The following is a 115343-nucleotide window of genomic DNA, read 5'->3' as shown; positions in this document are numbered from 1 at the left end:
CAAGATGCTCGTCGCCACCGGCAGCGACGTCCGCGTCATGTCGATCAAACTCGCCGACCGGCTGCACAACATGCGCACCCTCGGCGTCATGCGCCCCGAGAAGCAGGAGCGCATCGCCAAGATCACCCGGGACTTCCTCATCCCGCTCGCCGAACGCCTCGGCGTCCAGGCACTCAAGACCGAGCTGGAGGACCTGGTCTTCGCGATCCTCCACCCCGAGGAGTACCAGCACACCAGGGAACTGATCGTCGAGAACGCCTCCCGCGCCGACGACCCGCTCGCCGAGACCACCGAGGAGATCCGCGCCGTCCTGCGCGACGCCGGCATCCCCGCCGAAGTCCTCATCAGGCCACGGCACTTCGTCTCCGTCCACCGGGTCTCCCGCAAACGCGGACGCCTGCGCGGCGCCGACTTCGGCCGCCTGCTGATCCTCGTCAACGAGGACGCCGACTGCTACGGCGTCCTCGGCGAACTGCACACCTGTATGACGCCCGTCGTCTCGGAGTTCAAGGACTTCATCGCCGTACCGAAGTTCAACCTCTACCAGTCGCTGCACACCGCGGTCGCCCGCGCGGACGGGCAGGTCACCGAAGTCCTCATCCGCACCCACCAGATGCACAAGGTCGCCGAGGCCGGTGTCGTCGCGCTCGGCAACCCCTACGCCCCCGCGCCCGACGACCCCGCCGACGGCGAACGCGCCGACCCCACCAGGCCCGGCTGGCTCTCCCGCCTGCTCGACTGGCAGGAGGCCGCGCCCGACACCGACACCTTCTGGTCCACCCTCCGCGAGGACCTCGCGCAGGACCGCGAGATCACCGTCTTCCGCCCCGACGGCGGCACCCTCGGCCTCCCCGAGGGCGCCACCTGCGTCGACGCCGCCTACGCGCAGTACGGCGAGGACGCGCACGCGTGCATCGGCGCCCGCGTCAACGGCCGCCTGGCGACGCTCAGCACGGTCCTCACCGACGGCGACACCGTCCAGCTCCTGATGGGCCAGGACCCGGCGTCCGAGCCCTCCCGCGAGTGGCTTGAGCACGCCCACACCCCCGCCGCGCGCATCGCCATCCAGCGCTGGCTCACCACCCACCCCGCCCACGACGCCCCCGAGCGCGCGCAGAAGCCCGAGGTCCGGCTGCGCCCCGCCGCCGAGGCCCCCGACCCGTTCCCGTCCTTCGCCCCGCCCGAGGCCCGTCCCACCAGCGACAACGTCCTCGTCGACCAGCCCGGCGCGACGGTGCGGCTGGCCGGCTGCTGCACGCCCGTGCCGCCCGACGACGTCACCGGCTTCACCGTGCGCGGCGGAGTGGTGACCGTGCACCGCGTCGAGTGCGCCGCCGTCGCCCGGATGAAAGGCACGGGGCGCGCGGAAATCGGCGTGCGCTGGGGGGACACCACCGAGTGCCGGGTCACGCTCGTCGCGGAATCGTTCGTGCGCCCGCATCTGCTCGCCGACCTCACCGAGGCCATGGCGTCGGAGGGCGCGGAGATCTCCTCCGCGACCGTCGAACCCCCCAGCCAGCAGCGGGTCCGGCACACGTACACCGTCCAACTCCCGGACGCTGCCCACCTCCCCACCCTCATGCGGGCGATGCGCAACGTCCCCGGCGTCTTCGACGTCAGCCGGGCACGGACGCGGACGTAGGCGGGAGTGTGGATCGGGGGTGCGGCTGGGGCGGTTGGGTGGGGGTAACGGACCGGGGGCGTGGCTGGGTGCCGGGCTGGCGGGGGAGCGGATCGGGGGCGTGGCCGGGGCGCTTGGGTGCGGGGCCGGTGGGGAAACTGACCGGGGGTGTGCCGGGAGCCGCAGGCTGCGTGGTCGGTGGGGGTAACGAACCGAGGGCATGGCTGGGTGAGGGGCCGGTGGGGAAACCGACCGGGGGCGTGCCGGGAGCCGCAGGCTGCGTGGTCGATGGGGTCGGCGGTGCAGGTGTTCGTGACGCGGCCGGGCCGACTCGTTCGGGTGGCACGGGCGCGCGTCGGCCGCGTGCGGGGGGCGCGCGCTGGTAGCGGTGGTCCATGCCGCTCAGCCCTCGCACCCAGACGCCCCGCCGGTCCGGCCCGCTCCGCGGCGCCCGTCCGCTCCGCCGCCGTACCGCCGCCGCCCTGCTGGCCTCCGCCGTGTCGGTCGCGCTGCTCGCCGCGAGCGCGCCGCCCACCCCGCTGGGCCTCGGCGACCGTCTCTTTCCGACCCTCGGCAACCCCGGCTACGACGTGGCGGCCTACCACCTCGACTTCACCTACTCGGGCGACAACCGCGCACCGCTGGCGGCCGTGACCACCATCGACGCCTGGACCACCGCCGACCTGGACCGGATCAACCTCGACTTCGCGCACGGCACGGTCGAGTCGGTCGAGGTGGACGGCGAACCGGCCGACTTCACCGGCGCGGGCGAGGACCTCGTCGTCACCCCGGAGGAGCCGCTCAGCGCGGGCAGCCTCACCCGGATCACCGTGCGGCACACCAGCGACCCGGTCGGCTCGGACGACAGCGACGGCGGCTGGGTGCGCACCGCGGACGGCCTCGCCATGGCCAACCAGGCCGACGCCGCGCACCTCGTCTTCCCCTGCAACGACCACCCCTCCGACAAGGCGATGTTCACCATCAGGATCACCGCCCCCAACGACTACACGGCCGTCGCCAACGGGCTGCCCGCCGGACGCCACCGGACCGCGCGCACGACCACCTGGACCTACCGCACCAAGCACCCCATGGCCACCGAACTGGCCCAGGTGTCCATTGGCCGCTCCAGCGTGGTCCGCCGCGAGGGCCCCGGCGGACTCCCGGTCAGGGACGTCGTCCCCAGCAAGGACCGCGAGGCCCTGGAACCGTGGCTGGCCAAGACGCCCGACCAGATCGCCTGGATGGAGAGCAAGGTCGGCCCGTACCCGTTCGAGACCTACGGCGTCCTCATGGCGCAGGCGTCGACCGGCTTCGAGCTGGAGACCCAGACCCTCTCCCTCTTCGAGAAGGACATCTTCACCGAGCCCGCCTACCCCAAGTGGTACGTCGAGTCGATCATGGTGCACGAGCTGTCCCACCAGTGGTTCGGCGACAGCGTCAGCCCGCGTACCTGGTCCGACCTGTGGCTGAACGAGGGCCACGCCACCTGGTACGAGACCCTGTACGCCGACGAGACGGCCCACCGTCCGATGGAGACGCGGATGAAGGCCGCGTACGGCGCCTCGGACACCTGGCGGGCCGCCGGGGGACCGCCCGCCAGGCCCAAGGCGCCCGCGCGGGGACAGAAGATCAGCATCTTCCGCCCGAACGTCTACGACGGCGCCTCCCTGGTCCTCTACGCCCTGCGCCAGGAGATCGGCCACCGTGACTTCGACCGGCTGGAGCGTGCCTGGGTCGCCCGCCACCGGGACTCGACCGCGTCCACGGCCGACTTCGTCCGCCTCGCTTCGGAGATCTCCGGGCGTGACCTCCGCGGCTTCTTCCAGCAGTGGCTGTACGGCGCGAAGACCCCGCCGATGCCGGGCCACCCGGACTGGAAGTCCACGGAACCCGCGAAGCCGGCCACGCAGGGTGAGCAGACGAAGCACACGCAGCAGGCACGGCAGACGAAGCAGGCGCAGCGGGACCGGCGGGCTGAGCCGGCCGAGCAGGGTGGGCAGGAGAAGCGGGATCGGCCGGCCGAGCAGGAGAAGCGCGGGACGGGGGCGGCGGAGGGGACGCAGTCGACGCGGGGGAAGCGGGGCGAGGAGGCCCCGGTGATGGTGGGGGCCGCTGGTTGAGCCGGGACGGGAGCGGGAAATAAGGCGGTGACGAGACGGGGCGTACCGTGCGACCATCTTCGGGTCGGCGCGGTACGGACCACGGGAATCTCCCGGGTCGCCCGTACGTTGTCCCAGGTGGTCGACGAGTCTGACGGTCCACCGGCCGTCTCCGCCGCCGACACCGCCTTCCCATCGACGTAAGGATCCAATGACCTCCTCTTCATCCCCTTCCCAGGACTCGCAGCGCTTCGCGCACACCTACGCCGAAGGTCTTCGGGCCGATGCCCTGATGGAAGAGGACGTCGCCTGGAGCCACGAGATCGACGGAGACCGGGACGGCGACCAGTTCGACCGCTCCGAGCGCGCGGCCCTGCGCCGTGTGGCCGGCCTCTCCACCGAGCTGGAGGACGTCACCGAGGTCGAGTACCGCCAGCTGCGCCTGGAGCGGGTCGTCCTCGTCGGCGTCTGGACCACCGGCACCGTGCACGAGGCCGACAACTCGCTCGCCGAGCTGGCCGCCCTCGCCGAGACGGCGGGCGCCCTCGTCCTCGACGGCGTGATCCAGCGCCGCGACAAGCCCGACGCGGCCACCTACATCGGCTCGGGCAAGGCGAACGAACTGCGGGACATCGTCCTGGAGTCCGGCGCCGACACCGTCATCTGCGACGGCGAGCTGAGTCCTGGTCAGCTCATCCACCTCGAGGACGTCGTCAAGGTCAAGGTCATCGACCGCACGGCCCTGATCCTCGACATCTTCGCCCAGCACGCCAAGTCCCGTGAGGGCAAGGCGCAGGTGGCGCTCGCGCAGATGCAGTACATGCTGCCCAGGCTGCGCGGCTGGGGCCAGTCGCTGTCCCGGCAGATGGGCGGCGGCAAGGGCGGCGGCCTCGCCACCCGAGGCCCCGGTGAGACGAAGATCGAGACCGACCGGCGCCGCATCCGCGAGAAGATGGCGAAGATGCGCCGGGAGATCGCGGAGATGAAGACCGGCCGCGAGATCAAGCGCCAGGAGCGCAAGCGTCACCGGGTGCCGTCCGTGGCCATCGCGGGCTACACCAACGCGGGCAAGTCGTCCCTGCTCAACCGCCTCACGGGCGCCGGTGTCCTGGTCGAGAACGCCCTGTTCGCGACCCTGGACCCGACCGTCCGCCGCGCCGAGACGCCCGGCGGACGCCTGTACACCCTGGCGGACACCGTCGGTTTCGTCCGGCACCTGCCCCACCACCTCGTCGAGGCGTTCCGCTCCACCATGGAGGAGGTCGGCGAGTCCGACCTGATCCTGCACGTGGTCGACGGCTCGCACCCGGCGCCGGAGGAGCAGCTCGCCGCCGTGCGCGAGGTCATCAGGGACGTCGGTGCCACCGGCGTGCCCGAGATCGTCGTCATCAACAAGGCGGACGCCGCCGATCCGGTGACGCTCCAGCGTCTGATGCGCGTCGAGACCCGGTCGATCGCTGTCTCGGCCCGCACCGGCCAGGGCATCGCCGAGCTGCTCGCGCTCATCGACAACGAGCTGCCGCGGCCGTCGGTCGAGATCGAGGCGCTGGTGCCGTACACCCACGGCAAGCTGGTCGCCCGCACCCACGACGAGGGCGAGGTGATCTCCGAGGAGCACACCCCGGAGGGCACCCTGCTCAAGGCCCGGGTGCACGAGGAGCTGGCGGCGGAGCTTGCACCGTACGTACCGGCGCCCACGGTCTGACCGGTCTGACCGCCGGGCAGCCTGAAGCGATCACCGGGGCGGGCTGCCCGTCCCGGTGACCTGCTCTGCCGCGTCGGAGGGCAGTCGCCTCTACGAAGCGCCGAAGGGTAGTCGTCCCCTACGAAGCGCCCGATCGGGAACCCTCAGCGGGGTTCGCCGGTCGGGCGCTTCGCCGTGGGGTCACTGTCCGGCGAACTTCCCGCTCACCGATTCGTAGACGCTCTTGGCCACGTCGCCCAGGCGCGGTCCGGCGAGCCAGCCCGAAGTCACCGGGCCTATTGAGGTGTTGGAGACCAGCGCGGGCTTGCCGGCCGACCCCGTCGCCACCCAGCCGCCACCGGAGGAACCGCCGGTCATGGTGCAGCCGATGCGGTACATCGTGGGGTCCGACGTGGCGATCGACAGCCGTCCCGGCCTGTCCTGGCACTGGTACAGCTTCTGCCCGTCGAACGGCTTCGCCGCCGGATAGCCGGTCGCGGTGACGGTCGAGACCTTCGGCACGGCCGGGGCGTTGAAGTCCACGGGCAGGGCCGCGCCCACCGTCTCCTCCAGCGACTTGCCGTCGCCGCCCTGTTCGGGCGTCACGTGGATGACGGCGAAGTCGTACGAGGCACCGTCGCCCCCGGTGGCGCCGCCCTTGGAGATCCACTGCTGCGAGGTCTGCGCGCCGTCGCCCCACCAGACGCCGTACGGAGCGACCTCCTCCCGGGTGGCGTTCTCCAACTGGGCCGCCGTACGGCCCGCGTCGTTGTACGACGGCACGAAGGCGACGTTGCGGTACCAGCCGCCCTTCTTGCCCGCGTGCACGCAGTGCCCCGCCGTCCAGACCAGGTTGGACTTGCCCGGATGCGCCGGGTCCGCGACCACCGTCGCCGAGCAGACCATCGTGCCCTCGGGGGAGTCGAAGAACACCTTGCCCGCGGTGGCCGCGTTGGCGTGGTAGCTCGGCGCGACGGCCCGCGCGGCCACCGCGGCGGGCGTCGGGTCGGTCACGCCCTGGTCGCCCGACAGATCGTTGGTGTCGACGCGCTGGTCCGGGTCCTCGGCGTCCCGCATCCGGTCCGGGTTCCAGAGGTTCTTGATGATGGGGTTGACGAACTGGTCCGCCTCCCGCAGCCAGTCGTCCCGGTCCCAGTTCTTCCAGGCACCGTTCTTCCACTTGTCGATGTCGATCCCGTGCTCTTTGAGCTTGTCCCGGATGTCGTCCGGGATCTTTATCTTGCCGTCGCTGTCGGTATCGGCGGCGCTCGCGGAGGCGGAGGCCCGGCCGTCCGCGGTGGTGTCACCCGAGTCGCACGCGGTGACGGTCAACGCCAGCACCGAGGCGAGCGCGAAGACGGCCAGAGACGGCCTGGTGGATCGCATGCTGTGAGTCCCCCTGAGATGTTCGGTTCCGAGGCTGTCCTTGTCGAACGGCATCACAGACTATGCGGTGGCTGTGGGGGCGTTCCCACGGAACCGCAACGGTTCGGCTACGGGCGTCCCGACGCACTCATGGACCCCTTGGTCGGCTCAGTCACCCCCTGGCCCCGTCACCTCTCAGGTCAGCCACCGCTGCCCGACAGCGGTCGTACGGTGAGGAGTTGTTCCGCGCGGCCGACCGGGCCGTGCACGTCGTGCAGCACGGTGCTGGTCAGCCCCTGCCCGGCCGGGCCCCAGGTGACGGTCGTGTCGAGTCCCGTCCAGGACCCGGTCGGACGCCGGTGCAGATGGACGGTCAGATCGACGTTCGGGAACATCCACTCCGTCGGCGGCTGCCGCACGGCGATCCCGTTGGCCGTGTCGACGAGCGCCAGGTACGAGGCGAGCGGCCCCACGGGCACGCCCGCGATCAGATCGAGCGGCGTCGAGATCCAGGCGGTCGTCCGGCCCGGGGTGGGCGCGCCGACCGGCCGGACGTCGACCGAGGCGATGTAACCCCCGGGCCACAGCTCGGACATGCGCCACGAATCGAGTTCCCCGGGTGGCGTGAGACGCGCGTCGGACCCGCCCGCGACGGCACCGGTGTCCCACTCGGCCAGCAGCCACGCCCGAGCCCTGACCACCGGCCGCCCGCCGATCCGCACGACGGCCTCGACCAACGAGATGGTCCGGCCCGGCCGCACGGTCTCCACCTCGATCTCGCACTCGTCGAGCCCGAGCCGCCCGAGGATGTCGTAACTGATCCGGGAGACCACCAGCCCCTGCCCGCTCGCCGCCGCGTGCTCCTCCAGGACATGGGCCACGAGCCCGCCCAGCGGACTGAAGTGCTGCTCGTCGGCGTTCCAGGCGCCGCCCGCGTGCGGGGTCGGCTTGAAGCGCATCTCATCGATGCGTTCGAAGTAGCTGCCGGGGGCGACGGATCCGGCGGAGCGGGCGGATCCGCCGGACCTTTCGCGGGTGTCGGGTGCGGTGTCCTTCGAGGAGTCGTGAGAGGCATCTGGGGAGTGAGCGTGGGAGGGGCCTTGGGAGGGGGTCTGGGAGGAGTCGCGGGAGGGGCGATAGGAGGGTCCCTGGGAAAGGCCCTGGGAAGGGCCTTGGGAAGGGCCTTGGGAGGCGGGCACGTTCGGTTCCCCTTCGATTGCGGACGTTCGACTGGACAACAGGAACCAGAGTGCCAAGCCCGTCTCCCGCCCCAGCAGGCGCCCCGGGACAGGAGACGGCAGCCGGGAGCACGGCGGGAGGGGAGACCGGCCGCATCGGCCGGTCAAAGGCTCGGCAAGGATCGAGGTGACCCGTAACCCGGTTCATGGTTCGGGGTTGCTAGCGGTGGGGGCGCGCTGGCATGCGCGGTCCCCGACGGTGGTGCGAAGCGGGGCGTGGGGGATGGGGGCGGGAGACACCGTGGCCCCTGCGAGACCTCGGCTCGCTCAGGGACGGCGGGAGGATCAGCAGCTGTGGCCGAGTCCACGTATCGGGGAGGCCCACCTGCCCGGCCCTGGACAAGTCCTGCCCCTGGCAGCGGGACTGGTTCCGCCGCCGACGTGAACCCATGGACCGGTTCTGCTGCTGACGTTGACTCCGGGGCGGGGGTCGGTGGTGTGGGCGTGGGTGGGGGCTTGGGCGCGGGTGTGGGCTGGGCCGGGTTTGGGGGAGGGGGCGGGGCCAGGGCCCGAGGCGACGGCGGGCCTGATGCCGGAGGTGTGGCCGGGCCCGGAGGCCAGGGCAAGCCCGGGGGTGAGTCTGGGCTCGGTGACGGAGGTGTGGCTGCGCTCCGAGGTGAGGCCGGGGCGGTCTCGGATTGTGGGGGAGGGGCCGACGTCCCAGATGGGGCCAAGGCGGTCTCCGGTCGCGGGAGCGGGGCCGGGGCCCGAGAAAAGGGCGGGCCTGGGTACGAAGGTGAGGCCGGGGTGCGAGGTGGGGCCGGGGCGGTGCTCGGTCCCGGGGTGGGGCCGAGGTGCCCGGTGGGAGCACGCCGGTCTCCGGTCGCGGAACCTGGTCGAGCCGACCCCTGATGGCCGCCGCGTCCAGGCCCGCGCCGGTCGACTCCTCGGGGAACCCGACCCGTCGGCCACCGCGCACACCGGCGGCGCGGGGGTACGCCGGTGCGCTGCCGATCGTGCCGGTCCGTGCCCGTGGCCTGACCGTCGAGGGCGCCGACGGCCGCCGCTACCTCGACTGCCTCTCCGGTGACGGAACCCTCGCCCTCGGCCACAACCACCCCGTCGTCCTGGCGGCGATCCGCGATGCCCTCGCCTCCGACGCCCCACTGAACGCCCCCGAGTCGGCCACCCCCGTCAAGGAAGCCTTTCTCTCCGAGCTTCTCCGCACCCTCCCCTCCGATCTCGCCGACGGCGCGCGCGTCCGCTTCTGCGCCCCCTCGGGCGCCCAGGCGACCCAGACCGCCCTCGAACTCGTCCGATCCGCCACCGGCCGGACCCCAGTGGCACTCTGCTTCTACGGTGGCGCCGACCCCGCCGACGCCCAACTCGGCACCTTGGCAGCCCTGTTCGTCGACCCACTGCGAGGTGGGAGCGACTGTGGCGGCGACCCCGACAACAGCAGCGCGGTCCTGGCCCCCAACTTCTGGATGCGCGACCTGCGGTACTTGGCGGCGGCCCGGTCCATCCCCCTCATCGCCGACGAGACCCGGACCGGCGTGGCCCGCACCGGCGCCTTCTGGGCGGTGGACCACAGCGGCATCACCCCGGACGTGATGGTCCTCTCCAGGGCCGTCGCCGCGGGCCTTCCGCTCTCGGTCGTCGTCCACCGCGACTCCCTCGACACCGAGCAACCGGGCACTCCCGCAGCCCCGTTCCGCGGCAACCAACTCGCCCTGGCCGCCGGAGCCGCCACCCTGGCCCACGTCCGCACCCACGGCCTGGCCACCCGCGCGGCTGCCCTGGGTGCCCGCATGCTCAGCCAACTCGACTCCCTGCGGGCCGAGTTTTCCTGCATCCGGCGAGTCCGTGGTCAGGGCCTGATGATCGACGTGGAGGTTCGGCCCCCGGAAGCCGACACCACGCCAGAGCCGACCGAGACCTTCGCCGCCCCCGCTGCTCCCGCCACCCGCCTCACCTCAACCCCCTTTCACCACTCTCACCACTCGCTCCGCGCGCGTCCCGGCGCTGAGGGAGACCCCGGCCTGGCCGTCGCCGTCCAGCGGGCGTGTCTGGAACGCGGTCTGATCGTCGGCCTCGACGGTCCCCGAGCCGACGTCCTACGCCTCCTCCCTCCGCTCACCGTCACCGACGAGCAGGCCGCCGCCGTCCTCGACCGGTTCGCCGACGCGGTGGCTTCCGTCTCCCACGCCCCGGCTGCTCCGGACGCCCGCTCCCCTTTCAGCTGAGCGGATCTCCCCACTCACGCGGCCCCCAACGCCTCCGCACCGACACCCCCCCCACATCGCTAGGAACCTCCTTGAACACAGCTCCCACCTCCAGCACGGACCCCACTGCCCCCACCGCCCCCACGGTGCTTGAGATGCCGGGACAGCACCAGCTACTCCTGCCTCCCGCCGAGGTCCCGCACCCCACGGATCTCCTGGCCGACCCGGACCCGAGCACCGCCGCGGGTGCCGCCGCCGTCGAGAACCTGCTGCGCTGCTGGGTGCGCGAGACGGACCTGCCGGCGCCCGAGCACGGCGACCCGCTCCGCGTCGAACTCCCGGCCAGCGCCACGGCTCTCCTGGTCCCGGTCCACTACTGGTCCCCGACCGGCGTGCACCGCTTCGGCCCACCCCGGCTCAGCGGTGCTCCCAGCCAGTCACCACCGGTCGACGCCGTCACCCTCGCGGCCCTCCTCGCCCGTGAGACGACGGTCGCCCAGCAGACGGCCGTGTCTCTTCCCGACTCCACCTCCACCCCGCCCTCCGCCTGGTCGTCCGCCTCCACTCCGGATCTGGTCGCCCGGGTCGCCGACTCCCTCCGCCGCACCACCACCTTCATCGCCGACCGCCGGGAACACCCCGCCGACGGCCCCGACCGCTTCCTCTCCGCCGAACAGTCCCTCCTGCTCGGACACCCCCTCCACCCGACCCCGAAGAGTCGCGAGGGCCTCTCCGACGCCGAGTCGGCTCGGTACTCGCCCGAATCGCGCGGGTCTTTCCCGCTGAGCTGGCTCGCCGTGGCCCCGTCCGTATTCGCGTCGGACTCCGCGTGGACGGAGCGCGGCCGTCCCGTCCCGGCCTCCCGACTCACCGAACGCCTCCTGCTGGACGGCGCCCCGATCGGGCACCAGGTCCCGGACGGTCACGTCTTCCTGCCCGTCCACCCCTGGCAGCTCCGCGAGGTCCGTCGGCGCCCGCCTATCGCGGCCCTGTTCGACGCGGGTCTGCTGAGTGACCTGGGTACGCTCGGCCCCTCCTGGCACCCCACCTCCTCTCTCCGTACCGTGCACCGCTCGGGCGCCCCCGCGATGCTGAAACTGTCGCTCGCCGTGCGGATCACCAACTCCCGCCGGGAGAACCTCCGCAAGGAACTGCACCGGGGCGTCGAGGTCCACCGCCTGCTGCGCTCAGGTCTGGCCGCGCGATGGCACTCCGTCCACCCGGATTTCGACATCGTCCGTGACCCGGCCTGGCTCGCCGTCGACACCCCGGACGGTGACCCGGTACCAGGACTGGACGTGGTGATCCGGCACAACCCCTTCGCCCCGTCCGACGACGTCCTGTGCGTCGCCGCCCTGACCGCCCTCCTGCCACCGGCACCCTCGACCGGCTCGACGGGGGCACGCCAGGAGCTGTCCCGGAGCACCCCGCGTTCCCGGCTCGCCGACCTGGTGACCCGCTTGGCCCTCCGCACCGGACGTCCCCGAGGGGCCGTCTCCGCCGAGTGGTTCCTGCGCTACCTGGAGAAGGTCGTCCGACCGGTGCTGTGGCTGGACGCGGAGGCCGGCATCGCGCTGGAGGCCCATCAGCAGAACACCCTGGTGCTGCTGGACCCCGACGGCTGGCCCGCGGGCGGTCGGTACCGGGACAACCAGGGCTACTACTTCCGCGAGTCCCATCGGGCCCGGCTCGACGCCCAGTTGCCCGGCATCGGCCTGGCGAGCGACACCTTCGTCCCGGACGCGGTGACCGACGAACGCTTCGTCTATTACCTCGTGATCAACAACGTCCTCGGTCTCATCGGTGCCTTCGGCAGCCAACGTCTGGCGGACGAGCGGCTGTTGCTCGCGGCATTCCGTCGGTTCCTCGCCGATGCCGTCTCGGGCCCGGCCCGGCTCCGCACCGCACTCGCCGATCGCCTGCTCGACTCACCCGTCCTGCGGTGCAAGGCCAACCTGCTGACCCGGCTGCACGGCCTGGACGAACTCGTCGGCCCGGTCGAGACGCAGTCCGTCTACGTCACCATCGCCAACCCCCTCCACTGCTGACGTCTGTCTCCAACTCCAGTCATTCGTCTGCCCTTTCACTCGGGGACCCCAGTCCCGACCCACCTTCCGAGAGGAGCGCCGCCGTGCCTCCCGCCGATGCCGACGCCGCCGTCGATCCGCACTCCACCCCTCCCACCTCTCCTTCCATCGCCTCCGACTCCTGTACGGCCGTGCCTGACGGCGGCGCAAGCACGGGCAACGAGGAGACTCTCGAACTGCGTCTGTCCGGCGAACTCCTCACCCTCTACGAGGCAGCAGCCGACCTTCGTACCCGAGAGACCCACCCAGGTACGCCCCGAGGGACCGGCCCAACCGTGCCCCACCCGGACGCGGCACACCCCGACGTGTCCTCCCTCAACGTGGCTTCTGCCGAGTTGAGTTGTTTCATCGGCGGCGCCCGCTCCACGCGCGCCGGGGCCAGCTCGACAACCTCCGACGACCTGCTCGACCACGTCGCACACTGGGACCCTGTTTCAACTCCCCTCGGCACCTTCGAACTTGTCCCGGTCCGCGTCGACCGGGACATCCCCTTGATCAGCCGCTGGATGAACGACCCCGCCGTCGCGGAGTTCTGGGAACTGGCCGGCGCTCCGGAGGCGACCGAGGAGCATGTCAGGTTCCAGTTGTCCGGAGACGGGCGCAGCGTCCCGTGTCTCGGCGTGCTGGACGGCACTCCGATGAGCTACTGGGAGATCTACCGCGCGGACCTCGACCCCCTGGCCCGGTGTTATCCCGCCCGGCCTCACGACACGGGCCTCCATCTCCTCGTCGGCGACGCCGCCGACCGAGGCCATGGAGTGGGCGGCGCGCTGATCCGCGCCGTTTCCGATCTCGTCCTCGACAATCGGCCCGCCTGCCCGCGAGTCGTCGCCGAACCCGACCTGCGCAACACCCCCTCTGTCTCCGCGTTCCTGACCGCCGGGTTCCGTTACTCGGCGGAGGTCGACCTCCCCGCCAAGCGCGCCGCCCTCATGATCCGAGAGCGTGCCCTCCGGCATCTGTTGTGACGCAGTGCGATTGCATCGTCGCAATGAGTCAAACGGGCGGCCGTGCCCGGTGGTTCCCCACCCGCAAAGTTTTTTCGCACCGGTCTTCGCACTCACCGGTCTCCGTGCTCACCGGACTGCGGGCTCACCGGACTCCGCGTCTCGTCCCGGAGTCTCTCCGCACGCCCCCCCCCGCAGGCCCGCCCGCCTTCGTTACCGGGTCCTCTCTGGACCCTGCCCCTATCCCCTGCCCCCTGCCCTCGGGGATTCCCCGACCCGGCTGCTCTCTGGTCGCAGGCGTCGGCCACCTCCAGCCCTGTCCTCTCCCGACCCGCCTCCCCCCGCCGGACCCATTCGTTTCCTGCCCCACCCGACCGGTTCGCGCCCCCGCGCTCAACGCCGCACCCGAGCAATCCGCAATGACCCAGTCGCGAGCCCGTAGCGACCCCGTACCGCCCCCTTTCCGCTCTCAACCGGTCCACTTCGGTCATCCGCCCGGACCGCCCGGTCCTGACTCCCGCCCCCTGCCTCAGCCTTGATCGGCCCGTTGTCAGTGTCGGGCCGTAGGGTGGTCGCGCTATGACGAAGCCCTCACTCCCCGAACTCCTGCATGCTGCCGTCGCCTCCGTCGGCGGCACGGAGCGCCCCGGCCAGGTGACCATGGCCGAATCCGTCGCGGAGGCGATCGACGACGGTTCCCACCTGCTGGTCCAGGCCGGCACCGGAACCGGAAAGTCGCTCGGCTATCTCGTGCCCGCGCTCGCGCACGGGGAGCGGGTCGTCGTGGCGACGGCCACCCTCGCGCTCCAGCGCCAGCTCGTCGAGCGGGACCTCCCGCGCACGGTCGACGCCCTCCATCCCCTGCTGCGCCGACGGCCCGAGTTCGCCATGCTCAAGGGCAGGTCGAACTACCTGTGCCTGCACCGTCTCCACGAGGGCATGCCGCAGGACGAGGAGGAGGGCCTCTTCGACCAGTTCGAGGCAGCGGCCCCCACCAGCAAGCTCGGCCAGGACCTGCTGCGGCTGCGCGACTGGTCGCAGGACACCGAGACCGGCGACCGCGACGGGCTGACCCCGGGCGTCTCCGACCGGGCCTGGGCGCAGGTCTCCGTCTCCTCCCGCGAGTGCCTGGGCGCGACCAAGTGCGCCTACGGCGCCGAGTGCTTCGCGGAGATGGCCCGTGAACGGGCGAAGCTCGCCGAGGTCGTCGTCACCAACCACGCGCTGCTCGCCATCGACGCCATCGAGGGCGCCCCGGTCCTTCCGCAGCACGAGGTGCTGATCGTCGACGAGGCGCACGAACTGGTCTCCCGGGTCACCGGCGTGGCCACGGGCGAACTCACTCCCGGCCAGGTCAACCGCGCCGTGCGCCGCGCGGCGAAGCTGGTGAACGAGAAGGCCGCCGACCAGCTCCAGACCGCTGCCGAGGGCTTCGAGCGGCTGATGGAGCTGGCCCTACCGGGCCGCCTGGAGGAGATCCCGGAGGACCTCGGGTACGCGCTGATGGCACTGCGTGACGCCAGCCGTGCGGTGATCTCCGCGATCGGGGCGACCCGCGACAAGTCCGTCCAGGACGAGGACGCGGTCCGCAAGCAGGCGCTGGCGTCCGTGGAGAGCGTCCATGACGTGGCCGAGCGGATCGCGAACGGATCGGAGTGGGACGTCGTCTGGTATGAGCGCCACGACCGCTTCGGCGCCTCCCTGCGGGTCGCCCCCATGTCGGTGTCGGGGCTGCTGCGCGAGAAGCTGTTCACGGACCGCTCCGTGATCCTGGCCTCGGCGACGCTGAAGCTCGGCGGCGATTTCAACGGTGTCGGCGCCTCGCTCGGGCTCGCCCCCGAGGGGACGGAGGGTGACGACGTCCCGCAGTGGAAGGGCATCGACGTCGGCTCGCCCTTCGACTATCCACGGCAGGGCATCCTGTACGTCGCCAAGCACCTCGCGCGCCCCGCGCGGGACGGCGACCGCGGCGACATGCTTGACGAGCTGACGGAGCTGATCCAGTCGGCCGGCGGCCGCACGCTCGGCCTCTTCTCCTCGATGCGCGCCGCCCAACTCGCCGCCGAGGAACTGCGCGTGCGCATCCCGGAGTTCCCCATCCTGCTCCAGGGCGAGGAGACGCTCGGCGAGCTGATCAAGAACTTTGCCGCGGACCCGCGCACCTGCCTGTTCGGGACGCTCTCGCTCTGGCAGGGCGTGGACGTCCCCGGGCCCAGCTGCCAACTGGTCGTCATGGACAAGATCCCGTTCCCGCGGCCGGACGACCCGCTGATGAGCGCCCGCCAGAAGGCGGTCGAGGAGAACGGCGGCAACGGCTTCATGGCGGTCGCCGCCACGCACGCCGCGCTTCTGATGGCGCAGGGTGCCGGGCGTCTGGTCAGGGCGTCCGGCGACCGCGGCGTCGTCGCGGTGCTCGACCAGCGCCTCGCCACGGCCCGCTACGGCAGCTATCTGAAGGCGTCACTGCCGGACTTCTGGTACACCACGGACCGTAACCAGGTCCGCAGGTCGCTGGCGGCGATCGACGCGGTGGCGAAGCAGACGGAGGCGGCGGCCGCCGTTCAGACCGGCAAGGAGACGGACACCGGAACGGGCGGCGACACCGACACCGACGCCGACACGGAGGCCGCTACCGGGACCGAGTGAGCGGAGGGGCGGCCGCCGGTCGATGGCGTCCGCCCCTTTCGCCCTCGCTGCGCGGGGTCACGGGACAGCACAGGACCCCGGAACCGGCGCAGAGGTTCCGGGGCCCGGTCAGGGAGCGATGCGGTGCCCAGGGCCCGCCCGCTGTGGCCGTCACACGCGACGCAGGACCGCCACGACCTTGCCGAGGATGGTCGCGTCGTCGCCGGGGATCGGCTCGTACGCCGCGTTGTGGGGGAGGAGCCAGACATGGCCGTCCTCCCGCTTGAAACGCTTCACGGTGGCCTCGCCGTCGAGCATGGCCGCCACGATGTCACCGTTCTCGGCGACGGGCTGGCGGCGGACGGTGACCCAGTCGCCGTCGCAGATGGCGGCCTCGATCATCGAGTCGCCGACGACCTTCAGCACGAACAGCTCGCCGTCACCGACCAGTTGCCGCGGGAGCGGGAAGACGTCCTCGACGGACTCCTCGGCGAGGATCGGTCCACCGGCGGCGATCCGGCCGACCAGCGGCACGTAGGACGCGGCGGGCTTCCCGGCGGTGTCGGTGGGCTGCGCCGACGACGCCTGGTCCGAGCCGCGCACCTCGTAGGCGCGCGGGCGGTGCGGGTCGCGTCGCAGGAAGCCCTTGCGCTCCAGGGCCATCAGCTGGTGGGCGACGGAGGACGTGCTGGACAGGCCGACCGCCTGTCCGATCTCCCGCATGGAGGGTGGGTAGCCGCGTCGTTGCACCGAGTCCCTGATCACCTCGATCACGCGGCGCTGCCGATCGGTGAGTCCGGAGCTGTCCGCCCGGATGCCAGGGGGTCGGCCCGGCAGCGAGCGCTTGTGCCCCTCGGGATTCATGTCGTTGATCGCATGCGCCGGCTCGAGTCGGCCCTGGGAGCGGTCCTGGGCAGTGATGGCACTGTCTGCGGTGGTGGTCACGTCGGCCCCTCTCGATGGTCTCCCTGGCTGGACAACGGTAGTTGCTTTCGAAAGGTTGCGCCAAACACACGTTCGAGTGAAAAAACGTGGATCCGCTGACTCGATCAGGATTCCGGGTGTATGGCTGACGCTCGATCCGACGGGCGGAGCGGTCCCTGGAGGGGCTTGCGGCTCGGCGCCCGAAGGCTCCGCCGATCGGTCTGTGACCTCGAGTATCGCGGCCCGGCGTGCCACCGGGCGCCCGGTGGGCCGGAGTGTGGGCCTCGCCCGTCCCGGAGCCCCACGGCCCCTCCTTGCCGCGCCCACGCTATCCCCGTACGCCCTCAGAGCGTCGCCCTGTCCGGCCGTGTCCCGCCCCGGGCCTCGCGGGCCGGGGCGGAGGGAACGTTCCGGCATCGAACGTGGAATCGCCCCGCTGAGGCCGTGCGGGCGCGTGAGGGCCCCTGTGGGGAGGGCCGACACGCGCGCGTACGGCGTGTTTATGTGGCTCGATCCCCACATCTAGTGGTTGGATTACGGAGGTGGCCCAGAAGTTGTGGTCCCCCGGGTCCGCGAAGCCTCGGCGATCGCCTATGCTGGGGTCTGCTTCGCGGAGTTCGGAACATCCGGCGAGGCCCATGAGTCTGCTGTGAGGAGGGTTGGGAGTTCATGCACTGCCCCTTCTGCAGGCATCCCGACAGTCGGGTCGTCGACAGCCGTACTACGGACGACGGCACGTCGATCCGCAGGCGCCGCCAGTGTCCGGACTGCACGCGACGGTTCACCACCGTCGAGACCTGTTCGCTCATGGTGGTGAAACGCTCCGGGGTCACCGAGCCCTTCAGCCGCATCAAGGTCATCAACGGCGTGCGCAAGGCGTGTCAGGGGCGGCCGGTCACCGAGGACGCGCTCGCCCAGCTCGGCCAGCGGGTCGAGGAGGCCGTGCGGGCCACCGGGAGCGCCGAGTTGACCACGCACGACGTGGGTCTGGCCATACTCGGTCCGCTGCAGGAGCTCGACCTCGTCGCGTACATGCGCTTCGCCTCCGTCTACCGGGCCTTCGACTCGCTGGAGGACTTCGAGTCCGCCATCGCGGAGCTCCGTGAAGAGACCCGACGCGCCGCCGCGGACGACGAAGACCGCGCGGAGACGGCGGCCGGGAACAAGAAGACCGACGGCGGGCCGGGTGGGACCGTCAAGGTCCCCGAGCCCGTCCGCGTCGCCGACTGATCGACGGACCAAAAACAGGGCGGATGCCCTGATTCTGTCGCGCGGCGAACCACGACTTGCCGCGGGCCGCCAAAGGCGTGTCCCGCGACATCAGACAGCACACCGTGCCACGGGAACAACGCGGCACTTCGGGGCGTTTCAGCCCGTACAGGGAGGCGGCATGACAGAGACGGCGAGCGGTCCGGCACGAGGTTCCCGAGCCAAGGGCACCAAGACGGCCAAGGGCCTGCGCATCGACCGCATCCACACCACCCCGGGCGTGCACCCGTACGACGAGGTGACGTGGGACAGCCGGGATGTCGTCATGACCAACTGGCGCGACGGCTCGGTCAACTTCGAGCAGCGCGGCGTCGAGTTCCCCGACTTCTGGTCGGTGAACGCGGTCAACATCGTCACCAGCAAGTACTTCCGCGGGGCGGTCGGCACCCCGCAGCGCGAGGTCAGCCTCAAGCAGCTGATCGACCGCATCGTGAAGACGTACCGGAAGGCCGGTGAGGACCACAAGTACTTCGCCTCGCCCGCCGACGCCGAGATCTTCGAGCACGAGCTGGCGTACGCCCTCCTGCACCAGGTCTTCAGCTTCAACAGCCCCGTCTGGTTCAACGTGGGCACCCCGCAGCCCCAGCAGGTCTCCGCCTGCTTCATCCTGTCCGTCGACGACTCCATGGAGTCGATCCTCGACTGGTACAAGGAAGAGGGCATGATCTTCAAGGGCGGCTCCGGGGCCGGCCTGAACCTCTCGCGCATCCGTTCCTCCAAGGAACTCCTCTCCTCCGGCGGCAACGCCTCGGGTCCCGTCTCCTTCATGCGCGGCGCCGACGCCTCCGCCGGGACGATCAAGTCGGGTGGCGCCACCCGCCGCGCCGCCAAGATGGTCATCCTGGACGTCGACCACCCCGACATCGAGGACTTCATCCAGACCAAGGTCAAGGAGGAGGAGAAGATCCGCGCCCTGCGCGACGCGGGCTTCGACATGGACCTGGGCGGCGACGACATCACGTCCGTCCAGTACCAGAACGCCAACAACTCGGTCCGCGTCAACGACGACTTCATGAGGGCCGTCGAGCAGGGCGCCTCGTTCGGCCTGCGGGCCCGGATGACCGGCGAGGTCATCGAGGAGGTCGACGCCAAGTCCCTCTTCCGCAAGATGGCGGAAGCCGCCTGGGCCTGTGCCGACCCCGGCATCCAGTACGACGACACGATCAACCGCTGGCACACCTGCCCGGAGTCCGGCCGGATCAACGGCTCGAACCCGTGCAGCGAGTACATGCACCTGGACAACACGTCCTGCAACCTCGCCTCCCTGAACCTGATGAAGTTCCTGGACGACGACGGCGAGGGCAACCAGTCCTTCGACGCAGAGCGCTTCGCCAGCGTCGTCGAGCTGGTCATCACGGCGATGGACATCTCCATCTGCTTCGCCGACTTCCCCACCCAGAAGATCGGCGAGAACACTCGCGCCTTCCGCCAGCTCGGCATCGGCTACGCCAACCTCGGCGCCCTGCTGATGGCGACCGGCCACGCCTACGACTCGGACGGCGGCCGCGCCCTCGCCGGCGCGATCACCTCCCTGATGACCGGACGGTCGTACAAGCGCTCCGCCGAACTCGCCGCGGTCGTCGGCCCGTACGACGGCTACGCGCGCAACGCCCAGCCGCACCTGCGCGTCATGAAGCAGCACTCCGACGCCAACGGCGAGGCCGTCCGCGTGGACGACCTGGACACGCCGATCTGGGCCGCCGCGACCGAGGCCTGGCAGGACGTGCTGCACCTCGGTGAGAAGAACGGTTTCCGTAACGCCCAGGCGTCCGTCATCGCCCCGACCGGCACCATCGGTCTCGCGATGTCCTGCGACACCACCGGCCTGGAGCCCGACCTCGCCCTGGTCAAGTTCAAGAAGCTGGTCGGCGGCGGCTCGATGCAGATCGTGAACGGCACCGTCCCGCAGGCCCTGCGCCGCCTGGGCTACCAGGAGGAGCAGATCGAGGCGATCGTCGCCCACATCGCCGACCACGGCAACGTCGTCGACGCCCCCAGCCTCAAGCCCGAGCACTACGAGGTGTTCGACTGCGCGATGGGCGAGCGCTCCATCTCCGCGATGGGCCACGTCCGGATGATGGCCGCGATCCAGCCGTGGATCTCCGGCGCGCTCTCCAAGACGGTCAACCTGCCGGAGACGGCGACCGTCGAGGACGTCGAAGAGGTCTACTTCGAGGCCTGGAAGATGGGCGTCAAGGCGCTCGCCATCTACCGCGACAACTGCAAGGTCGGCCAGCCCCTCTCCGCGAAGACCAAGGAGAAGGAGAAGACCGAGGTCACGGAGAAGACCGAGGCGGCCATCCGCGAGACCGTCGAGAAGGTCATCGAGTACCGCCCGGTCCGCAAGCGCCTCCCCAAGGGCCGCCCCGGCATCACCACGTCCTTCACGGTCGGCGGCGCCGAGGGCTACATGACCGCCAACTCCTACCCGGACGACGGTCTCGGCGAGGTCTTCCTGAAGATGTCCAAGCAGGGTTCCACCCTCGCGGGCATGATGGACGCCTTCTCCATCGCCGTCTCCGTGGGCCTCCAGTACGGCGTCCCGCTGGAGACGTACGTCTCCAAGTTCACCAACATGCGGTTCGAGCCGGCCGGTATGACCGACGACCCGGACGTGCGGATGGCCCAGTCGATCGTCGACTACATCTTCCGCCGCCTGGCGCTGGACTTCCTGCCCTTCGAGACGCGCTCCGCCCTCGGCATTCACTCCGCCGAGGAGCGCCAGCGCCACCTGGAGACGGGTTCCTACGAGTCCAGCGAGGTGGACGTCGACGTCGAGGGCCTCGCCCAGTCGGCGCCCCGGCAGACCGACCTGAAGGCCGTGGACGCCCCGCGCACCGAGGCGGCCAAGCCCGTCCCGCAGCAGGCCCACACCAGCGCCGAGCTGGTGGAGATGCAGCTCGGCATCCAGGCCGACGCCCCGCTCTGCTTCTCCTGCGGCACCAAGATGCAGCGCGCCGGATCCTGCTACATCTGCGAGGGCTGCGGCTCGACGAGCGGTTGCAGCTGACGGACAGGCACTGAGGGGAGGGTCACCGACACACGTCGGTGACCCTCCCCGTCGTCGCTCCCGGGCTCCCGAGGCGTCAGGACCGGCGGGTGCGGCCCATGACGCGGGCGAAGTCGGCGGGGTCGTCCTCGAAGCCCTGCACGCCCTGACGGAAGGTCCAGGCTCCGGAGTCGTCCCGCACGAACTCCGCCACCGTGGCCGCCGTCGACTGCGGGACCTGCCCGAAGTCGTCCTCGGCCAGGACGTCGTAGCCCTCGCGGACGCGCAGGGCGGGGTTGGCGACGCGGACGAACGTGCGCTCCCCGGCGCGCTGCTGGATGACGACGCCGACCAGCACGCGCGCGTAGCCGTCGCTCAGCCGGTCGAGTTCGAGCGACATGACCTCGTCCCAGCCGAAGCCCTTGCCGTCCTTGCTGTCCCGGCTGAGGGAGATGGTGCCGTCGGGGGAGCGGCTGTCGAAGTAGACCAGGTAGGCCGGATCGCCCTGCGGGTCGTTCGCCGCATAGGTGGCGGCTACGAGGTCCAGGTCGGTGGGCGGCTCTCCCGCCGGACTGGGGTCCCACTTCACCGCGACCTCGACCTTGCCGAGGCCCTTGTTGAGGCCGTTCACCAGACTTCCCCTTCCCCGTTCCCCTGTGTGCCGATCGGCGCGAACTGCCTTGCGGACAAGGCCGATTGTCCATCTTCCCACGCACCTGCGGGCCTGCGCTGCGCAGTTGTCCGCCAGAGCGTGACCGGCACCACGTTCGGGGGCCGTACGATGGCGCGGTGCTGGTCAAGTGGATGCGCTGCACCGTGGTTGACCGCCGCGGCTTCGAGCGAGGGCAGCGGAAATGGGCGGGGCTTCTGGGGGAGCCGGGGTTCAGGGGGCAGGGCGGGGGCTGGAGCCGACAGCGTCCTGGGGTGGCCCATGTCTTCGCGTTCTGGGAGAGCCGGGCCTTCTACGACTCCTTCATGGCCCGTTCCCACGACCGGCTGGCGGCCACACAGGCGGGCACCTTCAAAGACGCGCAGGTCAGGCTCTTCGACTACCGCTTCGACGTGAAGACCGGCTTCGAACCGCGTTTCACCGAAGCCGATCTGGTCCGGGTGGCGCTCTGCCGGATCCACGAGGAGCGCGTGGAGCACTTCACCCTGATGCAGGAGAAGGTCTGGAATCCGGCCATGGCCGGATCGCCCGGCATGATCCGCGGTCTGTTCGGGGAGGCGCCGGGCAACGAGTTCATGGTGCTGTCCATGTGGCAGGCCGCCGCCGAACACGGAAAGTACCGCACCGAGCGGGTGGAGCGGCTCGGTCTCCGGGCCCAGACCGAGGCCGACGTCGCCGCCATGACCGGCGACATCGTGGAACTCGAGCCGTCCTGGACGGTGTGAGGCCTGGCTGTGGAGCGGGTGACCCGTGAGGCCCGTGGGGCGGGAAATGTGTGACCTGCGCCGTACGGAGCCCGTAGGAGTCTTCGATCCGGCCTCCCACGATCTAGTGTTTTGGCATGGCACGACCACGGCGCATCGTTCTTGTCCGACACGGAGAGTCAACGGGCAATGTTGATGACACCGTGTACGAGCGTGAGCCCGACCACGCGCTCGCCCTCACCGACCGCGGCTGGCAGCAGGCCGAGGAGACCGGGAAGCGGCTGCGCGAGGTCTTCGGACGCGAGCGCGTCAGCGTGTACGTCTCGCCGTACCGCCGCACGCACCAGACCCTGCGGGCCTTCCACCTCGACCCCGACCGCATACGGGTCCGCGAGGAGCCCAGGCTGCGCGAGCAGGACTGGGGCAACTGGCAGGAGCGCGAGGACGTGCGCCTTCAGAAGACCTACCGGGACGCCTACGGGCACTTCTTCTACCGCTTCGCCCAGGGAGAGTCCGGGGCCGACGTCTACGACCGGGTCGGCGGCTTCCTGGAGAGCCTCTACCGCAGCTTCGAAGCGCCGGACCACCCGTCGAACGTGCTGCTGGTGACCCACGGACTCGCCATGCGGCTGTTCTGCATGCGCTGGTTCCACTGGACGGTCGACGAGTTCGAGTCCCTGTCCAACCCCGGGAACGCCGAGATGCGGATGCTCGTCCTGGGAGACGACGGCAAGTACGTCCTGGACCGTCCCTTCGACCAGTGGCGGGACCCGGAGCCGTACGGGGTCACTGGATAGGGTGATGTGCGGGGCGGTGGCCGGGCTCCCGCTGAGGCCCGGCCTTGCGGTGTCTCGCATGAGTCCTTGGATGGGCTTCTGGACGCGCCTCCGCGATGCCGGAGGATCACGGTCTGGGTCGGGCTCGTCAGCGCACCTGGTGCCGTTTTCGGGAGTGTCCATGCCCGGTTCCGGGGCGGGGCGGGGCGCTGGAACGCTCAGTCGGCCGGGCCGGGCCGGGCCGGGCCAGGCCAAGCCGGGCCAGGCCGGGCCGCTGGCGCGCCGGGGTCGGGGCGCGGGAGTATCTCCCGCCGCACGCTGAGCCTGCCGCCTTGTCACTCCAGGCCCCGTGAACGCATTCGGTGAAACACTCCGTGCTCGACGGGAACTCTGCGTGACCGCTCAGCCGTTGTCATGACATCCGCCGTGTGGAGTCCGAGACGGCGCACGGCGGATGCCACGGGTGAGATTTGGGGGTGGTGATGAGAGTCGATCTGTTGACGGCGGTGCTGTTGGGGCTGGCCGCGCTGAGTTCCCTGTGGGGGAGTGCCCTGCGGAGGGTGTCGACGACGCCGTTCCCGTCGCCGTCTGTGACGAGCGCGCCGTGTGTACCGACCTCGCTGCTGAGCCTGTCGCGCACGGTGTCCGCGGCGCCGGGCGTGCCGTCGGGACGCCCCGGAACGTTCTTCGACGGCTTCGACGGCTTCGACGGGTCCGGTAGGTCCGGCGATTCCGGTAGGTCCGGCGGGTCTGGTGAGCCCGCCAGATCTGCCAGGTCCGCCAGATCCACCAGGTCCGTCGAGGTGCCCCCGGGTGTGTCAGCCCGCCGGCGCCCCCGCCGCCTGGGCCGTACCGGCGAGTGCGTCCAGGTCGCTCTTGCGGACCCGGATCACGAACCAGGCGGTGGCCAGGGCGAGCACCGCCATCGCCGCCGCGGGGATGAAGGCCGCCGAGATGCCGTGGGCGAGCACGTCGTGGCCCCAGGGCGCGGGCAGTTGACGCGTCTTGGCGAACTCGGCCTTCTGCTCAGCGGAACCGTCCGCGAGGAACTTCGGAAGCTGCTTCTGCACCTCGTTCTTGCTGGCCGTCCCGAACACCGTCGTCAGGATGGACAGACCGAGCGAACCACCCACCTGCTGCATGGTGTTGAGCAGCCCGGAGGCCGCGCCCGCCTCGTGCGGGCCGATGCCCGAGACCGCGGTGAGGGTCAGCGTCACGAAGTTGAGGCCCATGCCGAACCCGAAGACGAGCATCGGGCCGAGCACCCCGCTCACATAGGTGCTGTCCGAGCTGATGAGCGCCTGCCAGGCCAGTCCGGTCATCGCGAGCGTCGAACCGGCGATCATGAACGGCTTGGGTCCGAGCACCGGCAGGAACCGCTGCGAGAGCCCCGCGCCCAGTGCGATCACGACCGTGACCGGCAGGAAGGCGAGACCTGCCTGGATCGGGCTGTAGCCGAGCACGTTCTGCACGAACAGCACGATGTAGAAGAACATCCCGAACATCGCCGCGGCCAGGCTCAGCATGATCACGTACGTGCCCGAGCGGTTGCGGTCGGCGAACATCCGCAGCGGGGTGATCGGATCCGCCGCCCGGGACTCGATCCGCACGAAGGCAACGAGCAGCACCAGGGCGGCCGCGAAGGACCCGATGGTCAGGTCGTCCCGCCAGCCCTCGTCCGCGGCGCGGATGAAGCCGTAGACAAGGGCTGCCATGCCTGTGGTCGAGGTCAGGGCGCCCAGGATGTCGAAGCGCCCGGTGTGCCGTTCGGACTCGCTGATGTACAGCGGCGCGAGAACGGCGATCAGGACGCCGATGGGGACGTTCACGAACAGGACCCAGCGCCAGTCGAGCCACTCGGTGAGCATGCCACCGGCGAGCAGGCCTATGGCACCGCCGCCCGCGGAGACGGCCGCGAAGACGCCGAAGGCCCGGTTGCGCTGCGGTCCCTCCGCGAACGTGGTGGTGATGAGCGCCAGCGAGGTGGGCGACGCGATGGCGCCTCCCATGCCCTGGAGGACGCGTGCTGCCAGCAACTGCCAGGGTTCCTGGGCGAGTCCGCCGAGCAGCGACGCGAAGGTGAACAGCAGGATGCCGGTCATGAAGACCCGGCGGCGGCCCAGGATGTCGCCCGCCCGGCCGCCGAGCAGCAGCAGGCCGCCGAAGGTGAGTGTGTAGGAGCTGACGACCCAGGTGAGGTCGGTGGTGCTGAAGTCGAGGGCGTCCTGAATGTGTGGGAGCGCGATGTTCACAATCGTCGCGTCAAGCACGACCATCAACTGGCAGGCCGCAATCACGGCCAGCGCTATGCCGGGGCGTCCGCTCCGGCGGGCGGCTCCGGGCTTCTGTTCCTGGATCGGAGGAGAGGTGGTCACTGTGGATCCCCCACGGGTGAGTTAGTGAACGCTTGCGTTCACTGGCGCGCTTCACGGTAGTGAGTCCGCAGTAGTGAACGCAAGCGTTCACTTGACTTGCCGTCATGCGGCACATCCCCCCGGTCGCCGCCCGCGTCTCCGATCTCCCCGAACTCCCCCTCCTCTGTCCGCTGGAGAAACTCAGATGGTTACCCCGCGATGGACGGCCGCCCCCGCTCAGGCGGCCTCCTCCCGCAGGCGTGGAGCCGTGCTCGAACGCGCGATTCTCGACGCCGCGCTGGAACAGCTCAGCACCGTCGGCTGGAGCGGCCTCACGATGGAAGGCGTCGCCGCCGGCGCCCAGACCGGCAAAGCCGCTGTCTACCGCCGCTGGCCATCCAAGGAGGCCCTCGTCGCCGACGCGCTGCGGGTCGGACTGCCGTCGTTCGAGGACGCCCCCGACCTCGGCAGTGTCCGCGAGGACCTGCTCGCTCTCTGCCGGGCCGCGCGTGAGGCGATGTACTCCCGTCCGGGCTTCGCCGTTCGGTCAGTGATTCACGAATGCGATCCGGCGGAGGCGGAGCAGTTCCACGGCGTCATCTTCGAGGGGATCGTGGAACCTACGGTGAGGCTTCTGCGGGAGGTGATCAACCGGGGGATCGCAAGGGGTGAGGTCCGCTCCGATGCGGCCGACGACCACGTCTTCGACGCCATTCCGGCCATGCTGATGTACCGCTCGAAAATGTACGGATGCGAATGGAGCGACCGTGAGCTGGAGGAGATGGTCGACCGCTTCGCCCTTCCCTTGCTGCGGCCGGGCGTCGGCTGAGCCCGCCTCGTGACGACGGTGGCCGCGCGCGGGGAGGTGGGGTGTCGCGGGGCTGTCCCGGCGGCGTAGGCTTAGTGCGCCATGCCGTACGAACCACCCACCCACACCGTCGAGCGCTCACTGCGCGCCACGACCGGGGCGAAGATCATTGCCGGTGTCGACGAGGTGGGGCGCGGCGCTTGGGCCGGACCCGTCACCGTCTGCGCGGCGGTCACCGGACTGCGTCGACCCCCCGAAGGCCTCACCGACTCCAAGCTGCTGACCGTGCGGCGCCGCGACGCGCTGAACCTTCAACTGCGTGAGTGGGTCACGTCGTTCGCCCTCGGACACGCTTCACCCGAGGAGATCGACGAGCGGGGCATGACGGCGGCGCTGCGTCTGGCGGCCGTGCGTGCCCTGGAGTCCTTGCCGGTTCGTCCGGACGCGGTCATCCTCGACGGGAAGCACGACTACCTCGGATCGCCCTGGAAGGTCCGCACGGTCATCAAGGGTGACCAGTCGTGCGTGGCCGTCGCGGCGGCCTCGGTGATCGCCAAGGTTCAGCGCGACAAAATGATGGCCGAACTGGGTGTCGACCATGCAGACTTCGGTTTTGCGGACAACGCCGGGTATCCGTCACCCGTGCACAAGGCCGCACTGGAGGAGCGGGGTCCCACCCCGCACCACCGCTTGTCATGGGCGTATCTTGATGCGCTGCCCCAGTGGCGGCACCTCAAGAAGGCCCGCAGCTGGGCGGACGGAAGCGCTCCGGAGATCGAGGGCCAGCTCGGCTTCGATTTCTGACGATTCCGCTCGCACTCATGTGCTACCTGCTGACGCGAGCCGCACCAGTGTTTGATACAAATCAGCCCATGCCTCTCATTCCCGAGGAGCCTCAGATTCACGAGAGTGCCCAGGGTCCCCGCACCGCGCCGACCCCTCGTCCCGTACCCGGCCCCCGCCCCGCGGCTCCGCCGCGTCCCGGTCGTCCTGGTCCGCTCCGGCCCACCCCGCCGGTGCAGCGCACGTCGCGAGACGCGACGGCGGCAACCCCCGGACCCTCGGGTCCGGCGGCCGCCTCCGCCACGGCTACGGCCACCCCGCAGATCCAGCTGATCCCCGCCTCGGCGGACGGCGCACTCGACGCCGCCGAAGAGGCCGTGGACCTCCTGCTGGACTCCGGGCGAGCCCCCGGCGACGTCCTGGTCGTCACCACCGGAGAGAAGCACCCGTGGGCCACCCACGAGCTGTCCTTCGGTGAAACCTCCTACTGGGCGCAGCACGACGCGCGCGACGACGTCTTCTACACGGACGCCGCCGTCGTCGAGCGGGCCGCGAAGCGTCCCGTGGTCGTGGTCGCAGTCAACGGCGGTCCCGCCACGGTCGCGTCCACCGTTCTGCCGCTCGCCCGCGCCCGCGCGGGCGCCCTGTTGATCGTCTGCGGAGACGCGCAGCAGATCAACTCGGCGCTGAACAAGAGCGCCTGAGTCCGCTCCGGTCGTCCCGCGAGGGCGTCGGAGAGGTGAGGCACTGGCGTCGCGACGCCGAGCACGGTGGGCGAACCGGCCTGCCCGCGCGCGCAGGCGTGGCCGGTTCCCGAAAGGGCGGCGCCCTTTTCGGTCGTTGCCGGTAAGCCTGTCACTCCTGCGGGTCCGCGGGGGCGCGTTCGTCGGATTCCGTGCGGCGGACCCACGGCGTCGTCGCACGGAGGCGTACGGAGTCGCTGCGGAGAACCGGCGCGGCGTCTCCGGGATCGTCGCGGGGGACGGTCAGCGGGCCGTCTGGTGTGCCGCGCGCGGGGCACGGCACGTCGGCGGTCTGCTCAGCGGGCCGCGGCGCGGCGCAACACGTCCGAGGCGGCGCCCCCCGTGCGGGGTGACGGGGGCGGCGACTCGGACAGCTCGAAGGGCTCAGGTGCCGAGTCCAGATTCGGGCGACGCCCGCCACGGCCCTCCCCGAGAACCTGCCAGCCGTCCCGGGTCAGCGTGATGTACGCGCCGCAGCGCAGACCGTGCAGCGTGCAGGCGTCACGCAGACCCCACATCCACGCGCCGTCCTCCTCGGTCCACCGCGCGTCGCCGTCACGGCAGTACAGCAGCACGGCGGTGCGGACGGGGGTGCGGCGGCGCAGGTCGTGCGGGATGACCCGGCGCAACTGCGCGAGGAGTGCGTTGCGGAACACCCAGCCGTCGGGCGGAACCGGGCGGCGGGTGAATGAGGCGCTCGCGCGCAGCCGTTCGTCCTGATCCAGTACCGCGACGACGGCCGTCGCCGGGCCGGGGTGGTGCCGTGAGTGGAGCCCGCTGACGACCTCACGCGGGTTGCGCAGCAGCGGGATTCCGGCGGCGGCCCACTCGGCCGGCTCCAGCATGCGGGCCAAGGAGGTGGAAGCGGCGGACGTCGACATGGATGCCGCGGAGGACGGAGCAAGTCCGAAGGTCACGGTCCTCCCTTCGGCTACGCGCCCACACTGCGGGCGGGGTCGGAATCGGGGGAAGCGCACGCCGCAGCAGAGCCCTACCGGACCACGGACGGGCCGTGCGGGGAGTGGAGTTCAATTCTTGCTGTCGAACTTGGATGCGGCAACGAGCAATTGAGGCTGACGACCGGAATGCGATGGTTCGCGGGGTATATCCCCACCCGATGTGTCCTGGGACGACGCCTGGGATGCTCGTTCACCTCACGTTCGGACACCGTTGGGACATCCGTCGCCCAGGGCGTTGCGGGCGGCCTGCCGGGAGAGCGCGGGCGCGGGCCTGTCCCGGTCGGCGGGAGAGCGGTGCGGGTGTGACCCACGGGATGGGCGGGTTCCGTGGGGCGAGCGAGCCATGTCGGGCGAGCGGGTCCCGTGAGGTGAGCGGGTCCCGCGCGGTGTGCGTGGCGGGTGGCGCGCTTGCGGGTGGAGCGGCGCGCCCGGGCGGGCGGTGCCGTCAGCCCTGGACGGCCAGGACGAGGGGCAGCACCCCCTGGGCGCCGGCGCGGCGGAGCATCCTGGCGGCGACCGCGAGCGTCCACCCCGTCTCGGTGAAGTCGTCCACCAGCAGCACAGGGCCCTGCGCTTCCGCGAGAGCTGAGGCGAGCGCGGGCGGCACGCTCAACGCTCCGTCGAGCGCCTTGAGGCGCTGCGCGCTGTTGCTGCGCGAGACGTGCGTGATGTCTCCCGTGTACTCCAGGGAGCCCAGCAGCGGCAGCCTGCCGACCTCCGCGATGCGCGCTCCGAGGGTGCCGATCAACTGCGGACGGGTGCGGGAGGCGACCGTGACGACCCCCACCGGCCGCTGCTGCCCCTCGGGCGCCCCAGGGGCCCATCCGCCGGGGCCCTTGGCCCAGTCCACCAGGACGCCGACGACGGCCTGCGCCACGTCGTCCGGCAGGGGACCGTCCGGCGCCGTGGGCGCGAGCATGGGGCGCAGCCGGTTGCCCCAGCCGATGTCGGAGAGCCGCCCCAGAGCCCGTCCCTCGGCGGCCTGTTCGCCCGGCGGGATGCGGCCCTTCAGGTCCACGCCGACCGCGGGCAGTCCGGTCGGCCACATCCGGCGCGGCTCCACCTCGACACCGGCCCTGCCGAGGTCGACGCGCGCGGCGTCCAGCGCGGCGGGCGACATGTCGGCCGTGAACCGGGCCCCCGCACAGGTGTCGCAGCGGCCGCAGGGCTTGGCCCCCTCGTCGTCCAACTGCCGTTGCAGGAACTCCATCCGGCACTCGGTCGTCGACGCGTAGTCGCGCATCGCCTGCTGCTCCGCCCCGCGCTGCCGGGCCACCCAGGCGTACCGCTCGGCGTCGTAGGTCCAAGGGGCTCCGGTGGAGATCCAGCCGCCCTTGACCCTCTTGACCGCGCCGTCGACGTCCAGGACCTTCAGCATCGACTCCAGGCGGGAGCGCCGCAGCTCCACCAGAGGCTCCAGAGCGGGCAGCGACAAGGGGCGCTCGGCGCGGGCGAGGACATCGAGAGTGCGCCGCACCAGTTCCTCGGAGGGGAAGGCGAGCGAGGCGAAGTACTCCCAGATCGCCTCGTCCTCGCGCCCGGGAAGCAGCAGGACCTCGGCGTGCTCGACACCGCGCCCGGCACGGCCCACCTGCTGGTAGTAGGCGATCGGTGACGACGGCGAGCCGAGGTGCACGACGAAACCGAGGTCCGGCTTGTCGAAGCCCATGCCGAGTGCGGACGTGGCGACCAGGGCCTTCACCTTGTTGGCGAGCAGGTCGTCCTCCGCCTGCTGCCGGTCCGCGTTCTCCGTCTTCCCGGTGTAGGAGGCGACCGTGTGTCCCCGGTGCCGGAGGAAGGCGGTGACCTCCTCGGCGGCGGCCACGGTGAGCGTGTAGATGATGCCGGAACCGGGCAGCTCGTCGAGGTGGTCGGCGAGCCAGGCCATCCGGTGCGCCGCGTCCGGCAGGCGCAGCACGCCGAGGCTCAGGCTCTCCCGGTCCAGCGGGCCGCGCAGCACCAGGGCGTCGGACGAGCCTCCGGTCCCCAGCTGCTCCGCCACGTCGGCCGTCACACGCGCGTTGGCGGTGGCCGTGGTCGCCAGGACCGGCACACTGGGCGGGAGATCGCCCAGCATGGTGCGCAGCCGTCGGTAGTCGGGGCGGAAGTCGTGTCCCCAGTCGGAGATGCAGTGCGCCTCGTCCACCACGAGGAGGCCGGTGGCGGCGGCGAGCGCGGGCAGCACCTCGTCACGGAAGTCCGGGTTGTTGAGCCGCTCGGGGGAGACCAGCAGAACGTCGACCTCCCCGGCCGCGATCTCGGCCTGGACCGTCCCCCACTCCTCGATGTTGGAGGAGTTGATGGTCCGCGCGTGGATCCCGGCCCGCGCTGCGGCGTCCACCTGGTTGCGCATGAGCGCGAGGAGCGGGGACACGATCACCGTCGGGCCGCTGCCGCGCGCCCGCAGCAGGGAGGTCGCCACGAAGTAGACGGCTGACTTGCCCCATCCGGTGCGCTGCACGACGAGCGCCCGGCGTCCGTGCGCGACCAGCGCCTCGATGGCCCGCCACTGGTCCTCGCGCAGCCGTGCCGTTCCGGTCGCGTCCCCGACGAGGCGGGCGAGGACCGCGTCGGCCGCTGTCCGGAGTTCCGTGTCGCTCGTGTGCTCCATGCCCTCCATCCAACAGGACGGGACTGACAATCCGGGCCGGAGACGGTCGGAGGCCGGGCCGGGCAGCGGAGTCTGCCGTGGCGGATCCGCGAGGCATGCCTCGCGGTATGACTATCGCCAGCCCTGCGGCAGGCGCATTTGTGCAGGTCAGGGGGTTGTTCTGATGATGTCTTGTCGTGTCCCTGGCTCGACTTTTCCACAGGGAAAAATCAAATCGCCGGGCTCGCGGGATCGTCGGCGCATGACGAATCACGGCGAAACCACGGGATCCTCCGAGAACGGCGGCGCGGCCGGACGTGAGGAGCACCTTTCCCGCGACGGACACGGCCTCCACAGCGGCTCGACCCGCCCCGACATCCACACCGGACCGGTCGTCGGCAGCGGACCGGGCACCGCGCACGGGGTCACTCTGCGCACCCCCGCGGAGCTGGCCGACGCGCTGCCCTACCTGCTCGGCTACCGCCCGGAGGACAGCATCGTGCTGGTCGCCCTGGAGGGCGACGAAGGCGGCGGCAGGTTCGGTGGCCGGGCCCGGCTCGGCATCCCGACGTCCCCGGACGACTGGAGGTCCGCCGCCGACCAACTGGTCCGAGGGCTGGTGAAGGGCAGCGAACGCAGGGGAGTCCGACCGCGGCAACTGGTCATCTACCTGTGCCAGGAACCGGCCCCAGGACAGACCGGTCAGGAGGTCATGCGGCGGCTGATCCCGCTCGCCGAGGAGTTGCGGAACGCCTGCGGCGATCTGAGGGTGTCGGTGGTCGAGGCGCTCTGCATCTCGGACGCCCGCTTCTGGTCCTACAGCTGCGGCAACCCGCCGTGCTGCCCGCCCGAGGGACTGCCGATGGGCCTGCCCGGCACGTCCGTACTGGCCGCCGCCGCGACCTACGCCGGGCTCCAGGTCCGAGGCACCCTGCGCGAGCTGCGGGCTCGGCTCCAGCCCTGGGAGAGCGCCGCCGTGCTGGAACAGGAGACGGCTCTGGACAAGGCCGCCATGGCACTGATCCCCAAGATCCTGGACGACACCGACCGCGTGGGAGTGGCCGAGAAGACCCTCGAACTAGCCGAACGCGTCATGCGCCGCCTCGCTGAGGCCCGCCCCGTCTCCGGGATCCTTCCCGCCGACCTCCGCGACGACGACCTGATCGGTCATGACGAGGCGGCGGCGCTGATCCTCGGCCTCCAGGACCGCGGGACCCGCGATCACGCGGCCGAGTGGATGGAGGGCGACGAGGCGGGACCGGCCCTCCGTCTCTGGCGCGCCCTGGCCCGCCGCTGCGTCGGACCGTACGGCGACCACGCGGCGGCGCCGCTGACCCTCGCCGGATGGGTCGCCTGGTCCACGGGGGACGAACTGGAGGCACGCGAGGCCTTCGCCATGGCCCTCGGTGTCGACCCCGAGTACCTCTTCGCCCGGCTGCTGCACCAGGCCTGCAACGAGGGTCTTGACCCGGAGTCCGTCCGCCGCTGCCTCCGCTCGGAACGACGGGGTCGCCCGGGAACGGGGGAGGGGGAGCAGGAGCGGTTGACGTCCGGGCCACGGCGCGCCGGCGGTGACAGGGCCCCGGATACCGAGGAGAGCCCGGCACGAAGGGACCCGGCCGAGGAGACGCATCCTGAGTCGGAGCCCTCCCGCGCCCGACGCAGGCTCCGCACCGGCAGCAGCGCGGGCGGTACGTCCCGTCCGGCGCGGACGAGTGGGCGTGGGAGCTCCGCGCGGATCCCGCGCCCTCGCACTCCCGCTGGCGCGGGACCGGGCGGCACACACCCCGGTAGCGAACGGGCCGACGGTTCGCGCCCTCGCCCGGCACGGAAGGAGACCCCGCAGCGCCGCGACGACGGCAGCGGAGGGATCCGTCCGGCGGGGGACGGCGAGGAGAGCGCGTGAGCGGGACCGGGGCGGGCGCGGCGCCGTCGCCTCGTACGGAGGGCCCCGGTACGACACGCGGACGACGGGTGCCGAGGCTGCGCCGCGCACCGCATGATCCCCTGCCCGTCCTGCCCGTCCTGCCCGTCCTGCCCGCCCTGCCTTCCTGGCCTGGACTGTCCGCCCAGCGTGAGCTGCCTGCCGCCCCCGCCTCGTCTGAGCTGCGGAACTGGCCTGCTCCGCTTGGCCCGGGGGCCTCGCCCGACCTGGGCGAACGAGCGGAGTTTCACGCGCCCGCGTGCACGGCGCGTCCGAGTACCCACGGGAGCCGTCCGCACCGAGCCCGCCATTCGGCGCCGTGGTCCCGGCGGAGGCGTGACCCCGGGGAGGCCGGTTCCGTTCACCTGAGTGGCGGAACCCACGGCTGGGCGCCGCCACCGCACCGCCCCAGTCCGACCGGACTCCTCAACCCGGCGCCGCACCCGCCCCAGGCGCAGAGAGCGCGGAAGAAGCCTCCTCATGCATCAGCCGACCCCAGCCGCCGCCGACGACTCCGGCACCGACGGATCATCAGCCTCCTCCGGGCGTGTCAGCGGCTGGGATCCCACCTGGCCCGCCGCGCCGGGAGGGGACGATCCGGCAGCCCCGGGGCCGAACCGCACCCCGACTCCTCCGGCACAGCGCGCCCCCACGCCTCCACCGCTCCCTCCCCTTCCGCCTCTCCGGCCCTTGGCGGAGCGCTGCGAGCCGCCCGGCACCGTGCCCCGGTCGGCCACAACCCCTCCGGCAACGGCGACCCGTCCACCCCGCCCGGCGACACCCGCCGACCCGCTCCCGCCGCCGAGGCGGTCCCTCGGGCTCCCGGCCGCTCACACCGCCCTGATCTGCGTCGCCCTTCCGACTCTCGCGATCTCCACCGACCAGGGGCAACTGAACGGCCAGGGACTGGAGGGCTTCTACCGCTCCGGCCGACGCGTGCTGTCCCGGTGCCAGGTCCGGGTGGCGGGGCGCGAACCGGTCGCCGTGCAGGCCCGGATGACGGCCTCCGACCGGGCTCGTTTCGTCGGAACCCTGAGCGCGTCCCCGCTCGGCGGACCGGATCCGGACGTGACCGTCGAACGCGTCAGGAGCGCGGACGGCACGGAGCGGATCACGCTCCGCAGCTCGGCCCCCCGCCCCCTCCGGGTACCGGTCGAGGTGGCGCTCGGCACCGACCTGGCCGAACTCGCCGCGATCGCCGCAGGCACCTCCGGGCCCGAACTGCCCGCCGGTGTGCACGAATCCGGGCTGCGGTGGTCCGGTGCGGCCGGGACCGTCACGGTCACGGCGGACCCGCCGCCCTCCGACATGCTGGCCTCGGCGGGCCTGCTGCGCTGGGAGTTCGAACTGCTCCCGGGCGCGAGCCGCACTCTCGAACTGCGGACGCGGTCCGAGGGCGGCCGAGCCCTGCGTACCGTCACCCGTTCGACGAACAGTCCGTTCGCCCAGGCCCACGCCTCCGGCGACGAACCCGGGATCCAGCCACTGCTGCGGAGCAGCGTCGAGGATCTTCAGGCCCTGCTGCTGCGCGACCCCGCGCATCCGGCGGACGTCCTTCTCGCGGCGGGAGCGCCCTGGCGCTGCGGTCCGGCCCCCGCCGAGGCCCTGGCCGCCGCGCGGATGGCGCTGCCGCTCGGTACCGGACTCGCCGCCGGGACCCTGCGCGCGCTCGCCCGTGTCCAGCTTGGTGGCCCCGCGGGCAGATCCGGCATGATTCCCGGGCCGCGGCGCGGCGCGGGCACGCGGCTGCCGCCGGAGTGCACCGGCACCCTCGCGACCCTGTTGTTCCCCGCCCTCCTCGCGGAGGCGTACCGGTGGGGTCTGCCCGAGCGGGACACGACGGAACTGCTGCCCGCCGCCGAGCGCTGCCTGTCCTGGCTCCTCACGGCCGTCGGCGACCGCACCTACCTGTCCGACCCGCAGCCGGGCGGTCCCGTCCGCTGCGAGACACAGGCACACGCCCACCGGGCAGCGGTCCTCGGCGCCGAACTGCTGGAGACCTGCGGGAGACCGGGGGCCGCCGAGCTGCGGCAGTGGGCCCGGGAGCTGCGGCGGGCCTTCCAGTCGGAGTTCTGGATCGGGGACCTTGGCGGAGGTCGACCGGCGGCCGCCAGGATGCCGGACGGGACCCTGGCACCGCATCTGGCCGGGACCGCCGCGCACCTCCTGGACACCGGGCTGCTGGGCGGTGGCCGATGGGCGCCCGGTCTGCTGGACCGGGTGCAGACCGAGCAGCTCGCCCGGCTCCTGGGCGGCCCGGCCCTGGACTCAGGCTGGGGGCTGCGGGGGCTCGGAGCCCAGGAGCCCGGACACAACCCCTTCGGCCATCGGGACGGTGCCGTGCGGGTGCACGAGACAGCGGTCGCGATCGCCGGGCTGGCCGCCGCCGGCTACGAGAAGGAGGCATCCTCACTGCTGCGCGGCACCCTGACCGCCTCCGCCGCCTTCGGGCACCGGCTCCCCGAGATGTACGCGGGCGAACGGCGCACCGAGGGGAGCGCGCCCCTCCCGCACCCCGCCGCCTGCCGTCCCGCCGCCACCGCAGCCTCGGCCGGCGTGCTGCTGGCCACCACCCTCGCGGGAATCCGCCCGGACGCTCCTGCCGGGACGGTCACCCTCCGCCCCTGGCACACCGCTCCTCTCGGCGAGATCGTGCTGACGGGACTGCGGGTCGCCGGAGCCCCGTTCTCCGTACGGGTGAGCAGGCTCGGCCTCGCCATGGTCGAGGAGGCGGCCGAGGGACTCCGGTTGGCGACGTGACCCGGGCGCGACCGAAACACGGGGTCCTGGGCCTGACGGGACCGGACGCGGCAGCCCGTGCCGGACCGAAGTGGATCAGCCAGGGAAGGGCCGACGAAGGGAGTGTTTATCGTCAGGCAGACGACTAAGATCGTCGCATGCCCTACGACCCGTCAGCTTTCCCCCCGTTCGCCGTCACCGTGGATCTGGTCGTGCTGACCGTGCGCCGTCACGCCCTGTGCGCGCTGGCGGTGCGCAGGGGGGAGTCACCGTTCAAGGGGCGTTGGGCGCTCCCCGGCGGCTTCGTGCGCGCCGACGAGGATCTCGCGCAGGCCGCCGCGCGGGAACTGGCCGAGGAGACCGGGCTGCACGCGCACGACCCCGCCGTGCCCGCCCGGGACAACGGCGCGCATCTCGAACAACTCGCCACCTACGGCGACCCCGAGCGGGACCCGCGGATGCGCGTGGTGAGCGTCGCCCACCTGGCACTCGCCCCCGACCTGCCCGCGCCCCGGGCGGGCGGCGACGCCAGCAACGCCCGCTGGGCGCCGGTCGAGGAACTCCTCCGGCAGGAGGGCTACGGGCGCGACGGCGAAGCGGCCGCTCCGCTCGCCTTCGACCACACACGGATTCTCTCCGACGGGGTCGAACGCGCACGATCCAAGATCGAATACTCGTCCCTCGCCACGGCGTTCTGCCCCACAGAGTTCACCGTCGGAGAGCTGCGCCGCGTCTACGAGGCGGTGTGGGCCGTCGCGCTCGACCCGCGCAACTTCCACCGCAAGGTGACGGGAACGCCGGGATTCCTCGTGCCGACCGGGGGGACCACGACCCGGCAGGGCGGTCGCCCGGCCCAGCTCTTCCGGGCGGGCGGTGCCACGCTCCTCAACCCGCCCATGCTGCGGCCCGAAGTGTGACCGCACGGCGCGGGCCGCACCCCAGACCGAGCACTTGGGAGCCCGTGCCGAGCGGGGACGCGTCCGCGCCGATCGCCGTGCGCGGAGCGGGCCTTGCGTGACCGAAAATACCGACATAGACCGCTATCTTGCTGTGGGTGATCCAGGCCTTCGGACTGACCAGCAACCCCCGCAAGGACACTCCGCCCGCCGTCGACGACATCTCCTTCGAGGCGCGCGCAGGACACGTCACCGCCCTCCTCGGAGGCCCGGGTGCGGGGAAGACCACGGCGCTCAGACTCATGCTCGAACTCCAACAGGGCCGCGGCATCACCTACTTCAGAGGCCGCCCCCTGCACCGCATCTCCCACCCGTCCCGTGAGGTCGGCGTGCTCCTGGGGGACGTGCCGGGCCACCCCGCCCGCACCGTCCGAGGCCACCTGCGCATGCTCTGCGCCGCCGCGGGGGTCCCTGTGTGCCGCGCGGACGAGGTCCTGGAGGTCGTCGGCCTGGTCAGCCTGCGCGAGGAACGCCTCGGCACTCTCTCCCGGGGCATGGACCGGCGCCTCGGGCTGGCCTGCGTCCTGCTCTCCGACCCGCACACCCTCGTCCTCGATGATCCCGCCGACGGCCTCTCCGCCCGCGAGACGCGCTGGCTGCAGGGCATGCTCCGTGCCCACGCCGCCCAGGGCGGCACGGTCCTGATCACCGCGGGAGACCCCAAGGAGGTGGCCCGCAGCGCCGATCGGGTCGTCTCCCTCGACAAGGGCAAGGTCGTCGCCGATCAGGCCGCCGCGGACTTCGCCCGCACCCGGCTGCGCCCCCGCGTCGCCGTCCGCAGCCCGCACGCGGCCCGGCTCGCCGCGCTGCTCGCCAAGGAGGCGCGCGCCGACCGCCGCTCCGTCGAGGTCGTCCGGGAGGGCGGCAACCGCCTCTCCGTGTACGGCGGCACGTGCGCCGACGTCGGCGAGACCGCGTTCCGGCACGGCATCCTCGTCCACCAACTCGCCGACGAGGTCGGTGACATGGGCCCAGGAGCGGGAACGGAACCCGACACCGCCGCCGCTTCGGCAGCCGAAGCGCAGGGGGACGCCGACGGGGCCCCGGCCGCAGGCGCGGAACCGGAGCGCTCGGGCGCGGTCGGGGCGTCGTGTCCCGCCGTGACCGCGGGGTCGCCGTCCGCTGCGAGGAGCGCGGCCACCACCCGCCCCGAGCCTCCCTCAGGGCAGCGGAAGCGGGTCGGTGCCCCCCGCACCCTCGACGCCCTCCCGGCCCTGCCGCCGCCCATCTCCGTGCGGTCCGCGCCCAGTCCGCTGCGTCCCCTGCGCTACGAGATCCGCCGGGCCACCGGGATCGGCACGGGGTTCCTCATCGCGGCCGCCGTGCTCGTCGTGTCCGTCGTCACCGCCGTCCTGCTGGCCAGGATCGGGCACACCCCGCAGGCGCGTCTGCTGGCCGCCTGGCCGCAGCAGGTGCCCCTGCCGCCTGCGGCGCTCGGGGCGGGCCTGATCGGCGCGCTGGCTTTCGGCGACGAGTTCCGCCACCCTGCCCTGGCCGCGGACCGCGGGACCGTGCCCCGCCGACTCGGACTGCTCGCCGCCAAGCTCCTCGTCACCGCAGCCACCGCGCTGGCGCTGGCCGTCCTCGCGATCGGCTGCGACGCGGAGATGCTCTACCTCGTATACGGACGGGAACTCACCCAGGTTCCCGCCGACTGGTTCCCGGCGGGCGCGAGTTGGCTCGGACTCGTCATCGGGTGTGCCTGGGCCGGGGTCCTCGCCGCCGGTGTCTTCCGGTCCACCACCGCCGGACTCGCGGCCGTGCTCGCCGTGCCGGTGGTCGTCGTCCCGCTGGTGCACAAGGCGTTCGAGGGGCCGTCGGTGCGGACGGCGGCCGGATTCCCGCTGCGGGTGCGCGAGGTGCTGCTCGTGCAGTGGCCGTTCGGCGGGGAGCGTTACCTGGTCGCCGTCGCCCGCGTGCTCGCCCAACCCGTCGGCAGCGCCCTGGCGTTGTCGGTGACCGTGCTGCTGTGCGCGTACCTGTTCACGACGCTGCGCACCAGGCTTCGCTGACCGGAGTCCGCACCCCGTGGAGCCCCCTTGCGCGCAACTCCCCTGGGAAAGCCCATTTCTGTCCGATAAGTCGTCAATTGCGACGGGGTGAGCGATCACCCTTTCGTGTGCTTTTCACCAAAGACCTCAAGGGAGTTGGAGACAGCGCCGACAAATGATCCGTGAGTACCCTTGCGCACACCATGATGACCGCCGCCCGCTCCGCAGACTCAGGTCTGGTCGGTCCGGGCGAACTCGACCGCTACCCCTACGCCGACGCCCCTGGTCCCGACCGTGTCGGAATCCCGTCCTGGGAGGGCACGGAATCCGATCTCGGCCGCGTCGGCAGGAGGGCCTCCGGCAGCCGCGGGCGCGGGCTGCACGGCCAACTCGTCCAGCAGCTCGGACAGATGATCGTCTCCGGTGACCTCGGCGCGGACCGCCCCCTGGTGCCCGAGGAGATCGGCCAGCGCTTCGAGGTGTCCCGCACCGTCGTCCGCGAGTCGCTCCGCGTCCTTGAGGCCAAGGGCCTGGTCAGCGCCCGCCCGAACGTCGGCACGCGCGTGCGTCCCGTCAGCGACTGGAACCTCCTCGACCCCGACATCATCGAATGGCGCGCCTTCGGACCGCAGCGCGACGACCAGCGCCGTGAGCTGAGCGAGCTGCGCTGGACGATCGAACCGCTCGCCGCGCGTCTCGCCGCCGGACACGGCCGTGAGGACGTGCAGCAGCGCCTCGGCGACATGGTCGAGATCATGGGCCACGCCATGGGGCAGGGCGACGCCCTGACGTTCTCCCGCGCGGACGCCGAGTTCCACTCGCTGCTCATCCAGCTCGCGGGCAACCGGATGCTGGAGCACCTCTCCGGGATCGTCTCGGCCGCTCTCCAGGTGTCGGGCAGCCCGGTCACCGGCTGCGACCGTCCGAACGAGGCGTCCCTCGGGCACCACGGCCGGATCGTCGACGCGCTCGCCGCGGGCGACGGCACCGCCGCCGAGGTCGCGATGCGCCAACTGCTCACCGTTCACCCCGAGGTGGAGCGCGTGGTGCCCGCGCCGCGCGAGCACTGACCGCCCGCCGTGGGCGGCACGCTCGAAGTCGTCCCCAGGCGTCGCGCGGCCTGTGCCGTGCGTCCCGTCGGATCCCGCAGGCCCGCCCCGGGTGCTGCGGGGTCCGACGCCGCCCTGTGAGGCGGTAGCACCGTCCGGGGGATCCCGGATCAGGCACCGCACGACCTCCTCTGCCCGTATCTGACCGTTTTTGCGCGCTTACGGGGTGTGACTCGGGCCACGCAGATTGGGCGTAACGCTCGGCGAACCTGCGCGATGACCTAAGAGGTGACAGCCGAGGAGGGAATACGGACGCCGCTCACGGCGCTGTGCATCCTCCCGGCACCCGCCCGCACCGTCGGCCCATCCCCAAGCCGGTGGTCGGCTCCTGTCCGCACGGACGGGGCCGGAAGCCGTTTTCCAACGTTCCGAGAGGTTGTTCGTGTCGGCCAGCACATCCCGTACGCTCCCGCCGGAGATCGCCGAGTCCGTCTCTGTCATGGCTCTGATCGAGCGGGGAAAGGCTGAGGGGCAGATCGCCGGCGACGATGTGCGTCGGGCCTTCGAAGCTGACCAGATTCCGGCCACTCAGTGGAAGAACGTACTGCGCAGCCTCAACCAGATCCTCGAGGAAGAGGGTGTGACGCTGATGGTCAGTGCCGCGGAGCCGAAGCGCACCCGAAAGAGCGTCGCAGCGAAGAGTCCGGCCAAGCGCACCGCCACCAAGACGGTCGCGGCCAAGACGGTGACCACCAAGAAGGCCACCGCCACCGCCACCCCGGGGGCGTCCACCGCCGACGCCGCGGGCGAGGGCGACACGTCCGTCCGCAAGGCCGCCGCCAAGAAGACCGCCGCGAAGAAGACCGCGGCACCGGCGAAGAAGGCCGTCGCCAAGAAGACCGCGGCGAAGAAGACCAGCGCCAAGAAGGACGACGCCGAGGTCGTCGAGGAGGAGGTGCTCGAGGAGACCCCCAAGACCGGGGACGAACCCGAGGGCACCGAGAGCGCGGGCTTCGTGCTCTCCGACGAGGACGAGGACGACGCGCCGGCCCAGCAGGTCGCCGCCGCGGGCGCCACCGCCGACCCGGTCAAGGACTACCTCAAGCAGATCGGCAAGGTCCCGCTGCTCAACGCCGAGCAGGAGGTCGAGCTCGCCAAACGCATCGAGGCGGGCCTCTTCGCCGAGGACAAGCTCTCCAACGCCGACAAGCTCGCGCCGAAGCTCAAGCGCGAGCTGGAGATCATCGCCGAGGACGGCCGCCGCGCCAAGAACCACCTCCTGGAGGCCAACCTCCGTCTGGTGGTCTCGCTGGCCAAGCGCTACACCGGTCGCGGCATGCTCTTCCTGGACCTCATCCAGGAGGGCAACCTCGGTCTGATCCGCGCGGTGGAGAAGTTCGACTACACCAAGGGCTACAAGTTCTCCACGTACGCCACCTGGTGGATCCGGCAGGCCATCACGCGCGCCATGGCCGACCAGGCCCGCACCATCCGCATCCCGGTGCACATGGTCGAGGTCATCAACAAGCTCGCGCGCGTGCAGCGCCAGATGCTCCAGGACCTGGGCCGCGAGCCCACCCCGGAGGAGCTGGCCAAGGAACTCGACATGACCCCGGAGAAGGTCATCGAGGTCCAGAAGTACGGCCGTGAGCCCATCTCCCTGCACACCCCGCTGGGTGAAGACGGCGACAGCGAGTTCGGTGACCTCATCGAGGACTCCGAGGCGGTCGTCCCGGCCGACGCGGTCAGCTTCACGCTCCTGCAGGAGCAGCTGCACTCCGTCCTCGACACCCTCTCCGAGCGCGAGGCGGGCGTCGTCTCGATGCGTTTCGGTCTCACCGACGGTCAGCCGAAGACCCTCGACGAGATCGGCAAGGTCTACGGCGTCACGCGTGAGCGGATTCGCCAGATCGAGTCGAAGACGATGTCGAAGCTGCGCCACCCGTCGCGTTCGCAGGTGCTGCGCGACTACCTCGACTGATCGCGTCCCCAGATCACGGAAGGCCCGGTTCTCGCACAGAGAACCGGGCCTTTTCGCGCTCCGGCGCGGGTGCGCGGCGCGACGGACTGGACCACTCTGGGTGTCTCATGACCACCCCAGAGTGAGGAGCGTGCATGCGCCGTCCGTCCGTCCGGGCCCTGGCCCGGCCGCTGGCCCTGGTGGCCGCGGTGACCGCCATACCGTTGCTTTCGGCCGCGCCCGTCTCCGCCGATGTGGTGGTCGGCGGGTTCGCGATCGACGTCTCGCAAGCCCCGTGGACGGTGGCGCTGTCCAGCCGTGACCGATTCGGGGGTACGCGAGCGGGACAGTTCTGCGGGGGAGTGCTGGTGGGCCGCACCACCGTGCTCACCGCGGCCCACTGCATGGGTGACGACGTGCTGGGGGCGCCGCCGAACAAGGTGAAGGACCTCAAGGTCATCACGGGGCGTACCGACCTGGCCTCCGACCAGGGGCACGAGATCGCCGTGCGGGACGTCCGGGTGAACCCCGGCTACGACAGCGTGACCAACGCCGGCGATTTCGCCGTCCTCACCCTCGCCGAGCCGGCGGCGGAGAGCGCGGTCATCGGGATGGCGCCCGCCGGTGACGCCGCGTACGAGCCCGGCACCAAGGCCCGGGTCACCGGGTGGGGCGATGTCACGGGAGGGGGCGACTACGCGCGCACCCTGCACGCCGCACGCGTGCACGTGCTGCCCGACGATCGCTGCCGGACGGCCTACCCGGGCAGCGCCGACGGCACCTACCAGGCGGACAGCATGGTGTGCGCCGGGGAGGCGTCAGGAGGCCGGGACGCCTGTCAGGGGGACAGCGGCGGGCCGCTGGTCGCCGACGGCAAGCTGATCGGCCTGGTGTCCTGGGGGAGCGGCTGCGGCCGCGCCGGGAGTCCGGGCGTCTACACGCGCGTCTCCACCGCTCTGGAGGCGGTGGACGCGCATTCCCGCACGGGGCCCGCTCCGAGGGCCTCTGGGGGCCGCTGACGGCTTCTGAGGGGTATCCGGAACGAGCGCGGGCGGCGCGGTCCCTGGTGAACAGGGACCGCGCCGCCCGTGTCGCCGGCCTCGGCCGGTGCTGGCTCGTCGTGGACGCGAGTGTCAGCGCTCTTCTTCTGCGGAGGAAGACGGAACGGTCGTCAGGCGCTCCGATTCGTCCTGTATCTCAGCGGCGATCTTCTTGAGTTCCGGCTCGAACTTGCGACCGTGGTGGGCGCAGAAGAGCAGTTCGCCACCGCTGAGCAGGACGACGCGCAGGTATGCCTGGGCGCCGCAGCGGTCGCAGCGGTCGGCCGCGGTCAGCGGGCTCGCGGGGGTCAGAACAGTAGTCACGTCGCCTCTTCTCTAGCTCGACGAGCTGTCGTACCAGGGTCAACATCCAACCAGTCCCCAAACGTTCCCGCTCGGGGCTTTTCCTCGAAAAAATCTTTCGAGGCCGGCTGACTGCTGCCGGTGGCGGCGAATGTGCCGTGTGTCTTACGGGGTGGTGCTGTCTGTCTTCGTGCGACCTCCCGGCTGGCTTGCCGGTTGTTGATGAGGACGTGCCCGGAGCCTAAATGGTTCATGCGCCGAAGGGAACGTGATATGTACTTCACCCCAACGAGGGATCGAACAGGTATGCGACTCTGGACTAGGCTCTGGACGAGACGAGGGTGGCGTTACAACGGCTCTACCAGGCCTCGGTACCCTCTTGGCGGCGATCCAAGCCGCGCCCTTACCCAGAAGGGCCCCACCTGAAATTCAGCGAGGAGCGAACCGCGTGACCGCCGATACGTCCGTGCCGTCCACAGCGCTGCTGGCAGGAGCAGACCGGGACGGTTCCAACTACACCGCGCGGCACCTTCTCGTCCTCGAAGGACTAGAGGCCGTACGCAAGCGCCCGGGTATGTACATCGGGTCGACCGACAGTCGCGGTCTGATGCACTGCCTGTGGGAGATCATCGACAACGCCGTGGACGAGGCCCTCGGCGGCTACTGCGACCACATCGACGTGATCCTCCACGACGACGGCTCGGTCGAGGTGCGGGACAACGGGCGGGGCATCCCCGTCGACGTCGAGCCCAAGACCGGCCTCTCCGGCGTCGAGGTCGTCATGACCAAGCTGCACGCCGGCGGCAAGTTCGGCGGCGGCTCCTACGCCGCCTCCGGCGGCCTCCACGGCGTCGGCGCCTCCGTGGTGAACGCCCTCTCCGCCCGGCTGGACGTGGAGGTGGACCGCAGCGGCCACACCCACGCCATCAGCTTCCGGCGCGGCGTGCCCGGCGCCTTCGCCGCCGATGGCCCGGAGGGCAAGTTCGACGCCACCACCGGACTGCGCAAGGTCAAGAAGGTCGCCAAGGCGCGCACCGGTACGCGCGTGCGCTACTGGGCCGACCGGCAGATCTTCCTCAAGGACGCCAAGCTCTCCCTCGACACCCTCCATCAGCGCGCCCGCCAGACCGCCTTCCTGGTGCCCGGCCTGACCATCGTCGTCCGCGACGAGTTCGGGCTCGGCGACGGCGGCAGCAAGGGTGAGGAGTCGTTCCGCTTCGACGGCGGCATCAGCGAGTTCTGCGAGTACCTGGCCACCGACAAGCCGGTCTGCGACGTGCTCCGCTTCTCCGGGCAGGGCACCTTCAAGGAGACCGTCCCGGTGCTCGACGAGCACGGCCAGATGACGCCGACCGAGGTCACCCGCGAACTCGGTGTGGACGTCGCGATGCGCTGGGGCACCGGCTACGACACGACCCTCCGGTCGTTCGTGAACATCATCGCCACGCCCAAGGGCGGCACCCATGTCGCCGGGTTCGAGCAGGCCGTCGCCAAGACGATGAACGAGGTGCTGCGCGCCAAGAAGCTGCTGCGGGTCGCCGAGGACGACATCGTCAAGGACGACGCCCTTGAGGGCCTCACCGCCGTCGTCACCGTCCGGCTCGCCGAACCCCAGTTCGAGGGACAGACCAAGGAGGTGCTCGGCACGTCGGCCGCCCGCCGGATCGTGAACACCGTGATCTCCAAGGAGTTCAAGGCGTTCCTGACGTCCGCCAAGCGGGACGCCGCCGCGCAGGCCCGGGTCGTCATGGAGAAGGCGGTCGCCGCCGCCCGCACCCGGATCGCGGCCCGGCAGCACAAGGACGCCCAGCGCAGGAAGACGGCCCTGGAGTCCTCGTCGCTGCCCGCGAAGCTCGCGGACTGCCGCAGCGACGACGTGGACCGCAGCGAGCTGTTCATCGTCGAGGGCGACTCCGCGCTCGGCACCGCGAAGCTCGCCCGCAACTCCGAGTTCCAGGCGCTGCTGCCCATCCGCGGCAAGATCCTGAACGTCCAGAAGTCGTCCGTGACCGACATGCTGAAGAACGCCGAGTGCGGCGCGATCATCCAGGTCATAGGGGCCGGTTCCGGGCGTACGTTCGACATCGACGCGGCGCGCTACGGCAAGATCATCATGATGACGGACGCCGATGTCGACGGCTCCCACATCCGGACCCTGCTGCTGACCCTGTTCCACCGCTACATGCGGCCCATGGTCGAGGCCGGACGGGTGTTCGCGGCGGTCCCGCCGCTGCACCGGGTGGAGCTGGTCCAGCCGAAGAGGGGGCAGGACAAGTACGTCTACACGTACTCCGACCGGGAGCTGCGCGACAAGCTCCTGGAGTTCCAGCGGAAGAACATCCGGTACAAGGACTCCATCCAGCGCTACAAGGGTCTCGGCGAGATGGACGCCGACCAGCTGGCGGAGACCACCATGGATCCGCGCCACCGGACCCTGCGCCGGATCAACCTCGCCGACCTGGACTCCGCCGAGCAGGTGTTCGACCTCCTGATGGGCAACGACGTCGCGCCGCGCAAGGAGTTCATCTCCAGCTCGGCGGCGACGCTGGACCGGTCGCGCATCGACGCGTAGGCGTCACGCGGCGCCCGCCGTCCCCGGTCCGACCGGGGACGGCGGGCGCCGAGGCAATGTGACAGTCCCCAGGCCGGGCGCGCGCCGGTGAGGCCGGGTGACCGCGGACGACGCCGGGCACACGGCACAGACACACGGCACAGGGCTCATGGCGTGCGGGAGCGGGGCGGGACACCAGGTCCCGCCCCGTTTTCGTGCTCCGCCTCCACCCCGGGGTGGAGATCACGAGCCGGGAGATTCCACCCGTGATCCACCCCCGCTCCGATCTGCTGACCAGCGAATTTCCGTAGCGTCTGGGGTGTCGGCGGCAACCGCGGCCGATACCCCGTCTCGCTCACGGAGGCTCTGATGTCCGGCCTTGTCAACGCGCTCGTGATAGCGGCCGTCGTCGTCCTGGTGATCGTGCGGCAGTTCCGCGCCCAGCAGATCGGCACCGGACGGCGCTGGTGGCTCCTGCCCGCCGTGCTCGGTTTCGTGGCGCTGCGCGAACCCGGCCTCGTCGACAGCCACCACCCCACGACCTCCGTGACCCTCCTCGTCGTGGAACTGCTGGTGGGCCTCGCCATGGGAGCGGGCTGGGCCTGGACCACCCGCATATGGACCGAGTCCGACGGCACGGTGTGGAGCAAGAGCACCAGGACCAGCGCGGTCGTCTGGGTCGTCGGCATCGCCGTGCGCGTCGGCCTCTACGCCCTCGGCGCGGCCCTGGGCGTGCACCAGCACGGCTCGGCCCTGCTCGCCGCCCTCGCCGTGACCCTGCTGGTCCGCTCCGGAATCCTCTACTGGCGCGCCCAGTCCCTCACCCCGGCGACCGCCACCGGCCCGGCGTACGGTGACCGCATGGCCCGCTCTGCCCGGAAGGAGCGTGTGTGACGAGCAACGCGTGGACGCGCTGGCCCTCGCACGAGGCGCTCGGGCGGGCGGGGATCACCCCGCCCCGGCGGCTGCTCGCCTGGGTGGTGCGCCTCCTGGTCCTCGGCATGCTGCTTGGAGGGATCTTCAGTTCCAGCCGGGCCCACGGCTGGAACACCCTCGTCGGCGTCGGCGTGGTCCTTGTGGCGGCGGCGCTCGGCTGGTCCTTCTTCCGGACCACGCTCCAGCACCGGCTGTGGCCGTCCCTGGCGACCGTCCTGCTCCTCGTTGCCGTGGCCGTCCCCGCCCAGAGCGCCGGATTCCGGCTGCTGGCCCTGGTCGCCTGGTGCGGCTGCGTGGTCATCTCCCTCGAACGGCTGCCGCTGGCCGCCGCGCTCCCCGTCGTCGCGCCGGCGCTCGGTCTCTATGCCGCGGTCAACAACGACAGCCCGTTGACGACCGTCATCACCGGCGTGGCGCTCGTCCTCGGTGGGTACACCCTGCGGCTGGACGCCGAGGCCAGGGGCGGTGCCCAGCGGCTGCTCGCCCAGGAGCGGGCCGCGCGGACGGCGGAGGCGGAGTCGGCCGCGCTCGCCGAGCGGGCCAGGATCGCCCGGGAGATCCACGACGTCCTCGCCCACAGCCTCTCGGCGCAGCTCGTGCACCTGGAGGCGGCCCGGCTGCTCATCGAACGCGGGGCCGAGCGGGAGCAGATCCTCGACCGTGTCGTGGCGGCGCGCGGCATGGCCCGGGACGGCCTGGAGGAGACGCGGCAGGCGCTCTCCGCGCTGCGGGGCGAACTGACCCCGCTGGAGGAGTTCCTCACCCGCCTGGTCGGGACGGCCGCCGCCGCGGAGGTCGCCGTAACGGGTGAACGCCGACCGCTGACGGCGGAGGCGTCGCAGGCCGTCCGCAGGGTCGCCCAGGAGGCGCTGACGAACGTCCGCAAGCACGCGCCGGGGGCCGCGGTGCGGCTGCGGCTGGACTACGGGGAGCACCAGGTCACCCTGGACGTGCGGGATTCGGGCGGGCCGCCGGGCGAACTGGCGGGCGCGGGAGCCGGGTACGGTCTGCTGGGCATGCGCGAGCGTGCCGAGTTGCTGGGCGGCTCGCTGGAGGCCGGACCGGGTGAGGAGGGGTTCGTGGTGACGCTGAGGGTGCCCGCATGACGGAAGCCTCGGAGAAGCCGGCCCGGGTGGTGGTCGCGGACGACCAGACCGTCGTCCGTGAGGGCATCGTGATGCTGCTGGGGCTGTTGCCCGGCATCGAGGTCGTGGGCGCGGCGGGCGACGGCATCGAGGCCGTGCGGCTGGTCGGCGAACTGGCCCCGGACGTCGTGCTGATGGACCTGCGCATGCCCCGCTGCGACGGGGTCGAGGCGACCAGGCGCATCCGCGCGGAACACCCCGGGACGCAGGTCGTGGTGCTCACCACGTTCGGGGACGACGACTCGCTGTTCCCGGCGCTGCGTGCGGGCGCCCGCGGGTATCTGACCAAGGACGCGGGCGGCGACGAGATCGTGCGGGCCGTGCGCAGCGTGCTCTCCGGGGACGCCGGACTGTCGCCGAGCATCCAACGCCGCCTGCTGGAGCGGCTGTCCGAGCCGCAGGCGCCCGCGGTGACGGAGGTTCCCGAGGCGCCCGACGGGCTGACCACCCGTGAGGTGGAGGTGCTGGTGCTGATCGCGGAGGGCCTCAGCAACCAGGAGATCGCGCGCGCACTGAACGTCTCCACGGCGACGGTGAAGACCCACATCAACAACCTGTTCGCGAAGACGGGGCTCAAAGACCGTGCGCAGGCGGTGCGTTACGCGTACGCGAAGCGACTCGCCCGCCCACCAGTGAATTGAGTCACCTGATGGGGTGAAGAAGCCCGGGAAGATGTGTCGGGGATCTTCCCGTTCTGTCCATCCTTGGGGTATGCAGTCACGTAACGGTCGCTCCCGCGGAGGCGGGAGCACCGAGAGTTCGGCGAGTCCGGCCCAGCAGCAGGTGGGCCGCCAGCGCGGCCCCATCGAGACCGAGGGAGCCGGTTACGGCGACCCCTGGTACGACGCACTCGCCTCCGGTTGGGGCGAGTTGGCTGGAACAGGCGGTCCCGCGCCGCTGCCCACACCCGAGGTCGTGCCACCGCGTCCGACGCCCGCCGAGCAGGCGGCCGCCGCGGCCGACATCTATCTCGAGGTGCAGCGCAGCGAGGCGTTCCGCGAAGTCCGCAGCAGATACCGGAGGTTCGTGGTTCCGGCCTGCGCGATCTTCTTCTCCTGGTACGTGGCGTACGTGGTGGCGGCGACGACCGCGCCCGGTCTGATGGCCGTGCGCGTGGTGGGTTCGGTGAACGTGGCGATGGTGGCGGGCCTCGGGCAGTTCTTCAGCACCTTCGTGCTCGCGTGGGCGTACGCGCGGCACGCGCGGCTGCGGCGGGACCGGGCCGCGCTCGAACTACGCTGGGACACACAGGAATTGACGCGCGGCCTGCGGGGCGGTGCCTGATGACGGGTCACCACCAGACGCTGGCCCTGGTGCTGTTCAGCGCCTTCGTCGCCGTCACGCTCGGCATCACGACCTGGGTCAGTCGCAAACGGCACGGCTCGGCCGAGGAGTTCTACGCGGGCGGGCGTCTCTTCTCGCCCATGGAGAACGGTTTTGCCATCGCGGGCGACTACGTCTCCGCCGCGTCGTTCCTCGGCATCTCCGGGCTCATCGCCCTCTTCGGGTACGACGGCCTGCTCTACGCGGTCGGGTTCCTGGTGGCGTGGCTGGTTGTGCTCTTCCTCGTCGCGGAACTGGTGCGCAACTGCGGCCGGTTCACCCTCGCCGACGTGGTCGCGGCCCGGATGAGCGAGCGGCCGGTGCGGATCGCGGCGGGAACCTCGTCGGTCACCGTGTCCGTTCTCTACCTGGTGGCGCAGATGGTGGGCGCGGGCAGCCTGGTCGCGCTGCTGCTGGGCGGCACCAGCGGTGCCGCGCGGGACTGGACGGTCGTCGGGGTCGGGGCGCTCATGGTGATCTACGTGTCGCTGGGCGGCATGCGGGCCACCACCTGGATCCAGATCGTGAAGGCGGTCCTGCTGCTCGGCGGCACGGTCGCGCTCAGCGCGCTCGTCCTGGTGCGCTTCGACGGCGACTTCGGGCGGATGCTGTTCACGGCCGCCGCGCGCAGCGGGCACGGGGACGCCTTCCTGGTGCCCGGCCTGAAGTACGGCGGGGACTGGACGGCCCGCCTCGACTTCATCAGCCTGGGGCTCGCGCTGGTGCTCGGCACGGCGGGTCTGCCGCACATCCTGTCCCGCTTCTACACCGTGCCGACCGCACGCGCCGCGCGCCGCTCGGTGCTCTGGTCGATCGGGCTCATCGGCGGCTTCTACCTGATGACGATCGTGGTCGGCTTCGGCGCGGCGGCGATCGTGGGTCCCGAGGCGGTGCGCGCGTCCAACGCGGCCGGGAACACCGCGGTGCCGCTGCTGGCGCTCGACCTCGGGGGCGGCCCCGACTCCACGGGCGGCACGGTGCTGTTCGCGGTCGTCGCGGCGGTGGCGTTCGCGACGATCCTCGCGGTGGTGGCCGGTATCACCCTCGCCTCCTCGGCCTCCGTCGCGCACGACCTGTACGCGTCGCTGCGGCGGCGCACCGGAAAGCAGCGCAGTGAGGTCGCCGTCGCGCGGGTCGCCGCGGTCGGTGTCGGCCTGGTCGCCATCGCGCTCGGGCTGCTCGCACGCGACCTCAACGTCGCCTTCCTGGTCGGCCTGGCCTTCGCGGTCGCCGCCTCCGCGAACCTGCCGGTGCTGCTCTACTCGCTGTTCTGGCGCGGGTTCACCACCAGGGGAGCGGTCTGGGCCGTATACGGCGGGCTGGTTCCGGCGCTGGTGCTCGTGGTGCTGTCGCCGGTCGTCTCCGGCAGCCCCGAATCACTCTTCCCCGGGCTGGACTTCCAGTACTTCCCGCTCCAGAACCCCGGTCTGGTCTCCATCCCGCTGGGCTTCCTCGCGGGCTGGCTCGGCACCGTCACCTCTTCCGACGCCCCCGACGAGGCAAAGCACGCGGAGACCGAGGTGCGCTCGCTGACCGGAGCGGGAGCCGTCTGACGGCGCCGAGGCCGCCGGGCCCGTCAACGACCGCCCGACGCCGGGCATGGGCATGGGCGTGACGTCGAGTCGTCTGCCCGGCGGCTTCCTCTCGTGCCTTTCGTGGGTGGCTCCGTGGACTACGGGGCCACCCACGCGTACAGGTGCTCCGGGCGGCCCGTGTCGCCGTACTTGAGGGACAGCCGCAGGCGTCCGGCCTGTTCGAGGTGGCGCAGGTAGCGCTGGGCCGTGGAGCGGCTGAGGCCGGTCTCCGCGGCGACCTCGTGGGCCGAGAGCGGGTGCGGGGCGTGGTGCAGGACCGCGCAGATCAGGTCCGTCGTCGGCTCAGAGTGCCCGCTGGGCAGGCCGGGCGAGGACGGTGCCGGCGTGGTCCGCAGGGCGCCGAAGATGCGGTCCACCTGCTCCTGGCCCGCGACGCCCCGGCCGCCGACCCGTTCCACGGTCCTGCGCAGGGCCGCGTACGAGTCCAGGCGGGTGCGCAGCGCGGCGAAGGTGAACGGCTTGACCAGGTAGTGCAGGGCGCCGAGGCGCATCGCGGCCTGGACGGTCGTCACGTCGTCGGCCGCCGTGATCATGATGACGTCGGTTCCGTGCCCCTGTTCCCGCATGGCGTGGACGAGTTCGAGGCCCGTCCGGTCGGGCAGATAGTGGTCGAGGAGGACGAGATCGATCGTCCCCCGTTGCACGCAGGTCAGCGCCTGGGCAGCACTGTGCGCGCGGGCGGCGACCCGGAACCCGGGAACCTTTCCCACGTACCTCGCGTTGATCTCGGCGACACGGAAATCGTCGTCGACGACCAGGACGTCAATCATCGGGCCTCTTTCTGTCAAGGCCATGCGGGCGTTAAGCCCATGTTTCGGCTCCGCTGTTTGTAGCGCGCGCAAAACGAGCACAACAGGCTGCTGCAAGCAAAAGAACGGCATGTGCCCACAAGGCTGATGCTGTGGCACGCGCCACTTCTACCGTCCCGGCCCATGAGCGCAGACATCAGCCCCGCCATCGAGCTGCGGGGCGCGAGCAAAACGTTCAGGACCCCGTCCGGGGGCCTGCACACGGCCGTCAGGGGCCTGGACCTCACCGTCGGGCGCGGCGAGTTCGTAGCGGTCGTCGGCCCCACCGGCTGCGGCAAGTCGACCACACTGACCCTGGTCAGCGGGCTGGAGGAGCCCACCGAGGGCGAGGTCCTGGTCGCCGGGCAGCCGGTGAGCGGTGTCGGCGACAAGGTCGGCTTCGTCTTCCAGCAGGACGCAACCTTCCCGTGGCGCACGGTCCTGTCCAACGTCATGGCCGGTCCCCGGTTCCGCGGCGTGCCCAAGGCGGAGGCCAAGCAGCGGGCGCGCGAGTGGCTGTCCCGGGTCGGGCTCTCGGCGTTCGAGGACCGCTACCCGCACCAGCTCTCCGGCGGCCAGCGCAAGCGCGTCGCCCTCGCCGCGACCTTCGTCAACGATCCCGAGATCCTGCTCATGGACGAGCCGTTCTCCGCGCTCGACGTGCAGACCAGGGCCCTGATGTCGGACGAACTCCTGGAGCTGTGGGAGGGCACCGGCGCCTCGGTCGTGTTCGTCACCCACGATCTGGAGGAGTCGATCGCGCTGGCCGACCGGGTCGTCGTGATGACGGCCGGGCCCGCCACCGTCAAGCAGGTCTTCGACATCGACCTGCCCCGCCCGCGCCGGGTCGAGGAAGTACGCCTGGAGGCGCGGTTCATCGAGATCTACCGCGAGATCTGGGAGTCCCTCGGCGAAGAGGTCCGCATCACCCGTGAGAGGGGCGCCGCCCATGTCGCCTGACACGCTGCCCAAGACCACGGCCGCGCCGACCGCCGCCGAACCCGGGAAGGGCGAACGCGCGCACTCACGCGCGCGTGCCGCCCGCAGACGCAAGATCGTCGTGGGCACCGCCCGCGCCCTGCTCCTGGTCCTCGTGCTCGGCCTGTGGGAGGTGCTCTCCCGGGCCAACGTGATCGACACGTTCAACTTCTCCATGCCGTCGAAGATCTGGGACCAGATCTACACCTGGATCACCCACGGCACCGCGCTCGGCTCCCTGGGCGAGCAGATCTGGTACACGCTCTACGAGGCGCTGCTCGGCTGGGTCCTCGGTGTGGTCGCCGGTGTCGTCTTCGGTATCGCGCTGGGGCGGATCACCTTCCTGGCCGATGTCCTTGGTCCATACATCAAGGTGCTCAACTCGATCCCCCGGATCGTCCTGGCGCCCATCTTCGTCATCTGGTTCGGCCTGGGCCCCGCCTCCAAGGTGGCGTCGGCCGTCGTCCTGGTCTTCTTCCCGGTGTTCTTCAACGCCTTCCAGGGCGCCCGCGAGGTCGACCGCAACCTGGTCGCCAACGCGCGGATCCTCGGCGCGAGCGACCGCAGGGTGACGCTCCAGGTCGTCATCCCCTCGGCCACCTCGTGGATCTTCACCAGCCTCCATGTGAGCTTCGGCTTCGCCCTCATCGGCGCCATCGTCGGCGAGTACATCGGCGCGACCAAGGGCATCGGCCTGCTCGTCGCGCAGTCCCAGGGCACGTTCAACGCGGCCGGTGTCTACGCCGCGATGGTCATCCTGGCGGTCGTCGCCCTGGTCGCCGAGGGGCTGCTGACCTTCGCCGAGAGCCGCATCTTCCGGTGGAAGCCGTCGGAGTCCGACAGCTGACCCCACGCTTCTCCCCCCCCCACGACTTCTCCCGCATCGCCTTCTCACAAGGACGTGAACGACATGCGCACCATCGCCAGACGCGGCGCCCTGGCCGCCGCAGGACTCCTCTGCCTCTCCGCCCTCACCGCCTGCGCCAACGAGGCGTCCAGCACCGCCTCCAGCGGCTCCGGCAAGAGCGACGGCAAGGGCACCAAGGTCAAGATCATGGTGGGGGGCCTGGACAAGGTCATCTACCTGCCCGCCATGCTGACCCAGCGGCTCGGCTACTTCGACGCCGAGGGGCTCTCCGTGGAGCTGCTGAGCGAACCGGCCGGCGTCCAGGCGGAGACCGCGCTCGTCTCGGGCCAGGTGCAGGGCGCCGTCGGCTTCTACGACCACACCCTCGACCTCCAGACCAAGGGCAAGATGGTGGAGTCGGTGGTGCAGTTCTCCCACGCCCCGGGCGAGGTCGAGATCGTCTCCAACAAGGCGTCGGCGAAGATCACTTCGGCCAAGGACTTCAAGGGCAAGAAGCTCGGCGTCACGGGGCTCGGCTCGTCCACGGACTTCCTCACCAAGTACCTCGCCGTCAAGAACGGGGTCAAGGTCAGCGACTTCACCCCGGTCGCCGTCGGTGCCGGGCCCACGTTCATCGCCGCCCTGGAGAAGGGCGCCATCGACGGCGGCATGACCACCGACCCGACCGTCGCGACGATCCTCGACAAGAAGGCCGGCAAGGTCCTCCTGGACATGCGGACGCCCGAGGGCTCCCAGGAGGCGCTCGGCGGACCGTACCCGTCGTCAAGTCTGTACATGCAGACGGACTGGGTGAACGGGCACAAGGACACCGTCCAGAAGCTGGTCAACGCGTTCGTCAAGACGCTCGCGTGGATGTCCAGCCACAGCGCCTCGGAGATTGCCGACAAGATGCCCGCCGACTACAAGCAGGGCAACGGCATCCTCTACGCCAAGGCCATCGAGAGCACGCTGCCGATGTTCACCAAGGACGGCGTGATGCCGGAGAACGGTCCCGAGACCGTCGAGAAGGTGCTCAAGGCGTTCAACCCCAACATCAAGAACGCCGACGTCGACCTGGAGAAGACCTACACCAGCGAGTTCGTGGAGAAGGCCAAGGGCTGACCTCCGCCGGGCAGGAGGCCCGCGCGCGCTCCTGCCCCCCGCCGCACCTCAGACGCGGGTCGCCCACACGTAACGGTGTTCGGGGCGGCCCGCGTCGCCGTACTTGAGCGTCAGCCGGGCCCGTCCGGTGCGCTCCAGCAGCTTCAGATAGCGCTGCGCGGTCTGCCGGCTCACCCCGGTGCGCTCGGCGATCTCCTGGGCGGACAGCGCCCCCTCCGCGTTCATCAGTGAGCGCCGCACCAGCTCCGCGGTGGTCGGGGAGTGCCCCTTGGGCAGCCCCGGCTCCGAGGGCGCCGACAGCGCGCCGAAGATGCGGTCCACCTCGGCCTGTTCGGCCTCGCCACCGCCGTCCAGGGTGCGGCGCAGCTCCCCGTACGCCTCCAGCTTCGCCCGCAGGCCCGCGAACGCGAACGGCTTGACCAGGTACTGGAGCGCGCCCTGCCGCATCGCGGCCTGGACGGTCGACACGTCACGGGCCGCCGTCACCATGATCACGTCGGTCTGGTGGCCGCGTCTGCGCATCTCCCGCACCACCGCCAGACCCGTGTCGTCGGGCAGGTAGTGGTCCATCAGGACGAGATCGAGGCCGGGCAGCGCCTCCAGGCTGCTCAGCGCCTCGGCCGCGCTGTGCGCCTCCCCGGCGACGTGGAAGCCCGGCACCTTCTCCACATAGGCGGCGTTGACCCGGGCGACCCGGGTGTCGTCGTCCACGACGAGGACCTCGATCATCGCGACTCCTCTTCGAACGGCAGGTCGGCACGCGCGGCGAGGACCGGCTCGGGCTCGGCACCGGTCAGCGCCTCGGGCAGGACGACGGTGAACTCGGCGCCGCCGCCCGGGGCGTCGCCGACCGTCGCGCTGCCGCCCTGGCGTTCGGCGAGCCTGCGCACCAGGGAGAGGCCGATGCCGCGCTTGCGGTGGGCGGGCGGGTCCTTGGTCGACCAGCCCTCGGTGAAGATCAACTCGTGCTGCGCGGTGGGGATCCCCGGTCCGGTGTCGCGCACTCTGAGGACGGCCGTGCGCCCCTCGGCGCGCAGTTCGACCTCCACGCGCGCGTGCGGGGTCGCGGCCACCGCGTCCAGCGCGTTGTCCACCAGGTTGCCGACGATCGTGACCAGTCCCCGGGGATCGACCAGCCGGTCGGGGAGACGGGTGCGGTCGGACACCCAGAGGGCGACCCCGCGTTCGGCGGCGACCGTCGCCTTGCCCACCAGCAGCGCGGCGAGCAGCGGGTCCTGGATCTTCTCGGTGACCTGCTCTGCGGTCGCGCGATGGTCGCCGACCACCTCGCCGACGAACTCCACGGCGTCGTCGAACATCTCCAGTTCGAGCAGGCCCAGCAGGGTGTGCATGCGGTTCGCGTGCTCGTGGTCCTGGGCGCGCAGGGCGTCTATCAGGCCGCGCGTGGAGTCCAGCTCACGGCCGAGCTGCTCCAGTTCCGTGCGGTCGCGCAGGGTGGCGACCGCGCCGCCGTCGTCGGTGGGCATCCGGTTGGCGACCAGGACGCGCTGGCCGCGCACGGTCAGCAGGTCGGTGCCGGTCACCCGGCCGGCCAGGATGTCGGCGGTGCGGCCCGCACCGAGCGCCTCGTCGGGCGGGGTGCCGACGACCGAGTCGTCGATGCCCAGGAGGCGGTGGGCCTCGTCGTTGAGGAGCCGGATGCGGCCGCCGCGGTCCAGGGCGACGACGCCCTCGCGGATGCCGTGCAGCATCGCCTCGCGCTCCGACAGCAGCCCCGAGATGTCGGAGAAGGCCAGGTCACGGGTCTGCCGCTGGACCCGCCTCGCGATCAGCCAGGCGGCCAGCGCGCCGACCGCGAGGGCACCGCCCGCGTACGCCAGCAGCCCCGGTATCGCGCTCAGCAGCCGGGCCCGCACGCCGTCGTAGGCGATGCCGACCGAGACCGCGCCGATCAGGGAGCCGTCGGACGCCCGCAGCGGGACCTTGCCGCGCGCGGAGCGGCCGAGCGTGCCGCTGTCGATCTCCATGACCTCTCTGCCCGCCAGCGCCTCGCTGGGATCTGTCGAGACGGTCCGGCCGATCTGCCGGAGGTCGGTGTGCGACCAGCGCACCCCGCGCCAGTCCAGCACCACGATGTACTCGGCCCGGGTGGCCTTCCTGATCCGCTCCGCCGCCCGCTGCACCGGTCCGTCGACGGTGGGCGCGGTGCTCTCCAGGTCCCGCGCGATCTGCGGTTCCTCGGCCGTCGTCTGCGCGATGGCCAGGGCGCGCTGCATCGCCTCGTGGTCGAGCTGCCTGCTGAGCGGCTGCAGGAACAGCCCGGTCACCAGGACGGCGACCCCCGCGGCGATCGCCACCTGCATCAGCAGCACCTGGGAGAACGCCCGTCTCGGCAGTCCGAGGCGCATCCGGCGCGCGGGGGGAGTGGGGCTCATACCCCTGACGGTACGTGCAGGTGTGCGAGCTGCCGTAGGGGTGTGGCCCGGATCTCTTGATCAATACATTGCGTTGCGTGATCAACGATTGACGCGTGTATTGACGGGGTGACGGACGGATTGATCCGTCATGCAGCCGCCCGCGATCCTCCAACCGCCGCCCGCGACCCTTCAGCCGCCGCCCGCGGTCCTCCAGCCGTCGCACCGGCCGGGACCAGCTCCCGCACCGACACCACGTCCATGCGCGCGGGCGCCCCCAGGACCGACGTCCCGCAGCTCTCCTCCCGGGGCGGCAGCGACGCGCCCTGGGCCACCACGACACGCCAGCGGCGTCCGTCGGCGTGGGCGACCGTCACGTCCCAGCGCGGCGCTCCGCCCTCCGTCCGGACGACGCTCAGCGCGTCCGGCGCCTCCTCCCGCAGCGAGGTCCGCACCGCCAGCTCGGCCGCCTGCCCCGGTCGCTCCCAGGCGGAGCGGCCCCGGCACCCCTCGGTGACGATCCGGCCCTCCTGGAGGCTGTGCAGGATCTCCTTGACGGAGTGGGCCTCCGCGCGCCCGTAGGCGTAGCCGTGGGGGAGGACCAGCAGCGTCGGCGAGAAGCGGTGACCACCCAGATGGGTGACCTCCCAGGCGCCCTCGACCCCGGAGGCGGCGAGTTCGGCCGCGAGCGGACGGCCCAGCAGCGCGCAGCAGCGGTCGCGCTTGCCGTTCGTGCAGACGAGCGCCAGCGGATCACCCGGGTGCGGACGGCCGCCGAGGACCGCGTCGAAGCCGTGGTGGTCGCCCGCCCCGAGCGCCCGGAAGTCCAGGGCGAGCAGTTCGGCGGGGTCGCGGGTGGCCGCGGTGTGCAGCCAGGCGCGGCCCGGGACGGTGTGGGCCGCGTACACCCGGCGCTCGGAGGGGCCGCCGGGGTCGGCGTGCCGTCCCGGCCTGCGGATGAGGGCGACGCGGACGCCGGTGCCCTCGGCCGCGGCCTCCAGGGCGCGTCCGACCTCGGGGTCCAGGCGGCTCGATGTGAGCGCCCTGGCACCCCAGGGGCCGGGCTGTTCCAGCAGCAGCCAGGTGCTCGCGGTGGCCGCGGTTCCCGACAGGGGCTCGTCGAGCGCCCGGGAGACAGTTGCGCACGTACTCACAGAGGTGAGCCTAACCTGACTTGACGCGCGGCGACTTCCGGGAGGGCCTGGGCCTGCTCCGTACGGGTCGCCACCTGCCTGTACGGGTCTTCGCCGGTCCCCGTCGGACCCTGTGCAGGGCCGCATGTGTCTGTACGGGTCCGCACGTGTCCGTTCGGGGGTGCACGCGTCGGTAGGGGGCCGCAAGCGTCCGTACGGGGTGCCTTCGCGGCGCGGACCGCCAGTCCTGGAGGGCGCGGGCGGACATCGGCTACCCGGGGCGGCCTGGGCGGACGCGGACCGGCTACCCGGGCCAGGGGCCTGGGTACGGACCAGCTGTCCGCCGGACGCGGGCGCGGACCCGCTACCCGGGGAGCGGCCTGGGCGGGCGTGGGCCCACGTAGTGTCCGCTCGGGCGCATCCGCAGCGGGCGCTCCTGGTACTCCTCCAGGGCGTGCGCGATCCAGCCCGCCGTCCGGGCGACGGCGAAGATCGTCTCGCCCGCCGTGGCCGCCATGCCGCTGGACGCGGTGAACACCGCGAGGGCCAGGTCCACGTTGGCGTGCAGCGGGGCGTGACGGGCGGTGGTGGCCACCACGTCACGGGCGGCGGCGAGGGCGGGCGCGGCGTTCGGGACCTCCTCCAGCAGCGAGAACAGCACGCGCGCGCGGGGGTCCTCGCCCGTGTACAGGCGGTGGCCGAGCCCCGGGATCCGGCGTCCGGCGCGGAGTTCCTCGGTGATCACGGGGGCCGCGTCGCCCCGGTCGAGCACGTCGAGGAGCATCCGGTGGGCGAGTCCGCCGGCCGCGCCGTGCAGCGGGCCCTCCAGGACGCCGAGCCCGGCGGAGACGGCCGCGTAGGCGTGCGCGCGGGCCGACGCGGCGACCCGCACCGCGAGGGTCGAGGCGGCGAGGTCGTGGTCGACGAGCAGGGCGAGCGCGGTGTCCAGCACCCGCAGGGACGCCTCGTCCGCCTCCCGTCCGCTCAGCCGTCCCCAGAGGCGGCGGGCCAGCGGGCCGCTGTCCCGGTGGCCCCGGCGTACCGCGGGCAGGGCCGCGACGAGGGTGGGGATGAGGGTGCGCGCCGTGCCGAGCACGGTCTTCTCGGCGAGGTCGAAGCGGAGCGGGTCGGCGGCCGCCGCGGCGATCGCCGCGACCCGCAACCGGTCGACAGGGATGGCGTGTTCGGGGAGCACGTCGACGGCCCGGCGGGCGGCGGCGACCGAGGCGGCCGGGGCCTCGAACCGGACGTCCGGTGTCATCCGGCCGGTCCACAGCCACTCCGCGACCTCTTCGTAGGAGTGCCGCAGGGCCAGTTCGGCGGCGTCGACCCCGCGGAACCAGTAGCGGTCCGCCTCGATGAGGGTGATGCGGGTCCGCACCGACAGTTCGCCCGCGGTGCCCGGATCTCCCGCGCTCTCCCGCCTGTTGCGCCGGGCGAGCGCGGTGACCTCGGTGGTGTCGAAGGTGCTGCCCCGGCCGCCGGGGACGCGGTGGCTGCTGAGCTGGCCGCGGCTCACGTACGCGTACACGGTCTCGGGCTTCACGCCCAGCAGTTCGGCTGCCTCCCTGGTGGTCAGCCGCCGTTCGGCGTGGCTCAGCGAGGACTCTGGATCGCGCATGGGCTCACCGTAGCGGCAGGCGGACCGGTCACCCGGTGCATTGATCGAGTCAATGTTGATGAAGGTCAGTCATGTTATGGACGGCCCCATCAAGTGCGCCGGTCCGATCAAGTCCGTCAACGTCGAGTCCGCACCGGATCAAGTGGGCCCGTCAAGCCCGTCGAGCCCGTCAAGGTTGTCGTGCTCGTCAAGGTGGTCGCGCCCGTCCGGCTCGCCCTGCCCGCCGTGCCCACCGGGAGGGACCGGCGCGGGGCTCGCTCGGGGTGGGCGGAGCGGTGCGCCGGTCGCGGTCCGGGTCGTCAGGCGCGCGGAATGTCCTTGCGGGCGCGGATCAGGGTCTCGCGGGTGATGACGACGATCCTCTCGTCGTCCGCCCTGGCGGCGTCGGCGGGGAGTTTCGCGTCGAGTTGTGCCGTGGCCTCCGTCCCGATCACGGCGAAGTTGCCGTCACTGAGTTCGAAGATGTCGGGGCAGGTCTGTCCCGATGTGCTGCCTCGCGCAAAGGGAGAATCACCGATCCGCCGTACGATGTCCACCATTGTCTCGACCTTTCAGAGTGGGACCTTCGGCTCAAGACCGTGCCGCCGGTCGGTGCCCGCCGTGGAGCGGCGGAGCACCGGGGCCGTCGAAGTGCAGACGAACGAGAACCGTAAACGAACGAAAATCCCGAACGGGCGAAAACTGGAAACGAACGAATACAGACTGACGGAACGGGCGCACGTACGGAGGGAAATGCCCTCGGTCGGCTATGCGTCGGGGATGTCAGCCTTCGCGTGCATCAAGGTCTCGCGCGTGACCACGACAATGCGTTCGTAGTCGGCCCGCGAGGCGTCGGAAGGGAGGTGGGCGTCGAGTTCGTCGGTGGCGTCCGTGCCGATGACAGCGAACCTTCCGTCGGACAGCTCGAAAATATCGGGGCAATTGGCACCTGTCGCGCTTCCCCGGGCGCTGGGAGGTGTACCGATCCGGCGGGTGATCTTGCTCACTGTTCTGGTGTTCCTTTGTGCGTCGAGGCAGATGGTGCAGTGGTGCGCCCCGGTGCGAAGCGGCCCGGTAGGGCCGCGGCCTCGGCAACCGAGCGGCGTGGGACAGGGGTTCGGCGGGGATCGGCCCGTTCCGCAGGGTGCGGTGAAGTCAACCTTGTCGGCATCTGGGGAAACGCGGCGGTTTGCAGGTTCGTTATCGCCCGATCGCGTGATGTGCGCGGCAAGACGGCTACCGGATCGTACGCCGTGTGGCAGGGGGCGTGGAACGGTCACCGTTACTCGGACGGTGGCTCGCCGACCACCCACCACTCGTCGGAGTCCGTTTCCTCCAGTTTGGCGAGAAGGTCGTCGACCATACGTCCGAGCTTGGCTTCCTCGGATCTGTCCGTCAAAGTCGCCCGATGGGGATGGGTCGCGTACCAGTACTCCCGGAAGACGGGATTCTGGAGCATGCTCCGGGCGAATCCGAAGAACTCCTCGCGTGTCATGTTGCCCATGCGGTAGTAGCAGAGCGCATTGGTGTACAAGGCGTTCGCGAAGAGGAACTGGCGTTGCTTTCTCGGACTGACCGTGCCGTTGTAGGCGTCCAGTACCTCGGCGAGTTCCGGATCGTCCATGGCTTTGCTCAGCAATTCCCAGTGCAGGCGCTGCTGATGGGCGAAGTTGCTCTGCCGCTGGATCTTGGAGGCCTCCTCCAGGTGCTCGATCCAGCTGGTCAGGGCCCGGAGCGCGGGTCGCTGGTAGGCGAGGGTGACGGCGGCACCCGCCACCAGACCGACGCCCGCCGAGGCGACGACCCCCAACCTCCGAAGGCCCATGTTCCGTATTGCCATGTCACTCCCCGATTTCAGGCGGCCGTCCACCGGTCGTCGGGGTGCGGGTCGACTGAGGGGGGACCGGCGAGCGGTGGGCGGCGCATGCCGCCTCCCAGGGTGCCGACCGAGCGGACCGTCGGGGAGGCGGAGAAGAGGCGCACGGAGGGAAGCGAGGGTCGCACACACCGGCGCCCTGCTCTGCGCCCGCTCCTTCACGACCGTCGTGGCCGGTCGCCGCGCGGTGCGGGGCTCGCCTCGTATCCTGGGGCGGCATTCCGCTTCCGCGGGTGCGCCGGGAGCGTGACCCGGCGCACGGGTCGGTGGGGGAGAGCATGCGCGCACGTGAGAGAGGCAGGAGCGGTATGACGTCGAGCGGCGGTCCCCGTCAGATCCCGGTGGTCGTGCTCGCCGGTTTCCTCGGTTCCGGCAAGACGACCCTCCTCAACCATCTGCTGCACCGCAGCGGCGGCAGCCGGATCGGCGCGATCGTCAACGACTTCGGGGCCGTCGAGATCGACGCGATGGCCGTCGCGGGCGCCCTCGGCGACTCCACCGTCTCGCTCGGCAACGGCTGCCTCTGCTGTGCCGTCGACGTCGGTGAACTGGACCTTTACCTCGACCGGTTGGCGCGGCCCGCCGCCGGGATCGACGTCATCGTCATCGAGGCGAGCGGTCTCGCCGAGCCGCAGGAACTCGTCCGCATGGTGCTCGCGAGCGAACTGCCGGGGATCGTGTACGGGGGGCTCGTCGAGGTCGTCGACGCCGCGGAGTTCGACGACACGCGGGCCAAGCACCCCGAGATCGACCGGCATCTGGCCCTCGCCGATCTGGTGGTCGTCAACAAGCTGGACCGCGCCCCCGACGCCGGACGGGTCACCGCGCTGGTCTCCTCCCTGGTGGACGGCGCGGCCGTCGTCACCGCCTCCTACGGGCGCGTCGACCCGGAGTTCCTCTTCGACTGCCGTCCCCGGACGGAACGCGTCGGGCAGCTCACCTTCGACGATCTGCACGACCACGGGGCGCACGATCACGCGGGCCATCTGCACGCCTCCTACGACAGCGTGTCGTTCACCTCGCCGACGGCCCTGGACCCGCGCCGTCTGATGGCGTTCCTCGACGGCAGGCCGGAGGGGCTCTACCGGATCAAGGGGTACGTCGACTTCGGCGCCCACGACCCGCGCAACCGGTACGCCGTCCACGCCGTCGGACGGTTCCTGCGCTTCTACCCCGAGCCGTGGGGCGCCGACGACGAGCGCCTGACGCAGCTCGTCCTCATCGGCTCGGGCATCGACGGGCCCGCCCTGCACAAGGAGTTGGAGGCGTGCGTGAGCGGCGATCCGGGGGCGGCTGACGAGCGCGGCATGTGGGGCGTCCTGCGGTACGTGCCCGGTTCCGAGGAGGAGCCGCGGGAGACGGAGTGAGCCGTGTGCCGTCCGCCCCTCGCCACCGTCTCGCCCGAAGCGGCTCCCCGGCGCGTCCCTGCCCGATGCGGGGCGGGTGCGGCTCCCGGGTGGTCCGGGCTCGCGTCTAAAGCCCGCTTCGGGAACCACGTCTTGAAGCCCGCTTCGGAAACCGCGTCCTGAAGCCCGCTGCGGGGTCAGGCGTCGGCGGGGCCCGTGCGGTGGACGCGGAGCACGGACCCCAGGGTGCGCCCTAGAGGGGCCCCGCCACCACCGACACCGTCTTCGGGAGGGAGATGCCCGAGCCGTCGCGGCGCGGGTCGATCTCCGGGAGGTCGACCGGTGTGCCGTTCTTCTGCGCCGCCTTGGCGGGCAGGGCACCGGCCCAGGCGATCGACAGGCAGTCCTCGCCCTTGAGGAACCGCTGGCAGCGCACGCCGCCGGTGGCCCGGCCCTTGCGCGGGTACTGGTCGAACGGCGTCAGCTTCGCCGTCGTCTGCACCGAGTCGTCCAGCGTGCCGCGTGAGCCCGCGACGGTGAACACCACCGCGTTCGCGGCCGGGTCGACGGCGGTGAAGGAGATGACCTTCGCCCCGTCGGTCAGCTTCACGCCCGCCATGCCGCCCGCCGGGCGCCCCTGCGGACGCACCTGCGCCGCCTGGTAGCGCAGCAACTGCGCGTCGTCCGTGATGAAGACCAGGTCCTCGTCGCCGGTGCGCAGCTCCACCGCGCCGACGATCCGGTCACCGTCCTTCAGGGTGATGACCTCCAACTCGTCCTTGTTGGACGGGTAGTCGGGGACCACGCGCTTGACGATGCCCTGCTCGGTGCCGAGGGCGAGACCGGGGGAGGACTCGTCCAGCGTGGTGAGGCAGACCACCGTCTCGCCGTCCTCCAGGGTGACGAACTCGGCGAGCGGCGCACCGCCCGACACGTTCGGCGCGGAGACCGTCTCCGGGAGCTGGGGGAGATCCACGACGTTGATCCGCAGCAGCCGCCCGGACGACGTCACCGCGCCGATCTCGCCGCGGGTCGTGGCCGGGGCCGCCGACACGATCACGTCGTGCTTGGTCCGCCGCGCCTCGCCCTCCTCGGGGAACGGCTCGCCGTTCGCCGTGCGGGCCAGCAGCCCCGTCGAGGAGAGCAGCACCCGGCACGGGTCGTCGGCGACCTGGAGCGGCACGGTGGCCGCCGGGGTGCCGGACGCCTCCAGCAGGACCGTGCGCCGCTCGGTGCCGAACTTCTTGGCCACCGACGCCAGCTCCGCCGAGACCAGCTTGCGCAGCTCCGCGTCCGACTCCAGGATCTGGGTCAGCTCCGCGATCTCCGCGTTCAGCCGCTCCTTCTCGGACTCCAGCTCGATGCGGTCGAACTTGGTGAGGCGGCGCAGCGGCGTGTCGAGGATGTACTGGGTCTGGATGTCCGACAGGCCGAAGCGCTCCATCAGGCGCTCCTTGGCCTGCGCGGAGTTCTCGCTTGAACGGATCAGCCGGATGACCTCGTCGATGTCGACGAGCGCCGTGAGCAGGCCCTCCACCAGGTGCAGGCGGTCGCGCCGCTTCTTGCGGCGGTGCTCGCTGCGGCGCCTGACGACCTCGAAGCGGTGGTCGAGGTAGACCTCCAGCAGCTCCTTGAGGCCGAGCGTCAGCGGCTGGCCGTCCACCAGGGCCACGTTGTTGATGCCGAAGGACTCCTCCATCGGCGTCAGCTTGTAGAGCTGCTCCAGGACGGCCTCCGGGACGAAGCCGTTCTTGATCTCGATGACCAGACGCAGGCCGTGGGCGCGGTCGGTGAGGTCCTTGACGTCCGCGATGCCCTGGATCTTCTTCGCGCCGACCAGGTCCTTGATCTTCGCGATGACCTTCTCCGGGCCGACCGTGAAGGGCAGTTCGGTGACGACCAGGCCCTTGCGGCGGGCGGTGACCGTCTCGATCTCGACGGTGGCGCGGATCTTGAAAGTGCCGCGGCCGGTCGCGTACGCGTCCCGGATGCCGGAGAGGCCGACGATCCGGCCGCCGGTGGGCAGGTCGGGGCCGGGCACGTGCTTCATCAGCGTGTCCAGATCCGCGTTCGGGTGGCGGATCAGGTGGCGGGCGGCCGAGACGACCTCGGCGAGGTTGTGCGGCGCCATGTTCGTCGCCATGCCGACGGCGATGCCCGAGGCGCCGTTGACCAGGAGGTTCGGGAACGCGGCGGGCAGGGCCACCGGCTCCTGCTCCTGGCCGTCGTAGTTGGGCGCGAAGTCGACGGTGTCCTCGTCGATCGACTCCGTCATCAGGCTCGTCGCCTCGGCCTGGCGGCACTCGGTGTACCGCATGGCGGCGGGCGGGTCGTCGTTGCCGAGCGAGCCGAAGTTGCCGTGGCCGTCCACCAGCGGGACCCGCATCGAGAACGGCTGGGCCATGCGCACCAGGGCGTCGTAGATCGACGCGTCGCCGTGCGGGTGGAGCTTGCCCATCACCTCGCCGACGACACGCGCGCACTTCACGTAGCCGCGGTCAGGGCGCAGGCCCATCTCGTTCATCTGGTAGACGATGCGGCGGTGGACCGGCTTCAGGCCGTCACGCGCGTCCGGCAGGGCTCGGGAGTAGATGACCGAGTACGCGTACTCAAGGAAGGAGCCCTGCATCTCGTCGACGACGTCGATGTCGAGGATCTTCTCCTCGTACGAGTCGTCGGGCGGCGGGGTCTTCGTGCTGCGGCGGGCCATCGCTGCCGGCTCCTCCTGTGTTCTGGTGGCTCAAGCATGAACAAGATCTGCCACGGACCATTGTGGACCGAACCACTGACAACGCTGACAGCGGCGGCGACGCGGGGCGCCGCCCAACACGCTGAGCATGCCGAAAGCGCGGCCGGCGCTGTGACCACCGGACCTCGGCCCGGCTGCCCGCAGGCTACGCGATCCGCTGTGGGCGTACGTCGTCCGGGAACTTCGCCGCCGGTCCGCGCGCTTGCATACAGTGGCAGGACCGGCGGGGGAACCGCGGTTCCGACCACCGCATCCGCGATCGAAGGGACGTACATGCCGATGGGTCACACGGCCACCAACCAGGCCGGCTCCGGGGGCCTGACAGCGACCGAGCACCGTCTGGCCAACGGTCTGCGGGTGGTGCTCTCCGAGGACCACCTGACCCCGGTCGCGGCGGTCTGCCTCTGGTACGACGTGGGTTCGCGCCACGAAGTCAAGGGGCGTACCGGTCTGGCTCACCTCTTCGAGCACCTGATGTTCCAGGGCTCGGGGCAGGTCAAGGGCAACGGACACGCCGAGATGGTGCAGGGAGCGGGCGGTTCCTTCAACGGGACCACCAGCTTCGAGCGGACCAACTACTTCGAGACCATGCCCGCCCACGAGTTGGAGCTGGCCCTCTGGCTCGAGGCCGACCGGATGGGCTCGCTGCTGGTCGCCCTGGACGAGGAGTCCATGGAGAACCAGCGGGACGTCGTCAAGAACGAGCGCAGGCAGCGCTACGACAACGTCCCCTACGGCACGGCGATCGAGAAGCTGGCCGCCCTCGCCTTCCCGGACGGGCACCCCTTCCACCACACGCCGATCGGCTCGATGGCCGACCTGGACGCGGCGACCCTGGAGGACGCGCGCGCGTTCTTCCGCACCTACTACGCGCCCAACAACGCGGTCCTGTCGATCGTCGGGGACATCGACCCGGAGCAGACCCTCGCCTGGGTCGAGAAGTACTTCGGCTCCATCGCGTCCCACGACGGCAAGCCCGCCCCCCGCGACGGCTCGCTGCCCGACATCATCGGCACCGAACTGCGCGAGGTCGTCGAGGAGAAGGTGCCCTCGCGCGCGCTGACGGCCGCCTACCGGCTCCCGGAGGACGGCACGCGCGCGTGCGACGCGGCGGACCTCGCGCTGACCATCCTGATCGGCGGCGAGTCGTCGCGGATCTACAACCGGCTGGTGCGCCGCGACCGGACCGCCGTCACCGCCTGGGGCGGGCTGTGGCGGTTCGCCGGAGCGCCCTCCCTCGGCATCCTCGACGTGAAGACGTCGGGCGAGGCGGAGGTCGCCGCCGTGGAGAGCGCGGTCGACGAGGAACTGGCCAGGTTCGCCGAGGAGGGCCCCACCGCCGAGGAGATGGAGCGCGCCCAGGCACAGCTGGAGCGCGAGTGGCTCGACCGGCTCGGCACGGTCCACGGCCGCGCGGACGAACTCTGCAAGTACGCCGTCCTGTTCGGCGACCCGCAGCTCGCCCTGAGCGCCGTCGGACGCGTCCTGGAGGTGACCGCCGACGAGGTCCAGCGGATCGCCCAGGAGCGGCTGCACCCGCGCAACCGGGCCGTCCTGGTCTACGAGCCCACCGAACCGACCGGCGACGACATCGACGACACCGACGACGCCGACGAGGCCGCGGCCGCGGCGACCGACGAGACCGAGGAGGCGGCCCGGTGACCGAGCTCGCGACGATGGACTTCCACCCCGGCCGCAGGGCGGCGAACCCAGGGTCTGGGCCTTCCCGGCACCCGAGCGCGGCACCCTCGACAACGGTCTGACGGTGCTGCGCTGCCACCGGCCCGGCCAGCAGGTCGTCGCCGTCGAGATCGCCCTCGACGCGCCCCTGGACGCCGAGCCTGCCGCCCTCGAAGGCGTCGCCACGATCATGGCGCGGGCCTTCTCCGAGGGCACCGACAAGCACTCCGCCGAGGAGTTCGCGGCCGAACTGGAGCGCTGCGGCGCCACGCTGGACGCGCACGCCGACCACCCCGGCGTCCGGATCGCCCTGGAGGTGCCCGCCTCCCGGCTCTCCCGGGCCCTCGGGCTGCTCGCCGACGCGCTGCGGGCGCCCGCCTTCGCCGACAGCGAGATCGAGCGGCTGGTCGACAACCGGCTGGACGAGATCCCGCACGAGACGGCGAACCCGTCCCGCCGCGCCGCGAAGGAGCTGTCCCGGGAGCTGTTCCCGGCCGACTCCCGGATGTCGCGGCCCCGCCAGGGCACCGAGGAGACGGTCAGGGCCATCGACTCGGCCGCCGTCCGCGCCTTCTACGAGCGCAACGTCCGTCCCGCGACGGCCACCGCGGTCGTCGTCGGCGACCTCACCGGAATCGACCTGGACGCCCTGCTCGGCGACACCCTGGGCGCCTGGACGGGCGCGGCGGGCGAGCCCCGGCAGATGCCGCCGGTGACCGCCGACGACCGGGGGCGCGTCGTCATCGTCGACCGGCCAGGAGCCGTCCAGACGCAGCTCCTGATCGGCCGTCTGGGCGCCGACCGGCACGACCGGGTGTGGGCACCCCAGGTGGTCGGCACCTACTGCCTCGGCGGCACCCTCACGTCCCGTCTCGACCGCGTCCTGCGCGAGGAGAAGGGCTACACGTACGGCGTGCGGGCCTTCACGCAGGTGCTGCGGTCGGCGGCGGACGGCACCGGTGTCGCGATGCTCGCCATCAGCGGCTCCGTCGACACGCCGAACACCGGACCGGCGCTCGACGACCTCTGGAAGGTGCTGCGCGGGGTCGCGTCGGAGGGCCTGACGGACGCCGAGCGGGACGCGGCCGTGCAGTTCCTGGTCGGCGTCGCGCCGCTCAAGTACGAGACCGCGGCGGCCGTCGCGGGCACCCTGGCCGACCAGGTCGAGCAGCACCTGCCCGACGACCACCAGGCCACCCTGTACCGGCAGTTGGCGGCGACCGGCACGGTGGAGGCCACCGCCGCGGTCGTCAGCGCGTTCCCGGTGGACCGGCTGGTGACCGTCCTCGTCGGTGACGCCGAGGCGATCAGGGAGCCCGTCGCGGCGCTCGGGATCGGCGAAGTGACCGTCGTCCCGGCCGAGTAGCGGACCGGGCGCGTGGCACACGCGCGTACGCGAGGGCCCCGGCGACACGGAGTCGCCGGGGCCCTCGCGTGTCCGAATTGGGGGAGAGGCTGCCCGTCTGCCCTGTGGGATGCGCAACAAAACCAGTGATCCGTTTGAGGATCGAATCCGGCCCTGTCTACGGTCTCACCGACTGTCCGTCAGGCACCGCGCCGCATCCGTGGCACCGGGCAGTCATCGCCTAGTCCCCGTACGGCGCGAGCCAGGGGAGCCGGGGACCCACACGTCCCTGGGGTGAATCGGACGCCCGCGCCCGCGCGGGGGCCCGTAGGAGACCTTCCTGCTCCGAACCCGTCAGCTAACCCGGTAGGCGAGAGGGAAGGAAAGGAACACCCACCACATGGCGTTCAGTCATGCCGTAGGGAAGCACCGCCGGCCCAGCCGGATGCAGCGCGGCACCGCCCGCGCGGCCGGTGTCGCGGCCCTGGCCACCACCGGAGTCGTCGGCACCCTCGCCGCCCCGGCCATGGCCTCGGAGAAGGCGGTCGAGACGACCGGACTGACCCCCGTGATCTCCCTCGGTGACACCGCGGCCGACCAGATCGACATCCAGGCGGCCGCCCAGGAGCAGGCCGCAGAGGTGGCCGCGCAGAAGCAGGCCGCCCAGGAGGCCGCGCGCAAGCTCGCCACCGCCAAGGCGGAGCGGGAGCGCGAGGACAAGGAGCGTGCCGCCCGTGAGGCCGAGCGCAAGCGCCTGAACACGTTCGTGCTGCCGATCAGCGGCTCCTACGTCTCCACCGGCTACCAGGCCAGCAGCTCCCTGTGGTCCTCCGGCACCCACACGGGCGTCGACTTCCACGCCGCGTCCGGCACCTCGGTGCACGCGGTCGGCTCCGGCACCGTCGTGGAGACCGGCTGGGGCGGCGCCTACGGCAACCAGATCGTCATCAAGATGCTGGACGGCACGTACACCCAGTACGGGCACCTGTCGTCCATCGGCGTCTCGGTGGGGCAGACCGTCACCCCGGGCCAGCAGATCGCCCTCTCGGGCGCCACCGGCAACGTCACCGGCGCGCACCTGCACTTCGAGGCCAGGACCACCGCGGAGTACGGCTCCGACCTGGACCCGGTCGCCTACCTCCGCGCGCACGACGTCAACATCTGAGGACGCACCGCAGGACGTGAGAAGCCCCGGCTCCGACGAGCCGGGGTTTTCGTCGTTTACGACCCTCCGCTGTCCAAAAAATATCCATGGATTCCGGCCCGCCATCGGAAATTCCCGCCCATTGCAATAGAGTCGCAGAACACGCGTCAATCGGCGGCGTTTCACGGGGATTAAGGCGGAGGTCGGACATGCGTATTCCGGCGCACTCGGTGTGCACGGCCATCCGGGACGACATCGTCGCCGGGGTCCACGAGCGAGGCGGCCGGCTCACCGAGGAACTGCTCGCCCGCCGCTACGGCGTCTCCCGCGTCCCGGTGCGGGAGGCGCTGCGCACGCTGGAGGCCGAGGGGTTCGTCGTGACCCGGCGGCACGCGGGCGCGTGCGTGGCCGAACCGACCGAGCAGGAGGCCGCCGACCTCTTGGAGATGCGCGTGCTCCTGGAGCCGCTCGGGGCCGCACGGGCCGCCCAGCGCCGCACCGAGGCCCACCTCAAGGTGCTGCGCGGCCTGGTCAGGCTGGGCCAGGAGCGGGCCAGGCGGGGCAACAGCGAGGATCTGCGCTCCCTGGGCGGCTGGTTCCACGAGACCCTGGCGCAGGCCGCCGCCAGCCCCGCGCTGGCCTCCGTGCTGACCCAGCTGCGTCACAAGATCGCCTGGATGTACGCCGTGGACGCGCCGCTCAGCCCGGTCGAGTCCTGGGCCGAGCACGGCGCGATCGTGGACGCGGTGGCCCGCGGCGACGCCGAGCGGGCCCGGTCGGTCACCACCCTGCACACCGAGCGCTCGACCGCCGCCCACCGGCTGCGCTTCGGCGGACAGGAGCGCGCGGACCGTGTGAGGAACCCGCAACATCCCGTAAACATGTCCGGCCTCCGCCATTAACACGGGCACCGTATACAAAGAAGAGTAATTCGGCGGACCGGTAATTCGGCTGCCGTAATTCGCGTCCACGGGAATTCCCGGCGACGCGCCACAGGAGTGCCCGGAAACCGGGAAAGGGACGTGCGTGCGCCGTCCGTAAAGCTCCGCCGGGCGGAATTTTTCGCCTGCGCCGTCCGTAACCCTCCGCCCGGCGAAGGACTGTGCACCTGCCACACGCCGCCCCGCGCGCGTGCCGTCCGAGACGCTCCGCCCCGCCCGCGGCCGCCGCGGGAACGGCGAAGCCGCGTCTGCCCGGGAGGGCGGACGCGGCTCCGGCGTTTCGCGCGGGGTGCTCAGACCGTCTCGGGCAGCTCCTCCAGGCCCTCGGCGACCAGCTTCGCCAGCCGGTCGAGAGCGGCGTCCGCGCCCTCGGCGTCGGAGGCCAGGACGATCTCCTCGCCGCCCTGGGCGCCCAGGCCGAGCACGGCCAGCATGGACGCGGCGTTGACGGGGTTGCCGTCGGCCTTGGCGATCGTCACCGGGACGCCGGTGGCCGTGGCGGCTCGGACGAAGAGGGAGGCGGGACGGGCGTGGAGGCCCTCGGCCCAGCCGACGTTGACGCGGCGCTCAGCCATGTGATGCTGCCCTTCAGTTTCTCAGGGTTGTCTAGACCAGTTTCCCACACGTGAGCGACCCCGGAGCGGACTGGCGTCCTCCGGAGCCGGTCGTCGGGCCGCGGCCTCGGCCCGTCTCCCGCCCGTGTCCGTCCCCGGAGCGCTCCGCGGTGCCCCCGGCCGCCGCACGCCCCCGCTGTCGGAGGCGGGCCGTACGCTGGGGCGCATGCAGACCGCGTCGGACCGGCACGAGTACCCCGCTCACTGGGAGGCCGACGTGGTGCTGCGCGACGGCGGTACCGCGCGCATCCGGCCGATCACCGTCGACGACGCCGATCGCCTGGTCAGCTTCTACGAGCAGGTGTCGGACGAGTCGAAGTACTACCGCTTCTTCGCGCCCTACCCTCGCCTGTCCGCCAAGGACGTCCACCGCTTCACGCACCACGACTTCGTGGACCGGGTGGGACTCGCGGCCACGGTCGGCGGCGAGTTCATCGCCACCGTACGCTACGACCGCATCGACGCCCACGGCATGGCCGCCTCCGGCCCCTCGGACGAGGCCGAGGTCGCCTTCCTCGTCCAGGACGCCCACCAGGGACGCGGCGTCGCCTCGGCCCTCCTGGAGCACATCGCCGCCGTCGCCAGGGAGCGCGGCATCCGCCGCTTCGCCGCCGAGGTGCTGCCCGCCAACACCAAGATGATCAAGGTCTTCACGGACGCCGGGTACACCCAGAAGCGCTCCTTCGAGGACGGCGTCGTCCGCCTGGAGTTCGGCCTCGAACCCACCGACCGCTCGCTCGCCGTCCAGCGCGCCCGCGAACAGCGCGCCGAGGGCCGCTCCGTACGGCGGCTGCTGGTGCCCGGCTCGGTCGCCGTCATCGGCGCCGGCCGGACCGCCGGGGGAGTGGGCCGCGCCCTCCTCGACAACATCAGGGACGCCGGGTACCCCGGTCGGCTGTACGCCGTCAACAGTGGCTTCCCCGCGGACCTCACCGACCTCGACGGCGTCCCCGCGCACCGCTCCGTGCGGGACGTCCCCGGGCCCGTGGACCTCGCGGTCGTCGCCGTACCCGCCGAGCACGTCCCGGACGTCGTCACCGAGTGCGGCGAGCACGGCGTGCAGGGGCTGGTCGTCGTCTCCGCCGGGTACGCCGAGAGCGGCCCCGACGGGCGCGAGCGCCAGCGCGCCCTGGTCCGCCGCGCCCGCACCTACGGTATGCGGATCATCGGCCCCAACGCCTTCGGGGTCATCAACACCGCCGCCGACGTCCGCCTCAACGCCTCCCTCGCCCCCGAGATGCCCCGCCCCGGGCGGATCGGCCTGTTCGCCCAGTCCGGCGCCATCGGCATCGCCCTGCTCTCCCGGCTGCACCGGCGCGGCGGCGGCGTCACCGGCGTCACCGGCGTCTCCACCTTCGTCTCCTCCGGCAACCGCGCCGACGTCTCCGGCAACGACGTCCTCCAGTACTGGTACGACGACCCCGACACCGACGTCGTCCTCATGTACCTGGAGTCCATCGGCAACGCCCGCAAGTTCACCCGCCTCGCCCGCCGCACCGCCGCCGCCAAGCCCCTCGTCGTCGTGCAGAGCGCGGGCTCGGCGCCCCAGGGCCACGCCGTGCGCGCCACCCGGCTCCCGCACGCCACCGTCACCGAACTGCTCCGGCAGGCCGGGGTGATCCGCGTCGACACCATCACCGAACTCGTCGACACCGGTCTGCTGCTCGCCCGCCAGCCCCTCCCGCCAGGACCCCGCGTCGCCATCCTCGGCAACTCCGAGTCCCTCGGACTGCTCACCTACGACGCGTGCCTCTCCGAGGGGCTGCGCCCCGCCCGCCCCCTCGACCTGACCACCGCCGCGAGCGCCGCCGACTTCCACGCGGCCCTGCTGCGCGCCCTCGACGACGACTCCTGCGACGCCGTGATCGTCACCGCCATACCGGCGATCGGCGAGGTCTCGGTCGCCGACGCCGAACTGGCCGAGGCGCTGCGGTCCGCCGCCGAGCGGGTGCCGGGCAAGCCCGTCCTGGTCGTCCACGTGGAGCTGGGCGGCCTCGCCGAGGCGCTCTCCGCCGCCACCAGCACCGCGCCGCCGCCCGACCCGCTGGCCCCGGGCGCCCGCCGTGTGCGCCCCTCCCAGCAGCTCCCGCCGCCGGCCCCGGCCCCGCAGCCGTCCGGCTCCGGCGACGACGGCACGGCCCCGCGCCTGATCCCCGCCTTCCCGGCCGCCGAACGCGCCGTCCGCGCCCTCGCCGAGGCCGTGAAGTACGGCCAGTGGCGCCGCGACACCGCCGAGCCGGGCAAGGTGCCCGAGCACGACGACATCGACGAGAAGGGCGCCGCCCGCCTGATCGACCGGCTCCTCTCCCGCGGCCAGGGCCTCACCCTCGGCACCGGGGAGACCCGCGAGCTGCTCGGCCGCTACGGCATCACCGTGCGCTCCTCCACCCCCGCCTTCACCCCGGACGACGCGGCCCGCGCCGCCCGCGACCTCGGCTACCCCGTCGCCCTCAAGGCCACCGCACCCCACCTGCGACACCGCGCGGACCTCGGCGGAGTCCGGCTCGACCTCGCCGACGAGGAACAACTGCGGCGGGCCTACGCCGAGTTGAGCGAGCTGTTCGGCAGGCCCGAGGAGCTGCGGCCGGTCGTGCAGGCGATGGCGCCCCGGGGCGTGGACACCGTCGTGCGGGCCGTCATCGACCCGGCCGCTGGCGCCGTCCTCTCCTTCGGGCTCGCCGGAGCCGCCTCCCAGCTCCTCGGCGACACCGCCCACCGCCTGGTCCCGGTCACCGACCGGGAGGCCGCCTCCCTGATCCGCTCGATCCGCACGGCACCCTTGCTGTTCGGCTGGCGCGGCTCCACCCCCGTGGACACGCCCGCCCTGGAGGAACTGCTCCTGCGGGTCTCCCGCCTCGTCCACGACCACCCCGAGATCGTCGCCGTCACCCTGGAACCGGTGGTCGTGGCGCCGCACGCGCTCACCGTGCTCGGCGCCTCGGTCCGCCTGGCGCCACCGCCCGCCCGCGACGACCTCGGACCACGCACCCTGCCCACCTACTGAGCCGGGGCGCCGAACGCCGGTCCGCGGCGGCCGTGTTCGAACCCGGGGCCGCTCCCGGCCGCCGACGCAGCGCACCCGCCCGGTGACTCCCCGGCATCCCCCTGCCCGGACCTGGCGGGGCCGCCCCCACCCACGGATTAGGATGGACCGCATGGCCAAGACCAGTACGACGACCCAGGGGCTGCGTGCGGCGATCGAGCGCAGCGGCTACTACCCGGCCCTCGTGGCCGAGGCGGTGGAGGCCGCAGTGGGCGGCGAGCCCATCCGGTCGTACCTGGTCCACCAGGAGACGACGTTCGACCAGAACGAGGTGCGCAGGCACGTCACCGTGCTGGTCCTCACCGGCAACCGGTTCATCGTCAGCCACACCGACGAACAGGCCGCCGACAGCACCTCCCCGACGCCGTACGCCACCACCTCCACCGAGTCCGTGACCATCGGCAGGATCTCCTCCGTGGTCCTCAGCCGGGTGGTCGCCAACCCCGAGCAGTACGTGCCCGGCACCCTGCCGCGCGAGGTCGTCCTCACCATCGGCTGGGGCGCCGTCTCCCGGATCGACCTCGAACCGGCCGCCTGCGGCGACCCCAACTGCGAGGCGGACCACGGCTACACCGGCAGCTCCACCGCCGACGACCTCAGCCTGCGCGTCAGCGAGGCGGGCGACGGCCCCGACACCGTCCGCGAGGCCCTCGCCTTCGCCCAGTCGCTCTCCGAGGCGACCGCGGACACCACCCGCTGATGGCACAGCCCGCCTGGGACGACGCCCCGCAGCCCCTCGCCCCCGACTCGGCCCCGCTGCCCCAGTACGGCAGCGGCTCCCTCGCCGACCTGCTCCCCACCCTCGCCACCGGCATGGGCGTCCCCGGGCTCGCCGCGGGCATCAGCGAGCTGACCCCCGTCGACCGCGCCTGCGTCTTCCTGGTCGACGGGCTCGGCTGGGAACAGCTCCGGGCGCACCCCGACGAGGCGCCGTTCATGACGTCGCTGCTCGCCGGTTCGCGCGCCGGGACCGGCACCCCGCTCACCGCCGGCTTCCCGGCCACCACCGCGACCTCGCTCGCCTCCGTCGGCACCGGACTGCCGCCCGGCGCGCACGGACTGCCCGGCTACACCGTCCGCGACCCGGCCACCGGCGCCCTGATGAACCAGCTCCGCTGGCAGCCCTGGACCGCGCCGGAGGTCTGGCAGCCCTACCCCACCGTCTTCCGGCTCGCCGAGGACGCGGGCGTGCACGCCGCCCAGGTGTCGTCACCGACCTTCCAGCACACCCCGCTCACCAAGGTCGCGCTCAGCGGCGGCGTCTTCCGCGGCAGGCTCGCGGGCGAGGAGCGGATGGACCTCGCGGCCGCCGAACTCGCCGCCGGGGACCGCTCCCTCGTCTACACCTACTACGCCGAACTCGACGGCGCGGGCCACCGCTTCGGCGTCGACTCCGACGCCTGGCGCGGCCAACTCATGTACGTGGACCGCCTGGTGCAGCGGCTCGCCGAGCAACTGCCCCCGCGCAGCGCCCTGTACGTCACCGCCGACCACGGCATGATCGACGTCCCGTTCGACGACGACCACCGCATCGACTTCGACGCCGACTGGGAGCTGCGCGCCGGGGTCGCCCTGCTGGGCGGCGAGGGCCGGGCCCGGCACGTCTACGCGGTGCCCGGCGCCCGGGGCGACGTGCTGACCTGCTGGCGCGAGGTGCTCGGCGAGCAGTTCTGGGTGGCCTCGCGGGACGAGGCGATCGACACCGGCTGGTTCGGCCCGCGCGTCGACGACCGGGTCCGCGGGCGGATCGGCGACGTCGTCGCGGCGGCCAGGGACGACGTCCTGATCATCGCGTCGGAGCGGGAGCCGAAGGAGTCCGCGATGGTCGGCAACCACGGTTCGATGACCCCCGCCGAGCAGTTCGTCCCCCTGCTCGAAGTACGCTCCTGACCCGCCGCCCCACGCCCCTGCCGAAAGGTGCTCACCCCGCCATGCCCGAGCTGGTGTTCTTCTCCGGAACGATGGACTGCGGGAAGTCGACGCTGGCCCTCCAGATAGAGCACAACCGCTCCGCGCGCGGACTGGTCGGCATGATCCTCACCCGCGACGACCGCGCGGGTGCCGGAAAGCTCTCCTCCCGCCTCGGCCTCGTCACCGACGCCGTCGAGGTCCGCGACGACCAGGACCTCTACGTCCACCTCGTCGACCACCTCTCGCAGGGCGGCCGGGCCGACTACGTCATCGCCGACGAGGCGCAGTTCCTCGCCCCCGGGCAGGTCGACCAGCTCGCGCGGATCGTCGACGACCTCGGCCTCGACGTCTACGCCTTCGGCATCACCACCGACTTCCGCACCAAGCTGTTCCCCGGCTCCCAGCGCCTGGTGGAGCTGGCCGACCGGGTCGAGGTGCTCCAGGTGGAGGCGCTGTGCTGGTGCGGCGCCCGCGCCACCCACAACGCCCGCACCCTAGGCGGCCGGATGGTCGTCGAGGGCGCGCAGGTGGTGGTCGGGGACGTCAACCAGGCCGAGGACGTCGGCTACGAGGTGCTCTGCCGCAGGCACCACCAGCGCCGGATGACCGCGGCGGCCTCCCGCGCCGCCGCTCTCTCCCCCGACGTCCTGCCCGTCACCTCCGGCTGACGCCCGTCACCTCCGGCTGACCCCGCCCGTCAGCCCGGGTTCTCCATCAGCGAGAACCGCGCCCCCTCCGGATCGGCGACCAGCGCCACCCGCCCGTGCGCGGACTCCGCGGCCGGGGTGAGCACCAGCCCGCCCAGCTCCCGCACCCGCGCGACCGACGCGTCGACGTCCGCCGACTGGAAGTACGTCATCCAGTGCGGACCCCGCTGCCGGGGCAGCGCACCGCCCGCGCCGTGCAGCCCGGCCACCGGACGCCCCGCCACCTGGAGGGTCACGTAGTCGAGACCGGCCGGGGCGAGCGTCTCCCGGGTGTAGCCGAAGACCGTCTCGTAGAACTTCACCACGCTCGCCGTCTCGAAGGTCACCAGCTCGTTCCAGACCGGCGTCCCCGGCACCCCCGTGACGCCGGTGCCCTGGTGCCTGGCCGCCTGCCAGACTCCGAACACCGCGCCCGCCGGGTCGGAGGCGATCGCGAGCCGCCCCGCCTCCGCCGCGTCCAGCGGCCCCACGCCGACCGTGCCGCCGCACATCCGCACCGTCTCCGCCGTCAGATCGACGTCGTCCGAGGCGAGGTACGGCGTCCAGGCGACCGGCAGATGGCGGTCGGGCGGCAACTGCCCGATCCCGGCCACCTCCTGGCCGTCCAGCAGGGCCCGCGCGTACGGGCCGAGCTGCTGCGGGCCGGGCCGGAACTCCCAGCCGAACAAAGCCCCGTAGAACTCCTGGGTCGTCGCGACCCCGTGCACCATCAGACTCACCCAGCAGGGCGTGCCGGGCGCGTGCCCGGCGTGCTGCTCGCCGTTCGGGCCCAACGACCCCCGTGCCTCGGTCATGTCACTCTCTCCTCGAACCCCTCGCGGTGGCCGTGTCGCCGCCGCACTGCGGATCCCCGTGCCGATGCTCGCACCCCCGACGCCACTGCGCCCCCCGGGCACGCCGCGCTCACCACCCCGCGCGCGCTGAACTCCCCCTCCGCGCTCGACCGTCCGGTCCCCGGCGGCGCTCGGCGGCGGCCGGCTCCGTACCGCGTCCGCCCTGCTGACATCGGTGCGACGGGCGTGTCCCGCGTCCCGGAGTAGCCGGATGACGACGGCGCGGCCATCCCCGTGCGCGAGGATGGCGGACATGAACGCCATCATCTCCGCAACCGAACTCGCGGCTCTGCTCGCGGGTCCGAACCCGCCCGTCCTGCTCGACGTCCGCTGGCAGCTCAGCGCGGCGAAGGCGGCGGGCGAACCGCCCTTCGACGGCCGGGCCGCGTACGCCGAGGGGCATCTGCCGGGCGCCGTCTACGTCGACCTGGACACGGAACTGGCCTCCGCGCCCGGCGCCGCGGGCCGCCACCCGCTGCCCGACCTCGACGTGTTCGGCGCCGCGATGCGCCGGGCGGGCGTCGCGGTACGCCGACCGGTGGTGGTCTACGACGGCGGACAGGGCTGGGCCGCGGCCCGCGCGTGGTGGCTGCTGCGCTGGACCGGCCACCAGGACGTACGGGTCCTCGACGGCGGCCTGCCCGCCTGGCAGGGGGCGCGCGAGACGTCCGCGCCCGCCCCGGCGGAGGGCGACTTCCGGCCGGTTCCGGGCACCGAGGGTCTCCTGGACGCCGACGCGGCCGCTGACCTGGCCCGCACCGGGGTGCTGTTCGACGCGCGCGCGGGGGAGCGGTACCGGGGTGACGTCGAGCCCATCGACCGGGTCGGCGGGCACATCCCGGGCGCGGTGTCGGCGCCGACGAGCGACAACGTCGACCCGGACGGCCGGTTCCGGCCCGCCCGGGAACTCGGCGACCAGTTCAAGGCGCTGGGCGCGACCGACGGCACACCGGTCGGCGTCTACTGCGGCTCCGGGGTCTCCGGCGCCCACGAGGTGCTGGCCCTGGCGGTCGCGGGCATCCCGGCCGCGCTGTACGTCGGCTCCTGGTCCGAGTGGTCGTCCGACCCGGACCGCCCCGTCGCGGTGGGCCCCGACCCCCAGTGACCACGCCGAGCGGGGCGGGCGCGGCACGGTAGGAGTGCGTGCGGCGCGGCGGTCGGGGCGCGAGGTGCGTCGGCCGCCGAGGGGTGGAGGTGCGCGGGGGTGCGCCGAGCGCCCTTCGGCGGTGACGTGTGGTGCGTCAGCCGCCGGACCGTGCGGTGGCGGTGCCCGCGGTACGCCGATCGCCGCGCTGTGAACGGTCGGTCGGCGTGCTGTGCGGTGCGCGTGGTGCGCCGGTCACCCTGCGGTGACGGTGCGTGCGGCGGCCCGATCGCCGTGCCGTGGCCGTCGTGCGGCGCGGCAGCCGCCGTGTCGGTGTCCGTGGTGCGCGAGGCGCCGTGCCGTGGCGGTGCCGGACGCGAGCCGGTGGTGCCGTGAGGTGTCACTTGCGGCGGTTGATCGTCGTGCCGTGGCCGTCGTGCGGCGCGGCAGCCGCCGTGTCGGTGTCCGTGGTGCGCCAGGCGCTGCGCCATGGCGGTGCCGGACGCGAGCCGGTCGTGCCGCGAGGTGTCACTTGCGGCGGCCGGTCGTCGTGCCGTGGCGGTGCGCGGGCGGCCCGGCCGCCGTGCTGCCTGCTGCTTGCAACGGCCCGGTCGTCCCCCCCCGTAGCGGTGCCCACCGTGCACCGGACGCCGTGCCGCTCCTCCGCCCCGCCTCGCTGATCCGTGCCGTCCCGCCGCGCGGCGGACGCACGAGAGGGCCCGCGTCAGGATCGACGCGGGCCCTCTTCCGGCGCGGGCGGTGGCGGACCGCCGAACCGCCGCGTGCTACTCCTGCTTCTTGCGGCGCGTGCCGAAGACGATCTCGTCCCAACTGGGGACCGCGGCACGGCGGCCCGGACGGACGCCGTCCGCCTCGGCCTGGCGGTCGGTCGAGCCGATCAGCCGGTCGCGGTGGCTGCCGACGGAACGGGGCATCAGGACGTCCGCGTAGGCGGAACCCGCCGACGCGGCGGGCGCCTGCGACTCCTCCTCGCCGGGCTCCTCCTCGGGCTCCTCGGCCGGTGGATCGACCGGGCGCTCGGGCACCACGAGGTCACCGCGGAAGCTGGGCACCGCTTCCAGCAGGCTGGTCAGCGAGTCCCGTTCGCCCGCGCCCTCCTCGCCCGCGTCCGAAGGTGCCGGGGGCAGGCTCGGCCGGTCCCGGTCGAGGGGCCGGTCGCGCGGCAGCCGGGCGATGCGCGGCACGAACGGGAAGCTGGGCTCCGGCGCGGCGAGGTCGTCGGACTCGCCGATCAGCGCGCGCGCCTCCTCGTCCACGGCCTGCACCAGCCGCCGGGGCGGGTCGTAGGTCCAGCTCGCGGAGTGATGCTCGCCCGCGACCTGGTACGCCAGCATGACCTCCCAGGTGCCGTCGTCACGGCGCCAGGAGTCCCAGACGGCGGTGTCCTTGTCGGCGCCGCGCAGCAGCAGCCGCTCCGAGACGGCCTCGCCGAGCTGGGGTCCGGCCGCGTTCTCGCCGGGGCGGCGGACGGGGGTCTTGCGCGCTCTCTCGGCCATGAACGCGCGCTCGGCGAGCACAGGACCCTCGAAACGGCGCACCCGGTCGACCGGGATCCCGGCGTGGTGGGCGACCTCTTCCGCGGTGGCGCCGGCCCGTATGCGCGCCTGGATGTCGCGGGGGCGGAGGTGGCTCTCCACCTCGATCTCGATCTGGCCGAGGCGTGGCCGGTCACCGCGGACGGCGGCGCGCAGCCGCTCGTCGATGGGGAGGGTGTACTCCGTTGAATCGGCAGCCTTGAGCACCAGCCGTGTGCCGTCATTGGAGACGGCCACGACACGCAGTTCGGGCATGGGGACCTCCCGGGTGGTGCCTGCCGACGTCACGTGCGTCGCTGCTTCCGCTAGTCGAGTGTGGCCTGCCCGGGTGCAGCCTGCCACAACCTTGCCGAGTTGCCCGGCGTGTCGGGCCGGGGCCCGGGTACGCCGTTATGGCACGGTTACCTATTTCGCAACGCTAAGTGATCAACTCCGTCACCCTGTGCAACAAGCTCCCCTTCCGGCGGTCCGACGAGGCCCCGTGCGCCCTGTCGGGGGACTTGACCCAGGGCTCGCAACAGTACTCCATTTGGACCACGTGCGTGGATTGGCACGCCCTCAACTTCTTGTGCGGGTGGGGACTTGAGTGTCCGTTGCGGGGCCCGAAGATCTTGAACGTGGCGTACTTCACGGAATCGCCAGAAACGGAACTATTGGTTTCGTCCGTACGTCCCTTTCTCGTGCAGTTGGTCGCTCAGGTGCGTGAAAGGCAGGCAAGATCCCGGTATGCGTGAAAGGCCCGGTACGAGTGAGGAGACCGAGCGGGAAGGCGGAAGGAAGCTGGACCTGAGCCTGCCCCAAGTGGCGGGCAGCGCCGTCGCCGCGGTGATCGCGGCCAAGCTCGCCTCGTCCTTCGGGGTCTACGGCACCATCCTCGGCGCGGGCGTCGTCAGCGTGATCGCCACCTGCGGCGGCAGCGTCTTCCAGCACTTCTTCCGGCACACCGGACAGCAGATCCGCGAGGTGGGCGTCCCGGCCCGCGCCCGGGAACAGCCGCGCCCGCTGCCCGCCGACCCCGCCGCGCCGCCCGCGCCCGACGGGTTCACCGAGGGCACGGTCTACCGCGCCCGGGTCAGGAGCTGGCGGCGCCCGGTGGTCGCGGCGGCCCTGGTCTTCGGTGTGACGATGGCCGGGATCACCACCTACGAACTGGCCTCCGGCAGCAGCTTCAGCGGCGGCGGCGCCACGACCGTCGGTGACGCGGTCACCGGCAGGACGTCCTCGTCGCACCCGTCGTCCGACCCCACCGGCCAGGACTCCGGCTCCACCGGCACCGCCCCCGCGTCCCCGACCCCTTCGCCTGGCGAAGGGCGGACCGGCGAGGACGGCTCCCCGACCCCCGGTTCCGGTACCGCCTCCGGGGAGGCCACGCCGACCCCCACCCCGAGCGCCTCGGACAGCGGGGCGAGCCCCACCCCCGAGCCCAGCGCGTCGGCTACGACCCCAGAACCCTCCGCAAGTAGTCGTTCCGGAACAGCCGATCAGGGTCGAGCCGGTCCCGGAGCGCCGTGAACTCGCCGAAGCGCGGATAGACCTCGGCGAAGTACTCCGCGTCCCTGGTGTGCACCTTGCCCCAGTGCGGCCGCCCCTCGTGCGCGGTGAAGACGCGCTCGGCGGCGGTGAAGTAGGCGTGGTAGGGCGTGCCGCGGAACATGTGCACGGCGATGTACGCGCTCTCCCGGCCCGAGGCGGTGGAGAGGGTGATGTCGTCGGCGGGCGCGGTGCGCACCTCGACCGGGAAGCTGATCCGCAGCCCGGACCGCTCGATCACGGTGCGCAGCTCCCGCAGCACGTCGGTGACGGCCGCGCGCGGAACGCAGTACTCCATCTCCACGAACCGCACCCGGCGCGGCGAGGTGAACACCTTGTACGGGATGTCGGTGTACGTCCGGGCGGACAGCGCCCGGCTGGAGACGCGCGCGATGGTCGGCACGGAGACGGGAGCGGCCCGGCCCACCCACTGGGCGACCTGGAAGACGCCGTTGGAGAGCAGTTCGTCGTCGATCCAGCCGCGGACCGGGCTCACCGGCCGCTCCGGGCCCGCGCTGCGGTTGTTGCGCTTGGTGTTGGTGTTGCCGGTGTGCGGGAACCAGTAGAACTCGAAGTGCTCGTTCTCGGCCCACAGCGCGTCGAAGTCCGCGAGGACGCGGTCGAACGGCATCGGCTCCTCGCGCGCCGTCAGCAGGAAGACGGGCTCGACGGCGAAGGCGATCGCGGTGACGACGCCCAGCGCGCCCAGGCCGATCCGGGCGGCGGCGAAGACGTCCGGGTTCTCCTCGGCGGAGCAGCGCAGCACACCACCGTCGGCGGTGACCAGTTCGAGTCCCCTGATCTGCGCGGCGATCGAGGCGGAGGCGCGGCCGGTGCCGTGGGTGCCGGTGCTGGTGGCGCCGGAGACCGTCTGCTCCATGATGTCGCCCATGTTGGTCAGCGACAGGCCCTCGCGGGCCAGCGCCATGTTGAGTCTCTTGAGCGGGGTACCCGCCTCGACCGTGACCGTCATGCTGTCGCGGTCGATGGCGCGTATGCCGGTCAACAGTTGAGGGCGTATCAATACACCGTCGGTGGCCGCTATGGACGTGAACGAGTGCCCGCTGCCGACCGCCTTCACGGCGAGACCGTCCTCGGCGGCCCGGCGCACGGCCGCCGCCAGCTCCTCCACCGAGGCGGGGGTCACCTCCCGCGCGGGACGCGAGGCGACCGTACCGCCCCAGTTACGCCACGTTCCGTTCTTGCCGCTCGCTGTGCTGCTCAACGGTGCCTCCCCGACCCGGAACCGGCCTGCTGAGCCGGCGGTACCCGAGGAAACCGACCGCGACCGCGACGGCCCCGGAGACCGCGGGGACCCCGTACCCGGCCCGCGCCCCGGCCGCGTCGATGACCCAGCCGGCCACCGAGGAGCCGACCGCGACGCCGACCGCGAGGCCGGTGCTCACCCAGGTCATGCCCTCGGTCAACTGCGCGCGTGGTACGTGCTCTTCGATGAGGGACATCGTCGTGATCATCGTGGGAGCGATGGACAGACCCGCGACGAAGAGCGCCACGGCCAGAAACGGCAGGTTCCCGACCAGTAGGAGGGGGATCATACTCACGGCCGTCGTACAGATGCCCAGGAGCCAGCGGCGTCCCGGCGCACCCTTGAAGCGCAGCAGCCCGAAGACCACCCCGGCCAGGCACGAACCCGCCGCGTACAGGGCCAGCACCACGCTCGCCGCGCTCTTGTGGCCGCGCTCGTCGGCGAAGGCCACGGTGACCACGTCCACCGCCCCGAAGATCGTGCCGGTCGCCACGAAGGTGGCCACCAGCACCTGGAGCCCCCGCGAGCGCATCGCGCTGCCGCGCTGCTGGGGGTCGCGCGGGTGCGGCTCGGGCTCCGTGGCGCGCTGCGAGGTCAGCCAGAAGACGCCGACGGCCAGGAAGCAGGCGGCGAGCAGCGGGCCCGCCTCCGGGAACCAGGCCGTCGACAGACCGATCGAGATGATCGGCCCGAAGATGAAGCACACCTCGTCGACCACGGATTCGAAGGAGTACGCGGTGTGCAGTTGCGGAGTGCCCCGGTAGAGCGCGGCCCAGCGGGCACGGACCATGGCGCCGAGGCTCGGCACCGCGCCGATCCCGGCCGCGCACACGAACAGCACCCAGTCCGGGCCCCCGAAGGACGTCGCGCACAGCAGACCCGCCGCCGCGACGAGCGCCACCAGCGTCGCCGGGCGCAGCACCCGGGACTGCCCGTGCCGGTCCACCAGCCGGGAGATCTGCGGCCCGACGGCGGCCGCCGAGAGCGCGATGGTGGCCGACAGCGCCCCGGCCAGCCCGTACCGCCCGGTGACCTGCGAGATCATCGTGACCACGCCGATGCCCATCATCGACAGGGGCATCCGGCCGAGGAGCCCGGCGGCGGAGAAGCCCTTGGTGCCTGGGGCGGCGAACAGGGCGCGGTAGGGGCTGGGCACGGGCTCTCCGGAAGGGGGACGGCCACGCGCGCGCGGAGGCTCCGGCGCGCAGTGGACGAGGACGGCTCGGTAAGGTGCCAAATCGGCTGATACAGCTTACGAGTGAGGTCACCCTAATGCACCCGGTTATCCGGCGCCGACGGCGGACCCACCCCCCGCCGTCGCCGGGCTGTCAGCGCCGGATGGCAGGATCGGAGCATGCCAGACGCGCTCGATGCCACCCCCTACGACGCCCTGCTCCTGCTCTCCTTCGGCGGCCCCGAGGGCCCGGACGACGTGGTCCCGTTCCTGGAGAACGTGACCCGCGGGCGAGGCATCCCCAAGGAACGCCTGAAGGAAGTCGGCCGGCACTACTTCCTGTTCGGCGGAGTCAGCCCGATCAACGGCCAGAACCGCACCCTGCTGGACGCCCTCCGCAAGGACCTCGCGGGCCACGGCCTCGACCTGCCGGTCTACTGGGGCAACCGGAACTGGGCCCCCTACCTGACCGACACCCTGCGCGAGATGGTCACCGACGGCCGCCGCCGCGTCCTGGTCCTGGCCACCAGCGCCTACGCCTCCTACTCCGGCTGCCGCCAGTACCGCGAGAACCTCGCCGAGTCGCTCGCCGCCCTGGAGGCCGAGGGCCTGGAGCCGCCCAGGGTCGACAAACTGCGGCACTACTTCAACCACGAGGGCTTCCTGGAGCCCATGATCGACGGCGTCCTCGCCTCCCTCGCCGACCTCCCCGACGACGTCAGGGACGGCGCCCACATCGCCTTCACCACCCACTCCATCCCGACCGCCGCCGCCGACACCTCCGGCCCGGCCGAGGACCACGGGGACGGCGGCGCCTACGTCCGCCAGCACCTGGACGTGGCCCGGCTGATCGCCGACGCCGTCGAGGCCCGCACCGGCGTCGCCCACCCCTGGCAGCTCGTCTACCAGTCCCGCTCCGGAGCCCCGCACATCCCGTGGCTGGAGCCCGACATCTGCGACCACCTGGAGGAGCGCCGGGCGGCCGGTGTCCCGGCGGTCGTCATGGCGCCGATCGGCTTCGTCTCCGACCACATGGAGGTCCTCTACGACCTCGACACCGAGGCCACGGCCAAGGCGGCCGAACTGGGCCTGCCGGTGCGCCGGTCGGCCACCGTCGGCGCCGACCCGCGCTTCGCCGCCGCCGTCCGCGACCTCGTCCTGGAACGCGCGGCAGCGGAGCGCGGCCGACCGGTCACCCCGTGCGCCCTCGGCGCCCTCGGGGCGAGCCACGACGTCTGCCCGGTCGGCTGCTGCCCCTCCAGGACCCCCCGCCCGGCAGCCGCGGGCGCCGACAGCCCCTACGCGTGAGGAGCCCCGTGACCGACCCCCTGCACTCGGAACTGCTCGCCCTCGCCCAGGAGGCCGCCCGGCGCGCGGGTGCCCTCCTGCGCGACGGGCGCCCGGCCGACCTGGCCGTCGCCAGGACCAAGTCGAGCCCCATCGACGTCGTCACCGAGATGGACATCGCGGCGGAGAAGCTGATCACCGACCTGATCGCCGGACACCGTCCCGACGACGGGTTCCTCGGCGAGGAGGGCGCCTCCACCGAGGGCACCAGCGGCATCCGCTGGGTCGTCGACCCGCTGGACGGCACCGTCAACTACCTCTACGGACTGCCCACCTGGTCGGTCTCCGTCGCCGCCGAGCAGGACGGCGAACGGGTCGTGGGCGTGGTCGCGGCCCCGATGCGCGGCGAGACCTGCCACGCGGTGCGCGGCCGCGGCGCCTGGGCCACGGGCGCGTGGGAGGGCGAACGCCGCCTCGCCTGCCGCCCCGCACCGCCCTTCGACCAGGCCCTGGTCTCCACCGGCTTCAACTACGTCACCGAGGTCCGCACCCACCAGGCCGAGGTCGCCCACCGGCTGATCCCGCTGCTGCGCGACATCCGCCGGGGCGGCTCGGCGGCCGTCGACCTCTGCGACGTGGCGGCCGGACGCCTGGACGGCTACTACGAACGCGGCCTTCACCCCTGGGACCTGGCGGCCGGTGACCTGATCGCCAGGGAGGCGGGCGCGCTGACCGGCGGCCGCCCCGGCCTGCCCCCGGGCCACGACCTGACCGTCGCCGCCGCCCCCGGCGTCTTCGAACCCCTCCAGCAGCACCTGGAGAACCTCGGCGCCTGGCACGACTGAGCGCCGCCCGCCGGGCCAGGGTCCCGGCACACGGAAGGGCCTCCGGTGCTGGATTCACCGGAGGCCCTTCCGCCTGGCGTCAAGCTGTGCACCGCGGGCCACGAACCCCCGCGGTCTCGCCGGTCAGACGCTAGGCGCCGACCTCCACACCGTGTTCGGCCGCCAGCCGGCGCAGGTCGTCGAGCTCGCCCTGCTCCACCTCGACGAGGAAGTCGTCGCCCTCGTCACGAGCCCGCGTCAGATCGGTCTCGGTCGCCCTTATGCGCTGCAGAAGTCCTGCGGTGAATGCGTCCATGCTGCGCCCCCTCGTCCTGGGTCGTGGGTCTGTGGCACGGGGGTGTGCCGGTGGAAGGGGCGATCACGTCTCCTCAGGTGCCCGGCGCAGCCGCGCCGGGCGGCGACGGAGCCGGACACCCACGCCCACTCTGCGGAAAGCGGATTGCGCCGTGCCGCATGGTGCTGCGGCACTAGCAGAGCGTGATCGCGGGGTATGAAGCGTCCTCCCCGCCGTCCCTTCCACGGAAACCTCAACCCGGCGAGAAAATCCCGCATTCCCGGGCCTCACACCCGTTCTTCATGCTCCGTACCCCGCCTTACCGCCGACTTACGGCCCAAAAGGGCAGGATGGAGCCCGACACCCGGGAAGACCCCTGCCCGCGGGGCGCCCTGCGGCGCTACGCGGGTGGACATCAGGAAGGACAACGGACGTGCGCGTACTCGTCGTCGAGGACGAGCAGTTGCTCGCCGATGCGGTGGCCACCGGACTGCGCCGGGAGGCCATGGCCGTCGACGTCGTGTACGACGGCGCGGCCGCCCTGGAACGCATCGGCGTCAACGACTACGACGTGGTCGTCCTCGACCGCGACCTCCCGCTCGTCCACGGCGACGACGTCTGCCGCCGCATCGTCGAGCTGGGCATGGCCACCCGCGTGCTGATGCTGACCGCCTCCGGGGACGTCAGCGACCGCGTCGAGGGCCTGGAGATCGGCGCCGACGACTACCTCCCCAAGCCCTTCGCCTTCAGCGAGCTGATCGCCCGGGTGCGCGCCCTCGGCCGCCGCACCAGCGTCCCGCTGCCGCCCGTCCTGGAGCGCGCGGGGATCAAGCTCGACCCCAACCGCCGCGAGGTCTTCCGCGACGGCAAGGAGGTCCAGCTCGCGCCGAAGGAGTTCGCCGTCCTCGAGGTCCTGATGCGCTCCGAGGGCGCGGTGGTCTCCGCGGAACAGCTCCTGGAGAAGGCCTGGGACGAGAACACGGACCCGTTCACCAACGTGGTGCGGGTGACCGTGATGACCCTGCGCCGCAAGCTGGGCGAGCCGCCCGTCATCGTCACCGTGCCCGGCTCCGGCTACCGGATCTGATCCCGATGGCAGCAACACCCGCGCTCCCCACCGCACCGCCCAAGCCCACCTGGGACCCGAAGAAGCCCGACCCGCCCTTCCCCTGGCTGCGCCCGACCATCCGCATACGGCTGACGCTGCTGTACGGCGGCATGTTCCTGATCGCCGGCATCCTGCTGCTGTCGATCATCTACCTGCTGGCCGCGCAGGCGATCAACACCGGCAACCAGCCACCGTTCAAGATCGTCAGCGGCACCCTGATCAAGGTCACCAGCGACGACTGCCCGGCGATCAACAGCTCCTCCCTGCCGCTGTCCGACTTCAACGACGTGATCAGCCAGTGCGTCGACCAGCAGCGCCAGGTCGCCCTCGACCATCTCCTCAGCCGCTCCCTGCTGGCCCTCCTGGGCCTCGCGGTGATCGCCTTCGCCTTCGGGTACGCGATGGCGGGCCGGGTCCTCTCGCCGCTCGGCAGGATCACCCGCACCGCCCGCGCGGTGGCCGGTTCCGACCTCTCCCGGCGCATCGAGCTGGACGGCCCTGACGACGAGCTGAAGGAGCTGGCCGACACCTTCGACGAGATGCTGGAGCGCCTCCAGCGGGCCTTCACGGCCCAGCAGCGCTTCGTCGGCAACGCCTCGCACGAGCTGCGCACCCCGCTCGCGATCAACCGCACCCTGCTGGAGGTGCACCTGTCGGACCCGAACGCGCCGGTGGAGCTCCAGCAGCTCGGCAAGACCCTGCTCGCCACCAACGAGCGCAGCGAGCAGCTCGTCGAGGGCCTGCTGCTGCTCGCCCGCAGCGACAACCAGATCGTCGAGCGCAAACCGGTCGACATCGCGGAGGTCGCCGAGCAGGCGATCGACCAGGTGCTCGCGGAGGCGGCGGCCAAGGGCGTCGTGATCCGCGGTGAGCAGAAACCCGCGGTGGTCCAGGGCAACGGCGTGCTGCTGGAGCGGATCGCGCTGAACCTCGTCCAGAACGCGGTGCGCTACAACGTGCCGGAGGACGGCTGGGTCGAGGTCAGCACGGACGTCCAGCACGGCCAGGCCGTCCTGGTCGTGTCCAACACCGGGCCGGTGGTCCCGGCCTACGAGGTCGACAACATCTTCGAGCCCTTCCGGCGGTTGCGCACCGAGCGGACGGGCAGTGACAAGGGGGTCGGCCTCGGTCTGTCCATCGTGCGGTCCGTGGCGCGGGCGCACGGCGGGCACATCGCGGCCCAGCCGCGTGAGGGAGGTGGGCTCGTGATGCGGGTCACCCTGCCGATCTGAGATCATGGCCGCCGACACCCGGGGGATGTTCGCTTTGCGCGGAATTTTCTGCACAAAGAGAAAGCCGTTCCCTGTGTGATCGATCACAAGGGCGAATTTCCGGCCATCTACTCTCAGTGATCAAGTAGCCCCTGGAAAGCCTGGATAATCCGGGTTTTCGGGGGTCTTGTTCACGGGAAGTACACGGTGAGACGCCTTTGAAGTGCGGCATTGGGACCGTGTACGGTCCCGTTCGCCATCCAAGCCGATCACTCTTGAGGAGTCCGGTTGGGTGTCGATTGAGTAACAGACCTTGATGTGAGGCAAAATCTCCGCCTCGGGTCGGGCACAAGTCCGGCCTCTCACGCGTTACGTGCGCTGGAGACACCGCAGACACCCAGAGGGGGAGAGCGACATGGCAACGGATTACGACACCCCACGCAAGACCGACGACGACGTCGACTCGGACAGCCTTGAAGAGCTCAAGGCCCGGCGCAACGACAAGTCGACGTCGGCGGTCGACGTCGACGAGTTCGAGGCCGCAGAGGGCCTCGAACTGCCCGGCGCGGACCTCTCGAACGAAGAGTTGGCCGTCCGGGTCCTGCCCAAGCAGCAGGACGAGTTCACCTGCATGAGTTGCTTCCTCGTGCACCACCGCAGTCAGCTGGCCCGGGAGAAGAACGGCCAGCCGATCTGCCGCGACTGCGACTGAGGGCGGGTCGGCCGTGACTGGCTCGACCCCTCCCCGGAAGCGCCGCTTCCCTCTGCCGGGAGCGGACAAGGGACCGTCCGACGGTTCCCGAGGCGCACGTGACGCAGACGAGCGGGGCTCATCCAACGGGTCGGCCTCGCTCGAACCGACGGCCGGCGGGGCTGACCTCCCGGCGCCGTCACACGAGGCACCCGCACCCGTCGCCAGGCGACGGGCGGCGGTGCTGCGTGACAAGGTCCGGGACGGCGCCCGCAAGGGCGGCAGCCGCGCCAGGGCGGGCCTCGGCTACCTGGCGGACCGGATCATCGACAACGCCCCGCGGATCCCCGTACGCGACCTCGCGACGCTCCGCGGACAGTTCCCCGGGCTCGGCCCGGAGGAGCTCGCCGACAAACTCGTGACCGGCGCCGCGAGCGCCACGGCCACCGTCGGCGCGGGCATCGGCGCGGCCGCGATGATGCCCGTACCCCCGGCCATGCCCGCCGAACTCGCGGCCGAGATCACCGGTGTCGCCGCGATCGAGCTGAAACTCATCGCCGAGCTGTACGAGGTCTACGGCGTCAGACCGCCGGGCACCCTCTCGCAGCGCAGCACCACGTACCTGAACGCCTGGTCGGGCCAGCGCGGGATCCAGGTGACCAAGCCGTCGACCGTGAAGTCGGCGATGAACGGTCACATGAAGCAGCAGATGCGCCAGCAGATCATGAAGCGCATGGTGCGCGACCTGCCGAACCTGATGCCGTTCATGGTCGGCGCCGCCGTGGGCGCGCTCATGAACCGCAGGGACACCAGAAAGCTCGCCGCCCGTGTCCGCGCCGACCTGCGCGGCGTCCAGGTGCCCTGGGAGGCCCTGCCGGAGCTGCCGCCCCTGGAGACCCCGCCGGACCCGCTGGACCCGGGCCTGCCCCCCAGGGAACTCGGCCGCTGACCGTCCCGCCGGGCACCGCCCCCACGCACTCGCGGCGCCCGGCCGCCACCGAGTCCCATCGCCTGCCCCGACGCCCACGGGCCCACCGGTCGCCGTCCGCTCAGAAGCCCTCGGCACCCCGCGGCCGTGCGCGTCCCGCCGTCGGACGGGTCCGGAAAACGGCGCGGGCGCCGACCTCCGTCAGCGCCCGTGGTGTGGGTGGCCGACCCGCAGGTCGGCCGGGTCCTACGCGGCGGCCTCGCGGCCCGTGCGCAGCGCCTCGGCCAGCCTCTCGGGCTCCCGCGTCGACAGGTACAGGTACGGCGTCGGGTCCTCGGGGTCGGTGACCTCCACCCGCAGCGCGGTCGGGATGTACGCCCGCAGCAGCAGGAAGGCGCGGGTGTCGGCCTTGTGGGTCCGCCAGGCGCGGGCCTCCTCGGCGTCCAGGACCTCCGCGTCGCCCAGCGCGGAGAGCGGGATCTTCGCCTCGCCCGCGATCAGCGCGCCGTTCACCACCCTGATCCGCACCGAGCCGTACGCGCTCGCCATCACCGCGGCCGCCGCGGTGCCGCCGACCAGGCCCCCGAGCAGCGGGAGCGTGCCGAACGGCAGCATGATCAGGGCCAGGGAGACCCCGACCAGCAGGGAGATGAGCCACCAGGAGCGGGGGGCCGTGAGGCGTTCTTCGTACGGAGCGGCGGAGAGCTGCATGGAGCCAAGCTTGGCACGGTGTCCGGAACCGGCCGACGCGCGGGTAAGGTCTGCGCCTGTGAGTCGTACTTCCGCAGCTCTCGAGCCCCCCGCCGACGCGGTGAGACCCGTCCGTCACCCCGACGCCCCCGCGCCCGGTGAGCTGCTCGGCGCGCACTACGAACACTGTTTCGGATGTGGCGGCGGACAGCCCCACGGGCTGCGCCTGGAGGCGCGCGCGGGGGAGGGGGTCACCCTCACCGCGGAGTTCACCGTGCGCCCCGCCCACCAGGGCGCCCCCGGCCTCGCGCACGGCGGGGTGCTGGCCACCGCCCTCGACGAGACGCTCGGCTCGCTGAACTGGCTGCTGCGCAAGATCGCCGTCACCGGACGCCTGGAGACGGACTTCGTGCGGCCCGTGCCGGTGGACACCGTGCTGCACCTGACGGCCGAGGTGACGGCGGTGGCGGGACGGAAGATCTGGTCGACCGCGACCGGACGGATCGGCGGCCCCGAGGGGCCCGTCGCCGTGCGCGCCGACGCCCTCTTCATCGAGGTCAAGGTCGAGCACTTCATCGACAACGGCCGCCCGGAGGAGATCCGGGCCGCCATGAACGACCCGGACCAGAGCCGGCGCGCACGCGCCTTCGAGGTGAACCCGTGAGTCCTGTGAGCCGTGAGCCCCTGGACGTGCTGATCAGGCGCGTCGACCCGGACGTACCGCTTCCGTCGTACGCGCTCCCCGGGGACGCCGGGGCCGATCTGCGGACCACCGAGGCCCGCGCCCTCGCGCCCGGCGAGCGGGCCGTGCTGCCCACCGGGGTGTCTGTGGCGCTGCCGGAGGGGTACGCGGCCTTCGTGCACCCTCGTTCGGGGCTCGCCGCCCGGTGCGGTGTCGCCCTCGTGAATGCCCCAGGGACGGTTGATGCCGGGTACCGTGGGGAGATCAAGGTGATCGTGGTGAATCTCGATCCGCGCGAGACGGTGCGGTTCGAGCGCTTCGACCGGATCGCCCAACTGGTGGTCCAGCAGGTCGAAAGGGTCCGCTTCCGGGAGGTCGCGGAGCTTCCCGGCTCGGCGCGGGCCGAAGGGGGCTTCGGGTCCACCGGCGGTCACGCCGCGGTGGCCCCTGCGGGCAGCACAATCGGTGAGGTCGCCGACGGCGGCCCAACGGGTGGGAATCGATACGCATCGGTCGTATCCGACCGGGAAGGACAGTGACGTGTTCGGACGTCGCAACAAGAAGGGTGCCGCCGAGGACGCGGCCGGCGAGGCCGAGCAGGTCGTCGACAGCGTCGACGCTGAGGCGGACGGCACGGAGGCCGGGCGCGAGCGCGCGCGGCTGGAGCCGGAGCCCCGGCCCGACGGGCCGTGGGACGACACCGAGGTCCGCGACCCGGCCGAGGGCCGCGTCGACCTGGGCGGCCTGTTCGTACCGGGTGTCGACGGCATGGAGCTGCGGGTCGAGGTCGCGGGCGACGCGATCGTCGCGGCCACCGTCGTGCTGCGCGACAGCGCCGTCCAGCTCCAGGCCTTCGCCGCTCCCAAGCGTGAGGGCATCTGGGGCGAGGTGCGGGACGAGATCGCGGGCGGCATCACCCAGCAGGGTGGCATCGTCGACGAGGTCGAGGGCCCGCTGGGCTGGGAGCTGCGGGCCCAGGTGCCGGTGCAGCTGCCGGACGGCACGGGCGGCTTCCAGGTCGTGCGGTTCGTCGGTGTGGACGGCCCCCGCTGGTTCCTGCGCGGAGTGATCTCCGGACAGGGCGCGGTGCAGCCGCAGGCGGCGGGTCTGCTGGAGAACATCTTCCGGGACACCGTGGTGGTCCGCGGCGAGGGCCCGATGGCCCCCCGCGACCCGATCGTCCTCAAGCTCCCGAACGACGCCCAGATGGTCCCCGAAGGGGTCCAGCAGGAGGAGAACTCCCGCTTCTCGGGCGGCATGGGCCAGCTCCAGCGCGGACCGGAGATCACCGAGGTCCGCTGACCGCCGAGCCGCCACGGGTCGCCGACGGCACGGTTGCCGGGGCGCATCGGTTACCGGCACCGGGGTGCGATGCGCACTGGTGCCGAAGCGCCGGATGCGGCAGCGCCGGTTCCGGCCGCCGTCGCGGACGCGGCGCACACACGTTACGGAGAAGGGCCGCACCCCCGGGTGCGGCCCTTCTCCGTGCACGCGAGCCGCCGACCGATCGATGAAGGGCGCTGCCCCACCTCGCGAGCCGCCCTCACCCGCTGCCGTCTTCACCTCGTGGCTGTCCCGCCTTGCGGCCGCTCCGCCCGCTGCTGTCCTCATCTCGCGGCTGTCCCGCCTCGGGGCCGTTCCGCCTGCCGCTGTCCTCACCCGCTGCCGTCCCCACCCGTGGCCGTCCAACCCGCAACGTCCACCCCGCCGCGCGCCTCCCGTGCGCGGGCCCTTGACGGCGCATTGGTCCGGACCTACGGTCTGCGCTCAACGCCTCTGTTCATAAAGGCGCTTGTCGTTCACATACGAGAACGAAAGGCCCCCACACATGCGCAGAACCGCTCTCCTCGCCGGCGTCGCCGCCCTGATCGCCGGTGTCCTCTCCTGGCCCGCCCAGGCCGCCCCCACCACCTTCGCCCACCCCGGCGTCACGGTCTCCAGAGGGCAGCTCGACTTCGCCCGCGCCCAGGTCACGGCCGGGGCCCAGCCCTGGAAAGGCGCCTTCGACCAGATGAAGGCGAGCAAGTACGCTGACCTCAACCGCACGCCCAAGCCCCGGGCGACCGTCGAGTGCGGCTCGTACTCCAACCCCAACTACGGCTGCACCGACGAGCGCGAGGACGCGATCGCCGCGTACACCGACGCGCTCGCCTGGTACATCACCCGGGACGAGCGGTACGCCAAGAAGTCCATCGCCCTCATGGACGCCTGGTCGGCGGTGATCAAGGAGCACACCAACAGCAACGCGCCCCTCCAGACCGGCTGGGCCGGTTCCTCCTGGCCCAAGGCCGCCGAGATCATCAAGTACACGTACACCGGCGGCTGGCCCGGCTCCGGCCGCTTCGCGACCATGCTCCGCGACGTCTACCTGCCCAAGGTCATCGGCGGCTCCAACTCCAACGGCAACTGGGAGCTGTCGATGATGGAGGCCGCCGTCGGCATCTCCGTCTTCCTGGAGGACAAGGCCTCCTACGACCGGGCGATGGCCACCTTCCGCACCCGTGCCGCGGCCTACGTCTACCTCGCCTCCGACGGCGACCTCCCCAGGACCGTCCCCAGCCAGAACCTCACCACCCGGGACAAGATCGTCGGCTACTGGCAGGGGCAGTCGACCTTCGTCACCGGGCTCACCCAGGAGACCTGCCGCGACTTCACCCATACGGGGTACGGCATCTCCGCGATCTCGCACATCGCCGAGACCAGCCGCACCCAGGGGCAGGACCTGTACGGCACCGACGTCGGCGAGCGGCTGCGCCAGGCACTCGGCTTCCAGGCCAAGTACCAGCTCGGCGCCGCCGTCCCGGGCTGGCTGTGCGGCGGCTCCCTGAACCTGGGGCTCGGACCCGTCACCGAGGTCGGCTACAACGCCCTGCACAACCGCCTCGGCGTCGCCATGACCAACACCGAGGCGCTCACCAGGCAGAACCGCCCGGCCGGCAGCGACAACCTGTTCGTCGCCTGGGAGACCCTCACGCACGGCGACAATCCGAACTGAACCGCTTGTCCCGCGCGGGATCTCCCCGGAGGTCCCGCGCGGCACCGTCCCGCGTCGCACGGGGCGTTGCGCGTCAGAGTTGTGTCAAAGACGTCCTCCCGGCAGGTCCCGGTCCGATATGTCCGCGAAAGCTGGCCGTAAGGTCGACGCTGCGTAGGCGGCAGTGACCGGAAGACAATGGAGCCATGGGACGCGGCAAGCTTCGGATATACCTCGGCGCGGCACCGGGCGTGGGCAAGACGTACGCCATGCTCTCCGAGGCCCACCGGCGGGTGGAGCGCGGCACCGACTGCGTCGTCGCCTTCGTGGAGCACCACGACCGGCCGCGCACCGAGGTCATGCTGCACGGCCTGGAGCAGGTGCCCCGGCGGGACCTGCTCCACCGCGGGGCCTCCTTCACGGAGATGGACGTCGACGCGGTCCTCGCCCGCGCCCCCCAGGTCGCCCTGGTGGACGAACTCGCCCACACCAATGTCCCCGGCTCCCGCAACGCCAAGCGCTGGCAGGACGTCGAGGAACTCCTCGCGGCCGGTGTCGACGTCGTCTCGACCGTCAACATCCAGCACCTGGAGTCACTCGGTGACGTCGTCGAGTCGATCACCGGGGTGCGGCAGCGGGAGACCGTGCCGGACGAGGTGGTGCGGCGGGCCGACCAGATCGAGCTGGTCGACATGTCCCCGGAGGCGCTGCGCAGGCGGATGGCGCACGGCAACGTCTACCAGCCGGACAAGGTCGACGCGGCCCTGTCCAACTACTTCCGCCCCGGCAACCTCACCGCCCTGCGCGAACTGGCGCTGCTGTGGGTGGCCGACCGGGTCGACGCCTACCTCCAGCGCTACCGCAGCGAGCACCGCGTCTCGCGGATCTGGGGCTCGCGGGAGCGGATCGTCGTCGGGCTGACCGGCGGACCCGAGGGCCGCACGCTGATCCGACGGGCCGCCCGGCTCGCCGAGAAGGGCGCGGGCGGCGAGGTGCTCGCCGTCTACATCGCCAGCAGCGACGGGCTCACCGCGGCGTCCCCCAAGGAGCTGGCCGTCCAGCGCACCCTCGTCGAGGACCTCGGAGGAACGTTCCATCACGTGGTGGGCGACGACATACCGGCCGCCCTCCTCGCCTTCGCGCGCGGAGCCAACGCCACCCAGATCATGCTGGGCGTCTCCCGCCGCAAGACCTGGCAGTACGTGTTCGGACCGGGCGTCGGCGCGACCGTGGCCCGCGACTCGGGACCCGACCTCGACGTCCACCTGATCACCCACCCCGAGGCGGGCAAGGGACGCGGGCTCCCGGTGGCCAGGGGCGCCCGGCTCGGCCGCGCCCGCATCCTGTGGGGCTGGCTGGTCGGCGTCGGCGGCCCGGCCGCCCTCGCGCTGCTGCTCAACACCGTCCACCTCGGCCTCGCCAACGACATGCTGCTGTTCCTGGCCGTGACGGTGGCCGCGGCCCTGCTCGGCGGACTCCTCCCGGCGCTCGCCTCGGCCGCCGTCGGCTCGCTGCTGCTGAACTACTTCTACACACCGCCGCTGCACCGCTGGACCGTCGCCGACCCCAAGAACATCGTCGCCATCGCGATCTTCGTCGGGGTCGGGATCTCGGTCGCCTCCGTCGTCGACCTGGCCGCCCGGCGCACCCACCAGGCGGCCAGGCTGCGCGCCGAGTCCGAGATCCTCTCCTTCCTCGCGGGCAACGTGCTGCGCGGCGAGACCGGCCTAGAAGACCTCCTGGAACGGGTCAGGGAGACCTTCGGGATGGAGTCCGCGGCCCTCCTGGAGCGCGCCGGAGACGTCGAGCCCTGGACCTGCGCCGGGCGCTCGGGCACCGGACCGCCGGTGCTGCGCCCCGAGGAGGCCGACGTGGACGTCCCCGTCGGCGACCACATGGCGCTCGCGCTCACCGGCCGGGTGCTGCCCGCCGAGGACCGCCGGGTGCTCGCCGCCTTCGCCGCCCAGGCCGCCGTCGTCCTGGACCGCAGGCGGCTGCGCGAGGAGGCCGACCGGGCCCGCGCGCTGGCCGAGGGCAACCGCATCCGCACCGCCCTGCTGGCCGCCGTCAGCCACGACCTGCGCACCCCGCTCGCCGGGATCAAGGCCGCCGTCTCGTCCCTGCGCTCCGACGACGTGGCCTGGTCGGAGGAGGACCGGGCCGAGCTGCTCGAAGGCATCGAGGAGGGCGCCGACCGGCTCGACCACCTGGTCGGCAACCTGCTCGACATGTCCCGGCTCCAGACCGGCACCGTCACCCCGCTGATCCGCGAGATCGACCTCGACGAGGTGGTCCCGATGGCGCTCGTCGGGGTGCCGGAGGAGGGCGTCGTCCTCGACGTGCCCGAGACGCTGCCGATGGTCGCCGTCGACCCCGGGCTGCTGGAGCGGTCGGTCGCCAACCTGGTGGAGAACGCCGTCAAGTACAGCCCGCGCGAGAACGACGTCCTGGTCGCCGCCAGCGCCATCGCCGACCGGGTGGAGGTCCGGGTGGTCGACCGCGGCCCCGGCGTCCCCGACGACGCCAAGGAGCGCATCTTCGAACCCTTCCAGCGGTACGGTGACGCCCCGCGCGGGGCGGGCGTCGGCCTCGGGCTCGCGGTGGCGCGCGGCTTCGCCGAGGCCATGGGCGGCAGCCTCACCGCCGAGGACACCCCGGGCGGCGGCCTCACCATGGTCCTCTCCCTGCGGGCCGCGCGGTCCCGTCCGGAGGAACCGCGCCCCGCACGAACGGAAGAACCGGAAAGGCAGGCCTCATGACCCGGGTGCTCGTGATCGACGACGAGCCGCAGATCGTGCGCGCCCTCGTGATCAACCTCAGAGCCCGCAAGTACGAGGTCGACGCCGCCCACGACGGCGCGGGCGCCCTCCAGCTCGCCGCCGCCCGCCACCCCGACGTGATCGTCCTCGACCTGGGCCTGCCCGACATGGACGGCGTCGAGGTCATCCGCGGCCTGCGCGGCTGGACCCGGGTGCCGATCCTGGTGCTCTCCGCCCGGCACTCCTCCGACGAGAAGGTCGAGGCCCTGGACGCGGGCGCCGACGACTACGTCACCAAGCCGTTCGGCATGGACGAACTCCTCGCCCGGCTGCGCGCCGCCGTCCGCAGGGCCGAACCGGTCGGCGCGGGCGAGGACGACGTGACGACGGTGGAGACCGAGGAGTTCACCGTCGACCTCGCCGCGAAGAAGGTCAACCGCGCCGGACGCGACGTCCGCCTCACCCCCACCGAGTGGCATCTCCTGGAGGTCCTGGTCCGCAACACCGGGCGGCTGGTCAGCCAGAAGCAGCTCCTGCAGGAGGTGTGGGGCCCCTCGTACGGCACCGAGACCAACTACCTGCGGGTCTACATGGCGCAGCTGCGCAGGAAGCTGGAGACGGACCCGTCGCACCCCCGGCACTTCATCACCGAGCCGGGCATGGGGTACCGGTTCGAACGGTAGAGCGGGCCCTGACGGACGGCGCAGCGGCCGGTACGGCGCTGTCGGTGCGCCCCGGTACGCTTTCGGTATGAGTGCTGTCCCTCGTTCGGAGAAGCCGGTGGGCCGGTTCCGGCGCATGCTCGACCGGCTCTCCTCGTCCCAGGAGGAGCTGGAGTCCGAGGAGCTGCGGGAGGAGGCCGAGACCTCCGGCTGCACCCGGATCGGTGACTGCCACGACCGACAGGTCGTCACCGTTACTGGTACCTTGCGCACGGTCACCCTGCGACCGCGTGCCGGGGTCCCGGCCCTGGAGGCCGAGCTGTTCGACGGTTCCGCCGCGCTGGACGTGGTGTGGCTCGGCCGGCGCTCCATCGTCGGCATAGAACCGGGACGCAGGCTCATCGCCTCCGGCCGGATCGCGATGAGCAGAGGCCGCCGGGTGCTGTTCAACCCGAAATACGAACTGAAACCCCTCGGACGGGAGTAGCCGGTGACGTCGCTCGACAAGCCGACCGAAGACACTCAGGCCGACGACGCGAGGGCGGTGACCGAGGCCGCGCTGTTCGAGGCGTTCGGCGGGGTGCGGGGCATGATCGAGACGGTCCTGCCCGGCCTCCTCTTCGTCACCATCTTCACCATCAACAAGAACCTGCACTGGTCCGCCATCGCGGCCCTGGTGGTGTCCCTGGCGCTGGTCGTGGTCCGCCTGGCCATGCGCGACACCGTGAAGCACGCCTTCAGCGGGGTCTTCGGCGTCGCCTTCGGCGTCGTCTTCGCGATGATGACCGGCAACGCCAAGGACTTCTACCTGCCGGGCATGCTCTACACGCTCGGCCTGGCGCTCGCCTACATCATCACCACCCTGTGCGGGGTGCCGCTGATGGGCCTGGTGCTCGGTCCGGTCTTCAAGGAGAACCTCTCCTGGCGCACCCGCAACCCCGGGCGCAAGAAGGCCTACGCGAAGGCCAGTTGGGCCTGGGGCCTGATCCTGCTCGCCAAGTGCGCGATCCTCTTTCCGCTCTACCTGTGGGCCGACACCGCGCAGCTCGGCTGGGTCCTGGTCGCCCTCAAGATCCCGCCGTTCCTGCTGGCCGTCTGGCTGACCTGGGTCTTCCTCGCGAAGGCGCCCGCCCCCATCGACGTCTTCGCGGAGATGGAGGCGGAGGAGAAGGCCGAGGAGGAGCGCAAGGCCGCCCTGGCCGCCGAACGCGCGGAGAACGGCGACGCGGCCGCCGGACGCCACCGCAGGGAAGCCTGAGCCTCTCCCCACCGACGCCGGAAGGGCGCCCCTCGCTCCGAGGGGCGCCCTTCCGTCATGACCGGTCCGCGGCCGGCGTCGTGCCGCGGGCCGTCACTTCTCGCGTCGCACCGACAGCAGGTCCTCCAACTGCTCCTCCCGGGCCTGCGCCGCCACGAACAGCAGCTCGTCACCGGCCTCCAGGGAGTCCTCCTGGGTCGGCGTGAGGACACGGGTGCCGCGGATGATCGTCACCAGCGAGGTGTCCTCCGGCCACTCGACGTCACCGACCTGCGTCCCCGCGAGCGCCGACTCCTCCGGCAGCGTCAGCTCGACGAGGTTGGCGTCACCGTGGCTGAAGCGCAGCAGCCGGACCAGGTCGCCGACGCTCACCGCCTCCTCCACCAGCGCGGACATCAGACGCGGCGTGGAGACCGCGACGTCGACGCCCCAGGACTCGTTGAACAGCCACTCGTTCTTCGGGTTGTTGACGCGGGCGACGACCCGCGGCACCCCGTACTCCGTCTTCGCGAGCAGCGACACGACCAGGTTCACCTTGTCGTCGCCGGTCGCGGCGATGACGACGTTGCAGCGCTGGAGCGCCGCCTCGTCCAGGGACGTGATCTCGCAGGCGTCGGCCAGCAGCCACTCCGCCCGCGGCACCCGCTCGACCGAGATGGCCGTCGGCGCCTTGTCGATCAGCAGGATCTCGTGACCGTTCTCCAGCAGCTCGCCCGCGATCGAGCGGCCCACCGCGCCGGCCCCGGCAATGGCGACCCTCATCAGTGACCGCCTTCCTCGTCGGGACCCTTGGCGAACGCCGCCTCGACCTTGTCGACCTCGTCGGTGCGCATCATCACGTGCACGAGATCGCCCTCCTGGAGCACCGTCTGCGACGACGGCAGGATCGCCTCGCCCAGCCGGGTCACGAACGCCACCCGCACGCCCGTCTCCTCCTGGAGCCTGCTGATCTTGTGACCGACCCAGGCGGCCGACGTGTGCACCTCGGCGAGCTGGACCCCACCGGTCGGATCGCGCCACAGCGGCTCGGCGCCCGAGGGGAGCAGCCTGCGCAGCATCTGGTCGGCGGTCCAGCGGACCGTCGCCACCGTGGGGATGCCCAGGCGCTGGTAGACCTCGGCGCGGCGGGGGTCGTAGATCCGGGCCGCGACGTTCTCCACGCCGAACATCTCCCGGGCGACGCGCGCCGAGATGATGTTCGAGTTGTCACCGCTGGAGACGGCGGCGAAGGCACCGGCCTCCTCGATACCGGCCTCGCGGAGGGTGTCCTGGTCGAAGCCGACACCGGTGACCCGGCGGCCACCGAACCCGGGGCCCAGACGGCGGAAGGCGGTGGGGTCCTGGTCGATCACGGCGACCGTGTGCCCCTGTTGCTCCAGGGTCTGGGCGAGAGCGGAACCCACTCTGCCGCAGCCCATGATGACGATGTGCACGACCGTCCTTCCGGTGTCAAGAGATACTGCCCAGCCACATCAGGGTCTCAGACCGACGCCCAAGCTACACACGCGCGGTAGGACGCGGGCACCCCTGTGCGCGGTTGCCCCGGGACCCCGGTGACGTCAGCGCCTGCTGATGCTCCGCACGCTCGCCCGCGCGAGGATTCCCAGGCCGACGAGAGCCGCCACGGCACCGATCAACTCAGCTGGGGCGTGCATGGGACCTCCGGAGCGGTGAACGGGGGGTGACGGCCGCGCGCACGGCAGAGGCACGGGGTCAGTCATCTAGGCACGGCCCCCGGCGCCCTAGCCGCAGACCTGCGCGATCGCCGGCCGGGCCGGGCCCGAATTCACCCGGAGGGCAGATCTGGGGTGGCGGGTGGTTGGGCACCCGTTCGAACGCCTACCATGCTGCGTTGTGTCCAAACTGACCGACGTGCCCAAACGGATCTTGATCGGGCGCGCACTGCGCAGTGACCGGCTGGGGGAGACCCTCCTGCCGAAGCGCATCGCCCTCCCCGTCTTCGCCTCCGACCCGCTCTCCTCCGTCGCGTACGCGCCCGGAGAGGTGCTGCTGGTCCTGTCCATCGCGGGTGTGTCGGCGTACCACTTCAGCCCGTGGATCGCCCTCGCCGTGGTCGTCCTCATGTTCACCGTGGTGGCGTCCTACCGGCAGAACGTGCACGCCTACCCGAGCGGCGGCGGCGACTACGAGGTGGCCACCACCAACCTCGGCCCCAAGGCCGGGCTCACCGTGGCCAGCGCCCTGCTCGTCGACTACGTCCTCACGGTCGCCGTCTCCATCGCCTCCGGCATCGAGAACCTCGGCTCCGCGATCCCGTTCGTGGTCGAGCACAAGGTGCTCTGCGCCGTCGCCGTCATCGTGCTGCTCACGCTGATGAACCTGCGCGGGGTCAAGGAGTCGGGCAAGCTCTTCGCGATCCCGACGTACGTCTTCGTCAGCGGCGTCTTCGTCATGATCGCGTGGGGCGCGTTCCGCGGCCTGGTCCTCGGCGACACCATGCGGGCACCGACCGCCGAGTACACGATCAAGGCCGAGCACCAGGGCCTCGCCGGGTTCGCGCTGATCTTCCTGATGCTGCGCGCCTTCTCCTCCGGCTGCGCCGCGCTCACCGGCGTCGAGGCGATCTCCAACGGCGTCCCGGCCTTCCGCAAGCCCAAGTCGAAGAACGCCGCGACCACGCTCGCGATGATGGGCCTGCTCGCCGTCACCATGTTCTGCGGCATCATCGTGCTGGCCCTGGTCACCAAGGTCCGGATGGCCGAGAACCCGGCCGCCGACCTGCTCCACCACGGTGTCGGCGTGGGCTCCGGATACGTCCAGAACCCGGTCATCACGCAGGTCGCCGAGGCCGTCTTCGGCAAGGGCAGCTTCCTGTTCGTGGTGCTGGCCGCGGCGACCGCGCTCGTCCTGTTCCTCGCCGCGAACACCGCGTACAACGGCTTCCCGGTGCTCGGCTCGATCCTCGCCCAGGACCGCTACCTGCCCCGCCAGCTGCACACCCGCGGCGACCGCCTCGCGTTCTCCAACGGCATCGTGCTGCTGGCCGGAGCGGCGATGCTGCTCGTGGTGATCTACGGCGCCGACTCGACCCGGCTGATCCAGCTCTACATCGTCGGCGTGTTCGTGTCCTTCACGCTCAGCCAGATCGGCATGGTCCGGCACTGGAACCGCCACCTGGCCACCGAGCGGGACGCGGGCACCCGCCGGCACATGGTCCGCTCCCGGGCCATCAACACGTTCGGCGCGTTCTTCACCGGCCTGGTGCTGGTCGTCGTCCTGGTCACCAAGTTCACCCACGGCGCCTGGGTCGCGCTGCTCGGCATGGTCATCTTCTACGCGACGATGACGGCGATCCGTAAGCACTACGACCGCGTCGCCGCCGAGATCGTCGCCCCCGAGGAGCCCGGCGACGACAGCGTCCGGCCCTCCCGGATCCACTCGGTCGTCCTCATCTCCCGCATCCACCGGCCGACCCTGCGCGCCCTCGCCTACGCCAAGCTGATGCGCTCCGACACCCTGGAGGCGCTCACCGTCAACGTCGACCCGGCGGAGATGAAGGTGCTGCGCGAGGAGTGGGAACGGCGCGGGATAGACGTCCCGCTGAAGGTCCTCGACTCGCCCTACCGCGAGATCACGCGGCCGGTCATCGAGTACGTCAAGAGCCTCCGCAAGGAGTCCCCGCGCGACGCGGTCTCGGTGATCATCCCCGAGTACGTGGTCGGCCACTGGTACGAGCACCTGCTGCACAACCAGAGCGCGCTGCGCCTCAAGGGACGGCTGCTGTTCACCCCGGGCGTCATGGTGACGTCCGTGCCCTACCAGCTCCAGTCCTCGGAAGCGGCCCGCAACCGGGCCCGCCGCCGCCAGGACTGGAGCGCACCCGGCGCGGTACGCCGGGGCCCGGCGGGGGAGCGGGGGACCGGAGAGCGGCTCGCGGGACAGCGGGCCGCGGGGGAGCGCGGGGCGGGGGAGAAGAGCGCGCGGTAGCCGGGGGCGGGCTGCGGGCGGGCGCTTCGTTGTGAGGCGTGGGGTGCCCGGGTCCGGGTTCGGGCTCGGCCGGGGCGGAAGCCGGGGCCTGACGCGGGGCGGGTCGGCCGGGGGCCTGGGCCGGGCGGGGGAGACCGGGGCAGGAACTAGACTGGTGGGCTGTTGCCGCCGGGCCCGCCGGGATCGCCGCGCGGACCGTACCCCCTCTGGATCTGGAGTCACCCCGCCATGCAGGCAGAACCGAAGAAATCGCAGGCGGGGACGGCTGAGGCGGTGTCCCTCGTGGGACGGGAGTACGAGGTCGAGGTCGGGCCCGTCGCGCACGGCGGGCACTGCATCGCCCGCACCGACGAGGGCCAGGTCCTCTTCGTCCGGCACGCGCTGCCCGACGAGCGGGTCGTGGCGCGGGTGACCGAGGGCGAGGAGGGCGCCAGGTTCCTGCGCGCCGACGCGGTCGAGATCCTCACGCCGTCGAAGGACCGCGTCGAGGCCCCGTGTCCCTACGCCGGACCCGGCCGCTGCGGCGGCTGCGACTGGCAGCACGCGAAGCCGGGCGCGCAGCGCAGGCTCAAGGGCGAGGTCGTCGCCGAGCAGTTGCGGCGGCTCGCGGGCCTGACGCCGGAGGAGGCGGGCTGGGACGGGACGGTCATGCCGGCCGAGGGGGACAAGCTGCCCGCGGGACAGGTGCCGCAGTGGCGGACGCGGGTGCAGTACGCGGTGGACGCGGACGGCAACGCGGGTCTGCGCAGGCACCGTTCGCACGAGGTCGAGCCGATCGAGCACTGCATGATCGCGGCGCCCGGGGTCAGCGAACTCGGGGTCGAGGACCGGGACTGGGCCGGGATGGCGTCGGTCGAGGCGATCGCCGCGACGGGGTCGCAGGACCGCATGGTCATCCTGGAGCCGCGTCCGGGGGCCCGCCTGCCCCTGGTGGAGCTGAACCGTCCGGTCTCGGTGATGCGGGTCGAGGAGCACGACGGCGGCATCCACCGCGTCCACGGGCGGGCGTTCGTCCGTGAGCGGGCCGACGGGCGCACCTACCGGGTGGGCAGCGGTGGTTTCTGGCAGGTGCATCCCCAGGCCGCCGAGACGCTGATGAAGGCGGTCATGCAGGGCCTGCTGCCGCGCAAGGGCGACATGGCGCTCGACCTGTACTGCGGCGTCGGGCTCTTCGCGGGGGCGCTGGCGGACCGCGTCGGGGACCAGGGGGCGGTGCTGGGCATCGAGTCCGGGAAGCGCGCGGTCGAGGACGCGCGGCACAACCTGTCCGGCTTCGACCGGGTGCGGATCGAACAGGGCAAGGTCGAGGCGGTGCTGCCGCGCACGGGGATCACGGAGGTCGACCTCATCGTCCTGGACCCGCCGCGCGCGGGGGCCGGAAAGCGGACGGTGGAACACCTGTCGTCGCTCGGGGCCCGCAAGATCGCCTACGTGGCCTGCGATCCGGCGGCGCTGGCACGGGACTTGGGGTACTTCCGGGACGGGGGGTACCGGGTGCGGACGCTGCGGGCGTTCGATCTGTTTCCGATGACGCATCATGTGGAGTGCGTGGCCATCCTTGAACCTGCTGGCAAGGCGTCCTGACCTGCGGGTTCGTAAGCGAGGGTCGTTCGGAGATCCTTGACGTCCGCAGGACGCTCGCGGCGGAGGTCCCTGCTGGACCTCCTCGTCAGGTGCCGTGGACCGCACGTTCCGAGGAGGCGCGGCTAAGACGCGCCAGCCGTGATACCGGTCAGGTATCATAGCTGTATGGCGATGACACTCCGGCTGCCCGATGACCTTGACGCGAAGCTCACCGAGCGGGCTCGTCGGGAGGGCCGCAGCAAGCAGGAACTCGCTATCGAGGCCATCCGCGACGCCCAGGACCGGGCCGAGCTGAAGGTCGATGACGTCCTGGCCGAGCTAATGGACAGCGATGCGGGGATTCTGGACTACCTGAAGTGACCGACGTGCGCCACATCCAGCTCGACGAGATCCTGGCCATCGCCCGTGCGGTCAACGGTACCGAGCACAGCGTGCGTGACATGGGCCTTCTGGTGTCAGCTATCGAGCGACCCCGCACGAATGTGTTCGGGACCGAGCTGTATCCCACGCTGCACGAAAAGGCTGCGGCATTGCTGCACTCCGTCGCCCGCAACCACGCGCTGATCGACGGCAACAAGCGCACCGCCTGGCTTGCCATGCGTGTCTTCCTGCGGTTCAACGGCGTCAGTGCCGGTATCGCCCCGCCACCCGTCTCCGTGGCCGGCCCGTTCGTCGAGGAGGTCGCGCAGGACACCATCGATGTATCGGCTGTCGCCAAGCGCCTGTCGGCCTGGTTTCCCGTTCCCTGACGTGCGACGTCGTGGGTGCGGGGCGGAATGAGATCCTCGCGGGTGTGCTCGCCGTGGCTCGGGTCGGTCCACGAAAGGGCTGACGCGCGGGCCGTCGGCCGCCGAGCCGCTCGGCGAAGAAGGAGAGCATCCCTTCGCCGCGAGCACATGAGCGACATGGTCCAAGCCGTCGCCGGCCTGCTCTCCCCTCGGCAGACCGCAGACCGCAGACCGCAGACCGCAGACCTGATCCCGGCACGGCAGATGTGAGCATCGAGCCCTGCCGAGGCCGTCGACGTCTCACCACCTGCCGTGCGCGAGGTCGACGGGGAAGCGGGCGCACGTGTGGTGCGGTGCGCTCCCGCTGACTCGTCGTCACGGTGACCCCTTCCGTTGGACAGCGCTCACTTCATGAGGCGTCCGGCCGGTGGGTGTGGGGCCCTGGTGGCGACGGCCGGGGGATCCGTCGCAGGGTGGTGTTCTCCCCCCCCCGTGCGTCATGCCGTGTGTGTGGTCGCTGCGGCGCGTCCAGCGGTCGGTTCGGGGGTCGGGGGCCGGGGGTGCGGAGGCGTCTCCGGGTGGGCGCGCCCACCCTCGGGTTCGCTGGCGGGCGGGTGATCGGGGCGCCGGTTCCGCCGTGGGGCTCGCCGCACGTCAGTCCCAGCCCAGCCTCACCCCCCGTCTGAAACGTACTCGTCCGTCACCCTTGACACCCCCCTCACCCCTCCCGACTATATGAACCAACGGTTCGCTAAGCGGACCGGGTGGGTCGATCTCTGGAGGAGAGCCGTGGGTGTTCGGGTTCGTAAGATCGTCAAGTTGCTCGATGAGACGAGGCTGGAGAACGGCCGGGACGTGGAGCCGGTGCACCGGGTCGCGTTCGTCGGCGCCGTCATCGAGAACCCGTATCCCAGCGAGTACGTCCAGGACCTCGTCACCCTCGCCGACGAACTCGGCGCCGAGATCGGCGCGTTGATCGGCCCCGCCTGCGTCGAGCTGCTGGGGGGCGAGGTCGAGGCGTTCGGCAAGGCCGCGCTCGTCGGCATCGGCGGGGAGGTCGAGCACGGCTCGGCCCTCATCCACAACCTCCGCTTCGGCAACGTCTTCCGCTCCGCCGCCGGCGGCACCGAACTGCTGCCCGCCGCCGAGAAGGTCGGCCTCCCGGGCAGCCCGATCGACATCCCGCTCAAGCACAAGCTGGACGCCAAGACGCGCTCGCACCACCAGACGGTCACGCTCCAGCTCGCCGACGTCCCCCGGCCGCGCGAGATCCTCGTGGTGTGCGCCGCCGCGAACGCCGGTCGCCCGCTGGCCCGTCTCGCCTCCTTCGGGGCCGAGACCCGCGCCAAGTGACGAGGTCCGTACCGCGCGGCGGCAGCCGCACGACGAGAAGGGCAGTCCGTTGACCATCACCGAGACCGACACCTGGACCGGGCAGCGCGTCAAGGAGGCCGACCGCGAGTACGTCATCCACTCCTGGTCCGTCCAGGGCGCGCTCGACCCCGTCCCGGTGGCCGGGGGATCCGGGTCCTGGTTCTGGGACCACGACGGGAACAGATACCTCGACTTCCAGTCCCAGCTCGTCAACCTCAACCTCGGCCACCAGCACCCCAAGCTGGTCGAGGCGATCCGCGACCAGGCCGCGCGCCTGTGCTACATCGGCCCCGGGTTCGCCGAGCGCTCCCGCGCCGAGCTGGCCGAGACGCTGGCCGCGCTCACCCCCGGCGACCTGAAGATGAGCTTCTTCACCACCGGCGGCGCCGCGGCCAACGAGAACGCGATCCGGCTCGCCCGCCATGTGACCGGACGCCACAAGGTGATCGCCCGCTACCGCTCCTACCACGGCGCCACCAACGGGGCGATGTCGCTGACCGGCGACCCGCGGCGCTGGGCCTCGGAGCCGGGCGGGATGCCCGGGGTGGTGCGGATGTTCGACCCGTACACCTACCGCTGCCCGGCCGGGCACCCGGACCCCTGCCCGGTCTGCTCCGGCGGCCCGCACCTGGAGGAGATCCTCCGGTACGAGAACCCGGACACCGTCGCCGCCGTGATCGTCGAGCCCGTGACCGGCACCAACGGCCTGATCTACCCGCCCGACGGCTACTTGCGCTCCCTGCGCGAGGTCTGCGACCGGTACGGCATCCTGCTCATCTTCGACGAGGTCATGGCGGGCTTCGGCCGCACCGGCGCGTGGTTCGCCTGCAACCACTGGGACGTCACCCCCGACATCCTCGTCACCGCCAAGGGCCTCAACTCCGGCTACGTCCCGCTGGGCGCGATGACCGTCTCGGCCCGCATCTCCGAATGGCTCCGCGACCACATGTTCTGGGGCGGCCTCACCTACGCCGGACACCCGCTGGCCTGCGCCTCCGGTGTCGCCTCGCTGCGCATCATGCAGGAGGAGAACATCGTGGAGAACGCGCGGCTGCGCGGCGAGCGCCTCGGCGCCGGGCTGGCGCGGCTCGCCGAGAGCCACCCGAGCGTCGGCGAGATCCGCGGCCGCGGCCTGTTCCACGGGGTGGAGCTGGTGACGGACCGGGAGACCCGCGAACCGCTGGTCCCCTTCAACGCCAAGGGGGCCGCCGCGGCACCCGTCGGCCGGGTCCTGAAGGCCGCCATGGCCCGCGGCCTGTATCTGACCGCCAACTTCAACGTGCTGCGGCTGACCCCGCCGCTGGTCATCGAGGACTCCGAGATCGACCTCGCGCTCGACGTGCTCGACGACGTCCTGGACCTCGCCGACGAGCACTACGCAGGGTGAGGCGCAATGCTGGGCAAGGCGCAGGCGTGCGCCGCGTGAGAGAGGGTGCGGCATGGCATCGATGCTGATCAGAGGCGGTACGGTCGTCAACGCGGACGCCGCCGTCAGAGCCGACGTGCTGATCCGTGACGGGGTCGTCGCGGCGCTCGGCACCGGAACGGACGACTGGAGCGCCGACCAGGTGGTCGACGCCGGGGGAATGCTCGTGATGCCCGGCGGCATCGACGCGCACACCCACCTCGAATATCCCATCGACGGCTTCACCACCCGCACCGCGGACGACTTCCACAGCGGGACGGTGGCCGCCGCCCACGGCGGCACCACCACGGTCCTCGACTTCGTCAAGAAGGAGCCGGGACGGAGCCTGCTCGACAGCTACCGCGCCCGGCGCGACGTCGCGGCGGCCAAGTCGGTGGTCGACTTCGGGCTGCACGCGATCGTCCCGCCCCGCGAGCAGCAGCCGGACGTCCTGGACGACCTGCGGCGCCTTGCCGGGGAGGGAGCCACCAGCTGGAAGTTCTTCATGGCCTACCCCGGGACCCAGATGGTCGACGACGGGGAGCTGCTGGCGGGCTTCGAACTCGCCCTGGAACACGGCGTCCTGCCGATGGTGCACGCCGAGAACGGCCACATGATCGCCCGGGAGACGCAGCGGCTGCTGGCCGACGGCCGGACCGCCGAGGTCTTCCACGCCAGCGCCCACGGACACGACTCCGAGGCCGAGGCCGTGCACCGCGCCATCGTCCTCGCCGAGTCCGTCGGCACCCCGCTCTACGTCGTGCACGTCTCCAGCTCCGCCGCGGCCCACGAGATCAGCGGGGCCAGGGCCGCCGGGGCCCGGGTCTGGGGCGAGACCTGCCCGCAGTACCTCGCCGTCGCCTACGAGGACTACGCCGAGCTGGGGGAGAAGGCCGCCGCCTACCTCTGCTCGCCCCCGATCCGGGAGCGCGGCAACCAGGAGGGGCTCTGGCGGTCCCTGGTCACCGGGGCGCTGTCCACGGTCGCCACCGACCACGCGGGGTTCTGCCTCCACCAGCCCGAGGACCTGCCGCCGCAGAAGCTGCGCAGCCCCGGCTACTTCCCGAAGGTCCCCAACGGCGTCCCCGGGATCGAGGACCGGCTCATGGTGCTGTGGGAGACGGGGGTGGCCGGTGGCCGGTTCGACGCCTGCCGGTTCGTGGACCTGGTCTCCACCCGCCCGGCGAAACTGTTCGGGATGTTCCCGCACAAGGGCGCGGTCGCGGTCGGCGCCGACGCCGACCTGGTGGTGTGGGACCCGGCCGCCGACCACGTGATCAGCGCGGCCGGCAGCCACATGCGCACCGACTACAACCTCTACGAGGGGATGCGGGTGACCGGCCGCCCGGTCCGTGTCCTCTCCCGGGGCGAGCAACTCGTCGGCCCCGACGGGTCCTTCGACGGGGCCGCGGGCCGGGGGCGCTTCCTCACCCGCGGCAGGCCCCAGTTGCACTGAGCCGCCCCGACGGCCGCCCGGCACACGCCGGTCGCGGTGCGATCTCCGACAGCGGTCCACGGCAGCCCGGTTGTGCCGCCCCCCCCACGGCCTCCCCGTCCTCCACGGCCTCCCCGTCCTCCACGGCCTCCCCGTCCCCCCGGCTGTACCGGATCCCCCACATCCTCCCCGCGTCACACCAGTTGACCCGTGTCCGTGCGGCGCGTGAACCCCGGTGGGGTTCCGCGCCGCCGGGCCCGGGACGCGCCTCACGAACGGAGCGGTGTCTCGATGAAACTCCCTTTGGGCATCCATGTCGGTGAACGGCTGAGCCTGGAACAGACCTACTGGCAGGCCGAGTTGGCCGACCGGAACGGGTTCGAGTCCGTCTGGGTCGCCGAGGGCAGGCTCGCCCGCGACGGCATCGTCCCCGCCGCCGTCATCGCCAGCAGGACCGACCACGTCAAGATCGGCACGGGCGTCGTCAACAACAAGAGCCGCAACGCGGCCCTGATGGCCGTCACCTTCAAGACCCTCGACGAACTCGCCCCCGGCCGGGCCATCCTCGGCATCGGCGCCTGGTGGGAGCCGCTGGCCACCAAGGTCGGCCAGCCGCTGCGCAAGCCCGTCGCCTCGATGCGCGAGTACATCACCGTCCTGCAGAGCTTCTTCCGCAACGAAGTCGTCTCCTTCGACGGCGAGTTCGTGCAGATGCGGGACGTGCGCTTCGACAGCATGTACCGGGAGAACCGGCCCGTCGACATCCCCATCTACATCGGCGCCGTCGGCCCCAGGATGCTGGAGCTGGCCGGGGAGATCAGCGACGGCGTGCACATGGACTTCCTGCTCCCGCCCTCCTACCTGGTGGGCGCCAGGGAGGCGATCGCCCGGGGCATCGCGAAGCGGACCGACGGCCGGGAGTCGATCGACCTCACCCAGATCGTCTCGTGCAGCGTCAACGACGACGACCCGCAGGAGGCCATCGACGCCTGCAAGGCGTTCCTCACCCTCTACCTGGCGCAGCAGCCGCACATCGCCGAGCACTGCGGCGTGGAACGCGAACTGGTGGACCGCATCCAGGAACGGGCCGGATGGCCCGCCACCCCCGAGGCGATCAAGAAGGCCATGCCGCTGGTCCCCAACAGCCTGGTGCAGAACGTCACCGCCTGCGGCTCCACCGACGACGTCTTCGCCAAGCTGATGGAGTACCACGAGGCCGGGGTCCGCTGCCCGATCATCTCCACCCTGGGCGACAAGGAACAGACGCTGACCCGCCTCGCCCAGGCCGCGAAGGACTGACGGCGATGAGCGACCTCCACACCGCGCCGATCGCCGTGGTCGGCGGCACCGGACCCCAGGGCCGCGGCCTGGCCTACCGTCTCGCCCGCGCCGGCCACCCGGTGGTGCTCGGCTCGCGCGACGCCGACCGGGCCGCCGGGGCGGCCGCCGCGCTGCGCGCCCTGCCGGGCGTCACCGCCCCCGTTGACGGCGCCGCCAACCGGGACGCCGTCCTGCGCGCCGCGGTCGTCCTGCTGGCCGTGCCCTACCAGGGCCACGCCGAACTGGTCGGCTCGCTGGCCGACGTCCTCGCGGGCAGGCTGATCGTCTCCTGCGTCAACCCGCTGGGCTTCGACAAGGGCGGCCCGTACGGTCTGCCCGTCGTGGCGGGCAGCGCCGCCGAGGAGGCGGCCCATCTCGTGCCGACGGCGACGGTCGTCGGCGCCTTCCACCACCTCGCCGCCCCGCTGCTCCTCGACCCGGAGGCCGACCTGAGCCACGAGGACGTCCTCGTCTGCGGCGACGACGCCCAGGCCAAGGCCCGGGTGCTGGCGCTCGCCGCACAGGTCACCGAGGGCCGCGCGGTGGACGCCGGACGGCTGCGGCTGGCCGCCCAGCTCGAACCGCTCACCGCGGTGCTGATCTCCGTCAACAAGCGTTACCGGACCAGGTCAGGGGTGGCACTCACCGGGCTGGCCCCCGCCGTCAAGGAGGAAGTGGCATGAGACTCGCCGCCGTCCAGCTCCGGGCCACCGACGACCGGGCCGAGACCGTCGAACGCGCGGGCGACCTGGTGGACGCCGCCGTCGACCAGGGGGCCGGGATCGTCCTGCTGCCCGAGCTGTTCGCCGTCCCGTTCGTCCAGCCCGACCCCGACCCGGACTACTTCCGGCTCGCGGAGAGCCTCGACGGGCCCTCCAACACCTTGGCGGCGGAACGTTCCCGCAGAGCCGGTGTCACGGTCGTCTCCTCCGTCTTCGAGGAGGGCGAGGTGCCGGGCGTCTACTACAACACCGCCTGCACCTTCGTCCGCGGCGAACTGAGGTCGGTCTACCGCAAGTCCCACCTGCCCTTCTCCAACGGCTTCCCGGAGAAGTTCTACTTCCGGCCGGGCGGCACCGAGCCCGAGGTGGTGGACACCGGCGAGACCGGCGTCGGCACGATCATCTGCTACGAACGGCACTTCCCCGAGCTGAGCCGGATCGTCGCCCTGCGCGGCGGCTCCGTCCTCTGCGTGCCGGTGGCCTCCGCGAGCGCGCCGATGCGGGAGGTCTTCCAACTGGAACTGCGCGCCCACGCGGTCTTCAACGGGATGTTCGTCATCTGCTCCAACCGCGTCGGCAGGGAGGGCGTCAAGGAGTACTTCGGGCTCAGCGCCGTCTACGGCCCCGACGGCGACGTCCTCGCCCAGGCAGCCGACGACCGCGACGACGTCGCCGTCGCCGAGGTCGACCTGGCCCGGGTGGCCGCCACCCGGCGCAGCCGCCCCTTCCTGCGCGACCGCCGCCCGGAGCTGTACGACCGGCTCACCGGAAGAGGACCGGCGTCGCCATGACCGCGCCGTGGACCGCGCTGGTACCGGCCAAGCCCCTCGCACGGGCCAAGAGCCGCTGCGCCGGGCTCACCCCCGACGCCAGACGCTCCCTGGCCGCGGCCATGCTGACCGACCTGGTGGGCCGCCTCCGCGCGGTGCCCGCCGTCCGCTCGGTCGTCGTCGTGACGACGGACCCCGAGGCGACCGGGCTCGCCCTCGCCTCGGGCGCCGCCGTCACCGGCTCGGCCCGCGCCACCGGTCTCAACGACGAGGTCGCGGACGCCCTCGCCCTGGTCGGCGGCGCCGCCCCCGCCACCGGGCTCGCCCTCGTCATGGGCGACCTCGCGGGGGCGGGCACCGCCGACTGCGCCACCGCCCTCGCCCTGGCCGCCCGCCACCGGCGCGCCGTCGTCGGGGACGCCGACGGCACCGGCACGACCCTGCTCACCCTGCGCGACCCGGCGGACTTCAGGCCCTTCCTCGGCCCCGGCTCCCTCGGCCGGTTCCGCGCCGCCGGGTACCGCGACCTCGGCGTGGCGGCCTCGTCCCCGCTGCGCCGGGACGTCGACACCGTCGCGCATCTGCTGTCCCTGCCCCCGCACACCCTCGGACCCGCCACCCGGCGGTGGCTCGCCGCCTTCCCGCCACCCGGGCCGCGGCCGGGTCCGAGCCCGCTCGAAAGGAGGGTCGGAGCACCGTGAACAGCCCCACCCCGCCCCCTCGTTCCGCCATGGACCGGGCGCTGCGCCGGGCCACCGACGCCAGGACCCTCGACGCCGCCGAGGCCGAGGTCCTGCTGCACGCCCGCGGCGCCGACCTCGACCGGCTCTGCGCGGCCGCGGCCCGGGTCCGCGACGCCGGACTCCTCGCCGCCGGGCGCCCCGGCGTGATCACCTACTCCCGCAAGGTGTTCGTCCCGCTCACCCGGCTGTGCCGCGACCGCTGCCACTACTGCGCCTTCGCCACCGTCCCGCACCGCCTCCCCGCCCCCTACCTCGGCCCCGACAAGGTGCTGGACATCGCCCGCGCGGGGGCCGCCGCGGGGTGCAAGGAGGCGCTGTTCACCCTGGGCGACCGGCCCGAGGAGCGCTGGCCCGCCGCCCGCGCCTGGCTGGACGCCCACGGCTACGACGACACCCTCAGCTACGTACGCGCCATGGCGATCCGGGTGCTGGAGGAGACCGGCCTGCTGCCGCACCTCAACCCCGGGGTGCTCTCCTGGACGGACCTCCAGCGGCTCAAGCCGGTCGCGCCGTCCATGGGGATGATGCTGGAGACGACCGCGACCCGGCTCTGGTCCGAGCCCGGCGGCCCGCACCACGGCTCGCCGGACAAGGAACCCGCCGTGCGGCTGCGGGTGCTGGAGGACGCGGGCCGCAGCAACGTGCCGTTCACCACCGGCATCCTCGTCGGCATCGGCGAGACGCCCGCCGAACGGATCGACGCCCTGCGCGAGATCCGCCGGATCTCCCTCGCCTACGGGGGGATCCAGGAGGTGATCGTGCAGAACTTCCGGGCCAAGCGGGACACGGCGATGCGTGCCGCGCCCGACACCGGTCCGGCCGAACTGGCCGCCACGGTCGCGGTGGCCCGGCTGCTGCTCGGCCCCGGCGCCCGTCTCCAGGCCCCGCCCAACCTGGTCGGCGAGGAGTTCGCCCTGATGCTGCGGGCCGGGATCGACGACTGGGGCGGGGTCTCCCCGGTGACCGGCGACCACGTCAACCCCGAGCGGCCCTGGCCCGCGATCGGGGAACTGGCCGCACGCACCCGGGCCGCGGGCTTCACCCTCCGCGAGCGCCTGACCGTCCACCCCGAGCACCTGCGGCGCGGCGAGCCGTGGCTCGACCCGCGGCTCGCCTCCCACGTGGCCGCGCTCGCCGACCCGGAGACCGGCCTCGCCGACGAGGGCGCGCGCCCCCGCGGCCTGCCCTGGCAGGAACCCGGAACCCCGCTCACCGCCACCGGCCGCACCGACCTCTTCGCCGCCATCGACACCGACGGCCGCGCCACCGACCGGCGGGCGGACTTCGACTCCGTCTACGGGGACTGGGCGTCGGTCGCCCGCGCGGTACCGGAGTCGGCCCGCGGCTGCGGGCGGACGCCCGCGCCGGACCCCGCCCCCGCCGGGCGCAC

General features: G+C 71.9%; 92 protein-coding genes, 1 pseudogene and 1 riboswitch (1 of these 94 running past the window's edge). Of the genes and pseudogenes, 67 read left to right on the top strand and 26 right to left on the bottom strand.

All coding sequences use genetic code 11. The features are described from left to right. From GA0115242_RS25075 to hflX, 3 genes are all read left to right on the top strand, one after another. Positions 1-1642, top strand: partial view of a RelA/SpoT family protein gene (locus tag GA0115242_RS25075; RefSeq protein WP_093832203.1) — the 3' portion only. It extends 485 nt beyond the left edge of the window; the window shows 1642 of its 2127 coding nt (coding positions 486-2127); its start codon lies beyond the left edge, outside the window; the stop codon is at positions 1640-1642. 374 nt (positions 1643-2016) lie between these two features. Next, positions 2017-3741 carry a M1 family metallopeptidase gene (locus tag GA0115242_RS25070; protein WP_237549291.1) on the top strand — a complete coding sequence of 575 codons (1725 nt, stop codon included), beginning with the start codon at positions 2017-2019 and terminating at the stop codon, positions 3739-3741. Between the two features lie 190 nt (positions 3742-3931). After that, positions 3932-5425 carry a GTPase HflX gene (gene hflX, locus GA0115242_RS25065; protein WP_093832201.1) on the top strand — a complete coding sequence of 498 codons (1494 nt, stop codon included), beginning with the start codon at positions 3932-3934 and terminating at the stop codon, positions 5423-5425. 180 nt (positions 5426-5605) lie between these two features. Here the strand turns inward: hflX and GA0115242_RS25060 are convergent, their stop codons facing one another. Beyond that, positions 5606-6790, bottom strand: coding sequence for a trypsin-like serine peptidase (locus GA0115242_RS25060; protein ID WP_093832284.1), 1185 nt, complete (start codon positions 6788-6790; stop codon positions 5606-5608). A gap of 179 nt (positions 6791-6969) precedes the next feature. Continuing rightward, positions 6970-7728 (bottom strand): thioesterase family protein, encoded by a 759-nt coding sequence (locus tag GA0115242_RS25055; protein ID WP_093832199.1) that lies wholly within the window; start codon positions 7726-7728, stop codon positions 6970-6972. Between the two features lie 1130 nt (positions 7729-8858). On the opposite strand from GA0115242_RS25055, the gene GA0115242_RS25050 reads away from it, so the two are divergent. The 4 genes from GA0115242_RS25050 to GA0115242_RS25035 all read left to right on the top strand — a co-directional run bounded on the left by GA0115242_RS25050 (position 8859) and on the right by GA0115242_RS25035 (position 15852). Then, positions 8859-10193 carry an aminotransferase class III-fold pyridoxal phosphate-dependent enzyme gene (locus GA0115242_RS25050; RefSeq protein ID WP_093832197.1) on the top strand — a complete coding sequence of 445 codons (1335 nt, stop codon included), beginning with the start codon at positions 8859-8861 and terminating at the stop codon, positions 10191-10193. 134 nt (positions 10194-10327) lie between these two features. Next, entirely contained in the window at positions 10328-12220 is a 1893-nt protein-coding gene (locus GA0115242_RS25045; RefSeq protein ID WP_093832195.1) for an IucA/IucC family protein, read from the top strand. An 83-nt stretch (positions 12221-12303) separates the two neighbouring features. After that, a complete protein-coding gene (locus GA0115242_RS25040) occupies positions 12304-13227 on the top strand; it encodes a GNAT family N-acetyltransferase (RefSeq protein WP_093832193.1) in 924 nt (307 codons plus the stop codon). A gap of 558 nt (positions 13228-13785) precedes the next feature. Then, positions 13786-15852, top strand: coding sequence for an ATP-dependent DNA helicase (locus GA0115242_RS25035; RefSeq protein ID WP_237549290.1), 2067 nt, complete (start codon positions 13786-13788; stop codon positions 15850-15852). Positions 15853-16002: 150 nt separating this feature from the next. On the opposite strand, the gene lexA is transcribed toward GA0115242_RS25035, so the two are convergent. Next, positions 16003-16776, bottom strand: a complete 774-nt coding sequence (gene lexA / locus GA0115242_RS25030) for a transcriptional repressor LexA (RefSeq protein WP_093832191.1) — start codon at positions 16774-16776, stop codon at positions 16003-16005. A gap of 648 nt (positions 16777-17424) precedes the next feature. Here lexA and nrdR point away from each other — a divergent pair. Then, the gene (nrdR, locus tag GA0115242_RS25025) at positions 17425-17985 is read left to right on the top strand and encodes a transcriptional regulator NrdR (protein ID WP_093832189.1); all 561 of its coding nucleotides are present in this window, start codon (positions 17425-17427) and stop codon (positions 17983-17985) included. A gap of 160 nt (positions 17986-18145) precedes the next feature. Then, on the top strand, positions 18146-21034 hold the full coding sequence (locus tag GA0115242_RS25020; protein WP_093832187.1) for a vitamin B12-dependent ribonucleotide reductase: 2889 nt from the start codon (positions 18146-18148) through the stop codon (positions 21032-21034). 76 nt (positions 21035-21110) lie between these two features. Here the strand turns inward: GA0115242_RS25020 and GA0115242_RS25015 are convergent, their stop codons facing one another. After that, positions 21111-21644, bottom strand: a complete 534-nt coding sequence (locus GA0115242_RS25015) for a TerD family protein (RefSeq protein WP_093832185.1) — start codon at positions 21642-21644, stop codon at positions 21111-21113. A gap of 158 nt (positions 21645-21802) precedes the next feature. Between GA0115242_RS25015 and GA0115242_RS25010 the strand changes: the two genes are divergently transcribed. Continuing rightward, positions 21803-22408 carry a YdbC family protein gene (locus GA0115242_RS25010; RefSeq protein WP_093832182.1) on the top strand — a complete coding sequence of 202 codons (606 nt, stop codon included), beginning with the start codon at positions 21803-21805 and terminating at the stop codon, positions 22406-22408. A gap of 116 nt (positions 22409-22524) precedes the next feature. After that, positions 22525-23184, top strand: coding sequence for a histidine phosphatase family protein (locus GA0115242_RS25005; RefSeq protein WP_093832180.1), 660 nt, complete (start codon positions 22525-22527; stop codon positions 23182-23184). Positions 23185-23981: 797 nt separating this feature from the next. On the opposite strand, the gene GA0115242_RS25000 is transcribed toward GA0115242_RS25005, so the two are convergent. Beyond that, positions 23982-25538, bottom strand: coding sequence for an MFS transporter (locus tag GA0115242_RS25000; protein WP_093832178.1), 1557 nt, complete (start codon positions 25536-25538; stop codon positions 23982-23984). Between the two features lie 184 nt (positions 25539-25722). On the opposite strand from GA0115242_RS25000, the gene GA0115242_RS24995 reads away from it, so the two are divergent. From GA0115242_RS24995 to GA0115242_RS24985, 3 genes are all read left to right on the top strand, one after another. Further along, positions 25723-26346, top strand: a complete 624-nt coding sequence (locus GA0115242_RS24995) for a TetR/AcrR family transcriptional regulator (RefSeq protein ID WP_093832176.1) — start codon at positions 25723-25725, stop codon at positions 26344-26346. An 81-nt stretch (positions 26347-26427) separates the two neighbouring features. Next, positions 26428-27129 carry a ribonuclease HII gene (locus GA0115242_RS24990; protein WP_093832174.1) on the top strand — a complete coding sequence of 234 codons (702 nt, stop codon included), beginning with the start codon at positions 26428-26430 and terminating at the stop codon, positions 27127-27129. Positions 27130-27197: 68 nt separating this feature from the next. Beyond that, positions 27198-27812, top strand: coding sequence for a hypothetical protein (locus tag GA0115242_RS24985; protein ID WP_093832172.1), 615 nt, complete (start codon positions 27198-27200; stop codon positions 27810-27812). Positions 27813-28147: 335 nt separating this feature from the next. Here GA0115242_RS24985 and GA0115242_RS24980 read toward each other — a convergent pair whose 3' ends face one another. Both GA0115242_RS24980 and GA0115242_RS24975 read right to left on the bottom strand, forming a co-directional pair. Next, positions 28148-28768: a hypothetical protein gene (locus GA0115242_RS24980; protein ID WP_093832170.1), complete on the bottom strand. Its 621-nt coding sequence runs from the start codon at positions 28766-28768 to the stop codon at positions 28148-28150. A 487-nt stretch (positions 28769-29255) separates the two neighbouring features. Continuing rightward, positions 29256-31421, bottom strand: a complete 2166-nt coding sequence (locus tag GA0115242_RS24975) for a RecQ family ATP-dependent DNA helicase (protein WP_093832168.1) — start codon at positions 31419-31421, stop codon at positions 29256-29258. 241 nt (positions 31422-31662) lie between these two features. On the opposite strand from GA0115242_RS24975, the gene GA0115242_RS24970 reads away from it, so the two are divergent. The 7 genes from GA0115242_RS24970 (at position 31663) to GA0115242_RS24940 (ending at position 43038) form a co-directional block, all read left to right on the top strand. Then, on the top strand, positions 31663-33306 hold the full coding sequence (locus GA0115242_RS24970; RefSeq protein WP_093832166.1) for a DUF4192 domain-containing protein: 1644 nt from the start codon (positions 31663-31665) through the stop codon (positions 33304-33306). A 498-nt stretch (positions 33307-33804) separates the two neighbouring features. Then, on the top strand, positions 33805-36084 hold the full coding sequence (locus tag GA0115242_RS24965; RefSeq protein ID WP_093832164.1) for a glycogen debranching N-terminal domain-containing protein: 2280 nt from the start codon (positions 33805-33807) through the stop codon (positions 36082-36084). Between the two features lie 137 nt (positions 36085-36221). After that, positions 36222-36980 carry an NUDIX hydrolase gene (locus GA0115242_RS24960; protein WP_093832162.1) on the top strand — a complete coding sequence of 253 codons (759 nt, stop codon included), beginning with the start codon at positions 36222-36224 and terminating at the stop codon, positions 36978-36980. Positions 36981-37117: 137 nt separating this feature from the next. After that, the gene (locus GA0115242_RS24955; protein WP_093832160.1) at positions 37118-39031 is read left to right on the top strand and encodes an ABC transporter ATP-binding protein; all 1914 of its coding nucleotides are present in this window, start codon (positions 37118-37120) and stop codon (positions 39029-39031) included. Between the two features lie 161 nt (positions 39032-39192). Beyond that, positions 39193-40080 (top strand): FadR/GntR family transcriptional regulator, encoded by an 888-nt coding sequence (locus tag GA0115242_RS24950; RefSeq protein WP_176729910.1) that lies wholly within the window; start codon positions 39193-39195, stop codon positions 40078-40080. 421 nt (positions 40081-40501) lie between these two features. Next, positions 40502-42040, top strand: a complete 1539-nt coding sequence (locus GA0115242_RS41860) for an RNA polymerase sigma factor (RefSeq protein ID WP_093832156.1) — start codon at positions 40502-40504, stop codon at positions 42038-42040. A gap of 134 nt (positions 42041-42174) precedes the next feature. Then, entirely contained in the window at positions 42175-43038 is an 864-nt protein-coding gene (locus tag GA0115242_RS24940) for a S1 family serine peptidase (protein WP_093832154.1), read from the top strand. Between the two features lie 114 nt (positions 43039-43152). Here the strand turns inward: GA0115242_RS24940 and GA0115242_RS24935 are convergent, their stop codons facing one another. Then, complete coding sequence (locus tag GA0115242_RS24935; RefSeq protein WP_093832152.1) at positions 43153-43383, bottom strand: DUF7455 domain-containing protein; 231 nt, start codon at positions 43381-43383, stop codon at positions 43153-43155. Between the two features lie 427 nt (positions 43384-43810). Here GA0115242_RS24935 and GA0115242_RS24930 point away from each other — a divergent pair, with 427 nt between their 5' ends. The 6 genes from GA0115242_RS24930 (at position 43811) to GA0115242_RS24905 (ending at position 50870) form a co-directional block, all read left to right on the top strand. Beyond that, the gene (locus tag GA0115242_RS24930) at positions 43811-45934 is read left to right on the top strand and encodes a DNA gyrase/topoisomerase IV subunit B (protein ID WP_093832150.1); all 2124 of its coding nucleotides are present in this window, start codon (positions 43811-43813) and stop codon (positions 45932-45934) included. A 348-nt stretch (positions 45935-46282) separates the two neighbouring features. Next, positions 46283-46807 (top strand): CcdC protein domain-containing protein, encoded by a 525-nt coding sequence (locus GA0115242_RS24925; RefSeq protein ID WP_093832148.1) that lies wholly within the window; start codon positions 46283-46285, stop codon positions 46805-46807. After that, the gene (locus GA0115242_RS24920; RefSeq protein WP_093832146.1) at positions 46804-47955 is read left to right on the top strand and encodes a sensor histidine kinase; all 1152 of its coding nucleotides are present in this window, start codon (positions 46804-46806) and stop codon (positions 47953-47955) included. The genes GA0115242_RS24925 and GA0115242_RS24920 overlap by 4 nt, the downstream gene beginning before the upstream one ends. Beyond that, the gene (locus GA0115242_RS24915) at positions 47952-48635 is read left to right on the top strand and encodes a response regulator transcription factor (RefSeq protein WP_093832144.1); all 684 of its coding nucleotides are present in this window, start codon (positions 47952-47954) and stop codon (positions 48633-48635) included. The genes GA0115242_RS24920 and GA0115242_RS24915 overlap by 4 nt, the downstream gene beginning before the upstream one ends. Before the next feature lie 70 nt (positions 48636-48705). After that, positions 48706-49278, top strand: coding sequence for a DUF485 domain-containing protein (locus GA0115242_RS24910; protein WP_093832142.1), 573 nt, complete (start codon positions 48706-48708; stop codon positions 49276-49278). After that, the gene (locus tag GA0115242_RS24905) at positions 49278-50870 is read left to right on the top strand and encodes a solute symporter family protein (RefSeq protein WP_093832140.1); all 1593 of its coding nucleotides are present in this window, start codon (positions 49278-49280) and stop codon (positions 50868-50870) included. The genes GA0115242_RS24910 and GA0115242_RS24905 overlap by 1 nt, the downstream gene beginning before the upstream one ends. Before the next feature lie 119 nt (positions 50871-50989). On the opposite strand, the gene GA0115242_RS24900 is transcribed toward GA0115242_RS24905, so the two are convergent. Continuing rightward, positions 50990-51682, bottom strand: a complete 693-nt coding sequence (locus tag GA0115242_RS24900) for a response regulator (RefSeq protein ID WP_093832138.1) — start codon at positions 51680-51682, stop codon at positions 50990-50992. 162 nt (positions 51683-51844) lie between these two features. Here GA0115242_RS24900 and GA0115242_RS24895 point away from each other — a divergent pair, with 162 nt between their 5' ends. The 3 genes from GA0115242_RS24895 to GA0115242_RS24885 all read left to right on the top strand — a co-directional run bounded on the left by GA0115242_RS24895 (position 51845) and on the right by GA0115242_RS24885 (position 54647). Continuing rightward, on the top strand, positions 51845-52660 hold the full coding sequence (locus GA0115242_RS24895) for an ABC transporter ATP-binding protein (RefSeq protein WP_093832136.1): 816 nt from the start codon (positions 51845-51847) through the stop codon (positions 52658-52660). After that, complete coding sequence (locus tag GA0115242_RS24890) at positions 52650-53525, top strand: ABC transporter permease (protein WP_093832134.1); 876 nt, start codon at positions 52650-52652, stop codon at positions 53523-53525. The genes GA0115242_RS24895 and GA0115242_RS24890 overlap by 11 nt, the downstream gene beginning before the upstream one ends. A 63-nt stretch (positions 53526-53588) precedes the next feature. Then, positions 53589-54647, top strand: coding sequence for an ABC transporter substrate-binding protein (locus GA0115242_RS24885; protein ID WP_093832132.1), 1059 nt, complete (start codon positions 53589-53591; stop codon positions 54645-54647). 48 nt (positions 54648-54695) lie between these two features. Here GA0115242_RS24885 and GA0115242_RS24880 read toward each other — a convergent pair whose 3' ends face one another. From GA0115242_RS24880 to GA0115242_RS24850, 7 genes are all read right to left on the bottom strand, one after another. Next, positions 54696-55376, bottom strand: a complete 681-nt coding sequence (locus GA0115242_RS24880) for a response regulator (protein WP_093832130.1) — start codon at positions 55374-55376, stop codon at positions 54696-54698. Continuing rightward, positions 55373-57043, bottom strand: a complete 1671-nt coding sequence (locus GA0115242_RS24875; protein WP_093832128.1) for an ATP-binding protein — start codon at positions 57041-57043, stop codon at positions 55373-55375. Before GA0115242_RS24875 ends, GA0115242_RS24880 begins: the two co-directional genes overlap by 4 nt. A 128-nt stretch (positions 57044-57171) precedes the next feature. Next, positions 57172-58176: a sucrase ferredoxin gene (locus GA0115242_RS24870; RefSeq protein ID WP_093832126.1), complete on the bottom strand. Its 1005-nt coding sequence runs from the start codon at positions 58174-58176 to the stop codon at positions 57172-57174. Positions 58177-58519: 343 nt separating this feature from the next. Beyond that, positions 58520-59776, bottom strand: coding sequence for a citrate synthase (locus GA0115242_RS24865; protein WP_093832124.1), 1257 nt, complete (start codon positions 59774-59776; stop codon positions 58520-58522). 299 nt (positions 59777-60075) lie between these two features. Continuing rightward, on the bottom strand, positions 60076-60312 hold the full coding sequence (locus tag GA0115242_RS24860) for a hypothetical protein (protein ID WP_093832282.1): 237 nt from the start codon (positions 60310-60312) through the stop codon (positions 60076-60078). Between the two features lie 210 nt (positions 60313-60522). Continuing rightward, entirely contained in the window at positions 60523-60762 is a 240-nt protein-coding gene (locus GA0115242_RS24855; protein WP_093832122.1) for a hypothetical protein, read from the bottom strand. Positions 60763-61037: 275 nt separating this feature from the next. Further along, positions 61038-61595, bottom strand: a complete 558-nt coding sequence (locus GA0115242_RS24850) for a DUF6082 family protein (RefSeq protein WP_093832120.1) — start codon at positions 61593-61595, stop codon at positions 61038-61040. 344 nt (positions 61596-61939) lie between these two features. Between GA0115242_RS24850 and GA0115242_RS24845 the strand changes: the two genes are divergently transcribed. Then, positions 61940-62998, top strand: a complete 1059-nt coding sequence (locus tag GA0115242_RS24845; protein ID WP_093832118.1) for a CobW family GTP-binding protein — start codon at positions 61940-61942, stop codon at positions 62996-62998. A 232-nt stretch (positions 62999-63230) separates the two neighbouring features. Here the strand turns inward: GA0115242_RS24845 and GA0115242_RS24840 are convergent, their stop codons facing one another. After that, complete coding sequence (locus GA0115242_RS24840; protein ID WP_093832116.1) at positions 63231-65687, bottom strand: DNA gyrase/topoisomerase IV subunit A; 2457 nt, start codon at positions 65685-65687, stop codon at positions 63231-63233. Positions 65688-65999: 312 nt separating this feature from the next. Between GA0115242_RS24840 and GA0115242_RS24835 the strand changes: the two genes are divergently transcribed. The 4 genes and pseudogenes from GA0115242_RS24835 (at position 66000) to GA0115242_RS24820 (ending at position 70797) form a co-directional block, all read left to right on the top strand. After that, positions 66000-67388: a M16 family metallopeptidase gene (locus tag GA0115242_RS24835; RefSeq protein WP_093832114.1), complete on the top strand. Its 1389-nt coding sequence runs from the start codon at positions 66000-66002 to the stop codon at positions 67386-67388. Then, positions 67385-68772, top strand: a pseudogene (locus tag GA0115242_RS24830) (M16 family metallopeptidase). Before GA0115242_RS24835 ends, GA0115242_RS24830 begins: the two are co-directional and overlap by 4 nt. Before the next feature lie 207 nt (positions 68773-68979). Beyond that, positions 68980-69139, top strand: a riboswitch (cyclic di-AMP (ydaO/yuaA leader). Positions 69140-69151: 12 nt separating this feature from the next. Next, a complete protein-coding gene (locus GA0115242_RS24825) occupies positions 69152-69916 on the top strand; it encodes a M23 family metallopeptidase (protein ID WP_093832112.1) in 765 nt (254 codons plus the stop codon). A 188-nt stretch (positions 69917-70104) separates the two neighbouring features. After that, on the top strand, positions 70105-70797 hold the full coding sequence (locus GA0115242_RS24820; protein ID WP_093832110.1) for a GntR family transcriptional regulator: 693 nt from the start codon (positions 70105-70107) through the stop codon (positions 70795-70797). A gap of 332 nt (positions 70798-71129) precedes the next feature. On the opposite strand, the gene GA0115242_RS24815 is transcribed toward GA0115242_RS24820, so the two are convergent. Further along, positions 71130-71411, bottom strand: coding sequence for an HPr family phosphocarrier protein (locus GA0115242_RS24815; protein ID WP_093832108.1), 282 nt, complete (start codon positions 71409-71411; stop codon positions 71130-71132). A 205-nt stretch (positions 71412-71616) separates the two neighbouring features. On the opposite strand from GA0115242_RS24815, the gene GA0115242_RS24805 reads away from it, so the two are divergent. From GA0115242_RS24805 to GA0115242_RS24790, 4 genes are all read left to right on the top strand, one after another. Further along, positions 71617-74454 carry a bifunctional acetate--CoA ligase family protein/GNAT family N-acetyltransferase gene (locus GA0115242_RS24805; protein WP_093832106.1) on the top strand — a complete coding sequence of 946 codons (2838 nt, stop codon included), beginning with the start codon at positions 71617-71619 and terminating at the stop codon, positions 74452-74454. Between the two features lie 151 nt (positions 74455-74605). Beyond that, positions 74606-75193 (top strand): DUF5998 family protein, encoded by a 588-nt coding sequence (locus GA0115242_RS24800; protein WP_176729908.1) that lies wholly within the window; start codon positions 74606-74608, stop codon positions 75191-75193. Continuing rightward, positions 75193-76383, top strand: coding sequence for an alkaline phosphatase family protein (locus GA0115242_RS24795; RefSeq protein ID WP_093832102.1), 1191 nt, complete (start codon positions 75193-75195; stop codon positions 76381-76383). The genes GA0115242_RS24800 and GA0115242_RS24795 overlap by 1 nt, the downstream gene beginning before the upstream one ends. A 41-nt stretch (positions 76384-76424) precedes the next feature. Continuing rightward, positions 76425-77072 (top strand): thymidine kinase, encoded by a 648-nt coding sequence (locus GA0115242_RS24790; protein ID WP_093832100.1) that lies wholly within the window; start codon positions 76425-76427, stop codon positions 77070-77072. Positions 77073-77101: 29 nt separating this feature from the next. Here the strand turns inward: GA0115242_RS24790 and GA0115242_RS24785 are convergent, their stop codons facing one another. Next, on the bottom strand, positions 77102-77905 hold the full coding sequence (locus tag GA0115242_RS24785) for a VOC family protein (protein WP_093832098.1): 804 nt from the start codon (positions 77903-77905) through the stop codon (positions 77102-77104). A 292-nt stretch (positions 77906-78197) separates the two neighbouring features. Here GA0115242_RS24785 and GA0115242_RS24780 point away from each other — a divergent pair, with 292 nt between their 5' ends. After that, positions 78198-79049, top strand: coding sequence for a sulfurtransferase (locus GA0115242_RS24780; RefSeq protein WP_093832096.1), 852 nt, complete (start codon positions 78198-78200; stop codon positions 79047-79049). Between the two features lie 764 nt (positions 79050-79813). Here GA0115242_RS24780 and sepH read toward each other — a convergent pair. Continuing rightward, positions 79814-80839 (bottom strand): septation protein SepH, encoded by a 1026-nt coding sequence (gene sepH, locus GA0115242_RS24775; protein ID WP_093832094.1) that lies wholly within the window; start codon positions 80837-80839, stop codon positions 79814-79816. Between the two features lie 471 nt (positions 80840-81310). Between sepH and GA0115242_RS24765 the strand changes: the two genes are divergently transcribed. Beyond that, complete coding sequence (locus GA0115242_RS24765) at positions 81311-82096, top strand: hypothetical protein (RefSeq protein WP_093832090.1); 786 nt, start codon at positions 81311-81313, stop codon at positions 82094-82096. On the opposite strand, the gene GA0115242_RS24760 is transcribed toward GA0115242_RS24765, so the two are convergent. Both GA0115242_RS24760 and GA0115242_RS24755 read right to left on the bottom strand, forming a co-directional pair. Beyond that, positions 82020-83339: a D-arabinono-1,4-lactone oxidase gene (locus tag GA0115242_RS24760; protein WP_093832088.1), complete on the bottom strand. Its 1320-nt coding sequence runs from the start codon at positions 83337-83339 to the stop codon at positions 82020-82022. The two genes, GA0115242_RS24765 and GA0115242_RS24760, sit on opposite strands and share 77 nt — an antisense overlap. Beyond that, complete coding sequence (locus GA0115242_RS24755; RefSeq protein WP_093832086.1) at positions 83299-84537, bottom strand: MFS transporter; 1239 nt, start codon at positions 84535-84537, stop codon at positions 83299-83301. Before GA0115242_RS24755 ends, GA0115242_RS24760 begins: the two co-directional genes overlap by 41 nt. A gap of 198 nt (positions 84538-84735) precedes the next feature. Here GA0115242_RS24755 and GA0115242_RS24750 point away from each other — a divergent pair, with 198 nt between their 5' ends. Continuing rightward, entirely contained in the window at positions 84736-85863 is a 1128-nt protein-coding gene (locus GA0115242_RS24750; RefSeq protein ID WP_093832084.1) for a ferrochelatase, read from the top strand. Positions 85864-85871: 8 nt separating this feature from the next. Further along, entirely contained in the window at positions 85872-86687 is an 816-nt protein-coding gene (locus GA0115242_RS24745; RefSeq protein WP_093832082.1) for an inositol monophosphatase family protein, read from the top strand. Positions 86688-86817: 130 nt separating this feature from the next. Here the strand turns inward: GA0115242_RS24745 and GA0115242_RS40885 are convergent, their stop codons facing one another. Then, positions 86818-86982, bottom strand: a complete 165-nt coding sequence (locus GA0115242_RS40885) for a hypothetical protein (protein WP_176729907.1) — start codon at positions 86980-86982, stop codon at positions 86818-86820. A 412-nt stretch (positions 86983-87394) separates the two neighbouring features. Here GA0115242_RS40885 and GA0115242_RS24740 point away from each other — a divergent pair, with 412 nt between their 5' ends. The 4 genes from GA0115242_RS24740 (at position 87395) to GA0115242_RS24725 (ending at position 90920) form a co-directional block, all read left to right on the top strand. Continuing rightward, positions 87395-88048, top strand: a complete 654-nt coding sequence (locus tag GA0115242_RS24740; RefSeq protein WP_093832080.1) for a response regulator transcription factor — start codon at positions 87395-87397, stop codon at positions 88046-88048. A 5-nt stretch (positions 88049-88053) separates the two neighbouring features. Further along, positions 88054-89301 (top strand): sensor histidine kinase, encoded by a 1248-nt coding sequence (locus GA0115242_RS24735; protein ID WP_093832078.1) that lies wholly within the window; start codon positions 88054-88056, stop codon positions 89299-89301. A gap of 394 nt (positions 89302-89695) precedes the next feature. Beyond that, on the top strand, positions 89696-89992 hold the full coding sequence (locus GA0115242_RS24730) for a DUF4193 domain-containing protein (protein ID WP_005481602.1): 297 nt from the start codon (positions 89696-89698) through the stop codon (positions 89990-89992). A gap of 13 nt (positions 89993-90005) precedes the next feature. After that, positions 90006-90920, top strand: a complete 915-nt coding sequence (locus tag GA0115242_RS24725; protein ID WP_093832076.1) for a hypothetical protein — start codon at positions 90006-90008, stop codon at positions 90918-90920. Positions 90921-91145: 225 nt separating this feature from the next. Here GA0115242_RS24725 and GA0115242_RS24720 read toward each other — a convergent pair whose 3' ends face one another. Beyond that, on the bottom strand, positions 91146-91610 hold the full coding sequence (locus tag GA0115242_RS24720) for a DUF3093 domain-containing protein (protein ID WP_093832074.1): 465 nt from the start codon (positions 91608-91610) through the stop codon (positions 91146-91148). A 58-nt stretch (positions 91611-91668) separates the two neighbouring features. Here GA0115242_RS24720 and GA0115242_RS24715 point away from each other — a divergent pair, with 58 nt between their 5' ends. From GA0115242_RS24715 to GA0115242_RS24680, 8 genes are all read left to right on the top strand, one after another. After that, positions 91669-92253: a PaaI family thioesterase gene (locus GA0115242_RS24715; RefSeq protein WP_093832071.1), complete on the top strand. Its 585-nt coding sequence runs from the start codon at positions 91669-91671 to the stop codon at positions 92251-92253. A 5-nt stretch (positions 92254-92258) separates the two neighbouring features. Beyond that, the gene (gene dut / locus GA0115242_RS24710; protein ID WP_093832069.1) at positions 92259-92810 is read left to right on the top strand and encodes a dUTP diphosphatase; all 552 of its coding nucleotides are present in this window, start codon (positions 92259-92261) and stop codon (positions 92808-92810) included. 1 nt (position 92811) lies between these two features. Then, a complete protein-coding gene (locus GA0115242_RS24705) occupies positions 92812-93573 on the top strand; it encodes a DUF3710 domain-containing protein (protein ID WP_093832067.1) in 762 nt (253 codons plus the stop codon). Between the two features lie 526 nt (positions 93574-94099). Further along, entirely contained in the window at positions 94100-95266 is a 1167-nt protein-coding gene (locus GA0115242_RS24700; protein WP_093832065.1) for an alginate lyase family protein, read from the top strand. Between the two features lie 185 nt (positions 95267-95451). Continuing rightward, positions 95452-98004 carry a sensor histidine kinase gene (locus GA0115242_RS24695; RefSeq protein WP_093832063.1) on the top strand — a complete coding sequence of 851 codons (2553 nt, stop codon included), beginning with the start codon at positions 95452-95454 and terminating at the stop codon, positions 98002-98004. Further along, positions 98001-98687, top strand: a complete 687-nt coding sequence (locus tag GA0115242_RS24690) for a response regulator (protein WP_093832061.1) — start codon at positions 98001-98003, stop codon at positions 98685-98687. Before GA0115242_RS24695 ends, GA0115242_RS24690 begins: the two co-directional genes overlap by 4 nt. Before the next feature lie 67 nt (positions 98688-98754). After that, the gene (locus GA0115242_RS24685) at positions 98755-99153 is read left to right on the top strand and encodes an OB-fold nucleic acid binding domain-containing protein (RefSeq protein ID WP_093832059.1); all 399 of its coding nucleotides are present in this window, start codon (positions 98755-98757) and stop codon (positions 99151-99153) included. Positions 99154-99156: 3 nt separating this feature from the next. Further along, positions 99157-99924 carry a DUF3159 domain-containing protein gene (locus GA0115242_RS24680; protein ID WP_093832057.1) on the top strand — a complete coding sequence of 256 codons (768 nt, stop codon included), beginning with the start codon at positions 99157-99159 and terminating at the stop codon, positions 99922-99924. A 93-nt stretch (positions 99925-100017) separates the two neighbouring features. Here GA0115242_RS24680 and GA0115242_RS24675 read toward each other — a convergent pair whose 3' ends face one another. Together GA0115242_RS24675 and GA0115242_RS24670 are read right to left on the bottom strand one after the other, a co-directional pair. Next, positions 100018-100686, bottom strand: a complete 669-nt coding sequence (locus GA0115242_RS24675; protein ID WP_093832055.1) for a potassium channel family protein — start codon at positions 100684-100686, stop codon at positions 100018-100020. Further along, complete coding sequence (locus GA0115242_RS24670) at positions 100686-101357, bottom strand: potassium channel family protein (protein ID WP_093832054.1); 672 nt, start codon at positions 101355-101357, stop codon at positions 100686-100688. Before GA0115242_RS24670 ends, GA0115242_RS24675 begins: the two co-directional genes overlap by 1 nt. A gap of 421 nt (positions 101358-101778) precedes the next feature. On the opposite strand from GA0115242_RS24670, the gene GA0115242_RS24665 reads away from it, so the two are divergent. The 12 genes from GA0115242_RS24665 to cofG form a co-directional block, all read left to right on the top strand. Beyond that, entirely contained in the window at positions 101779-103872 is a 2094-nt protein-coding gene (locus GA0115242_RS24665) for an APC family permease (protein ID WP_256089577.1), read from the top strand. Positions 103873-104100: 228 nt separating this feature from the next. Next, positions 104101-105456 carry a class I SAM-dependent RNA methyltransferase gene (locus tag GA0115242_RS24660; RefSeq protein ID WP_093832052.1) on the top strand — a complete coding sequence of 452 codons (1356 nt, stop codon included), beginning with the start codon at positions 104101-104103 and terminating at the stop codon, positions 105454-105456. Positions 105457-105621: 165 nt separating this feature from the next. Then, positions 105622-105816 carry a ribbon-helix-helix protein, CopG family gene (locus tag GA0115242_RS24655; RefSeq protein WP_093832050.1) on the top strand — a complete coding sequence of 65 codons (195 nt, stop codon included), beginning with the start codon at positions 105622-105624 and terminating at the stop codon, positions 105814-105816. Next, complete coding sequence (locus GA0115242_RS24650) at positions 105813-106205, top strand: type II toxin-antitoxin system death-on-curing family toxin (protein ID WP_093832047.1); 393 nt, start codon at positions 105813-105815, stop codon at positions 106203-106205. The genes GA0115242_RS24655 and GA0115242_RS24650 overlap by 4 nt, the downstream gene beginning before the upstream one ends. A 714-nt stretch (positions 106206-106919) precedes the next feature. Beyond that, on the top strand, positions 106920-107537 hold the full coding sequence (locus GA0115242_RS24645; protein WP_093832045.1) for an amino acid synthesis family protein: 618 nt from the start codon (positions 106920-106922) through the stop codon (positions 107535-107537). Positions 107538-107586: 49 nt separating this feature from the next. Continuing rightward, positions 107587-108945: an aminotransferase class III-fold pyridoxal phosphate-dependent enzyme gene (locus GA0115242_RS24640; protein WP_161353267.1), complete on the top strand. Its 1359-nt coding sequence runs from the start codon at positions 107587-107589 to the stop codon at positions 108943-108945. A 52-nt stretch (positions 108946-108997) separates the two neighbouring features. Next, positions 108998-110419: a dihydropyrimidinase gene (gene hydA / locus GA0115242_RS24635; RefSeq protein ID WP_093832043.1), complete on the top strand. Its 1422-nt coding sequence runs from the start codon at positions 108998-109000 to the stop codon at positions 110417-110419. Between the two features lie 270 nt (positions 110420-110689). Then, a complete protein-coding gene (locus tag GA0115242_RS24630; RefSeq protein ID WP_093832041.1) occupies positions 110690-111697 on the top strand; it encodes an LLM class flavin-dependent oxidoreductase in 1008 nt (335 codons plus the stop codon). Positions 111698-111702: 5 nt separating this feature from the next. Continuing rightward, positions 111703-112401, top strand: a complete 699-nt coding sequence (gene npdG, locus GA0115242_RS24625) for an NADPH-dependent F420 reductase (protein ID WP_093832039.1) — start codon at positions 111703-111705, stop codon at positions 112399-112401. Continuing rightward, the gene (locus GA0115242_RS24620; RefSeq protein WP_093832037.1) at positions 112398-113231 is read left to right on the top strand and encodes a nitrilase-related carbon-nitrogen hydrolase; all 834 of its coding nucleotides are present in this window, start codon (positions 112398-112400) and stop codon (positions 113229-113231) included. The genes npdG and GA0115242_RS24620 overlap by 4 nt, the downstream gene beginning before the upstream one ends. Continuing rightward, complete coding sequence (gene cofC, locus GA0115242_RS24615; protein ID WP_093832035.1) at positions 113228-113911, top strand: 2-phospho-L-lactate guanylyltransferase; 684 nt, start codon at positions 113228-113230, stop codon at positions 113909-113911. The genes GA0115242_RS24620 and cofC overlap by 4 nt, the downstream gene beginning before the upstream one ends. 29 nt (positions 113912-113940) lie before the next feature. After that, on the top strand, positions 113941-115343 hold a 1403-nt coding region (cofG, locus tag GA0115242_RS24610; protein WP_107461473.1), incomplete at its 3' end, for a 7,8-didemethyl-8-hydroxy-5-deazariboflavin synthase CofG.

Origin of the sequence: Streptomyces sp. SolWspMP-5a-2 (genome assembly GCF_900091845.1) — a bacterium.
In the GTDB taxonomy this organism is placed as follows: Bacteria; Actinomycetota; Actinomycetes; order Streptomycetales; family Streptomycetaceae; genus Streptomyces; species Streptomyces doudnae.
The sequence above is the reverse complement of the archived record's forward strand: the minus strand, read 5'-3'. Positions and strand labels throughout refer to the sequence as shown.

What these genes read in the sequence shown, in the direction of transcription:
- GA0115242_RS25070 (WP_237549291.1), top strand. Translation starts at nt 2,017, where the DNA reads ATGCCGCTCAGCCCTCGCACCCAGACGCCCCGCCGGTCCGGCCCGCTC.
- hflX (WP_093832201.1), top strand. Translation starts at nt 3,932, where the DNA reads ATGACCTCCTCTTCATCCCCTTCCCAGGACTCGCAGCGCTTCGCGCAC.
- GA0115242_RS25060 (WP_093832284.1), bottom strand. Translation starts at nt 6,790, where the DNA reads ATGCGATCCACCAGGCCGTCTCTGGCCGTCTTCGCGCTCGCCTCGGTG.
- GA0115242_RS25055 (WP_093832199.1), bottom strand. Translation starts at nt 7,728, where the DNA reads ATGCGCTTCAAGCCGACCCCGCACGCGGGCGGCGCCTGGAACGCCGAC.
- GA0115242_RS25050 (WP_093832197.1), top strand. Translation starts at nt 8,859, where the DNA reads ATGGCCGCCGCGTCCAGGCCCGCGCCGGTCGACTCCTCGGGGAACCCG.
- GA0115242_RS25045 (WP_093832195.1), top strand. Translation starts at nt 10,328, where the DNA reads ATGCCGGGACAGCACCAGCTACTCCTGCCTCCCGCCGAGGTCCCGCAC.
- GA0115242_RS25035 (WP_237549290.1), top strand. Translation starts at nt 13,786, where the DNA reads ATGACGAAGCCCTCACTCCCCGAACTCCTGCATGCTGCCGTCGCCTCC.
- nrdR (WP_093832189.1), top strand. Translation starts at nt 17,425, where the DNA reads ATGCACTGCCCCTTCTGCAGGCATCCCGACAGTCGGGTCGTCGACAGC.
- GA0115242_RS25020 (WP_093832187.1), top strand. Translation starts at nt 18,146, where the DNA reads ATGACAGAGACGGCGAGCGGTCCGGCACGAGGTTCCCGAGCCAAGGGC.
- GA0115242_RS25005 (WP_093832180.1), top strand. Translation starts at nt 22,525, where the DNA reads ATGGCACGACCACGGCGCATCGTTCTTGTCCGACACGGAGAGTCAACG.
- GA0115242_RS24995 (WP_093832176.1), top strand. Translation starts at nt 25,723, where the DNA reads ATGGTTACCCCGCGATGGACGGCCGCCCCCGCTCAGGCGGCCTCCTCC.
- GA0115242_RS24990 (WP_093832174.1), top strand. Translation starts at nt 26,428, where the DNA reads ATGCCGTACGAACCACCCACCCACACCGTCGAGCGCTCACTGCGCGCC.
- GA0115242_RS24985 (WP_093832172.1), top strand. Translation starts at nt 27,198, where the DNA reads ATGCCTCTCATTCCCGAGGAGCCTCAGATTCACGAGAGTGCCCAGGGT.
- GA0115242_RS24975 (WP_093832168.1), bottom strand. Translation starts at nt 31,421, where the DNA reads ATGGAGCACACGAGCGACACGGAACTCCGGACAGCGGCCGACGCGGTC.
- GA0115242_RS24970 (WP_093832166.1), top strand. Translation starts at nt 31,663, where the DNA reads ATGACGAATCACGGCGAAACCACGGGATCCTCCGAGAACGGCGGCGCG.
- GA0115242_RS24965 (WP_093832164.1), top strand. Translation starts at nt 33,805, where the DNA reads ATGCATCAGCCGACCCCAGCCGCCGCCGACGACTCCGGCACCGACGGA.
- GA0115242_RS24960 (WP_093832162.1), top strand. Translation starts at nt 36,222, where the DNA reads ATGCCCTACGACCCGTCAGCTTTCCCCCCGTTCGCCGTCACCGTGGAT.
- GA0115242_RS24940 (WP_093832154.1), top strand. Translation starts at nt 42,175, where the DNA reads ATGCGCCGTCCGTCCGTCCGGGCCCTGGCCCGGCCGCTGGCCCTGGTG.
- GA0115242_RS24925 (WP_093832148.1), top strand. Translation starts at nt 46,283, where the DNA reads ATGTCCGGCCTTGTCAACGCGCTCGTGATAGCGGCCGTCGTCGTCCTG.
- GA0115242_RS24915 (WP_093832144.1), top strand. Translation starts at nt 47,952, where the DNA reads ATGACGGAAGCCTCGGAGAAGCCGGCCCGGGTGGTGGTCGCGGACGAC.
- GA0115242_RS24910 (WP_093832142.1), top strand. Translation starts at nt 48,706, where the DNA reads ATGCAGTCACGTAACGGTCGCTCCCGCGGAGGCGGGAGCACCGAGAGT.
- GA0115242_RS24905 (WP_093832140.1), top strand. Translation starts at nt 49,278, where the DNA reads ATGACGGGTCACCACCAGACGCTGGCCCTGGTGCTGTTCAGCGCCTTC.
- GA0115242_RS24900 (WP_093832138.1), bottom strand. Translation starts at nt 51,682, where the DNA reads ATGATTGACGTCCTGGTCGTCGACGACGATTTCCGTGTCGCCGAGATC.
- GA0115242_RS24895 (WP_093832136.1), top strand. Translation starts at nt 51,845, where the DNA reads ATGAGCGCAGACATCAGCCCCGCCATCGAGCTGCGGGGCGCGAGCAAA.
- GA0115242_RS24890 (WP_093832134.1), top strand. Translation starts at nt 52,650, where the DNA reads ATGTCGCCTGACACGCTGCCCAAGACCACGGCCGCGCCGACCGCCGCC.
- GA0115242_RS24885 (WP_093832132.1), top strand. Translation starts at nt 53,589, where the DNA reads ATGCGCACCATCGCCAGACGCGGCGCCCTGGCCGCCGCAGGACTCCTC.
- GA0115242_RS24880 (WP_093832130.1), bottom strand. Translation starts at nt 55,376, where the DNA reads ATGATCGAGGTCCTCGTCGTGGACGACGACACCCGGGTCGCCCGGGTC.
- GA0115242_RS24875 (WP_093832128.1), bottom strand. Translation starts at nt 57,043, where the DNA reads ATGAGCCCCACTCCCCCCGCGCGCCGGATGCGCCTCGGACTGCCGAGA.
- GA0115242_RS24865 (WP_093832124.1), bottom strand. Translation starts at nt 59,776, where the DNA reads ATGCGCGATCCAGAGTCCTCGCTGAGCCACGCCGAACGGCGGCTGACC.
- GA0115242_RS24850 (WP_093832120.1), bottom strand. Translation starts at nt 61,595, where the DNA reads ATGGCAATACGGAACATGGGCCTTCGGAGGTTGGGGGTCGTCGCCTCG.
- GA0115242_RS24845 (WP_093832118.1), top strand. Translation starts at nt 61,940, where the DNA reads ATGACGTCGAGCGGCGGTCCCCGTCAGATCCCGGTGGTCGTGCTCGCC.
- GA0115242_RS24840 (WP_093832116.1), bottom strand. Translation starts at nt 65,687, where the DNA reads ATGGCCCGCCGCAGCACGAAGACCCCGCCGCCCGACGACTCGTACGAG.
- GA0115242_RS24835 (WP_093832114.1), top strand. Translation starts at nt 66,000, where the DNA reads ATGCCGATGGGTCACACGGCCACCAACCAGGCCGGCTCCGGGGGCCTG.
- GA0115242_RS24825 (WP_093832112.1), top strand. Translation starts at nt 69,152, where the DNA reads ATGGCGTTCAGTCATGCCGTAGGGAAGCACCGCCGGCCCAGCCGGATG.
- GA0115242_RS24820 (WP_093832110.1), top strand. Translation starts at nt 70,105, where the DNA reads ATGCGTATTCCGGCGCACTCGGTGTGCACGGCCATCCGGGACGACATC.
- GA0115242_RS24815 (WP_093832108.1), bottom strand. Translation starts at nt 71,411, where the DNA reads ATGGCTGAGCGCCGCGTCAACGTCGGCTGGGCCGAGGGCCTCCACGCC.
- GA0115242_RS24805 (WP_093832106.1), top strand. Translation starts at nt 71,617, where the DNA reads ATGCAGACCGCGTCGGACCGGCACGAGTACCCCGCTCACTGGGAGGCC.
- GA0115242_RS24800 (WP_176729908.1), top strand. Translation starts at nt 74,606, where the DNA reads ATGGCCAAGACCAGTACGACGACCCAGGGGCTGCGTGCGGCGATCGAG.
- GA0115242_RS24795 (WP_093832102.1), top strand. Translation starts at nt 75,193, where the DNA reads ATGGCACAGCCCGCCTGGGACGACGCCCCGCAGCCCCTCGCCCCCGAC.
- GA0115242_RS24790 (WP_093832100.1), top strand. Translation starts at nt 76,425, where the DNA reads ATGCCCGAGCTGGTGTTCTTCTCCGGAACGATGGACTGCGGGAAGTCG.
- GA0115242_RS24785 (WP_093832098.1), bottom strand. Translation starts at nt 77,905, where the DNA reads ATGACCGAGGCACGGGGGTCGTTGGGCCCGAACGGCGAGCAGCACGCC.
- GA0115242_RS24780 (WP_093832096.1), top strand. Translation starts at nt 78,198, where the DNA reads ATGAACGCCATCATCTCCGCAACCGAACTCGCGGCTCTGCTCGCGGGT.
- sepH (WP_093832094.1), bottom strand. Translation starts at nt 80,839, where the DNA reads ATGCCCGAACTGCGTGTCGTGGCCGTCTCCAATGACGGCACACGGCTG.
- GA0115242_RS24765 (WP_093832090.1), top strand. Translation starts at nt 81,311, where the DNA reads ATGCGTGAAAGGCCCGGTACGAGTGAGGAGACCGAGCGGGAAGGCGGA.
- GA0115242_RS24750 (WP_093832084.1), top strand. Translation starts at nt 84,736, where the DNA reads ATGCCAGACGCGCTCGATGCCACCCCCTACGACGCCCTGCTCCTGCTC.
- GA0115242_RS40885 (WP_176729907.1), bottom strand. Translation starts at nt 86,982, where the DNA reads ATGGACGCATTCACCGCAGGACTTCTGCAGCGCATAAGGGCGACCGAG.
- GA0115242_RS24735 (WP_093832078.1), top strand. Translation starts at nt 88,054, where the DNA reads ATGGCAGCAACACCCGCGCTCCCCACCGCACCGCCCAAGCCCACCTGG.
- GA0115242_RS24730 (WP_005481602.1), top strand. Translation starts at nt 89,696, where the DNA reads ATGGCAACGGATTACGACACCCCACGCAAGACCGACGACGACGTCGAC.
- GA0115242_RS24720 (WP_093832074.1), bottom strand. Translation starts at nt 91,610, where the DNA reads ATGCAGCTCTCCGCCGCTCCGTACGAAGAACGCCTCACGGCCCCCCGC.
- GA0115242_RS24700 (WP_093832065.1), top strand. Translation starts at nt 94,100, where the DNA reads ATGCGCAGAACCGCTCTCCTCGCCGGCGTCGCCGCCCTGATCGCCGGT.
- GA0115242_RS24695 (WP_093832063.1), top strand. Translation starts at nt 95,452, where the DNA reads ATGGGACGCGGCAAGCTTCGGATATACCTCGGCGCGGCACCGGGCGTG.
- GA0115242_RS24690 (WP_093832061.1), top strand. Translation starts at nt 98,001, where the DNA reads ATGACCCGGGTGCTCGTGATCGACGACGAGCCGCAGATCGTGCGCGCC.
- GA0115242_RS24685 (WP_093832059.1), top strand. Translation starts at nt 98,755, where the DNA reads ATGAGTGCTGTCCCTCGTTCGGAGAAGCCGGTGGGCCGGTTCCGGCGC.
- GA0115242_RS24675 (WP_093832055.1), bottom strand. Translation starts at nt 100,686, where the DNA reads ATGAGGGTCGCCATTGCCGGGGCCGGCGCGGTGGGCCGCTCGATCGCG.
- GA0115242_RS24660 (WP_093832052.1), top strand. Translation starts at nt 104,101, where the DNA reads ATGCAGGCAGAACCGAAGAAATCGCAGGCGGGGACGGCTGAGGCGGTG.
- GA0115242_RS24655 (WP_093832050.1), top strand. Translation starts at nt 105,622, where the DNA reads ATGGCGATGACACTCCGGCTGCCCGATGACCTTGACGCGAAGCTCACC.
- GA0115242_RS24645 (WP_093832045.1), top strand. Translation starts at nt 106,920, where the DNA reads ATGAACCAACGGTTCGCTAAGCGGACCGGGTGGGTCGATCTCTGGAGG.
- hydA (WP_093832043.1), top strand. Translation starts at nt 108,998, where the DNA reads ATGGCATCGATGCTGATCAGAGGCGGTACGGTCGTCAACGCGGACGCC.
- GA0115242_RS24630 (WP_093832041.1), top strand. Translation starts at nt 110,690, where the DNA reads ATGAAACTCCCTTTGGGCATCCATGTCGGTGAACGGCTGAGCCTGGAA.
- npdG (WP_093832039.1), top strand. Translation starts at nt 111,703, where the DNA reads ATGAGCGACCTCCACACCGCGCCGATCGCCGTGGTCGGCGGCACCGGA.
- GA0115242_RS24620 (WP_093832037.1), top strand. Translation starts at nt 112,398, where the DNA reads ATGAGACTCGCCGCCGTCCAGCTCCGGGCCACCGACGACCGGGCCGAG.
- cofC (WP_093832035.1), top strand. Translation starts at nt 113,228, where the DNA reads ATGACCGCGCCGTGGACCGCGCTGGTACCGGCCAAGCCCCTCGCACGG.